Here is a 115,343-nt window from a genome sequence, read left to right on the forward strand (position 1 = left end):
TCGACGGGTACGCCCAAGGGCGTCGTCCTCTCCCACCGTGCAGCAGTGGCCAACGCCTTCAACGAGATGATCGACTGCCGGGTTGGCACACGACAGGATGAGCGCGGGCTGATCGTCACTCCCCTGTTCCACACCGCCGGTCTCCTGTGCTGGCTCGCCACTCATTTCATTGCGGGCGCGACCAGCGTTCTCGCGCCGAAATTCGACGTGGAGTCGTTCGTCGAGACCGTCGAGCGCGAACGCGTCACCAACACGTTCCTGATTCCCAACATGGTCCGCAAGATGCTCGACCTGAGGGCCTTCGACAGCCCGATTCTTCGCGAGAATCTCAAAGCCGTGCACACCGGCGCCGGTCTGCTGCGCATGCCGGACAAACAGCTCTTTGCCGAAATGCTGCCGGACGTCGACCTTTATTTCCGGTACGGACTCACCGAGGCGGGCCCGATGGTGACCCGCCTGCTGGCCGAAGACATGCTCGATCCAGAGGTCGACGGGTCCATCGGGCAGCCATATCTCATGGTCGACGTGGAGCTCCAGGACCTCGATGGCAACAAGGTCGCTGTCGGCGAACTGGGTGAGATCTGTGTCCGCAGTCCGTCCCTGATGCTCGAATACTACGGCCGCGCCGAACAGACTGCCGACGCCCTGCGAGACGGGTGGCTGCGCACCGGCGATCTTGCGGTCGTCGACGAACACGGATACTTCTTCTTCCGCGACCGTCTCAAAGAGATGATCAAGTCGGGCGGCGAGAACGTCTACGCCGCCGAGGTGGAGCAGGTTCTCTATCTCCATCCCTCAGTTCTCGAAGCCGCAGTCGTGGGAGTTCCCGATCCCGAATGGGACGAGGAGGTTCGAGCAGCAGTCGTCCTGCGATCGGACCTCGAAGCCACTGAGGCCGAACTCCGGACATTCATGCGCGAGCATCTCGCCGGTTACAAGGTGCCCAAGACCATGGTCTTCATCACCGCCGACGAACTCCCACGTTCACCGGCGGGCAAACTCGTGAAATCCCAACTCAAGGACCAGCTCGGGTGGGTCTGACCGACCTCGTTGGTCGCATCTCACCACACACGGTCGGCGACGGTCCGATCGACAACCACAACCGCAATTCGCTGAAGGGCAGATCACCCATGTTCTCAAAGATCCTCATCGCCAACCGGGGTGAGATCGCCGTACGTATCATCGACACGTGCGCCCGCCTCAACGTGTCCACTGTCGCAGTGCATTCGAGCGCAGATGCCGCCTCTCTCCACGTCCGGCGTGCCGACGAGGCAATCGACCTCGGGGATGGACCCGCCAGCGAGAACTACCTCAATCCGCAGGCCATCGTCGATGCCGCCCTGAATTCCGGCGCCGAGGCCATCCACCCCGGTTACGGCTTCCTGTCGGAGAATGCCGGGTTCGCACAGGCTGTCGCCGATGCAGGCTTGGTTTTCATCGGACCCTCGCCTGCTGCGATCTCCACGATGGGTGACAAGGTCGCCTCGCGTGAAGTGGCCATACGGGCGAAGGTTCCGATGGCTCCCGGTTCCGACGGGGCAGTCGATTCCGCGGAGGCGGTGCTCGAGTTCGGCGAAAAGCATGGCTACCCGATCCTCGTCAAAGCCTCTGCAGGCGGCGGTGGACGTGGAATGCGCCGCATCAACGGTCCCGAGGAGGCCGGCGAGTCCTTCGACGCTGCCGTCCGAGAGGCCACAGCAGCCTTCGGCAATGGAGAGGTCTTCGTTGAGCGCTACCTCGTCAGTGCGCGCCACGTCGAGGTCCAGGTGGTGGCCGATTCGCATGGACTCGTATCGGCACTCGGCGACCGCGACTGCTCTGTCCAGCGACGCCACCAAAAGCTCATCGAGGAATCTCCGGCTCCCGGGCTCTCCGAGAAGATGCGCGAAGACATGGGTGCCGCAGCGGCTCGGTTGGCCGGCGAAGTCGGCTACCAGGGCCTGGGAACCGTCGAGTTCCTCGTCGAGGGCGAGAACTTCTACTTCCTCGAGATGAACACACGCATCCAGGTCGAGCACCCGGTGACCGAACTCGTCAACAACGTCGACCTGGTCGCCGAACAGCTGCGCATCGCCTCCGGCGAGCACCTGGGCAGCAATATCACCGACCCGCAGCCGGTTGGCACTGCCATCGAGGCTCGCATCAACGCCGAAGACGTCGCGGGAGGACTGTTCGTCCCCTCTCCCGGGGTCATCACTGCCCTCAGTGCGCCTACCTCCGAGTCTGTGCGTTTCGACACGGGATATGACAGCGGCGACGAGGTACTGCCTTTCTACGACAGCCTCATCGGAAAACTCATCGTCTGGGGCGAAGACAGAAAGACCGCGATCAACGGACTCCTCGCCGCCCTCGACGAATTGCAGATCGAGGGTATCGCAACAACCGTTCCGGCAGCTCGCCAGATCATCGACACCGACGACTTCCGCAGCGTCGCCCACACAACGCTGTGGCTGGAGAACTCCTTCGAATTCTCCACCGACGAGGACGAGGGTCTCGCCCGCAATGAGGTCGAAGTCAATGGCCGCTTCTACGTCATCCCCCAGTTCTCAGACGACCCGGCGTTAAGTGTCGGACGCCCCGCCGCCGAAGCACCGGCCGAGGGCGAAAGCGCCGATCGTCGCCGGAAATCCAATGGTGCCCGCAAGCGTCGTTCGGGTCCGACTTTCGACGGCACCGTCAAGGCTCCCATGCAGGGCACCATCATCAAGGTCAATGTGGAACCCGGCGCTGCAGTCACGACCGGTGAACCGCTGTTCGTCCTCGAGGCGATGAAGATGGAGAATCCGGTCGCGTCACCCATCACCGGGACAGTCGACGATGTTCTCGTCACTCTCGGGCAGTCGCTGTCTGCCGGAACTCATTTGGCAACCATGTCGGAAGGTGGTGCCGCCTGATGAAGCCCGTGCGTTCCGTCCTCTTCGTACCCGGCCATCGCCGCTCGATGATCGACAAGGCATTGGCGTCGAAGGCCGATGCCCTCATCCTCGATCTCGAAGATGCGGTTCCCGAAACCGAGAAGCAGCTTGCACGGGACACCGTAGCCGATGTCCTCAGAACTGCCACGGACTCCGGTCCGCAGATCCTGGTGCGCCCGAATGCCCTCGACACCGATCATTTCGGTCGAGATGCGGAAGCAGCGACGAACTCAGCACTGACGGCTTTCCTCCTGCCCAAACTCTTCGGCCGGGATGATGTCGTGCGCTTCGATGCGGTCGTCACCGCTGCGGAGGTCAGTGCCGGCATCGACCGAGGCAGCATCGGCTTCGTCCCGTCACTCGAGACCGCGGCTTCGATCAATCGGGTCGACGAGATCCTGGCAGCACCACGCGTGGTCGGTGTCATGGCCGCGGCAGCGAAGAACGCCGACATCTCCCGCGAAATCGGATTCAACTGGTCCGCTGAGGGCACAGAGACTCTGTACCTGCGCAGCAAGGTCGTCGTCGCAGCCCGCACTGCCGGTCTGCGCGTCATCATGCTCGGTCTGTGGCAGGAGATCGACAACCTCGAGGGCTTGGCACGATTCGCCGACACCAACAACGATCTCGGATTCACCGGGCAAGTGCTCATCCACCCCAAGCACATCGACATCGTCAACGATGTCTATGGGCTCAGCGACGAGGAGGCCGAATACTATCGCGGACTCGTTGCCGCGTTTGAGTCCGGCACCGAACGAGGACTCGGAGCAGTGACCTATGCCGGCGAGCATATCGATCTGGCCCATGCCAACCACGCGCGCCAGCTGCTGACGCTGGCCGGAACCGACGACTGAGGAGCCATCACCATGTCAGGAATGTACTACGAAGACTTCGTCATCGGCGACGTCATCCGCCACGAGGTCACGCGCACAGTGACCGAGACGGACAATCTGCTCATCACCACACTGACGATGAACGTCCAGCCGCTGCACCTCGACGCCGAGTTCGCCGGCGACTCGATGTTCGGACGCCAGATCGTCAACTCGATCTTCACTCTCGGCTTGGTCACCGGCATCCCAGTTCAGGAGACCACGCTGGGCACCACTCTCGGCAACCTCGGCTTCCGCGAAGTGACGTTCCCCAAGCCCGTCTTCTTCGGTGACACGCTGCGGGTGGAGACTGAAGCCCTCGACATGCGGGAATCCAAATCTCGTCCCGGCACCGGCATCGTCGGCATCGAACATCGCGGATTCAACCAGAATGATGAGCTCGTCTGCACCGTTCGACGCACAGCGTTGATGAAGTGCCGTCCAACCGAATCCGATTGAGCCGCAAGCGGCGATTCCAACCGCAACCACCCCACACCATGCGCACCACCGAAAGTTCTGAAAAAACTGCACCACATCACCACGAACGTCTCAACACACAGGCAGGCCGGCGACACAGGTCCCGGCCCTGAGGAAAGCAGTCAATGATGACAAGCAACGACTCCTCCATGATCACACCGGCAGGACCGGCAGCTGAGGGAAATTCGCCCGCTGAGGAGGCTCCGACCTTCGACCCGAAGACGGCCCGCACTGCGGTCGTCAGCGGCACCTTCGGCACGGCGCTCGAATGGTTCGACTTCGCCGTCTACGGAACTCTGTCCGCGACCCTGTTCCCGGCGCTGTTCTTCGCCAATGTCGGAGCCGACACCGCCATTCTCGCCTCATTCGCGACTTTCGGCGCCGGCATGGCAGCCAGGCCGCTCGGCGGCGTGTTCTTCGGCGCACTCGGCGACAAGATCGGACGTCGCAACGTCCTCATGTTCACCCTCGTCATGATGGGTTCCGCCTCGGTGCTGATCGGACTCCTGCCCACCGCCGATCTCATCGGTATCTGGGCACCGACACTGCTCGTCATCCTGCGCTTCCTCCAGGGGTTCGCCCTCGGCGGTGAGGCCTCCGGAGTCCAGGTCCTCGTCACCGAGCATGCGCCGGCGGACAAACGCGGAATGTACGGCGGCATCCTCGCCGTCGGATCTCCCATCGCCCAGACCTGCGCCTCACTGACGCTGACCGGCCTTGCTCTGTTCCTCTCCGAAGAGGCATTCCAGAGCTGGGGTTGGCGCATCCCGTTCCTCATGGGCGTCCTCCTGCTGCTCGTCGGCGTCTGGATCCGCCGCAGCATCGAGGAGACACCGGCTTTCCGCGAGAGCCAGAAGCAGGCACAGGCGAAGGCGGCTCAGGAAGAGCCCCAGGAGAAAGCTCTCAAAGTCATCGTCAAGCGCCCCGGCACCGTCATCAAACTGATCTGCTCGTGGGCTGCTTCGGCGGGACTGTTCTGGATCTGCGTGACCTATGCCGTGAACTACCTGACCAGCGTGCTCGGCTATGACAATTCGATCACCTTCAGTCTGCTCGTCATCGCCAATGTCATCTCCATCCCGGCGGCAATCTTCGGCGGTCGCCTCAGCGATGTCCTCGGACGCAAGAAGGTCTTCTTCATCGGCCTGCTCATGCAGGGCATTGCCGCGGCATCGATGTTCCCGATCATGAACTCGATGAATTATCCGCTCTCCGTGGCTGTCATCGCCTTGGCTCTGTGCGGAATCCAGATGACTGCCGCCGTCCAGGCGCCGTTCTTCGCCGAGGCACTTCCGACCAGAATGCGCTACACGGGTTCCGCCCTGGGAATGACGTTCGCCGGTCTCATCTTCGGTGCACCCATCCCGTTCATCGCCGCTTGGATCTTCCAGCACTCGGAGAACGGCACCACGGCGCTGACCGCCATCGGCGTCGGTCTCGTCCTCATTTCGATGATCGCATCTGCTTTCCTGCCCGAACGCTCAAAGGAAGCGCTCCACGACAACTGAAGGAGTCAGCAATGACCCGATACGCCCATTTCCTCGACGCGAATCAGCACCCCAGAATCGCCGAGGTGCGGGGAGAGTCCCTCGTCCCGCTGGTAGGGATGGGGATGCTGGGGCCCGACACCCCCACCGAGGTTCTCACCGAAGCAGTCCGGGACGAGGACGCCGCAGTGCGATCAGCCGCAGTCACGCTTCTGCCCGCCTCACCACAGGCTCAGAAGGTAGTGTGCGTCGGCCTCAACTACGCCTCGCATGTGGCTGAGACGAAGCGTGAGATGCCGGACTATCCGGTGCTTTTCCCGAAATACGCGAGCAACCTCATCGGACCCGCCGATGACATCATCGTGCCCAAGATAGCCGAACTCCCCGACTACGAGGGTGAGATGGCCGTCATCATCGGTCGAGCTGGTCGGCACATCACCGAGGCCGAGGCCTTTGACCATGTGCTGGGCTTCAGCGTCGCCAACGACGTGAGCATGCGCGACTACCAGTACAAGTCGCACCAATGGCTGCAGGGCAAAGCCTGGGATGATTCAACTCCGTTGGGGCCTCACATCGTCACTCCCGATGAGGTCGATCTGAAGTCTGCGGGTATCAGAACCGTCGTCAACGGGGAGACCCTGCAGGAGGCGACCCTGTCAATGATGATGTTCTCCGTTCCCACTCTCATCGCCACAATCTCGGAATTCACAAGGCTCGAACCCGGCGACGTCATCCTCACCGGAACACCGGCCGGCATCGGCAGCAAGCGCGACCCCCAGGTCATCCTGCGCCACGGCGATACGGTGAGCGTCGAGGTCGATGGGATCGGTCGTATCGAGAACTCGGTCGTCGTCGAATAGTCGCTCGGCAGAAGGAGCAGGTATGAGCACAGCGAATCGACTCTTCGAACCGTTCACCTTGGGCGGCCAGAAGCTGGCGAACCGAATGGTGCTGCCGCCGCTGACCAGAAGCCGGGCCACCGATGAGGGCCTCGCCACCGATCTCATGGCCGACTACTACAGACAGCGCTCCGGTGCCGGGCTGATCATTGCAGAGGGCACTGTTGTGCTGCCCCAGGCCACGGCGTACCCACGAGTGCCAGGACTGTACAACGCAGCCCAGGTCGAGGCGTGGAAGCCCGTGGTCGCTGCGGCGAAGCACGACGGCAACGCAATGTACTGCCAGCTGTGGCACGTCGGACGCCAGTCGCATTCCACGGTTCAGCCCGATGGTCTGCCCCCGAAAGCGCCGTCGCCCGTCCCGATCACCGGGTTCAAGTACAGGAGTCCCGATGGCCCTGTCGCCTACGAAACTCCCCGCGAGATGAGCGAGGCCGACATCCAGGAGGCCGCGACCGCTTTCGGTGCCGCGGCCCGAAATGCGATGATCGCCGGTTTCGACGGGGTGGAGCTGCACGGTGCGAACGGCTACCTCATCGAGCAGTTCCTCGACGACGGCATCAATCGGCGCACCGATTCCTACGGCGGCAGCATCGAGAACCGGATGCGGTTCCTCCGCGAGGTCCTGTCGGCGGTCTTCGACCATGTGCCGCCGCACCGTGTGGGCGTGCGGCTCTCTCCATCGTCGACGTGGATGGATGCGATCGACTCGGACAAACGCAGACTTTTCGGCACTGTGATCAATCGTCTCAATGAGTTCGGCTTGGCGTATCTGCATCTGGTCGAACCCGGCATTGCCGGATCCTCATCCGCTGAGGTGAGCGCCGAGGCCATTCCGACCGCGGATCTCGCTGCGCTGTTCGACGGTCCGGTGATCGTCACGGGCGGGCACACTCCTGAGACCGCGGACGCAGTCATCGAAAACGGCACAGCCGATCTCGTCGGATTCGGTCGACTCTTCATCGCCAACCCCGACCTGCCTCGACGGTTCGCTCTCGGAGCGCCGTTTGGAGATGTGCGCAAGCGGGGACTGTACGGCGGGACAGCTGAAGGCTATACGGACTACCCGGAGCTGAGCGCCGCAGAACTCTGACCGCTCACAGAATCGGTCCGACTACTCACAGGATCGCAACTTCGGAAGCCAGGTAGACATGGATGTTCTCCACTGAGGCGTTCGACCTGCCGTCATACGTCGAGACCAGTGACTGTGCCGCGAACTCCGCCTCCTCCGCGGTGGCAAAGCCCAATGCCAGAGCCACATCGGGAATCCGAGGCTCATGCCGCAGGGAATCCCGGAGCAGCAGCTGAGGATTCTCCGCAAGTCGATTGCACTCACGGCCGATCTCGCCCGGCATGCCCTCGGCCGTCGAATCCAGCCACGCTGCTGCTTCGCTGAGATCCGACTGCAGGCTCCCCAGACCCAGAACCCACACCTTGAACGGCCGGTGCTCATGTGGCTCTCCGCCCTCCACCGGTCCGCCGGTGAGACCGGACAGAAACCTCAGCTCATCGTCGATGAGCCGCTCCGCGACAGCAGAGTCATGAGAAGCGCCGACTACCTCGGGGGAATCGAACCACAGCTCGACGATGCCGTCGATTCGGAACGACTCTCCCGCCTCGGCGGTCGGGCTATGACTGTGCACGTGGTTCTGCAGATAGCAGGTCACGCCCGGCAGTTCGCGGGCGATGTCTGCATGGGTCGTCGCCCAATGGGCGAAGAACTGGTCGAGACTGAGTTCGCTGTGCTTCTCGAGGTAGGTGATGCGTTTGAACATGCGTGTCCTTCCCGGGACTCGGTGTGCGACGAAAGCTCAGAGTGTGATTTCGTGCTCGTCGGCCAGGAACCACTCGACGGAGCCGAGGAATTCCTCCTCGTGGGCGAACAGCTCGGCTGCTGCAGCATCGTCGAAGGCAGTCTTGACGTCTGCCACCGACTCGAACCAGAGTTCGGCCATTCCGCTGTAGGGCCACTGCTTATGGTGGTCGAGGGCCGGGCTCTGCGTGTAGCGGCGGATGCCCGGGAGTCTGCGCACGTACGCAGGGTGCTCGTCGTGCCAAGCACTGAGGAATTCTTCGCGGGCCATGCCGTCCTTGGCCTTGACCACTGCTACCACTTTGATCATCGGGTTCGCTTTCTGCTGGCCGCGCCGACTTGGTCGGTGCGGGACGGGAATCGAGTGTCCATTTCCTCCGGTAACCACTTTTACAAACAAGCGTTCGCTCGTCAATCGAGAAACCCCCCGCACGTTCAGCGATCACAGCAGAATGGTAATGTACATTCTGTACATATAATAGTTTCGACGGCACCATGACTCGGAGGAGGGAGAGCAGCCAGTGAACGAGAACTCACCCGATTCTGCGCCTGCCACAGGGCACCGACCCGGCCGAGGCAGACGGTCCGCCTCAGTCGTCCGCTCCGAGGCATTGGCCGCCGCCGGCGACCTCCTCATCGCGGAGGGCCTGCCGGGATTCACGATGGAGAAGGTCGCCCGGGTGTCCGGGGTCAGTCGGGTCACCCTCAACAGATATTGGCCGTCCAAGGGCGCGTTAGCCCTGGACGCTTACCTCTACCGTTCTCAAGACCAGCTTGCCTTTCGCGACACCGGCAACATCACTGACGACCTCATTACTGTGCTGAGCGCATGGATCGGCTTCCTCGGTGACGAGAGTCACCGTCGCGCTTTCACCCAGCTCATCGGCAGCGCCCAGAGCGATGTCGAATTGGCCGCGGCATTCGACAGCCACTACTTCGGCCCTCGGCGCCAGGAAGCTCTGGGCATGCTCGCCGCAGCGGTCGACCGCGGACAGCTGCGATCCGACGTCGACCTCCCGACGGTCGTCGACATGATCTGGGGTGCCTGCTATCACCGCCTGCTCCTGCCGAATCTCACCGCCACGTTGACGGCAGCATCTGTCGCAACGCTGGTCGCGACCGCCCTGCGCGGAATCGCATCCGAAGACTACGGCCTGCCCCCGCCTACGGAAGCGGGTGCTGACCGCACATCAATACACAATCACGAGACAGTACACTCAGAGGAACATCATGAGGCTGGACAACAAGACAGCAATCATCACCGGAGGTGCCTCCGGAATGGGCCGCGCTGAGGCTGAAGCCTTTGCCAAGGAAGGCGCGAACGTCGTCATCGCCGACCTCAATCAGGAAGCGGCAGAAGAAGCGGCGGAAGCCATTCGCTCGGCTGGCGGGAAAGCGCTGGCAGTGAAGACCGATGTCACCAACGAACAGGACCTTCGAAACCTCGTCGAGACCACCATCGCCGAGCACGGACAGATCGATGTACTGGTCAACAACGCCGGAATCTTCGACAAGTACGCGACCAGTTTGGAGACCACGGAGAATCAGTGGGACTTCATCTTCAACATCAACGTCAAATCGGTGTTCAACCTGACCAACCTGGTGCTGCCAGGGATGATCGAACGCGGCAACGGTGCGATGGTCAACATCGCCTCGGTCGCCGGCCTCGTCGCCGGAAAGGGCGGAGCCGCCTACACTTCATCCAAGCACGCCATCATCGGCTACACAAAGCACCTGGCCGCCTCCTACGGCAAGGACGGAATCAAGATCAACGCGATCTGCCCAGGTACGATCTCCACCCCGCTCATTGCGGACTCGCTCAAGGACATTCCCGCCGATGCCATCCCGGTCAAGCGCTTCGGGGAGGCCGACGAAGTGGCCGAGCTGGCGACCTTCCTCGCCTCCGACGAAGCCAAGTTCATGCAGGGTGCCGCAGTGCCCATCGACGGCGGTTTCACGATCCAGTAATCAGTCCCGACTGAGCACGCCGCGCTATTCGGCGGCATTCCATAAAAGAACGGTGCACCCCGCATGTCGGGGTGCACCGTTCTTTCGCTCAGATGGTCAGGAGTCTCTCACTCCCCGCGGCCGATGGCCTCGACGGCGCTCGGGTCGGAGGAGTTGAGGAACTCTTCGATGCGGGCGGCTTCTTCGCCTTCGCCGATCGCTCCGGCGGCGCGGCCGAGCGCGTAGAGGGCGCGGAGGAATCCGCGGTTGACTTCGTGCGAGTACGGGATCGGTCCGGCGCCGCGCCAGCCGGCGGCGCGCAGGGCGTCGAGTCCGCGGTGGTAGCCGACGCGGGCGTAGGCATAGGCGTCGACGAGGCGGCCTTCCTTGTGCGCCTCATCGGCGAGCTCGGCCCACGCCAGGGACGAAGCCGGCAGTGCTGCGGCGACGTCGATGGGCTCTTCACCCGCGTCGATGCGCGTGCGGGCCTCGACGTCCGGGTGATCTTCGGGCAGGTAGGTCGGCTGCGGGCCGAGCTGGCTGGCATCCAGGTTGCCGATGTGCGATGGGTTGCCGATGGGCTGAGTCATTGCGTCTCCTTCTTAGTCGGTCTTCACTTCGGACGGCAGGATCTTGTACGGGTTCTCACTCAGTGCTCCGGTGACCCCGGCGTCGGAGAGCTTCTCGAGCTGCTTCTTGTCTTTGACATCGGTGGCCCAGACGGCCAGGTCGACTCCGGTCCACTTCTCGGCGACATCGGCCTCGACGGCCAGGGCCGTGTACCCGTCGCTGGACAGCGACTCGTTCCTTGTTGCCGTCAAATCCCCGGTGAACAAGGCGCCGACTCCGGCATCGGCGGCAGCACGGGCCACCTCGGCGTCGTCGGTGCGCACGATCGTCGAGTCCTCAAGCCCCGCCTCGGTGATGGTCTTCAGTGCCGGTTCGGCCACCTCAGGGGAATCGATGGCGGGCAGGAACACTGTGTCCCCGCCGAACTCGTCGACCAGATCGTCCCAGGTGATGGGATCGCCGGGACTCGTGTCCTTGCGGGCCGGTTTGATGGTCTGGTCGAGGAATTCCGCGGAGTCGAGCTCGTCGAGGGACTTCTTCAGGCCCATGTCCTCGGCCGCGGTCTCCGGGTTCGCGGCCACGATCGTGCCGTCGCCCAGCGCGGTGAGTGTGGGCGCGGGCAGGTAGCCGAACTTCACGTTCTCGGTGAAGGCGAGCTTCGAGTTCGCCGGGTACACCGCGGATCCTCCGTCGAGGGCGCCCACGGCCGGTGGGTTGAGCGAATCGACGGTCAGCTGGTCGTCGGAGCCGAAGATGTTCATCGCGAACACACCCGCGACGAGGAGGACGACGATGGTGCCGGCCCACAGGGGTGCATTGAATTTCTTCGGCTCGGGACGGTCGGGCACGGGAATCCGCTCGCGGGATTCGGGATCAACGCTCGGCAGCGGATCATTGGTGCCGCGGCCGTAGCGGTCCTTGTGGGCCTGGTTCGGCTTCTTCTTGCTCATCGGCTGCTGTCCTTCGTCGTTCCGGCCCCGGTGACCAGGCCTTTGAGGAAGCCTGCGCCCCAGCACAGATGCATGGTCGGCAGGATGAGGCCGAACCAGAATCGTTCACGTCGGCCGCAGTCCTTCGCCGCCGAGGCGGTCGCGAGGATTCCGGCGATGTAGCCGAAGCTGGGCACGTGGATCAGCGAGGTGAAGCGGCGGAGGAACTTCGGCCACGTCTTCGTCGCGCCCGTGAGCTGGAGCAGGGTCTCGATGACTGCCGCACCCATGCCGAGCACGAGCAGCGGCGGGGCGAAGTAGCGGATGGAGTTCTGCGCCCCGTAGCGGCGGATGAGTTCGGCCCGCCAGATTCCGGTGGCCCAGAACTGCTGGGCGATCTTCGACCAGGTGCCGCGCGGCCAGTAGGTGACTTCCATGTCCGGGTTGAACCAGATGCGGCCGCCGGCGGTGCGGATGCGCAGGTTGAGCTCCCAGTCCTGACCGCGTTTGATGCCTTCGTCGAAGCCGTCGAGGATGTCGAAGACCTCGCGGCGGTAGACGCCGAGGTAGGCCGATTCGGCTTCCTGTGCCGCGTCGCCGGAGTGGTAGGCGGGACCGCCGAGGCCGACCGGGGACATGTATGCCCGCGCCACGGCTTTCTGGAAGGAGGTCTTGCCGCGGGCGAGCATGAGTCCGCCGCAGTTCGCGGCCTTCGTCTCACGCAGAGTGTCGATGGCCTGTCTGGTGTAGTCGGCGCCGAGACCGGAGTGCGCGTCGACGCGGATGATCACCGGGTGCCGGGTCGCGGCGATCGCGAGGTTGAGCCCGATCGGAGTCGCGGCCTGCGGATTGTCGACCGTCTGGATCCGCGAATCGCGGGCTGCCATCGATTCGATGATGGCGTTCGTATCGTCGGTCGAGGGACCGAGAGCGAGGACGATTTCCTTGTCCCCGTCGTACTCCTGGGCGAGGATCGTGGTGATCGCCTGGCGGATGTGCTCGGCTTCGTTGAGCACCGGCATGACGTAGGAGACGCCGGGCTTCTCGGGCAGCGGCGGCAGCCCGTCCGGGGTCAGGATCTCAAGTACTTTCGACACGCCCTCAATCTTCCCACATCCGCGCGCACGCGGCCTTGAGGGGGCGTACAGGTGGAGCCCGGCACGCGCCGGACGCCCCGTCGGCACCAGACGCCTCGTCGGCGCCGGAGCCCGGCTTCACAGCCCGCGGGCGATGAGCTCCTTCATGATCTCGTTCGTTCCGCCGTAGATCTTCTGCACCCGCGCATCGGCGTACATCCGGGCGATCGGGTATTCGAGCATGTAGCCGTACCCGCCGAAGATCTGCAGACACCGGTCGATGACCGAGTTCTGAACGTCCGCGGCCCAGTACTTACCGGCCGAGGCCTGCTCGGTCGTCAGCGTGCCGGCGATGTGGGAGGCGATGAGATGGTCGACGAAGCTGCGTGCGGCGAAGGCTTCGGTCGCGCATTCGGCGAGCACGAACTTCGTGTTCTGGAAACCGAGGATCGGCTGACCGAACGCCTCACGTTCCTTCGCATAGGCGATGGCCTCGCGCACCGCTGCCTCGGTGGTGGCGGCGGCGCCGACGGCGATGGACAGGCGCTCCTGCGGCAGCTGCTGCATGAGTTGGACGAATCCGCGGCCCTCTTCGCCGCCGAGGAGGTTCTCGATAGGGACCCGCATGTCCTCGAAGAACAGTTCGCGGGTGTCCTGACCGTGCTGGCCGATCTTGTCGAGTACGCGACCGCGTGAGAATCCGGGCAGGTCGGCCACCTCGGCGACGATGAGCGAGAGCCCCTTCGCGCCCGGAGCGCCTCCGGTGCGGGCGACGATGACCACGAGATCGGCGTGGGTGCCGTTGGAGATGAAGGTCTTCGCTCCGTTGATGACGTACTCGTCACCGTCGCGGAGCGCCTTCGTCTGCACGTTCTGCAGGTCAGAGCCAGTGCCCGGTTCGGTCATCGCGATGGCGGCGACGAGCTCGCCGGAGGCCATGCCCGGCAGCCATCTGCGCTTCTGCTCCTCGGTGCCGAAGGCGTTGATGTAGTGGGAGATGATCGTCGAGTGCACGCTGTTGGCCCATGCGGCGTCGCCGATGAAGCCCTGCTCCTGGAGGATGACGGCTTCGTGGGCGAAGGTGCCGCCGCCTCCCCCGTATTCTTCCGGGATGGAGATGCAGAGCAGCCCGGCCTCGCCGGCGCGGTTCCACAGTTCGCGGTCGACCTGTTTCGCTTCAGCGAATCGGGCCTGGTTCGGCACGATCTCCATGGCGAAGAATCCGCGTGCCAGATCGCGCAGATCGTCCGTCTCCGAGGTTTCCCATCCGCCGCGGTATCCGTCAAGAATCATGCTCTCGTCTCCTGTCTGGTGGGGTCACTGGTGCCGGTGGGGTCGCTGCGCGGTGCGTGGTCGCTCGTCCGGTGGGGGTCATTGGTGCGCGATCGCTTCGATCGGCAGATCGTGTTCTGCGGCGAATTCGGTCCAATGCGCCGTCGGCTGCGCGGCGAAGGCCCGTTCGAGCTCCTCATGCTCGGACCCGAGCTGCGTGGCCAGGGCACGCGCGAAGTGCGGTTCGATGCACGCGACCGCAACGTGCCCGTCGGCGGTGGCATAGGTGCGATAGAACGGAGAACCCCCGCCGAGGCGGCTGCCCGGAGAGCTCAATCCGTGCCGTGCCGGCCCTGCCGCCCAGGCCGCCGCCTCGTCGAGGACGACGAGTCTGACGATTCCGCCGCCCGTTCCGCTTCCTGTTCCGCCAGTGCGTTGGTCTCTCTGGCGCAGACCGGCCAGGGCGGCCACGACTGCGTTCTCCGAACCGAGGACATCGGCGATCGGAACGGTGGGCATGGTTCCGGGGACGAGGGTGGAGTGGGCGGCCTGATAGGTGAGGTCGTGTCCGGGCACATCGGCGCGGTCACCGGCGAAGCCGACGATCTCGACGTGGACCAGGCCGTGGCGTTCGACGAGTTCGGGCAGGCCGAGCGCGGCTGCCGCGCGCGGCCGCATGGCGGTGAGGACGATATCGGCCTCGGCGGCGAGGCTCTCGAGGCGTTCGCGGCCGGCCGGATCCTTGAGGTCGATGGTCACGATCTCCTGCCCGGCGGACAGTTCCTCGTAGTACTCTCTGGCCGCTGCGTCCAATGGATCGCCCTGGGGCGGCTCGACCTTGATCACGCGGGCGCCCATCGACTTCAGCCGGGCGGCGGCCAACGGTCCCGGCAGGTTGACGGCCAGTGTGATGACGGTGACGCCGTCGAGCGGCTCCCGGTCGTGCATTCTGTCTCCTCATATGCCTGAGAACTGCGCTTTTGAATGAATGTACAATACATTGAAAAGGTGTTCAATAGTCATCGTGTAAGAATTGACTGCGCAACACCACAACGAAAGAGATGAGGACCGTGACGGAATCACGCGGCGCCGAGGCGGCCCGCACAGGTGCAACGGGAGATCACCTCGGATTCGGGGAACAGGACCTCACGAGTCGCGCCCGAATCCGCAATGCCGCACTCGAGCAGTTCGCCTCCCACGGCTTCGCCGGCACTCCCCTGCGCGCCATCGCCTCCGAAGCCGGAGTGGCCATCGGGCTGATCTCCCATTACTTCGGCTCGAAGGCCGGTCTGCGGGAGGCGATTGAGAGCTGGATCGTCGAGCTCTTCGAGGCAGCCATCGACTCCGCCGACGCACAGACGGCGGGATCGGTCGCCGGCGCCGCCGCACGTGATGCCGCGGTCGCGCAGATGCTGAACGATCACCCTGCGGTCCTCGCCTATCTGCGCCGCGAGATCCTCGAACCACCAGAGAACCGCACGCTGATCACACGCCTGAGCACGGCTTCGAAGAAGAGCGTCGACTCGATGCGCGCGACCGGGCTCGCTTCAACCGATCGAGATCGGGTCGAACAGGTCGTCACCGTCATGGTCCGCCAGCTCGGCAAACTGTTCATGCAGCCGCTCATCGATCAGATCGTCGACGCATTCCCCGAAAACGAGCGCCCGGCAGTCCGCCCGGAGCTGACCATCGAGGTCTCCACCGCCCAACGCTGACCATCGGGGCCCTCGCTCAGCCCGGGGCCGCCTCGGCGAGCATTCGCGCCCACGCCCCTCACCTGCGCGGACAGTGATCCGCCCCTGCATCGGGTTGTGCCCTGTCGCACGTTCCCGTACATTCACAACATAGGACATCATACGTCTTACGTGTCGGTCCTCTATGTCAGATGGGACTTCCGCTCGCAATCACGCCTGCGCCGGTCCCCTACGTTCATCCACGTGAGGAGGGAGCATGGACGCTCCGGGACTCGGCGGCCTCAACTGGGCCGTGATCATCATCTACCTCTTGGCCACCCTGGGCATCGGAGTCTGGTTCACCAGACGAGCCAGCGGAGGAACAGAGGAGTTCTTCAAGGCCAGCGGGCGGATTCCGGCTTGGGCGGCAGGCTTCTCCATCTACGCGACGACGCTGTCGGCGATCACCTATATGTCCACGCCCGAGCAGGCATTCCTCACCGACTGGTCCTATGCGGCCGGCAATATCGCGATCTTCGCGATCGTCCCGCTGCTCGTGATCTTCTACATCCCGTTCTTCCGCAAACTCGACGTCACCACGGCGTATGAGTACCTCGAAGAGCGCTTCGGCCCAAGCATCCGCGTGCTCGGCTCGGTGCTCTTCGTCCTCTTCCACATCGGCCGCGTCGCCATCGTCATCTATCTGCCGACCCTGGCCATCAGCTCGGTCACCGACATCAACCCCGCGCTCGTCGCCGGAGCCGTCGGCGTGCTCTCAGTCGTCTACACCTTCCTCGGCGGCATCGAGGGCGTCATCTGGTCCGATGTCGTCCAGGGCATCATCCTCCTCGTCGGTGCCGCGGTCATCCTCGTCTTCGGCATCATGGCCCTCGACGGCGGCCTGGCCACCGTGGTCTCCGACGCCGCGGCCGATGACAAGTTCATCTCCGCCGACAACTGGAAGTTCGGCGGAGCGGCAGCAGCCATTCCGATCGTCTTCCTCGGCTCGGTCTTCAACAACCTGCACCAGTACACCGCGAGCCAGGACGTCGTCCAGCGCTACCAGACGACGGATTCGCCGAAGTCGACGGCACGGTCGCTCATCGTCAACGGCTTCCTCGCTCTGCTGACGATCCCCCTGTTCTACGGAATCGGCACCGTCCTCTACAGCTTCTACCAGCACTCGGAGGCGCTGCCGGAAGGCTTCAACACCTCGGCGCTTGTGCCCTACTTCGCGGTCACCGCTCTGCCGGCAGGCGTCTCGGGTCTGCTCATCGCCGCGATCTTCGCCGCTGCGCAGTCGACGATCTCCTCGAGCCTCAACTCGATCTCGGCGTGCGTGACCGTCGACATCCGCGACCGGTTCTTCCCGCCCAAGGACGGTCAGCCCCGCACCGGGGTCGGCTTCTCCCGCGCCGTCATCGTCATCGTCGGCGCTCTGTCCGTGGGCGTCGCGCTCTACCTCTCGGCGGCCGATCAGGCCCAGACCTGGGACCTGTTCCTCGCAATCACCGGACTCTTCGGAGTCCCGCTGGCAGGCGTCTTCGCCCTCGGCATCTTCACCAAGCGGGCGAACACTTCGGGAGTGCTCGCAGGCCTCCTGCTCGGTGCCGCACTGGCCTGGGTCGTCCAGGAGAAGGCCGGCCTGACACCCTTCGCAGTCTCGACCGTCGCATTCATCGGCGCCATGGTTTTCGGCTACCTCATCTCTCTGATCACCGGAGCGATGCAGCGCGGCCGCAGCGACCACGATGTGCTGCCGCTGACGATCTACGGAAAGCGCTCGGCCTACACTCGCCGAGTCCCCACCGATCCTGCCCGGACGGTCGCCGCATCCGCGGCCGCTGCCCCCGCGGTCTCCGCCGACTCAGCCCCGACGGTCGGATCGGATCCGACCGAGACCGGGGCCGCCTCGGCGAGCAACAACAAGTACGACAAGTAAGGACACGACCATGACTGATTTCCACGGCATCATCCCCCCGCTGCTGACCCCGCGCACCGCGGACGGCGAGATCGACCGCGCCGGGTTGGCCGCCCTCGTCGACCACCTCGTGGCCGGCGGGGTGCACGGAATCTTCGTGCTCGGGTCCTCCGGCGAAGTCCCGTACCTGACGAACGCCGAACGTGACCTCGTCCTCGAGACCGCGATCGAGGCGGCAGCCGGTCGGGTCCCCGTGCTCGTGGGCATCAGTGAGCAGACGACGACCCGGGTTCTCGAAGAGGCCGACCGCCTGCTGACCATCGGCGGTGACGCCGCCGTCGTGACCACGCCGTTCTATGCCCTGTCCGATCCCGCCGAGGTGGAGCGCCACCTCCGTGCGATCGCCGCCCATATCAGCGTGCCCCTCTTCGCCTATGACGTGCCCGTACGCACGCATATGAAGATGCCGCTCGACGTCCTCGTCCGCCTCGCCGAGGAGGGTGTCATCGCCGGGGTCAAGGACTCCTCCGGTGACGACGTCGGCTTCCGCCGTCTGCTGCTCGCGACGAAGCACCTGCCGGGCTTCGCCGTGTTCACCGGCCACGAGGTGGTCACCGACGGTGCGATGCTCGGCGGAGCGGCGGGCATCGTCCCCGGACTCGGCAACGTCGACCCCGCCGGCTACGTGCGCATATATGATGCCGCGAAGGCCGGCGACTGGCAGGCCGCGGCCGCCGAGCAGGATCGGGTGGCGCGCCTGTTCGACATCACCGGAGCCGCCGCCCCGGGCCGCGTCTCCGCTGGAGCGGCGGGCCTCGGAGGGTTCAAGACCGCACTGCAGCTCATGGGTGTCATCGGCTCGAACCGGATGGCGGAGCCGATGGAGGCCCTCGACGCCGCCGAGACCGAGCGCGTCCGCGAGATCGTCGCCGCCGCAGGGCTGCTGTGACCCCGCCCGCCACTGTCGCCGTCGATGTCGGAGGCACGAAGATCCGTGCCGGTTCCGTCATCGACGGACGTCTTGCGCATGTGCGCAGCGTCCCGACGCCCGCGACCACAGGTGCTCGAGCGGTTCTCGACACCATCGCCGAGGTGGTCGCCGCCGTCATCGCGGAAACGTCGGGTTCGGGTGGCGACGAGTCCGGTTCAGGTGGCGCTGAGTCAGCTTCGCGTGGCATCGAATACGGTGGCGGGATCGCCGGTCCCGGCGGGGCCGGGTCGGGTTGCGACTTCGCGTGGCGGATCGGCGTCGGGTCCGCCGGGGTCATCGACCCGGCGACGGGCGTCGTCGTGTCCGCGACGGATTCGCTCGCCGGGTGGGCCGGCACCGAGCTGACCGCCGAGCTCACCGCTCGCACCGGCCTTCCCGTGCGCGCGGTCAATGACGTACATGCTCACGCCCTCGGCGAGGCGGTCGCCGGGGCGTCGCGCGACGCTCGGAGTTCGCTGCTCGTCGCGGCGGGCACGGGCATCGGCGGCGGATTCATCACCGATGGGCGCCTGCTGACCGGCAGAAATTCCGCGGCCGGTCATATCGGTCATGTGCCTTCGGCCGCCGCGGCCGGACTGGCCTGCCCGTGCGGCGGCACCGGCCATGTCGAGGCCATCGCCTCAGGCCCGGCGATCCTCGACACCTACCGGCGCTTGGCCTCTGAATTCGTCGAACCCGGCTCCCCCACATCGACCCCCGCTCATGCGACGCCACCGTCGTCGAACCCGGCGACAGCGCCCTGGAACACCCGAGAACTGGCGGCAGCCGCCTCGGCGGGGGATGCCTTGGCGCTCCGCGCCTTCGACGCGGGGGCACGTGCCCTCGGATCGGCACTCGGCGGGATCGTCAACGTCCTCTCCCCCGACCTCGTCGTCATCGGCGGCGGGCTCGCCGAGATGGACACGTCCTGGTGGAGCCCCCTCCGCGCGACCTTCGCCGCTGAACTCATCCCTGCCGCCTCCGGAACCCCTCTGGTGAAGGCAGAATTGGGGCAGGACGCCGCGCTCATCGGCGCCGCCGGCCTCTGGAATGACGAGCCTGGCGAAACGCACTGAGACGCTGCCCCTCCGCCCCCACCACCGCACCGACGAACGCACCGAACGGCCAGAAGAAGGAGACTCACTGATGCTGTCGAAGACCGAGATCCTCGAGGCGCTGCGGGGACGGCTCATCGTCTCCGCGCAGGCGTATCCGGGCGAGCCGATGCGCGATCCGAATACGATGGCGCAGGTGGCGGCCTCGGCGGTCATCGGAGGCGCGGCCGCCGTGCGGGTGCAGGGGCTCGGAGATATCCAGTCCACACGCTCGGCGGTCGACGTCCCCATCATCGGGCTGTGGAAGGACGGCAGGGACGGGGTCGTCATCACGCCGACCTTCCAGCATGCCTATGCCGTGGCGCTGGCCGGATCCCACATCGTCGCCCTCGACGGGACACGGCGGGAACGGCCCGACGCACTCAGCCTGGCCGAGACGGTCACTCGCCTCCACGAACAGACGAATGCCCTGGTCATGGCCGATTGCGGCAGCCTGGACGATGCTGAGGCCGCGGTCGAGGCCGGTGCCGATATCGTCGGCACGACCTTGGCCGGCTATTCGGGCGAACGGGAGAAGACCGACGGCCCCGACCTCGAACTCATCGGCGCGATCCGGGCCGCCGGCCTGCCCGCGATGCTCGTCGCCGAGGGCCGGATCCACACCCCCGCCCATGCCGCCGCGGCGCGCTCAGCCGGTGCGGACGCCGTGGTCGTGGGCACCGCGATCACCCATCCCGCGACGATCACCTCATGGTTCACCGAGGCGGTCGAAGGTTAGGAATCCGCATAGCCGAGGCTGTGCCCGCCCCAGCCGGCCGCCTGTGCCCGCCCGGGCCGGCTGCCCGAGCCGGGCCGAAGACGCTCAGAGAGTCTGCCATTCGGGCTTGTTGTCATACGCGTGACGGTAGTAGTCGCCGAGCTGCAGCCGGGAGGCCGACGCATCATCGAGCAGCACGGTGACGTGCGGATGCATCTGCAGCACGGTCGCCGGCCACATCGCCGAGATCGGCCCTTCGACCATCTGATGCACGGCCTCGGCCTTGTTGCCGCCGGTCGCGACGAGCACGAGATGTTTGGCTTCCATGATCGTGCCCATCCCCTGGGTGAGGCACAGCTTCGGCACCTGCTCGACGTCGCCGTCGAAGAACCGGGCGTTGTCCAGCCGCGTCTGGTGTGTCAGGGACTTCACCCGCGTCCGCGAGGCCAGGGATGATCCTGGTTCATTGAACGCGATATGGCCGTCGGTGCCGATCCCGAGGATCTGCAGGTCGATTCCGCCCGCCTCGGCGATCGTCCGCTCATAGTCCGCCGAGGCGGCCGCCAGGTCATCGGCCGATCCGTCGGGTCCGTGGACGGCTCCCTCGGCGAAGTCGACGCGGGTGGCGATCTCGGTGTCGATGACGTTGCGATAGCGCTGCGGATGGTCGGCGGCCATGCCGACGTATTCGTCGAGCATGAACGCCTGCGCGTGGGCGAACGAGAGCCCCTCGTTCTTGTGGCGAGTGGTCAGCTCATCGTAGATGCGCAGCGGGCTCGATCCGGTGGCCAGCCCGAGGACCGGCGCGGATTCGGTGCGCAGCAGGCGCTCGATCGCGTCGGCGGCGAGTTCCGCCAGCGTGTATTCGTCGGCGATGACGACTTCCATGTGGTCTCCTTCGGCATTCTGCGCTCTCTGGTCTGCGTTGTGCAGTCTGCGTTCGGCAGTCTGCACTCGGCGTTGCCCCTATCGGCGGCGTGGGCGTTGTCCTTCAGTCAATCATTTCTGCTCGAGGGCCCGCATGATCGGCTCGTAGTGGGCGGTGATCGCGGCGCGGAAGGCCTCGGCATCGCCGGATTCCGCCGCTTCGAGCATGAGCCCATGGGCCTGCGCGGTCTGCTCCAGGTCGGAGGCCACGGCCACATTGAGCTTGGGCAGCACGGCCGTGTGCACGTCCCAGAACGCGGCGACGAGTTGGCCGACGAGCGAGTTTCCGAGTTTCGCGAGCAGGCCGGTGTGGAAGGCGCGGTCCTGCTGCGGGAAGGTCCTGCCGGCGGCGGCGAGCGCGGTCATCTCCTCGACCAGGGCATAGAGTTCGGAATTCTCCGTGCCCTTGAGAGCGGCGACGATCTGCTCGGACATTCCGTGGTCGAGGGCCTTGCGCACTTCGACGACATCACGCAGCGCGTCGAGGTCGTCACCGGGGCTGAGCACACCGCGGAACACGAGGGCTTCAACGAGGGCGTCAAGCGTCATCTCGCCGACATAGGTGCCGTGACCGTGGCGGACGTCGACGATGTCGAGAGTCGAGAGCTTGCGGATGGCTTCCCGGACGTTCGAACGCGAGACGCCGAGGCGGCTGCACAGTTCACCTTCGGTCGGCAGCAGATCCCCCGGTCGCAGACCATCGGAGAGGATGAGATCCTTGATTCTGTCTGACGTCGTCATCTTCCGGCCGGTCGCTGTCGCCTCCGCCATGATCACCTTCCTCTGGTCGTTCCGCACTGAGTCTCCACGCTGAGCCTCCAGTATACGTCTGACATCAGATGTGTGGTGGGTCGTTGTTCGCTGTCGAGATGCATGAGCGGCCGCGGCAGCTCGAGCCACTCAGTACCGTCAATCGGCCTTGACGTGTGCGGAAGTCCCTCCGGCCACTAGGGTGGTAGTCACAGGCGGTCGCTCGGCGGCCGGAAACTACGACGCATTGGAGCACCCATGACTGGATTGGTGGCCACGTTCGCCATAATCATCGTCATCCTCGTCATCGCCGTTCTGCTGTTCGGCAAGCTGCGCACCAGCATGTTCTTCACGGTGAAGACGCAGGAGAACGTCATCGTCGAACGGTTCGGCAAGTTCAAGAAGGTGGCGAAGCCGGGCCTGAACACGAAGGTGCCGTTCATCGAGACGACGAGCCGGCCGATCTCGCTGCGCGTCCAGCAGCTCGAGGTCAACATCGAGTCGAAGACGAAGGACAATGTCTTCGTCACGGTTCCCGTCGCCGTCCAGTACGTCGTCGAAGAGGACAACGTCGCCGACGCATACTATCGCTTGGCGAATTCCGAGGAGCAGATCCGCTCCTATGTCTTCGACACCGTGCGCTCGGCACTGTCCGGTCTGACCCTGGACACGGCGTTCGAGTCGAAGGACGATATCGCAGAGAACGTCGAGCGCCGGCTGTCGGAGTCGATGAAGCGCTACGGCTTCAAGATCGTGAGCACCCTGGTCACGGACATCACCCCTGACCCGAAGGTGCGCGATTCGATGAACTCGATCAACGCCGCGCAGCGTGATCGCGTCGCCGCGCAGTCGCTGGCAGAGGCGGACAAGATCAAGCGCGTGACTCAGGCCCAGGCGGAATCCGAGGCGATGCGCCTCCATGGTGAGGGCGTCGCGGCTCAGCGCAAGGCGATCGCGACCGGCATCGCCGAGCAGTACGCGAAGCTGCAGGAGGTGGGCATCGACAAGACGGCCGAGCAGCTGCTGATGATGACCCAATACTTCGACACGATGCAGAACGTTGCTCAGGAGGGTCGGTCGAATGTGCTGTTCATGCCCTCGAACCCGGGCGGCCTGGGCGAGATGGGCCAGGAGATCCGCAACGCCCTGTTCGCCGCCAACGCCGTCGAGGACGGAGCGACCTTCACAGCACCCGAGAGCCGGTACACCTCGAGTCACCGCTCGGAGCAGGCCGGCGTTCCGCCGCAGCCGTCGAACCCGCCGAGCTCGGGCGACTCCGGGCGGTCGGGGAATGACGGCGGTTCAGGTCATGACGGCAGGTCGGGCGGCTCGGGTCAGACGCTCGGCCAGTCCGTCCGTTCCGCAGCCCAGTCCGCGCGGGAGGCTGCTCAGCAGTGGAAGAACGGCCAGCAGCCGCCGCAGTGATCGAGAGCGGAACCTGGCAGCCGAAGCGGCACCGCAGCTGACCGAACGCCGGCGGTGAACACCCGAAGTGCCGCAGAGCCGAGGGGCGGGCGAAGTGTGAACTACGTCCGCCCCTCGGCTCTGTTCACCTCGATCTCCATCCACCGTTCACCTCGATCTCCATCCACCCTCATCGCCATGATTGGTTGTGCACAATTGAATTGTGTGCAACCATTTCTTCTATGAACACGCTCGACCTCGACAGGCAGCTCTGCTTCGCCCTCTATTCGGCATCGCGTGCAATGACCGCGTCATACAAGGATCTGCTGGCCGAGCTAGGCATCACCTATCCGCAGTATCTGGTCATGCTCGTGCTGTGGGAAGAGGACTCCGAGGCCGGGGCTGTCACGGTCAAGCACCTCGGCGATCGCCTGCAGCTCGACTCGGGCACGCTCTCTCCTCTGCTCTCACGACTCGAATCGATCGGCTTCGTCTCTCGGCACCGTTCCGCCGAGGACTCCCGCAGCGTGTTCATCCGCCCGACGCCTGAGGGCGTGGCAGCCAAAGAGCGCGCCGAATGCGTACCGGCCCGCATCGGCGAGCGCACACATCTCGACCCCGGCGCAGTGCCGAAACTGGTGGAGACCCTGCGCACGCTGGCAAGCAATCTCCGCAGCGAGCCTGGAGCAGCCAGCAGCGCCGCCACGACTGCCGGGCCCACAGCCGGCCTCGGCTCGGTACCCGCACCCTGAATCCTCAACGCACCACCAACGGAAGGAAAGATCATGAAAGCTCTCTACACCGCAGAAGCACTGGCCACAGGCGAAGGCCGCGACGGCCACGGACGCACGAGCGACGGAAAGGTCGATGTCGATCTCGCGACTCCGACCGAGATGGGCGGCAGCGGCAACGGCACGAATCCCGAACAGCTCTTCGCCGTCGGCTACGCGGCCTGCTATCACTCAGCGCTGCGCCTCGTGGCCGGTCAAGCCAAGGCGAACGTCGACGATTCCACGGTCGGCTCACGCGTGAGCATCGGCAAGGACAATGAGGGCGGGTTCCAGCTCGCCGTCGAACTCGAGGTCACACTCCCGCACCTCGACAAGGCCGAGGCCCAGGCGCTGGCCGACAAGGCCCACAAGGTGTGCCCGTACTCCAACGCCACCCGCGGAAACATCGACGTCACCATCACCGTCACCGACGACTGAGCGGCAACGCGGCCGCCGGTGTCGGTCGGCAGCCCTCCGACGGCCGACCGACGCCGGCGCGCCGGCGCGGGCCACGACCTCCGGCCGCAACAACAACTGAGGGGCGGGTGAAGATCTCTCTTCACCCGCCCCTCAGTACCGTTCGGATTCAGCAGCCGGCCCGCAGGCCCTGCCCCACCCAAACCTCAGCTGACGTCAGCGGAGACCAGCGGACGCATGCGACTATCAGCTCGACGCTCTCAGCTCAGCGCTTGGCCATGGCTTCCAGCGCGGACTTCTCGACCGCCTCGGCGACGGCCGGAGCGACACGGGAATCGAGCGCACCGGGCACGATGTAGCCGGGCTCGAGGTCATCGCCGACGAGATCGGCGATCGCACGAGCGGCGACGAGCTTCATATCGTCGGTGATCTCATTGGCATCTGCGTCGAGCGCGCCGCGGAAGATTCCGGGGAACGCGAGGACGTTGTTGATCTGGTTCGGGAAGTCGCTGCGCCCAGTGGCCACAACGGTGGCGTACTTGGCAGCGACGTCGGGGGCCACCTCGGGGTTGGGGTTCGACAGGGCGAAGATGATCGCATCGTCGGCCATGTTCTCCAGATGCGCCTCGTCGATGGTGCCGCCGGAGACGCCGATGAAGGCATCGGCACCGTCGAGGGCTTCGCCGATCCCGCCGGAGATTCCGCGCGGATTCGTCGACTCGGCGAGGAACTGCTTGGTCTCGGACAGGTCGGAGCGGCCGGACTCGACGACTCCCTTGGAATCGAGGACGACGATGTCCTTCACACCCGCGTCGGCGAGGATCTTCACCACGGCCACACCGGCGGCACCGGCGCCGGAGACGACCACACGGACGGACTCGAAGGACTTCTTCACCACGCGCAGAGCGTTCGTCAGAGCAGCGAGGACGACGACGGCGGTGCCGTGCTGATCATCGTGCATGACGGGAATGTCGAGGGCTTCCTTCACCCGGTCCTCGATCTCGAAGCAGCGCGGAGCCGAGATGTCCTCGAGGTTGATCGCTCCGAAGGTCGGTGCCATGCGGATGATGGTCTCAACGATCTCGTCGGTGTCATTGGTGTCGAGCACGATCGGGATCGCGTTGAGTCCCGAGAACGACTTGAACAGGGCACACTTGCCCTCCATCACCGGCAACGAGGCGGCCGGGCCGATGTCACCGAGGCCGAGCACGGCCGATCCGTCGGAGATGACCGCGACGAGTCGACCGGTCCACGTGTGCGTGCGCGCCAGCTGCGGTTCGTCCTTGATCGCGGTGCACACCTTGGCCACGCCCGGCGTGTACGCGATCGAGAGGTCGCGTTGGGTCTGGAGCGGTGAGGTGAGCTCGGCGGAGAGCTTGCCGCCTTCGTGTGCCTCGAAGATCTCGGCGTCGGTGATCGGGCCCTTGGAGCCCTGGTCGGAAGCGGCGGAGTTGTGAGCGGTGGTCGTCATGGTTGATCCTCATGGTTGATGCGGCGGCGGTCCGTGAGCGTGAGGTGCTCGTGAGTTCTGGGACTCGAGAGGTCCGGGGACTCGTGAGTCTTCGGGGACTCGTAGGTCCTTGGGGCCTCTTGAGTTCCGTGAACTCAATGATCGGTGTTCACCGTGTTCGGTGAGCATTCTGTTCGGTTATCGGATCATCGGCGCAGCCGGCAGTGATCGTCTGGCCGTCGGCCGGCGCGGACACGGTCGACCGTGAGCGCAGGCGATGGTCTGGGCGAAGAACTGGTCACCAGTGAAGGATGGTGCGGTGACGTCGACGCGACCCGCGACGTGCCCTAGGTGAAGGGCGACGCGGTTTCGCGCAGTGCGAATACGGCTCGCATGTGGCGAGTACCGACCTCATGGGTCGCATCCGGCAACTCGAACATCATAACCGAAGCTGTGATCCGTTTCACCCGAAAATCCAACCCTCGCCGAGGTGGCCCCACCTTCAGGTGGCATGTTCTCCAGACCTTTGGACCACCGTAGGGTGCACCTTGAGGTGCACCGTAGGGTGGTGCTGTGGGGTGGTGCTGCTGGGCCGCTCTCGACAGGCCGGGATGGTCCAGGTCTCCGATCACGGCGATAGCGCTGCAGGCATCTTCTTCACAGCGGTGGCGCCTCCGCCTCCCGCTCCACCTGCTCTCGCCGCACCGCCTGCCCCGCCAACTGAGACAGACCTGCCTCGAGAAGGCTCATTCACACCGATACCGCGTCTGACCTGCTCAGACATTGCCTATCGCTCTTATGTCAGTGCCGAGTGCAATGATGATCAGATAACCGAAGAACCTAACATGAGAACTCGAAATATATTCGAATCTTCTATTGTGTTTCTATTGTATATGTCATTCTGATCATCTACTATAGAGTTAACAGCTTTTCAAATCAGCACCACTTCCCCGACAACGAAGTCCGAGGCAGGTGAAAGAGCAATGAAGGGCACCACCAACCGTTCGACCCCCGATCAGACCGAAGAACCGGGCGTGACACAGCCGTCGCCCCGATTCGCCATCCGCTTCGAATCGAGCATGTCTCGTTTCGCCGAGAACGCCGTCGCGTCCGACCGCGCCCATTTCTCGCTTCTCGAGTCAGTCTCTTCAGTCGTCCTCGAGCAGGTTTTCATCGGCTTCGATTTCCCCGTTCCCGAGGGCTCCGAACCCTTCCGCTGCGAAACGATCGCAGAATCCTTCGACCGTCGCGCCAGAGAGTCCGAACAGAGCGCCGGACGCGACAGCGAGGAGTCGGCTGAACCATCTGAGTCGGCGCCCGAGACCTGCGCCAATGACGCATCGTCGCCCACCTCCACATCAGTAGTGCCCTATGACGCCGACTTCGCCCGCCGGCAGTTGAAAAAGGCGGCCGAGTCCGATTCGAAGGAACTGCCCGAATTCCCCGAGCTCGATGACGGCGTCTGCTTTTCGAAGTGGGTCTATGACTATGTCGACGCTGAGGATCTCGTCGAGATCTCGACGATTTTGGGAACCAACACTGCTCGCACCTACCGTCAGCTGACCGGCGCAATGACGATCTTCTATGGTCTCCCCCGCTTTGCCGATCGAGTTCGCGCAGGCGAGTTCACCCAGGCTCATGTCGACGTGGTCTCCCGCCAATGTGCCGATGTCGCGTTTGACTACCTCCCGAAACTCGATATCTTCCTGGCTGCCAGACGCGCCGACATCACCTGCGAGACCTTGCGCCGGGACCTGGCGAAGATGATCGCCCTGCTCGTTCCACGGGTCGACAACACCGAGCTCGCCACCAAACGTCGTCGCGTCGGCGTCGAGGGTTTCAAGGACGGCTCGGCTTGCCTGACCGTCAGCGGCCCTTCGGCTGAGATCTTCGCCTGCTACAACCGCATTCAAGGCATCGCGCTTGCCGTGCACGGCAAGAACAAGTCGGCGTTCAATCTGCCCGTGGGGGTTGAGATCAGCGATGACCGGTCTATCTCGCAGCTCGAATACGACCTCTTCACCCGACCCGTGCCAGAACTCAAGGTCAAGGTCATCTCGGTCGACCCGATCACGGGAATCCAAACTGCCAAAGAAACGTCGCTGCTCGATGCCGACGGCGAACTCATTCCGGACATGGACTGCGATGACGCCGTCGCTGGTTTCGCCAAGGACGTCGCTTCGGGATCCGCTGACAGCACGGAGTCAACTGACAGCAATTCCTCGCAAGTCGGGTCGGCTGGACCTGCTGCTTCTGTCGGTTCCGATGAGTCCACCGGGTCCGCATTCCGCTGCGACGGCGAGGATGAGGATACTGCCGGACCCGTTGAGTATTTCGTCAAGCTGCGCATGCCCACCAGCAGCCAGTGGCTGTCGCATCAGGCCGCCACCGTGGTGACCGTTCCGTTTCTCACGCTCACCGGAGACTCGGATCTGCCCGGCACCTTTGCCGACGGTTCCCCGGTACCCGCCGAGGTGGCCCGCAACATCGCGGGCCGTTCGAAGAGCATCCAGCGGATCCTCACCGATCCCGCTACCGGCACTCCCCTCGACGCTAAGGCGACGACTTACCAGGTCCCCAGAGATCTTCGGAAGACCTTGATCGAGCAGTGGACGGTGTGCACCGTTCCCGGCTGCTCGCGTCGGGCTGAGAAGTCAGAGATCGACCATGTCGTTCCGTTCTTCCAACTGGATCCGCTCAAGGGCGGTCTCACTCGGTTCGGAAACCTGCATCCGCTGTGCAAGAAGCATCATTCGTTGAAGACCGCCGGCCGCCTTCGGGTCACTATGCCCAAATCCGGTGAGCTCGACTACGAGTTCAAACACGGGATCTCGACCACTGTGTCCGCGCCCGGGCAGCCGATCAACGTTGCGCAAGCGCTCGAATTCGATGCCCTGGGACGACTGGGTCTCAAGCGGTGGAAACTGCCCTGGTCTATGGTTCCCGCCGCACCGGCGGTGCTCGAGCTCATGCCCGGTGAGTCGACGATCCGCCAGCGCGACGAAGAGAAACGCTGCCGAGGGGAGCGCGAAGCTCGACAGCGGCGCCTGTCGGAGGCGTTCGAGAGGCAGCAGGCCGAGACCCGGAGGCTGCGGCTGGAACGCTGCCTCAATTGGGAGAAGTCTGCCCACCAACCTTGCCTTCCCGCAGGAAACAACCCCGCGGCCAGAAAACAGCTGACCGGAAACTGGTATGCGGGCTACCGCGCTCAGATGGCCAAGATCAATACGGAGCGCGCACGCCTTCGGAAAGAGAAACTGCGCGAGAAGAAGGCCGCCGCGGCCCGAGACGCCGACGTCGTCGCTCGGGAGCGGGCCGCCATCGCCGAGGCACTCGCCGATGTTGCACCGAGGTACTCCCAGGACAGCTCAGGAGCCACCGATCCCTGGGATTCCCGCTACGTACCCGACCGGATCAATTGGGACCACGACCTCGAGGTCGATCCCCCGCCGTTCTGACACCTTTGTACCGCTCAGCAGCACCAGAGTGTCCAGAAACCGCCTGACATCAGTGGGACACACCGAGTCAATCGCGGTTACCCCTCTTCTGCCACGGCTGCTCCCGAGGGCTGATTGCGATCCATTCGGATGGACGCCTTATTCAGTTCAATGGGGCGTAGACTCAGGCTATTGAACGATCACTCAGGAACGACCGAAGATCGGTCAAGTTTCCGACGATAGCTAGAAGAAGAGGAAAACATGAGTGTGCTCTATCTGGTCCGGCACGGACAGGCTTCGTTCGGCACCGATGACTATGATCGGCTGTCTGATCTCGGCAAGGAGCAGAGCCGCATCACCGGACGCTTCCTCGGCGCACAGGGCATCGAGCCGGACAGGATCGTCCATGGTGAGATGCTGCGGCAGCGCCAGACGGCCGAAGGCCTCCTCGAGGGCATGGGCCTGAGCATGGATGCCCATGTCGACTCCGGGTGGAACGAGTACGCCGCGTGGGAGCTCACCGGTGTGCTCGACGATGTCGATCCTCGTGCCAAGCACGATTCGAAGATCTTCCAGGGCGAACTCGAACGCGGTGCCGCCCGCTGGGCCTCGGGCGAACACGACGAGGACTATACGGAGACCTACAAGCAGTTCACTTCACGCGTCGAACGCGCCCTGGATGATGCCGTCGCCGCCATGGGGTCGGGGCAGTCGACAATCGTTGTCTCGAGCGCCGGCGCCATCGCGTGGACCGCCGCCCGCCTGATCGGCGGCGGTTTCGACCAGTGGATGGCATTCAACCGGGTGACCATCAACACCGGCATCACGAAGATCATCACCGGCCGAGGCGGCACCAGCCTCATCTCGTTCAACGACCACGGTCACCAGGATCCGAAGAACGCCACCTACCGCTGAGGCGATAGGGACCCGAACCGGCGATTCAGTCGGCCGCGGCCTCTTCTGAACGGCCGTGTTCGACCCCGGTGGGGATCCCGACCACAACCGGTTCCGCAGGTCCGCAGCATCCGCCTGCGTCCGGTGCGCCTGCCGTGGGCAAGTCGACAGAACCAGGCTTGCCGGTCGGCGCGTCACACGAAGATCCGGCGTCGGTCGAACACACGCCGGTCTCCGGCAGGACGAGCTCGACTCGGTCCGCTGCTTCGTGGTCCCCTGCAATTGCTGCGACGACGGAGCGGACCTGCTCGTAACCGGTGTACATGAGGAACGTCGGAGCTCGCCCGTAAGACTTCATGCCCACGATGTAAAAATTCGGCTCGGGATGCCCCAGCGCCCGGGCACCATGCGGCGGGACCGTTCCGCAGCTGTGATATTCGGGATCGATGAGCGGCCCCAACTGCTGCGGAGCCTCGACGATTGGGTCGAGGTCGAGTCGGATCTCACGTAGGAATCCGAGATCAGGGCGGAAGCCGGTGGCCGGCACGACCCGGTCGGCGTGGAGTGTCACCGGTTCGCCGTCGGTTTCGGCGGCGATTGCGTCATCACCGCCGGTGCTGAAACCTGTGATCGTCGTCGACGCATGTACATCAATGACACCCGTCTCGACGAGGTGGCGAAGCCGCGCCCCGAGCGCACCGCGTGCGGGCAGACCGTCCTTGTCCTCTCCGCCGTAGACGGATGCCGGGTCTGCGCGCCTGAGCACCCAGCCGATTCGCGTGTCCGGGGATTCCTCTCGCAGTTCGGCCAGAGCCAAGAGCGTGTTCGCCGCCGAATGCCCTCCTCCGACGACGAGCGTCTTCCGCCCGTCGAACTTCTCGCGATCACGACCGACGACGTCGGGCAGAGGCGAGGTGACGAACCCGCTGCGACGGGCCTCGACTTCGCCGGGCGCTGCGAGCCCGGACTGCCCGATCGGGTTCGGGCTCTCCCATGTCCCCGAAGCGTCGATGACCGCCCTGACCTGGAAGTCCGCCGTAGTTCCATCGGAGTTCTGAGTGCGGACGAGGAACGGGGTCGATCCACGCTGCGATGTTCCGGTGCGGTCCTTGCCGACACGGCTCACTGCCACAACCCGGGTGTTGGTGAGGATGGCGTCACGGAGCTCAGCAGTTTCCGCAAGGGGTTTGAGGTAGTCGCGAATGAGCTCGGCACCCGTGGGCAGGTGGTCTCCGACGGGCTCCTGCCAGCCGGTGGCCGCCAGTAGACCTCGCGCCGCCTCGTCGATGTTGTACTTCCACGGAGAGAACAGACCGATATGGCCCCATTCGGCGACTGCCGCGGCCGGGGTGGGTCCCGCCTCGAGAACGAGCGGGCGGATTCCGCGGGTGACCAGGTGAGCGGCGGCCGCGAGGCCGACCGGTCCTGATCCGATCACGACGACTGGCAGATCGGCGAGCGGTTTGTCAGTCATGGAGGGCATCCTCGGTGGGTTGAGGTGATTCCGTGGTCGATGTGCCGGGCTGCGCCTCGGTGTCGGGGACGAGGTCGGCGATCAGCGCCTCCACGCGAGACCGGATGTCATCACGAATCGCCCGCACCGACTCGAGGTTCTGCCCTGCGGGATCATCCAGATCCCAGTCTTCGTACCGTTTGCCGGGAAAGATCGGGCAGGTGTCGCCGCAGCCCATGGTGATCACGACGTCGGAGGTGCGCACTGTGTCGGCGTCGAGCAGCGTGGGACTGTTTCGGGTGATGTCGATGTCGAGCTCTCCCATCGCATCGACAGCAATCGGATTGAGCGTCTCGGCCGGTGCACTGCCCGCGGACCGGGCTTCGATCTGCTCCCCGCCCAGCTCGCGGAGGAACCCGGCGGCCATCTGGGACCTGCCTGCGTTGTGCACGCAGACGAAGAGGACGCTCGGCTTGTCGATCGGTGTCGGACTCATACTCGGTTCACTCCTTGGTCGGAGGCGGATGGGAAGAATCGTGGTCGTGCCCACAGCGCGACGTAAACGAGAGCGACGAGGATGGGCACTTCGATGAGCGGACCGACGACTCCGGCCAGTGCTTGTCCGGAGGCGACGCCGTACGTCCCGATCGCCACCGCGATGGCGAGTTCGAAGTTGTTGCCGGCCGCAGTGAATGCCAGGGTCGTCGTCTTCTCGTAGCCCAGCCTCAGCGCCTTGCCGATGATCATCCCGAACGCGAAGACGACGACGAAGTACACGAGCAGGGGCAGGGCGATGCGGGCGACATTGCCCGGATGAGAGGTGATCTCGTCGCCCTGGAAGGCGAAGAGCAGGACGATGGTGAAGAGCAGTCCGTACAGTGCCCACGGCCCGATCTTGGGGAGGAACCGGTCTTCGTACCACTCGCGTCCTTTCGTCTTCTCCCCCACAGTGCGGGTGAGGAAGCCGGCGAGCAGCGGGATACCGAGGAAGACGAGAACGCTGAGGGTGATCGCCCAGAAGGAGAATTCGCTGCTGGTCGTCGGCAGGCCCAGAAGATCCGGCAGCCACTGCAGGTAGAACCAGCCGAGGAGGCCGAAGGCGAGCACCTGGAACACCGAGTTGATCGCGACGAGCACGACAGCGGCTTCACGGTCCCCGCAGGCCAGGTCGTTCCAGATGAGGACCATGGCGATGCACCTGGCCAGGCCGACGATGATGAGTCCGGTGCGGTATTCGGGCAGGTCGGGAAGGAACAGCCACGCCAAGGCGAACATGAACGCGGGGGCTGCCAACCAGTTGATGACCAAGGAGGTGATCATGAGCTTCTTGTCGGCGAGCACGCGTCCGGTCTCGTTGTACCGGACCTTCGCGAGCACCGGGAACATCATCACCAGCAAGCCGATGGCGATCGGCAGGGATACGTCGGCGACCTTGACCGAGTCCAAGGCCTCTGCCAGGCCGGGCACGAGCCTGCCCAACAGCAGACCCAACGCCATGGCGCCGATGATCCACAGCGGCAGGAGTCGATCCAGCGTCGACATCTTCGCCGCCACCGGCGAATCGGTGTGGGCAGCAGCCGTGGAGTGCATGGTCTTCCTTGAGGTCCTGGTCGGTTCTGCGCCGCACTCTTGTGCCGACGCATTGAAGTTCTTCGATACGATAGGACCACAAGGCATCGACAAATGTCAATGTATGCGCATAATGGAAGAGTGACCACACAACCCGCACTCTCTCCGACCGAGGCGGACGTCTGCTGCCCGTCGCTGACCGTCTCGCCGTTGAGCCTCGATGACGCTCAGGACTTCGCGCGCATTCTCAAGTCAGTGGCCGACCCGACCCGGTTGCGTCTGGTCTCCCTCATCGCCGGGCACGAACAGCAGGAAGCGTGCGTCTGCGATCTCACCGAACCCGTCGGACTCGGACAGCCGACCGTCTCCCACCACTTGAAGATCCTCGTCGACGCCGGGGTCCTCCGTCGGGAGAAGCGCGGCGTCTGGTCGTACTACTCGCTCGAGGTGAACACATTGAACCGTCTCTCCGAATTCCTCTCCCCCGGCTGAGGCGGCGCACGGGTAGGACTCTTTCGCCGCGGCGACCTGGCCCTACCGTTGCCGCTGGACATGCGCCACGGCTTCGGCGCGACTGCGCACGCCGAGCTTGCGGTAGAGCGCGGACAACCGGTTCTTCAGCGTCCCGGACACCACTCCGTGTGCTCTCAGTCAGCAGCTTAGCCGCTACCGACGCACGCCCCTAGAAGACATAGTGCAGGCTGCGCACGACGTCGGGGCGCCACCTCAGCCCGACTGACACGGCCCCTCATACCCACCGATACTCGTACTCAGGCCTCCCCGGAGTCCCATGTCGAGGCTGCTTGATCGCCTGCTTCGTCGAGACGAGGTGCTCCAAGTACCGGCGGACGGTGACGCGGGACAGGTCGAGACTCTGTGCCACCTCGGTGGCGGAGACCGGGACTGCGGAATCGCGGACGAAAACGGTCACGGCGTCCAAGGTCTCGGCGATCAGCCCCTTCGGCAGGGTCGTCGACGATACCGACCGCAGGGCGGAGAGCGCGTTGTCCACCGAGGCCTGAGTCGCCAAGGACCCCGAGCCGGTGAGCCCGCGCCGGAACTCACGCTGGTTCTCCAACTTCTCCCGGAACGCCGCGAAGGTGAAGGGTTTGATGAGGTACTGGGTGATGCCCGACGAGATCGCCGACCGGATCACCTGCAGGTGCCGCACCGCGGTGATCGCGATGATGTCGACGTCCTGACCGCGCGAATTCAGGCGCCCGGCGACCTCGAGACCATGCGAATCCGTGAGGTTCATATCGAGCAGGACGATATCGACGGGGGCACCGACCGCAGCGAGTTCATCGAAGCGTTCGATCGCCTCATGCCCGCCCAGACAGGTCCCGACGACCTCGAACCCGGGCACTCTGGCCACGAAGTCCGCATGCGCCTGCGCCGTCATCGGATCGTCTTCGACGATCAGTACCCGCAGCGCGGCATCATCGCTCACGTGGGTCTCCTTCCGCCCGTTGCTGACTCAGGCCCTCGTGCTGACTCAGATCCGCCTCATCCGTGGTGGGGTCCTGCGCAGAATCGTAGTCGCCCACAGCAGCCGTGTCCCCCAGCGGGAGCGTGACCGTGAAGATCGCCCCACCATCGGAATCGACATCGATATGCCCGCCGAGGCGGCTCACAGCCTGCCGGACCAAGACAAGTCCGAATCCGTGTCGTCCCACTCCCCCGGCCTCGGGTTTCGCCGAGGTGCCGAGGTGGAAGAGCGCGTCGATGTCCTCGCCCGCGACCCCGGCGCCGGAGTCGGCGATGGTGATGATGAGCTCCCCGTCGGCGGCGACGAAGTCCGCCCATACGTGTTTCTCCTCCGCGTCCGCGACCGCGTCGAAGGCATTGTCGAGAAGGTTCCCTGCGACGGTGACGAGGTCGCGGGCGTCGAGTCGTTCGGGCGGGAGTTCGCCGATGGCGGTGACGGTGAGTTCGATGCCGCGCTCATTGGCCTGAGCGGCCTTGCCGATCATGAGCGCGGTGATAAATGGTTCGTCGAGGGAGGCGACGAAGGAATCCGTCAGCCGCTGCGACTCCTGCTCATCCTTGACCGCGAAGTCGAGTGCCTCCTGCACCCGTCCGAGTTCGATGAGCGTGGAGACCGTGTGCAAACGGTTGGCATGTTCATGAGTCTGGGCACGCAAGGCCTCGGACAGCGTCGTCATCGTCGCCAGCTCGCCGGTGAGCTCCTGGATGTCGGTGCGATCGCGCAGGGTTGCGACCGTTCCGCCTTCATCGCGCCCGCCGCGCGGCTGTCGAGCCTGTTTCTGACTGATGACGAGGACACGATCCGCGGTGAAGTGGATTTCGTCGACGGCGACCCGACCGGTCGAAAGAAGGTCACGGACGGACTCGGGCAGGGCCACCTCGGCGAGTGAGATCGGCGTCGATTCCTCCACCGTGGGCAGGCCGAGCAGGGACGCGGCCTCATCGTTGTAGAGCACGAGCCGTCCGGAATCGTCGGCGAGGATGAGGCCTTCGCGCAGGGAATGCAGGGCCGAATCGTAGAACGCGAACAGTCGGCGCAGCTCCTCGGGACCGTAGCCGAGGGTGACTCGGCGCAGGTAGCGGGCGAGCAGCCAGGAACCGAGTCCGCCGAGAGCGAGAGCGGCGAGGCCGACGAGGATGATCTGCGGCAGGGAAGCCGCCTGCGCCACGGACAGCGTTTCGAGGGTCACGCCCACGGCGACCATGGCGGTGACCTCGCCGTCGGCGTCCTTGATCGGCACGATCGCGCGCACCGACGGTCCGAGCGTGCCCACGTATTCCTCGGTCTCGGTCTGTCCGGCGCGGGCTTTCGCGGTGCTGCCGATGTACTTCTTGCCCAGCTGATCGGGGTCGGGGTGGGTGTAGCGCGTGCCGTCGCGGTCCATGATCGTCACGAAATCCACCTCGGCGAAATCGATGACGGTCAGCGCATAGGGCTGCAGCCGGGCGGAGGGATCGTCCCCGGTCACAGCCTCGGTGACATACGGATCGTGGGCGAGGGTCTCCGCGATGGAGAGGACCCGCTCACCGGTTGCGTCGCGGATGTTGTTCAGCGTCGTCACGTAGCTCGTCACCGACAGGGCGGTGCAGACGAGGACGATGAGGACGAGCTGGACGAGGAAGAGGCGCCTCGCCAGGGTGCCGCCTCGGCGAGCCCGGAAGCGTTCCCGGCCCCGCCGTGGTGGGGCCGGGACGGAGTTCACTTCTTCTTGTCGCGCTTCTTCTTCGCGCTGCCGCCGGAGATGAGGAGGGCCAGGCCGATGGCGGCCAGCCAGGTGTCCTTGGCGACGGCGGTGCCGTCCTCGGACGGACGGATGCCGTCGTCCTTGGTCATCGAATCGATGGAGAAGTAGTTCGCGACGAGGCCGGCGGCGAAGGTCGTCAGCGCGGCACCGGCGATGCGGGTAGGCACGAACGGCAGCAGCAGGGCGGAGCCGACGGCGATCTCGCCGTAGGACAGGAACTTCCCGAACTGGGCGGGGGTCATGTTCTCGACCATGGGCACACCGTTGGCGGCCATCTGCTGGAGGCCGGCGGCGGATTCCTCGTCGAGGCCGAGCTTATTGATACCGGAGTTGAGGATGAAAGCGCCGGGGACTGCGCGCAGAAGTGCGGTGCTGATCTTCACGAATGTGCTCCTTCTTCAGGTGTGTCCATTGGTGTGTCCTTACGCCTCCACATTAGCCGTCAACTGTGTCTGTGAACACTATGAACGCAACCGAGACACCCGTCACACCGACTGGCACAGTTGTCGGGTACATCACCACCGCGGCCAGTCGTCGCGTGCGATCCCCGCCCATCGACGGGTGAGGTCGCAGACATCATTTGGAGGAAATATGGCAATGTCGCCACAGCAGCAAGGCGGTTCCGCGAACGCGGGCAGCGCCACCGCAGCGGCCACCGCTCAGGGCGCCCCGCAGCGGAAGAAGGATCGCACTCACTGGCTCTACATCATGGTCATCGTGGCCGTGTTCGCCGGTGCCGCCATCGGGCTCGTCGCCCCGGAGGCGGGAATCGCACTCGAACCCCTGGGCAAGGCATTCGTCGCGCTCATCAAGATGATCATCGCCCCGGTCATCTTCTGCACCATCGTCCTCGGCGTCGGCTCCGTGGCGAAGGCGGCCACCGTCGGCAAGGTCGGCGGGCTCGCGCTCATCTACTTCCTGATCATGGCGACCTTCGCCCTGGTCATCGGCCTCGTCGTCGGCAACTTCATCCACCCCGGCGACGGACTCCACCTCCAGCCGTATGAAGAGGCCGCCGGTGGCGAAGAAGGCGGAATGGTCGCCTTCCTCATGAGCCTCATCCCCGGTGACATCCCGGTTCTGCCGACCCTCGTGCTCGCACTCCTCGTCGGATTCGCCCTGCAGTCGATGGGCAAGGCCGGCGAGCCGGTCCTCAACGGCATCAAGCACATCCAGGCCGTCGTCTTCAAACTCATGATGATGATCATGTGGGCCGCTCCCATCGGCGCCTTCGGTGCGATCGCTGCGGTCGTCGGCAAGACCGGCTGGGCCGCGATCGGAGCGATGGCGACCCTCATGGGCGCCTTCTACCTCACCTGCGCGCTGTTCATCGTCATCGTCCTCGGCGGTCTGCTCAAGATCGTCACCGGTCTGAACATCTTCCTGCTGCTGAAGTACCTGGCCCGTGAGTTCCTGCTCATCTTCTCCACCTCGTCGTCCGAGTCGGCCCTGCCGCGCCTCATCGCGAAGATGGAGCACGCCGGTGTGTCGAAGCCGGTCGTCGGCATCACCGTGCCCACCGGCTACTCGTTCAACCTCGACGGCACCGCCATCTACCTGACCATGGCGTCGCTGTTCGTGTCCTCGGCCATGGGCATGCCGATGTCGATCCCCGAGCAGATCTCGCTGCTCGTGTTCATGATCATCGCGTCCAAGGGCGCCGCTGGAGTCACCGGTGCGGGCCTGGCCACCCTAGCCGCCGGTCTGCAGTCGCACCGCCCCGAGCTGCTCGACGGCATGGGCGTCATCGTCGGCATCGACAAGTTCATGTCCGAGTGCCGTGCCCTGACGAACTTCACCGGCAACGCCGTGGCCACTCTGCTCATCGGCAAGTGGACCGGCGAGATCGACATGGACCAGGCCCGCGCCACCCTGTCCGGTCAGAACCCGTTCGACGAGCTCTCGCTCGAGCCCGACGTCCACGGTGCATCGACAAATGCCCCCGAGGCTGAGGCGGTCCTGCCCGAACCGCAGACCACCGTGGCCGCCGACAACCAGGCAAAGGCCGGCGTCGTGAGCTGACCTCCGGTTGCTCCCACGCCACAAACACCACGGGTGCCGTCGTCCTCATCGTGAGGATGCCGGCACCCGTGGTGTTTCGTCTCCCCTCGCCGAGGCGGCCGTGTACGGCAAACCGTGAACCAACTCGTCTGGATCCTGGACGTGCTGGCAGATCATCGTGCCCTCAGGTACGTGCTCGCTAACCACGGACTGACACCGGATGAGGCCGCCCACCTGGCTGTAGTGCCTGCCTAGCCTGCGTAGTCCAGACCATGCGTGTTTGGCAGCAATCGAACTCTGGAATTACACTTCGTTATGGCGTAACATTGTGTACATGAGCACTGCCGAGTTTGATCGTTTACCTCGTCTGCGGTCAGCCTTAGACCGCCAGGGCAATCCCATGAGCGTTGCCGCATTCCTGGACGTCTTGAAGCAAGTGGCAGCCCCCGGGTCAGAGGCCCTGACCGCCGGTGAGCGCGACTACCTGCTCGAGAACACAGACCTCACTGAGAAAGATCTGTCTTCGGAGGGACTTGCGGCGGCACGTCTGCGGATCGCGGAGGATCGAGCGCTTGCTGAGGAAGAGGCTGTGGAGTCTTCCCTCACGACGAAGCAAGTGGCTGAACTTCTTGGCAAGCACGCGCCTGCTATTCGTCGTTACAAGGGAAGTGGCGAGCTGTATGCCCTGCCGACCGCCGCGGGCCGCGACACGCTATACCCGGCGTGGCAGTTCGTGGATGGCAAGAAAACTCCGGGGCTGAGTGAGATCATCCCGCTGTTTCCGCAGTACACGCACCCGCTGGAAGTCCAGCAGTTCATGACTGAGCCGCACGAAGAGCTGGGTGAGCGATCGCCCGTGCAGTGGTTGAATGCCGGCGGCGATACCCAGGCAGTAGCTGATCTGGTTGAAGAACTGAGCTACGAGTGAGCTCGGTTCATCCGAAGAACCCGAAGGCACCGCGCGATCCACTTACATTGCCGCCAGACTCCATTTACGAGTGGGATAAGCCGCTATGGCGCATCCACACCCTAGACGGGCGGCACCCGTCGGCGTGGAATGAGCTGCGTTGGAATGGTCCGATCCGTTCAATGCGGTGGGACCCACAGCGGGGTCCGCTCAGTGCCCGTTCAGATGTTGGTGTGACGTACGTGTCGCCGGACTATGTCACCTGTTTTGCCGAGGTGTTTCAGGCCAAGAGGATGATCACTTTGACATCGGATCGGGCGTTGACCAGTTGGCGGCCGTCGCGTCCACTTCAGCTGTTGAATCTGCTGGGCGGGTCCGGCACTGGAGACTGGGCTGTGCAACAAGGTGCTTCGGCGTCTCTTCCGCAGGCCCCGAAAAGCACCTGCCGGTCGTGGGCTGCGTCAATCTTTGAGCAGCTGGGGGATAAGATCGACGGGCTGCTGGTCCCATCGACGGTTGTAGGGGATGAGTCCTTAGTTCTGTTCAATCGGGCTGAGACTGCCTTCCCGTCAGCGCCGTCGTTCTCCCGCACCCTTGAGCATGACTCCGTAGGAGCATTGGCAGTGCAAGTTCAGGCCCGGTTGCACTGGCCAATACGGTAAGCAGCCGAACCGCACGCTACTGATCCGCCGCATGCTCCCGTGCCTGGCTGACTACCGCGGAAGCGATGTCGTTCGGGTGTGATTCGGGGAGCCAGTGAGACGCACCTTCGAGAGAGACAAAGCGAAAGGGCCCTTCGACGTAGCGAGCGCTGAGCTCTGCGGTTGCGCGGGAAAAGGCAATATCCTCGCTGCCCCAGATGAAGCTCGTGGGCACCGTGATGGGAGTGCTCGGCGTCCGATCGCTGCCGTCCATCGCTTGGTAGTACTTGAGCACGGACAGAAAAGCCCCTGGCTCACTGAATCGAGCAACATAGGAGGCTGCGAGGTCGTCGGGGACGGCTCCGCCGTAGAGATCGACCAGTCTCTTCCCGTCATCGCGCAGCAACGTTCGGGCCACTCCTTCCGGGTGGTCTTGGATCGACCGCATATAGCCCATGCGTTCGTACTGGTCGTCGTCCGTCTTCAGCTGTTTGCCCAGTGCTCTGGGATGTGGAGTCGACACGACGGTACAGGTGTGCAGACGCTGCGGGTGGTTCGCGGCAAAAGGCCAAGCGACCAGTCCGCCCCAATCATGACCGACGAGGTGGAATCGTTCGAGCCCCGCCGCGCGGGAGACTTCGTCAAGGTCGGCGACCAGGTGCGCAATTGCGTACTCCCCCACCGATTCCGGGCGCACTCCCGGCGAATATCCTCGTTGGTCATAGGCGAACACCCTCATCCCCTGTGCGAGGAGCAGGCCAGCAGTCCTCTCCCAGCAGGAAGCGTATTCCGGCCACCCGTGCAGAAGGATCGCCTCGCCGAGGTCGGGATCCGGGTGCGTCGGCGTCGCCCGGAAAGCGGCGAACTCCCCTTGGTCGGTGGACACCGTCAGCGCCTCGGCGTCGGCGGTCTCCGTCAGCTCTGCCAAGCGCGCGGCCACCGAGGCGTTGTCGAACGGGGCACCACTGTGGGGCTGAGACGTCGCAGTTGTCATGGATCGGCCTCCTCGCTGATCAAGGTCCCTCGATTATCCGCCCTGTTCAGCGTTCATTGCTGAGCGCCGGGTGACTGGGGACTGCGACGAGAACCGTCGGTGGGAATGCCCAACGCGTTGACCCATAGTTTGGTCGCGGTCTCCACGAGCATTTCGTCGCTGCCCCAGTCCGGTTCCTCGACCGCATATTTGAAGTACGCCATCCGTCCGACCATCGCTGACAGCGCCCGGGCGGACATGAGAGGGTCGAGGCTCGGGTCGACGTACCCTTCGTCCTGGAGCTTTCGGATCCACCGGCAGTTGCGTCTGGAGAAGGCCCGCGCCCGGTCGAGGCGCAGGCGACGGAAGTTCGCGTCGATCGCGGCAACCTGTTCGAGCAGGAGCATCAGCTTCGCGTTGCGCTTATACGACTCGATGTAGGCACGGTGTCCGGCTCGCAGCTGCTCGATGACGGTACGCACTTCGTCGCTGCTGTGCGGCGGGCCCGGGTGGAGCATGTCCTCCTGAGCGTCATTGAGCACAGCAGCGAAAGCCTGCTCCTTGCTGTCGAAATAGGTGTAGAACGTGCCCGTGGAGCACTTGGCCTCTTTGGTGATGTCGGTCAGCCGAGAATCGATGAAGCCATCACGTTCGAACACGACTCGGGCGGCGGCGACCAGAGCCGCCCGAGTGCGGGTTCCCCTCGTGGTCGTCGGGGGATCGCGCAGGAGCGCGGTATCCACGAGCGTGGGGAGATCCTCAGCTGAGCCTTCGTTCGTCGACATGACAGCCAATCCTACAATCCATTTCTTCGGCGCGAACTCGGTGAGTGTGCCTCATGATGTCAGCCCGCTCTCCCGCGCAACAGCCCATCCCCGATCGATGATCGCCTGAACGTCGCCGGCCGCGGGTACGCCGTGGGCAGCGGCGTTCGCGGGGTTATCCGCGACGCGACGACGGACGCCTTCGGCGATGATCGCGATCTTCCACAGCCCCAGCGTGTGCCAGAAGCCGAGCGTTCGCCTGCTGCGACCCGAGACAGCCAGGTATTCGGCAGCGATCTCGGCGCGGGTCGGGTATCCGTCCACTGCGGTCGGGGCGCCAACAGGCACCTCGCCGGCCTGAGTCCAGTACGCCAAGGAGCTGCCCACATCGGCCAGCGGGTCACCCAGAGTCGCCAGTTCCCAATCGAGAACCGCTCGGATGTCACCGGTGGCACTGTCGATGATGACATTGCGGATGTGGAAGTCACCATGGACCAGGGTGATCTCATCGGGCTCGGGCAGGTGCTCGGTCAGCACCGAGGTGAGAGCGTCGAGATCGGGGCGGTCCTGGGTCCGGCTCTCCTCGAGTTGGCGGCTCCACCTCTTCAGCTGCCTCGGCGCGTAGGGTTTCCGAGACGCCAGGTCGCCCAAGCCGACAGCGTCGATGTCGACGGCGTGGATCTTCGCCAGGGTCCGAGCCAGTTCGAGACCGAGACGTCTGCGTACTTCGGGGGCGAGCTTGCGCGCGGCCTCCTCATCGTCGATGACGGCTCCCTCGACATGTTCCATGATGACGACGGGGACATCGGCGACCGCGGGATCCTCACAGACTCCGACGGTGGCAGGCACCGGCACTCCGGTCGACTGCAGTGCGGAGATGATCCGAAACTCGCGGGCCACGTCATGGGCCGAGGCGAGGAGATGTCCCAGCGGGGGCCGACGGGCGATCCAGGACCGGCCCGCCTCGTCGTCGATACGGTAGGTGAGATTCGACTGCCCCTGACCCACACGGGCACCGCGGAGCGAACCGGTCACCGGTTCGCCCGCGTCCCGCATCCAGCCGGCCAGGCTCGGCAGATCGAGTTCGACGCTCATCGAGACTCCCGTGCGTTCTTCCTGCGCCGCAGTTCACGCCGCGCGATCGAACGTTTGTGGACTTCGTCGGGGCCATCGGCCAAACGCAGGGTGCGCTGATGGGCGTAGAAGCTGGCCAACGGAAAATCGTCGGTGACTCCGCCGCCACCGTGGACCTGGATCGCCCGGTCGATGATCTTAAGCGCCATGTTCGGGGCCTTGACCTTGATGGCCGCGATCTCCGTGGCCGCTTCCTTGTTGCCCACTGTGTCCATCATCCACGCAGCCTTGAGCACGAGGAGACGGGTGGCTTCGATCTCGACGCGTGCCTCGGCGATCCAGTCCTGGATGTTCGCCCGCTCCGCCAGCGGCTGACCGAAGGTCACCCGCTCCTGAGCACGGTCGATGAGCAGGTCGAGGGCCCGTTCGGCCATCCCGATCGACCGCATGCAGTGGTGGATGCGGCCCGGTCCCAGCCGTGCCTGGCTGATGGCGAAGCCATCGCCCTCACCGGACAGCAGCGCGGTCTTCGGCACTCGCACATCCTCGAACACCACCTCGGCGTGACCTTCCCGGTCGAGGTAGCCGAACACCGGAAGTCCCCGGACCACGGTGATGCCGGGAGTGTCCTTGGGCACGACGAGCATCGACTGCTGCCGGTGGGTCTCCGCGTTCGGGTCGGTCTTGCCCATGACGATGAAGACCCGACAGTTGGCGTGCAGAGCGTTCGAGGCGAACCATTTCCGCCCGTTGAGCACGTAGTCGTCCCCGTCGGAAACGATGCTCATCTCGATGTTCGTCGCATCGGAGCTCGCCACCGCCGGTTCCGTCATGCAGAACGCCGAGGCGATCTCACCGTCCAGCAGCGGCTTGAGCCACTTCTCCTTGTGTTCGTCGGTTCCGAAGAGCGCAAGCACTTCCATGTTCCCGGTATCGGGGGCGTTGCAGTTGATGGCCTCGGGGGCGATCTCTGCGCTGCGTCCCGTGATCTCGGCGAGGTGGGCGTACTGGAGGTTCGTCAGTCCTGCACCCCATTCGTCGTACGGCAGGAACAGGTTCCACAGTCCCTGGGACCGGGCCTCACGTTTGAGGTCTTCGAGGACGGGCGGGTGGAAGTTCGGGTCCCCGGCCTCGGCCCGCTGCCGGTGGTAGACCGGCTCAGCCGGGTAGACGAAGTCGTCCATGAAGGCGTTGAGTCTGGCCTGATAGTCACGAGTCTTCTCATCTGGTGCGAAGTCCATTGTTCCTGCTTTCTCGGATGATTCCTGGCGTATGTGTGGTTTCAGCCCTGGTGGTCGTTCGTATCGGCTCTGCCGGCCTCTCCCCTGACTTCGAGGACGACCTTGCCGCGCACAGATCGGGAGTCGATGAGTTCGAGAGCCTCCGGTGCCCTCTCCAGTGGGAGCACGGTGTGGATGGCCGGATCGAGTGCTCCTGAACTCAGATGTGGCCACAGCGTCTCCCACTGGGTGACGACCATATCGGGGCGTCCGGCCAGGGCCGCGCCCCAGCCCACTCCGGCCACGGAGATGTTGCCCAGCAGCAGACGATTGACCTTGACCTCGGGAATGGATCCTGCGGTGAATCCGAGGACCAGGAGTGTGCCGAAGGTCTTCAATGTGCGCAGCGAATCCGTGAACCGCTCACCGCCGACCGGGTCGGCGACGAGGTCGACTCCGTCGGGGAACAGGTCCTTGACCGCGTCCTTGAACCCGTCGGCGAAGACCACATGCGAAGCGCCGAGGCTGCGGACTGTCTCAGCCTTCTCCTCGGTCGAGACCACGGCCACGACCTCTGCCCCAAAGGCGCCGGCGACCTGGACGAGAGCGCTGCCGAGTCCGCCTGCAGCACCGTGGATGAGGACCGTCTGGCCCGGTTCGAGTCTGCCGCGCACGCGCAGAGCGAAGTCCGCGGTCAACAGGTTCATCGGCATTCCTGCTCCGGCGCTCAGCGAGACAGCGTCCGGAAGCGGGAGGACGCTGGCGGCCGGGACGAGGATGGACTCCGCGTAGGCACCTATGTTCGCCACCCCGACGACACGGTCGCCGACGCTGAGCCCGGTGACGCCTTCGCCCAGCTCACGCACGAAGCCGGAGACTTCCGAGCCCACGGTGTAGGGCAGCTCCGGTCGCATCTGGTATTGACCGCGGGATTGCAGAAGCTCGGGGAAGGTCACGCCGGCATAGGCGACGTCGATGAGGACCTCGCCGGGTCCCGGCGAGGGGGTCTCGATGTCGCGCAGTTCGAGGGAGCCGGGGCCGTTGGTGGCGCTCAGCTGCATTGCTCTCATGATGGTCGGGTGTCCTTTCGTCGGGGTTCGCGAACGTTTGTGACGAGTTCGCGCACGTATGGAATGTGCTCGCCCATCAACGTGATGGGCTCCGTGCGGATGAGCGGGAGCGTGTCTGAGCGGCGGGGCGCTCAGAGACGAGACGAGGCGACGACACCGCCGTCGACGGCGATCGTCTCTCCCACGACGTAGTCGCCGGCGCGGGAGGCGAGGTAGGCCGCGACTCCGGCCATGTCCTCACTGGTGCCGATTCGTCCTGCCGGGATCTTCGTCTTCACCTCGTCGCCGTGGTCGCGAGCGTTCTTGTTCATCTTCGTGCCGAAGGCCCCGGGAGCGATGCCGCTGACGATCACTCCGTCCGGGGCCAGCCGGGAGGCCAAGCGTTTGGTCAGGTGGATCACCCCGGCCTTGGACGCGTGGTAGCTGTAGGTCTCAAGCGGATTGGGTCGGATGCCGTCGATGGAGGCGACGTTGATGACCTTGGCGAGGTGGCTCCCCGAGGCCGCGGCGGCCCGCAGGTCGGGCGCGAGTGCCTGTGTGAGGAAGAACATCGCCTTGAGGTTGAGGTCCATGACCTTGTCCCACCCGTCCTCCGGGAACTCGTCGAACGGCGCACCCCAGGCGGCACCGGCGTTGTTGACGAGGATGTCCAGACTCGTCTCGTGCTCACGGAGCCGGGCCACCACCGAGGCGAGTCCCTCTTTCGTCGAAATGTCTCCGGGCAGGGACACGCAGGTCCCCTGTTCGGACAGTTCGGCGGCGGTCGCGTCACAGGCCTCGGCCTTGCGGGCGGTGATGTAGACGCGCACGCCCGACTGCACGAATCCCTCGGCGATCATCCGGCCGATTCCGCGCGAGCCGCCGGTGATCAGCGCACTGCGCCCTTTCAGCGAAAACAGTGTCGACATGTCCATGGAAACTCCCTTATTCGGTATGACTGTACGGTCTGTCCGGCATAGAAGAGCCGGATGTCAGTGGCTCAGATGTCTGCGTCGTGTTCGGTGAAGTAGCCGATCGATTCGGCGACGCAGATCGGCTTCTCGATCCCCTCGGCTTCGAAGATCTGAGTGGTGGTCACCTGTGCGGACCCGGTGCCGCGCGCATCGACGGCTGAGACCGTCGCCCGCATGCGCACCTTTGAACCCACTGGTCGAGGCTGCGGGAATCGCACCTTGCCGTAGCCGTAGTTGAGACTGTGCGCGAATCCGTCGAACGCCATGAGCTCCTCCATGAACCCCGGCCCCAGCGACAGGGTGAACAGTCCATGACCGATCGTGCCGCCGAAGGGACCAGCGGCAGCACGTTCCTCATCGACGTGGATCCACTGGTGGTCGTTCGTCAGGTCGGCGAATGAGTTGATGTCGTCCTGGATCAGCGTGTGCCAGCTGGTCGGACCGAGTTCCTCACCGACGAGCGATTCAAGGTCGGCGATGGTCGTGGGCCTGATGGGAGTCGTCATTGTCTGCCTTTCGGTGGGTGCGACGGTTCACGCGCGGTCCGTGAAACCCGAATCATCATCGTATTTGAAATTGAGTTCAGATTCATTAGTCTGAGACTAGCAGTGTGTGCTGGGTCACTTCAAGGCGGAACAGAAACAAGCCTCACGGCAGGGACGTCTACGCAAAGGAGCGGCACCCATGGCAGAAGTCCAGACCGTCACCGGCACCATCGACAGCAGCGAACTCGGCCGAACCCTCGTCCACGAGCACATCTTCGTCCTCAGCGAGGAGATGCGGCAGAACTATGACACGGCCTGGGACGACGAGGAGAAGATCGCCGATGCCGTCGCCAAGCTCAATGACCTCAAAGCCGCGGGGATCGATACGATCTTCGACCCGACGGTCGTGGGTCTCGGTCGCTACATCCCCCGGGTCCAGAGGGTGGCCGAGCAGACCGAGCTCAACATCGTCGCAGCCACCGGCCTCTACACATTCACCGACCTCCCCCACCAGTTCGAGGGGCGGGCTGGCGCTGCTGCTCAGCGAGTCCGCCGGGCCCAAGCACCGAGCATTCTCGGGCTCGTTCATGCAGGTCGGCGTTCCCACTGGAGCCCTGCTCGGCAATCTGGCCTTCGTCATCGTCTCGTCCGCGGTCGATGAGGCGGCCTTCGTATCGTGGGGCTGGCGGATCCCGTTCTGGGCCACGGCGCTGCTGGTGCCGATCGTCATGTACATCCAGCTCAGAGTCGAGGACTCCCCCGAGTTCAGACAGCTCGAGAACGAGGTGTCTGCAGCCAAGCCGAAGGTCGTGCAGGCACCGCTGTGGCAGGCCATCAGATCGCACTGGAAGACGATACTGCTGGCCGCGGGCACACTGTCGGGAACGAACTGCGTCTTCTACATCACGATCGCCGGAGCCCTGTCCTACGGCACAAGCTACCTGGGTATGGACTACGGGCAGATGCTCATCGCCGCCATGCTCTCCTGCGTGTTCGGCATCGCCACCATCCTCATCGGCGGCAGGCTCGCCGACCTGATCGGTCGCCGTCCGGTCATCATCATCGGTGGCGTCGGCCTGCTGGCGTGGGCGTTCCCCTATTTCGCCCTGATCAATACGACGGACATCGTCCTCTTCGCGGTCTCGATCAGCGTGGCCAGCGTGTTCCAGTCACTCATCTACGCCCCGATCGCCGCGTACTTCGGCGAATTGTTCGCCCCGCAGATCCGCTTCTCCGCGGTCTCTCTGGCCTATCAGCTCAGCGCGATCGTCGTGTCGGGCTCGACGCCCATCGTCATGACGTGGCTGATCGCGAAGATGGACGGATCAACGCTGGGGATCACGCTGTTCGTGTGTGCGATGGCCCTGATCACCGTCGTGTCAACGCTGGCACTGAAGGAGACGAGCCCGAAGTCCGTCAGGCAGTCTCCGACGGCCGTACCAGGTGAGCATCTTCGCGCGGAGGCCGTCGAGGTCCAGCCGGCATAGTCGGCCCAGTCCGCGTAGTCGGCTCAGCTCGCAGCGCCGCTGCCACGCAGCTTTGCCTGGTAGCGGCGCATCCCGCGGATCCACCGGTCGTAGTCGGAGCCTTTCATCCGGTACATGTCGAGGACTTCGGGGTGGGGCAGGATGAGGAAGGTCTCGGCTTCGACGGCGGCCATGACGGCCTTGGCGACGTCCGCCGGCTCGAGAACGGTGCCGGCCTCGGATACGGCACGTTGGGCGGCGAGTTCCTCTGCGGTCAAGGAACTGGGGTCTTCTCCCCATAGGATCTTGGTGTTCACCCCCATCGGGGCGAGCACGGATACGCCCACTCCCTCGTCGCCGTAGGTCACCGACAGCCATTCGGCGAAGGCGAGCGCGGCGTGCTTGGTCACCGAGTACCCGGCCTGGCCGATCTGCGTGAGCAGTCCCGCCGCCGAGGCGGTGGCCACGAAATATCCTTCCCCGCGGGTCTGCCACCGGGGTACGAGCCGTTCGGCGGCGCGGATGTGAGCCCGCAGGTTGACGTCGAGGATGCGGTCCCAGTCGTGTTCGCCGCCGATTCCGGGGGCTCCGGCAATCCCGGCATTGGCGAAGTAGAGATCGATGTCGCCGAGTTCGCGGCCCGCAGCGGCCAGCAGATCGTCCACCCCGGCCGCCGTGGAGACGTCCCCGGTCCAGTGCGGCTGGCCCAGTTGTGCCGCGGTGTCCGTGACCGCCTCGGCGAGGTCGGCAAGCAGCACCCGGGCCCCACGCTCATGCAGGGCCCTGGCCAGTGCCGCCCCGATTCCTGATGCGGCCCCGGTGACGACGGCAGTGCGTCCCTCGATCTCCATAGTCCTCTTCCTCTCCGGCGCACCCCGTTGTGTCCGAAACGCGGCCGACCTATAGTTGAACCTGTACTCAGTTTCAAGTATTTCAGCATCCGCGTGGTGCTGTCGAGCCCCACGCGGGCCCGTCCTCGTCGTGATCCGAAGGAGTTTCATGGCCGCGAAGTCGCGCACATCGATCATCGATCTGCTCACCCCTTGGGCGGAGAAGGACCCGGAGTCTGTCGCAGCGGCCACGCCGCCGGGACCAGATCGGGTGACGCTGTCGAAGGTGCGCCTCCTCGGCGAAATCGGTGCCGCCCGTGACCGCTACCTCACTGCGGATGTCCGCCCCGGCGATCGGATCGTGCTCATTGCGCCCAGCTGTCCGGAGTTCCTCATCGAGTTCTTCGGTGCGCACGCTGCCGGGCTGGTGGTCGTCGCCGTCAATCCGCTCTCGACGGTCAGGGAGCTCGACTACATCCTCACCGATTCCGAAGCCCGCGTACTCGTGGCTCATCCAGCCTCGGCCGAGGCGGGGAAGGCTGCGGCCGCACAGCATGACGTCGAGTTCCGCACCCTGCCCGTCGTCGGCGATGAGGGCCCCCGCGCCGAGGTGGGTGCTGAGTCCGATGTCACCGTCGATCGTGCCGATTTCGCGTGGGACGACGTCGCCGCACTCCTCTACACGTCGGGCACGACGGGCAAGCCGAAGGGGACGATGCTGACCTTGGGAAATTTCATCTCGGCGACCGATATCGTCCGGGAGATGATCGAAGCCACGCCCGCCGACCGGTCCGCGACCGGCCTGCCGCTCTTCCACGTGTTCGGTCTGGCGGCCGTCACCCTGCCGGCGATGAGTGCCGGTGCGCCGGTGACCCTTTTCCCCCGCTGGGATCCGCAGATCTTCATCGATTCGCTCGCCGAGGATGAGACGACCATCGTCTCCGGCGTACCGACGATGTGGATGTCGGTGCTGGCGAAGGCGCCCGAGGGCGAAGCACCGGACCTGCGCATCATCAGCTCGGGTGGCGCCTCGATCGCCGCCGAGGTGGTCCGTCGGGTCGAAGATCGCTTCACGGCGCCGCTGGCGGAGGGCTACGGGCTCACGGAGACGTCCGGACTGGGCACATTCAATCCGCTGCACGGGACGCGGAAGCCCACGAGCGTCGGCCCGGCGGTGCCCGGATTCGAGGTCAAGACCGTCGACCCCGCCAGCGGCGAAGAGCTGCCTGCCGGCGAGGTGGGTGAGGTGCTGCTGCGTGGGCCCGCAGTCATGGCCGGCTACTGGAAGAAACCCGAAGCCACCGCCGAGGTCCTCGATGCCGAGGGCTGGTTCCGCACGGGCGACCTCGGCCGGGTGGATGAGGACGGGTATCTCTTCATCGTCGACCGCATCAAGGACCTCATCATCCATGGCGGATACAACGTCTACCCGCGCGAGGTCGAGGAGGTCATCTATGAGATCCCAGAGGTCGATCAGGTCAGCGTCGTGGGCACTCCGGATGAGAAGTATGGTCAGCAGGTGACCGCTGTCATCGCCCGCACTCCAGGTTCCGACCTCGGCGCAGATGAGGTCGAGCGGTTCTGTCGGGAGAATCTCGCCGCCTATAAGATCCCGCGGATCATCGAGTTCCTCGACGAACTTCCCAAAGGACCCAGCGGCAAGATCCTCAAACGCGAGATCGCGCGCATGTTCACCCCGAGCACCGAGGCACGCTGAGACAGGCGGGCATCATCGTCGGCAGGCGGTTGCGGGCGGAACGGTTCGCATTCGAACGCCGGCAAGGCCGATGGAAGAATCACAGCAACTTCCCCCTATAGCCCGAAATGCCGCCATCAGATCAGCGCGGCTTCTCACCCGTCTTCATCATCAACCTCTACAACGATGGATTGATCGGCAACATCGCCCACATCCGCCTCGCGGATTGCTCCCCAGCGAGGCTCAGCCCCTTCGTAACCGTCGTCGATATGCGTTGCGGCGTCGACGAGCTGTTCGTTCCAATCCGGCCCGGGCACTTCAACGCCGGGGCGGACACTGTCTGCCATCATTGCATCCTCCTCAATTCGTACCGAAGCGAGGTGTTCTCATCCTGGAGATCGAGAATGATTCCGATGCTAGCGAGATTCGCGCCAACGTCAACCAGTTCGCGCACACGCCGCAGACGAGCAATATCCGCGCGACTGAACCGTCGCGTCCCACCTTCACTCCGAGCAGGAGTCACCAGCCCACGAGCCTCGTATTGCCGCAACGACCGCACACCAACACCGGTCAACTCCGCAACATGCGAAATCGAGAACAAGCGCCCACCAGACGCCGCACTCGTCATCTCCTCATCTCCCAAAATTCTTCCTAACTGAGTATTGACATTCGCATTCGGATCGACTACATAATATGTCCATCAGATGATGTAGATCATATCATCTGCACGAATCCGCCATCTAGCAAAGGAGGTTTCACCAATGATCATGATGCGCACTGACCCATTCCGAGAAGTCGAACGCCTGAGCAGAGAAATCTTCGGAGCCACCGGCACAACGGCCCGACCGGTGATGATGCCCATGGACGCCTGGCGCGACGGCGATACTTTCCGCGTCGAACTCGACCTGCCAGGAATTGATCCTGACAACATCGACCTCGACGTGGAGAACAACGTCGTCACCGTCAAAGCTGAACGGCCCGCCCCCGACCACGGGGAGTCTTCGGTCGCGGCAGAGCGGCCCCGCGGGACCTTCAGCCGTCAGCTCGTCCTCGGCGACAACCTCGACACCAGCAACATCACGGCGAACTACGACGCCGGTGTGCTCACACTCAGCATCCCGGTCGCGGAATCAGCGAAACCCCGCAAGATCGCTATCAACTCAGGCTCTGCTGAACCGGCAGCCATCAGCGCCTGACCACAACTGGTGGTGTGTTGCCATGCAGACGTGTGCACCAGACGTCCAGCTGGGTATCGATGCTGCGTTCTGGGCGATCGTTTTCAGCGACCGCGAACTGCGGGACCTCGACACAAGTCACCACACAGGTGATGGACCGCAGGCCGTGAGTCACTGCAGGTGCCGGGTCGTCAGGCACTCCGAATCGTGGCAGCTGTTCCGGTCGCCCGGCCTCTCAGCAGCCCAGGTTATCGCCCACCGAATCCTCGCTTGTCAGCGTTCTCCTCCCCGGCTCAAAGGCGCTGACTTCATCGTTGAAAGGAGGTGAGACGTTTCCGCACCCAGGTTGAGCTATGCAGCCGTGTGGTCGCGTCCGCAAGTCTTTCTACCAGTGTGCTCGACGCAAGATGCGCGGCAGTGACGTCACAATGACGATGAAATGATGCGGGCCCGTCCACGGCTTCCCCTTCTGGCCCCGGGGCATCCCCGGGGCCAGACCATGTTCGGTTGAGATGAGAGATGAGGAGACCGTGTTGGTTAGCTTCTTGGAGAAACTGTTGATTGTCTGGCCCAGGCATGCTCGAGCACTGATTGGCAAAGCGATATCATCCCGCTATCGATCCTCGGCCGGCCAGCGGCCTGTGTCGCTTGACCGCCTCAGGACTCCTTAAGCAACGCCTTGACCAGTTCGCGGGGAGTATTTTCGTCGACGTCTATGCCGACAGTGTCGCGGAGGTACGCCCGGACGCGTTCGACGCTCTCATCGCTTCCGAGTCTGCTTCGTTGCCATCGTGCACCATCGACGAATGCTTCCCGTTTGTGCTCGCGCAACGCCGAAAGCGAATAGGAGTGTCCCAGGACATCAAACTCGGGATCGGGATGAACCTGTTTCGCGGTCTCTATCGCTGTCTGTTCCCAACGCAACTTCTCATCACCTAGCTTCGGTCCAACGGTGTCGTGATTGATGTCAGTGTTATATACCGAAAAGGCTCTCGGCTCCAATGCCTGTGCGTCGGCAATGCCAGTTGATGAGCATCCCGTCGCAGAGCCGTCAGCCTGGTGAGCGTCTGTGATCGAAGTCCGTCCGCCCCGAGCCGGGCGGACGAGACGGCCGGTCGGGTCGCTGGAGGTGATCATGGCGCCCTCCATCCTTGGAAGTAGCTGGAGGTTGGGCTGGATCAGAGCGGGCTGCCTGCCTGACGTGGTCACGACTGCGCTAGCCTGTGAACAGGCCGACGGCTGAAGCCGATGCCCAAGCAACACCACCCGCAGCATCGTCTAAGAGAGGTCCCGAAATGAATGCCAATCATGTCGGCATTGTGTGGAATCCGTCCAAGACCGAGAAGGCAGACCTTGAGGCCGCGCTCCCGACACAAACTGGCGTCGATATCACGTGGCACGAAACTGAGGAAGACGATCCCGGCAAATCAGCGACGCAGGCCGCGCTCGATGCCGGTGCTGAAGTGATCATCGCGGCAGGAGGGGACGGGACAGTCCGTGCGATCGCTGGTCACCTCGCGGAGATCGGCTCCTCTGCCGAGCTCGGCATCGTTCCGCTGGGGACCGGGAACCTCCTAGCCCGCAATCTCGACGTTCCGCTCAACAGCTTGGGCGAGGCAATGGATCGCGCCTTCAACGGCACAGCACGCGAAATCGACATGGGCTGGGTGGAGGTCACCCTTCCCCAGGGCATGAATCGTGAGCCTTTCGTCGTCATGGCCGGGTTCGGAATAGATGCCCACATGATCACAGAGACCAACGATGACCTTAAGGACAAGGCAGGATGGCTGGCCTATGTTGAGTCGCTTGGGCGTGCCGTCTCTGCCAGCGATGTCATGGAGATCAACCTGTCACGCGGAGGTGAACCGATCGGGCACGAGTCGGCGCATACGCTCATCGTCGGCAATTGCGGCACGTTGCAGGGTGGTATCACTCTCCTTCCCGATGCCGATCCCACCGATGGTGAACTGGATGTCCTTATCCTCAAGGCAGAGGGTGTCGCCGGTTGGCTCGACACGATGAAGAACATGGTGTGGGATAACGGTCTGCGGAAGATGATGGCGAAGGACGAGTCTGCGCAGAGCAGTGAGAGCGCGATACATCAGCGGATTTCTTCATTGACGATTGAGCTTGAGCAGCCGCGCATCGTCGAAGTTGACGGTGACGAAGTCGGTGAAACTAACCGGATCGATGTGACGATCAAGCCCGCGGCGCTGCGAGTGCGCTAGTCCGGCAGAGACTACAGGGCACCGCGTTGGACCTCGTCCGGGCGAGTTTGAGCAAGGAGGGCTTCGAACTCACCCACTCGATGATGCTCATCAACGGATTCCTCGGCGAGGTCGTGGGTCTGGAGAACGTCCTCGGGGAGTTCTCATACAACTTCGCCGTCTACGGCACTCCCGATGTCAGGGCCCCCTGGGGATGGCAGCTCTATGGACATCATTGCGCCGTCAACTGCCTCGTCGTCGAGGGACGGATGACGATAGCCCCGGTGTTTCACGGCGCTGAGCCAAACGAAATCGACGCGGGGCCGCACGCGGGCCTGCGATCCTTCGACGATCGCGTCGACGCCGGCACCGACCTCATCGCGTGCATGAGCGAGAATCAGCGCGCCGAGGCGGTCATCTACGACGAGATCGTCGATCCTGCGATGCCCGAAGGGCGAATCCATCCCGGCGATGAGCGCCATCTGGCCGGGGCGTTCCAAGACAACCGGGTCATCCCCTACGAGGGGGTACAGGTGGCCACGCTGGATGCTCGGGCACAGGAAGCGGTCGTCGACCTCGTCGCGACCTTCCTCAACATCCTGCCCGAGGGGCCGCGTCGCGCGAAGGTGCGCGAAGTCAGGGAACATCTGAACGAGTCGTATTTCAGTTGGATCGGTGGGACCGAGCCGGGAGATGTGTTCTACTACCGGTTCCAGTCGCCGGTGATCCTTATCGAACTCGACCACCACTGCGGAGTGTTTCTCGACTACGACGTCCCCCAGCGTTTCCATGTGCATACGCTCATGCGCGTGCCCAACGGCAATGACTACGGCCGTGCCTGGGTCCGCCAGTGGCAGCGTCGAACTGACGGTCGAGTCGAAAGCGACACCCGATGAGCACAATCTGAGGGTGTAGTCGGGATCGTAAGCTGGCTCCAGGGCCCGGACCGAAAGGAGTATCGCCAACAATGAATACGATGAAGATCGCCGTCGTCGGGGCAGGAATCGCTGGTGTCACCACCGCTTACGGTCTGGCGCGCCGGGGCGCGACGGTCACCCTGATCGACGATGCCGCATCAGGTCAGGCGACAGCTGCCAGCGCCGGGATCATCGCTCCCTGGGTATCTTCGTCGAGCGGTGCCTTCTATGAAGCGTACTCAGCTGGAGGCAACTACTACCCGGAGTTCCTCGCAAGGCTCCATGACCTAGGGATTCCCGAACTGGGATACAGGCGCTCCGGCGCCCTGATGGTCTCGCGAGACGATACAGAACTCGACGCCGTCGAAGACCGGGTAGCCCAGCGCATTGCTGAGTCCGGTTCCGTCGCAGGAACGCTGGAGCGCGTAGACAGCACACAGGTCAACGAACTGTTTCCCGCCCTGTCCACCGAACTGACGGGTTTGTACGTCTCCGGCGGCGGACGGGTCGACGGCCGCGTTCTCCGGAATGCGACGTTGAGTGCCGCAGTCCTTCTAGGGGCCGAGCACTGCGAGGACGCAGTGATCGCGATCAATCCCCTCGGCGACACCGGATGGCGAGTGCAGACGATGCGCGGTCCGATCGACGTTGACTCTGTCGTCGTGGCAGCAGGGGCGAGAACTCCAGAACTGCTGCTTCCCCTCGGTGTGAGCTGCGCAGTGAGCCCGCAGCGTGGACAGATCACCCATCTCAACCTTCGTGGAGTGAACACCTCACAATGGCCAACGGTCCACCCCTTCACACCCAACTACATGACCCCGTTCGATGGAGGCAGGATCGCGGTCGGCGCAACCCGCGAGACCGGGAGCGGCTACGATCCCCGCGTCACCGCAGCGGGACAGATGCAGGTCCTCCGGGACGCGCTGGATTTGGCGCCCGGACTGGCCGATGCCACAGTCATCGAGACCCGAGTGGGCATTCGCCCTATGGGTGACGACAACCTGCCGATCGCCGGAGAAGTGCCGGACAGATCAGGCTTATGGACGATGACGGGCTACGGCGCGGGCGGGCTGACGCTCGGGCCGCTGCTGGGCGATGCCGTCGCCCGCAGCATCCTCGGAAACCCCGCACCGGAGCTGACGGCGTTTCCCTCAGCCACGCCCATGTGAAGGAGTCTTCAGCACGGCCGACTATGGGGCGTGCGCGGAGAAAAGCGGTCCGATCGGCCCACCTCACCCCTTGCGCATCACAAAGACCGTCACCGAGCTCCCAGCCAGGTCCATACGCAGTTTTCCATCGTCTCCCACACCGCCCGTGGCCTGCGGCGAGCTGGAACCAGCCGACGGGCTGAAATCTCCTGACGGCCCCGGCGCCCCAACCCCAGTGAACTGCACATCAGCCGGCAGCGGATTCGCAGGCACCACCTGAGTCGCGTTCTTCACGTCGTTCGACTCTCCGTACACCTGCGACGCCGACGCCACAGTGAATCCTGAAGGCATCGACACCGTCACGGGGTTTCCGCCGACCGATGCCGCATCGTTCGCGTTGATCACCGTGGTTACCAAGGTGCGACCGTCGTTCTTGACCACGGTGTAGGCGCTCATGTTCCCGCCGCCAGACACCGAAGTCTTCGTAAATTCCCCGCCGAGGCTCGGCACCAGCAACCGCAGCCCCAACATATTCGGCCTCACCTGAAACGCGTTCGACCGGTCCCCGTGATCGGCCGGATCGCAGATGAGCGACATCGGCGCTCCCCCATTGCACGCCCCGAGCATCGAGTGCATGGCCATCCGCTCGACCCCGAGCGTCGCCGCATACATCGTGTAATCGGCGGCCCACAATGCCGAGGCGTTCGTCAGCGACGTGTCATTCGTCCCCGGGCAGCTCGTCGGCCCGGTCTCTTCGAGCCACAGCGGCAGACCCGCCGCATCAGCCTTCGATTTCCCGATGCCGAGATTCTTCTTCGCCGCCTTCTTCGCCAAGGGATCGATGAGGTTCGCCGCCTGCGGCCCCCGCCCCGGAACCTGAGCCGAATCGCATTCGTAGAGCTGGTACCAATGCTGCGAGATCGCGGTCTTGTGCTTGACGCCCGATCCGGCGAAGGCATCCATCCACGCCCCGTCGTAGACGTCGGGACCGATGATCGGCGCCTCCTGCCGCTTCGCATGGATGGCTTTCGCATACGCCTCAAGCTGCTTGACGTACTTGTCCTTGTTCCAGCCCTTGCCGCGCACGGCCCCGCTGGGCACATCCTCGACGGTGTACCCGTTCGGTTCGTTGCCGATCGCAAGCCCCACAAGAGAATCGCCGAGGATGTCGACCGCATGCGCTGCCATGTCCGCTCCGCGTTTCGGATCATAGGTCCCCAGAGGAATGCCGATGGTGACCGACGAACCGGTGACGTCGACGAGCTTCTTCAGTCGCTTGAGGTCATCAGGAGTGACGGTCACCTTCTCACCGTGCTTCGGCTTCTCGCCCTTGGACGTCCAGAACGTCCTCCGGTCGAGAGCATTGCCGCCGAACCGCAGCGCCGGCGATCCGAGGGACTTCAACTGCTCGTCGAGGTTGGACTGCGCCGGATCGAGCCGAGGATCGGCAAGGTCGGTGGCTTCGAACGAGATTCCGACATTGTCTGCTGTGATTCCGGCGCCGGTCCGCTCAGCAGTCGCAGTGACAACCGCATCGTCTCCGGAGACCGCGCCCGCAAACGACTGCTCGAATTCAGTCGGGGTCGGACTCGGCTCCGGGGGCTGGCTCGAGGACGACGAATCGTCCGAATCAAACCACGAACACCCCGACAGAACGAGGGCGAGCGCCACCACGCCACCCTGGATACTCCTTCTGAGGTTCACTCCAATAACTCTGCCCTGTCCCCGCGGAATCAACAACTTCCACAGTCCCTTTCGAGACGCCTCCCGTCCAAAACACCCGCCCCACCACGACAGCCATCCCGTCCGAATCCCCACCCGCCGAGGCACCCTCCCGACCGCCATGACATCGTAGTGCTGGAGATCACGCCACCTGAGCCCACCCGAGAAGAGGACCCGCCATGCCCGACAGCATTGCCAGACCCTCCCTCACCCCCATTCGCGGGGCGCTCGGCCTCTCGGTGGCGATGGGCATGGGCCGGTTCTTCTACACCCCGGCACTGCCGCTCATGGTCGCAGCCCTCCACTGGAGCTCGGCGCCCGGCGCGTGGATCGCGACGCTGAACTACGTCGGCTACTTCATCGGCACCCTCGTCATCGCCCAGGGCTGGGTCGAACCCAACCGCTTCGTCTACCGCCTCAGCCTCATCGTCTCCACCGTGGGCCTCGCCGCGGTCGCGCTGACCCCGAACCTCATCTGGCAGGGCGGCATCCGCACCATCGCCGGAATCGCCTCGGGACTCATCTTCGTGTGCGTGACCCAGCGCATTCCCGCGAACTCCCGCAAACCGCGCGACGGCGGCATCTCCTACGGCGGAGTCGGCTTCGGCATCCTCGTCTCCGGAGCCATCGTGTTGGTCGCCGGCAGCTTCGCCGATTGGCGCCAGCTGTGGCTCATCTGCGCGGCCGTGTCCGCGCTCTTCTCCATCATCGCCTGGAAATGGCCGATCCCGGCCCGAATCCCACCGCACACCACCCCCGCCGAGGCGGCCGAACCGACCGAGACCACCACCGACCACTCCCCCGCCGACGCTTCGACCCCGTTCGAGGCCAATCGCCGCCGAGCCATGGCCATCCTCTCCACCGGCTACTTCTTCCAAGGGGGCGGTTACATCATCATCGGCACCTACCTCGTCGTGCTCGCCGGTCCCGTCTTCGGAGCGACCGCAGCCGCCTCGACGTGGCTCATCGCCGGGATCGCGACAGCGGTGTCTCCCCTGACGTGGTCAGCGGTCGCCGCGCGCATCGGCACAGTCAAGGCTCTGACTCTCTGCTACTGCCTGCAGGTCTTCGGCGGGCTGCTCGCGGTTTTCGGCTCCACGCCGATCGTCCTCATCATCGCCGCCGCCCTCTTCGGCTTCACCTTCATCGGAGTGGTCATGATGACGATCGGCGTCGGCACGCAGATGGGCGTCGCGAACGCCTCGGCGAAGCTGACGTCCTGGTACAGCATCGGGCAGATCGTCGGCCCTGCCATCGTCGCAGCGGCTCTGAGCGAGCACATCGCCGCCGCCTTCATCGCCTCGGCGATCGCGTTGGCCATCGCCATGGCGCTGACCTTGGTCGGGGTCCTCGCCGGCAACGTCGACCGGTGATGCGACCCACCGCAGGACGCCGCCACCACCGCAACAACGCGAGCCGAGGTGGCACATACCCAACTGCCCGTGTAAGACTACGTAGGCGATTGTTGATTTAACGATCACCCGATCTGCGAACAAGCACACCGACTACGACAGCCTCCCCTACAGGAGCGCGGAGGAACCGAAGGAGCTATCCCCCATGACAGAAACTCCTGGGATCACAGGTCATTGGGACATCGATCCCTCACATTCTCGACTGGGATTCTCCACACGCCACGCCATGGTGTCGCGTGTGCGCGGAGCGTTCAATGATGCGTCCGGTTCCGCCGACATCGCCGACGACCTCGCCGATTCAAAGGCCGAAGTCATCATCCAGACCGCCAGCGTCGACACCCGCACCGAGAGTCGCGACGAGCACCTGCGTTCGGCGGACTTCTTCGACGTGGAGACTTATCCGGAGATCCGTTTCGTCTCCTCGGCCATCGATGAGGTCGACGAAGGCTCGTACATCGTCACCGGTGAGCTGACGATCCGTGACATGACGAAGACCGTGTCCATCCCGCTCGAGCTCATCGGCGTCGAGACCGATCCCTTCGGCAACCTGCGCGCCGGCCTCGAGGGCTCGCGCCGCATCGACCGTAAGGACTGGGGCGTGACCTGGAATACGAAGCTCGATTCCGGTGGCGTACTCGTCAGCGACAAGATCACGCTCGAGTTCGAGCTCTCCCTGATCAAGAACGTCGCCGAGGCGGCCCCCGCCGATTCGTCCGAAACCGCCGATGAGGACGAGGACGACGAGACTGCCTCTCCCGCGCCGAAGACCCCGGAGGCAGCCCCGACCGCAGAGCCCGCCGACACCGAGTTCCCTCCCCCGCCGCCGGTCAAGCCCGCTGACAAGCCGGCAGAGAAGGCCCCGGAGGCCAAGCAGCCGGATGCTCAGCCGTCCGGAAGCGGCATAGGAAAGCTCTTCGGCCTCCGCTGAGTCCAAAAGAACTCGACCGAGCTGCTCATAGCTGCTCGGTCGAGTCTTTTTATGTGCTGAATGAGCGCACAACCGGCAACGGAGTCACTCGCATTCCAACGACTTGATAACCGTTGCTCTTCGCCCTCTGCTACAGGCATTCACACTCACGAGCAACCGGTTACGATAAGTCGTCTGCTTCGGTCAGAGTCGAATCGGGGTCCCGTGAATCATCGCTCATCTCTGTTGAAGTCTTGGCTGTGGCAAGTGAGTACGAGACGTGCCTTTGCGGCCATTGTCGTGTTCTTTGTCTTCGCAGCTCTTTCGGGTTGCGCGGGTGTCGAGGATCAGCAGCAGTCCGTTGACTCGACCGGGTCTTCCTCAGAACCCATTGAAGAGGTCAACCCCGCAGCTGTCGACGAACCAGCACCCGAAGTAGTGTCTGAAGATCTGACCCCCTACTCGGCGGAGGACGAGCAGCTCATCTACTACGGTGAAGTGCTCGCCTATCGCTACGGAATCGACGTCGAGCCTGATGATTGGCTGTCACTCGCAAAGAAGGAATGCGACTCTTATTCCGAAGCTGGCAGTACTCGCGTCTATGGTCCGGCCTCGGCCGAAAACCTCGCCGACGATCCGCGATCCGGCCTTCTGCTCGAGTCATTCGTCTTTATGGTGGTCGGTTCATACTGGTGCGGCGTCGATGATCTCGGCGAAAGCTTCGAACGGTACGGTTCAGAAGCTCAGCTGATCTCATTGACCTTCTTGGAAACAGTGAATGCCATCGGCCCCAATAACCTGTCAGCTGCGGATTTCTCGGACTACTACGACAACCAGTTGTTCATAACTCGATTTGAGTTTGATACACCGCCGGAGCCTGACACTTCAGACCCGTTCGAGAACGAAGCACCGGCGTACGGCAGTTCTGACCCCGACTATCCATACTCAGGTCCGTATAACGAGCTTGAAGGGAACTCGGGCGGATCGACTCTGTGCAACGATGGCACCGTTTCCAATTCGTCCGGCCAAGGAACCTGCAGTTGGCACGGTGGAGAGCGCTGAAAGCTCCTCCCGCTCTGCGTATCCCGCGGGTGGGATCGGTACGCGTACCGATCCCACCCGCGGCTATTATTGGGACCATTACCGTGTGACCGGACAGAGAAAGTGGGACTGCCATGGCCAAGCTGACGAAGATGGTCTCTGCCATCGGTTCTCTCAAGGACCTCAACGCCGCCCGTGCCGAGTTCGATGACGCATCGAAGACCATTCCCGACGAGGCGGCTTTCCCGCCCGCCGAAATCCGCCCGGTAGCGGACGATTCCCGCACCTTGATGCTTCGGATCACGAATCCCGGAAACCTCGCCGAGGCGGCCCCGCAGTCATCGAGCCAAGGTGACACTTTCGCTGTCATCCACATTCCTGCCGCTGGCGACTTCGCAGCCGTGCTCGTGTTCAACCCATCGACGCAGATCGAGGCGGGCCAGGCGTTCGGCACCATCGCCGACGAGGGCGGATGGCCGGTCGTTGTCGCCATGGCCGAGGAGTTCCTCGGCGTCCGCATCGATCACATCGCACAGTTGGAGTCAGACGCGCTTGGTCAAGTCATTGACGAACTCGGCGGTCTGCAAGTCTACAGCCGCACTGCGTTCAGTGCCGGCGGAACCGACTTCGCCGAGGGGACGAACAACCTCGATGGAGCAACATCGGCGATTTTCACCGCGGCGGATCCGGTCGACGATGCCGGCCAGACGCGAACCCGCAATCAGCGTGCGGTCGTGCGCGCGCTCGTTCAGGGGCTCAAGTCAGGCGGGTTGGTCAAGGAACCGAACAAGGGCGCGGCCGTGCTCGGTCATTTCGCTTCAGGGATTCAGCACAATGCAGAGCTGACCACGAGTGAGCTCGTCAAGATCGCCAACCGCCTCCGCACACTGCAGACGGACGACATCGCAGTGGTCACCGTTCCCACGAACTCACGTCGAGAGGATGACGGCACAGTCATCATCGATTTCGACCCCGAGGCGGTGCCGGCGGTCAAAAACGCATTGACTAGCAACGACATCGCTGACTTCTTCCGCTACCTCGTCTCGTTGGGATATTAAGAGAGTACTTCGATCTATCCGCGCAGAGACTCCCCTGGCAGCGCCGCCGCACTGGTCGTCGCATAACCAAGGTCCAGGGATCCTCGTCGCTCCCAATATTCAGTTGCAGAATCCAATACAGTGATGAAGCAGCGAGAGGCTCTGGACCATGACTCGGTAGTCACCGTGCGCAGTGAACGGACTCCCAGACTGACTCGGTCGCCTGGCCGAAGCCCGTACACGGCCCAGTAGCTGGTGTCAGAGTCGAATCCGATCTTGTGGGCGACAAGAGTGTCCCCATTCACCTCGACCTCAAAGCGCATATAGTCAGTGCCTCTTGAATTGACGTAGTTGCTGCGCAGGCTGAAGGTGAGAACGCTCGAGCTCTCGTCCGACCATGTCATTTCTCGTCTGGCGAATGCTCCGACTCCGAGCTCTTCGGCTGGAATCTTGATTTCGCCCCGCGGGCAGTCGACTGACTGGTTGTTGGATTCCATCGACAGCGGCCCGGTCGACAACGGATGCTCATGCTTGTCGCCGGCTCGTCCAATCCAGGGTGGAGCCGCGGCTGCTTGTGACTTTGCATCGGTGAGCGACTCTCGGAGAGCAATGCTTTGCTTGTAGAGATTGTTCCTATTGTTGATTCCTGGAAAATTGAGTTCGGGCCAGTTGCGGTCAATGAGCTCGGTGAACATGATCCCGGACCGTCGCTCGTCCTCAGGTCCGGCGAGCCCGAGTTCGACGATGGCTCGCATGTTCATTGGCGAGATCGAGTCGAAAGCCGGGTCGGTTTCGTTGTAGATCTCGGCCAGCCATCGCCCCATCCGGATCTCCCAATAGAACATGTCCGAGGCCACAAAGTCGTGCAGCGCATCCGGGTAGCCGAACTGCGACAGTGTCGCATCGAGCTTCGCCTGATAGTCCTTGATCTCTTCTTCACCGAGGTTGACGCTCTTCAGGCGTGAGGACATGAGACCTTTGACCAGGTCGATCGGATCCCTCTGCTTGGTTGATCCGTAGTAAGAACGGATCGTCTCTTGAGTGTTGCCCCTGAAGTGCAGCCCCGTGCTGCTGCCGAAACTCTCGACATAGCGGGCAACGAGCCATCGACCGTGTTCGACAAGAGAGTTCTTGTCAGCAATGGCCTTGTCTTCTTCGGTGAACCTTGCGCCTTCTCCATGCACGATCGGCACGTGGTGGACGTCGGCAAGCGCCAGTACTTGCCGGGAGAGGTCTCGATCCATCTGCATGGCCTGCGCCCAGTTGCCGGTTCCGTTGTTCGTGAAGTAGGTGAATGCGTCGACTCTGTCTTTATGCTCACGCAGCGCGGCGAGAACCACTCTGGAGTCGAGTCCTCCGGACAATGAGACGAAGAACCGGTCCGTGTTCTGGGCGAAGGCGCCCATCTGTCCCAGCCACAGCCGGTTGATCTCCGACGCGCGCTCGTCAAAACTCAAACCGGTGAAACGATTGCGCTCGCGAGGAAAGTAGCGATAGGTGCGTCTCGACTCGAGCTCGAGCACATGGTTCGGAAGCAGGGCACGAATCGTCGGATACGGTGTTTCATCCCAAGCAAACGACAGAGGCAAAGCCGCCCATGATCGTGCTGCATTCAGTGCTTCAGAACCGCGAGACTCCCCACCGATAAGCGAAGCGAGCAGATGCGCATGGGAAGAGAACGCCGGACGATCCACGTCGTAGTAGATCGTGCGCGTGCCGTGCGCATCATGGAAGACACGGTATACACCGTCGACTTCAACGATGATTGCGAACCGTCCGCCCATGTAGTCCAGGGCGTCGAGGAAATGCGCCTGACTCTTAGCCAGTGCCGCGTGGAGCGCTCCGGCGACTACCTGAAGATCAGCAGTTGACTCAGCATCCCGAGCGGCAGGAGGGACGAATGCCGCTGTACCGAGAACCAGCACCGCAGCCGATTCCGACCTTGTGACTGCCGGCGTACGCTCACTGTCGAACCATATGGAAACTTCACCAAAGTTCAGGTGCTGAAACCGTTCCGGGGGGCCTTCCCACCCAGAAGTCTCCAGCGACCGGTGGTAAGCAACGAACCCTCGCGGGTACAAATCGGATACTGATGGCATAGTGAGATTCTAATTTTGTTGAAAGATAGTCGCTTTTAAAATTTCAGGATTCCGAGGGCAAATCTTTAATGTTTACCCAGAATTCCTCTCTGGTTGGCTCTTCAACCGCGACTTGAGCCTTCACAACGTGCTTGCCCAAATTGGCTACGTAGCCAAGAATTCCGCCGTCACCCTGCCACAAGCGGCCAAACAAGCATTCACCGCCCCATCAACTCGATGACTCTGCCATGCGCAGCCAATGAACCAACGGTAGAGAACGCATTGAAATTGCCATCGGTCAGGAGGATCCGGGAAACGGACTTCCCCTGAACTCAAAAGTTAGAGCAAAGGCAGCGCATAAGGAGAGGCACAAGCCCCTTTCGCCTCAGGTTCAACACTTAATATTTTGACTCTGAGGAAATGCCGTGGACTCGTCGGTTGCCCGAGCTTACCGCAATCGAGCTCGGCAAGAACGCCCATCGGCTCCAGGGGCCAGAGACGGACGACATCACAATGACTACCGTAGAGGCGAGCTAGTCTGACGGATTGACAACAAGCCCATCATCGAGTTGCCGACCTTCTTCCAACACATTGTGTCCCATAGCCACCAATTCCCGTTGACCCACAGCAGGAATCCGAGCGCTTGGAACAGCGCCGGATTCGGTGAGCGTGACAGATGCGAAGAAGCGGGCAACGGACCCGAGTCGGGTCAACTAACTATAGATTCGACTTCGTGATCGCGATGTGTCGGGACCACAAGTTCGGTCCACTACGACGAAATACCATGCACAGAGCCACAACGACGGCGAAAACTCCAATAGACACTAGGAAATTCACAGAACCAAATGTTCAACATATGATGGTGCTATCGACGAAAGGAATTGCTACAGCGCAGTGGTGTCTAGCGGCAGTTTGCCGACGACCAGGCCGTGAGTCATGGGTAAGCACGCTTGAATCCGGACCCCGGCACTAACCGGCTCAACGTTCAACAACGGCCTCGGGAGGATTCTAAAAATGACGAGCGAACTTGCTGTTTGGTCTTGGCGCTCCACCAAATCTGAACAATTGAACTTTGGGGACGAAATGGGGCCCGAGATCCTCCTGCGCCTTGGCTATCACGTCAAACGTGCGAGGCTCCAAGATGCGGACATCATCACAGCTGGTTCGGTTTTACAGTCTGCTCTCAAGTATGGCAGAGATGGGCTGGTCGTGTGGGGATCCGGGATGATCAGCGAGAACGAGACAGTTCGAACTCGTGATTTCAACTATGCTGCGGTGCGAGGACGACTAACCGCCGAACAAATAGGACTAGATCCTAGATGCACAATAATGGGCGACCCGGGCATACTCGCTTCCTAACTTTGGCCCAAGCCTCGAACCCGGTATCAGGTCGGCGTCGTCCCGCACTATGTAGATAAACGCCCGTTCAACTGGGCCGACAAAGTAATCGACGTAACCAGACCAGTAGCCGAAGTAATTCACGACATAGCCTCCTGCGCCACGGTCGCTAGTTCATCTTTACATGGCATTATTGTGGCCCAGTCATACGGAATCCCAACGATGCGGCTTAGCCACCCGCGGATCGCAGGCGGAGACCACAAGTTCGCCGACTATCAGAGCGCAATGGGTATGGGAGTTGAGAAGACTCAAGAGGCTTTGATTCAAAGCCTTCCAGCAGCACTTGAAGGATGAAGGTTTACTAAATGGACTTCATTACAGGGCATTGCAGTACAGCGGCATCTAATCTTCTTAAGACCATTAGAGCATAAGAACGCAATTTAGTATGCAAAAGAAATTTAAGCCACCTCCGATGCTTCTTCTCCACATCGCATGGTAAGCGCTTTTTGTATTGCAATAATGTCACTAGTTAATAAACGAATTGCTCTTTTGCACTCTAGATCCTAACCAGCTGGCGGCAACAAGCATGAGCTCTCCCGCTGACACCGAAGCCAACGGCGCTCCTTGCCCCACCCACGCTAGAATTCGGCCAGGACTGCCAAACTCTGGTGACCATCGCGGACAAGACAGTCATGGAAGATTGCGGCGTTAATTTCAGCGTTAACGTATCCCTCGCCCCTTAGCGCACCCGATCACTACACGGATGCCTGATGAGGACGACGCTCTTACACGCAACATCCAAGCTGCGCGGATATGCCAGAGCCTTGTGTTTGTTGCCCACGAGGACGACCTCAGGCAGACGGTTGGTCCCCAAAACGAACACCGCAGTGAGAGCCAACTGGCGGTTTCCGGATAGGGGGAAGACTGAACGCCTCCGCAAACAACGCAACGGGTCGCTAAGCCAAAGAACCAGGTGCCGCGGGATTGGTAGTATTGTCGAATGTCTCCGAAAAGTCTTTACCCTGAAAGAGTAGTTACAACGCGTATCGCGATGATTGCAAGAAGCTACACCCTCAGCTCTACGCCTACATGTACAGCAGAGCCGATGCGATAGCACCGACCAAAGTTTGAACATGCCTTCGGACAGATTCTAGATTGCGAATAATAACGCCTGACCTTCTAAAGCGAACCGGAGTGACGGCCCTCAACTTGCCGGCTCGAAAAGTCAGCGACAAGATGCCATCGCGACGGCAACGACCTCAATTGTCAACTACATACCTCCATTTCACCGCAACACCCACGCCGGCCGAACGACGCGTTCGCACCGCTAAACCAACTTCAAATGGCACCACATAAAGGACTATTGAATTGAACATGGATCAGGATCAAGTCATTAACAGCTTAAACACAACCAATACGCTGCTACAAACTCTTATCGAACAGCTCACCCGGCTTGAGCGCAAACACGATGAGACCAATAAAGAACTTGTCCGACTTGCCGAGCATATCGGAGGAATGCGCACTCGAGTCTCGATGATTTCTCAGATGTCGCTGGTCAATTTGAGAAAGGAGCTACAAGAGTTAATATTCTCGAAACAGTTAAGTTATTTGGATACACTCGATACAATACGAAGAGATCGAATGAGCTTCGCAAGATTCGGCGACGGAGAGTTTCTACTGATCTCAGATTACGAGCGGCACCTGCGATTTCAAAGAAATTCTCCATCGCTACAAGACGACCTGGCCGAGGTCCTGTCCGTCCCCTCATCGAACCTCCTGGTCGGCCTACCCGACCGATCGCAATCGCTTCACTGGGAACGGGTATGGCCGAGGGTTTGGCCGAGAATTGAGCCGCTAATACCGAGAGGCACGACTTTTGGGAATGCCGACGTATCTAGACGATTCTGTTTTGAACTTCACGGTCAAGACGGGGTACAAGCGTGGCGAAGAATTTGGAACGATAGAGATGTAACGTTGGTATACGGGGCTGGCTCCAGGTTTTCAGCGATATCTGAGCTGTTCGACGGAGTCAAGAGCATTCAGAGAATAGAGTCTAAACCAACGAATGCTTACTCCGATCTCGATCGGCTCGAAACCGAAATTAGAAAATCTGATCCTGACATCGTTCTTATTGCTCTGGGACCCGCTGCTACTGTGCTTTCAAAGCGCCTATCTGAATCTGGTATTCAAGCCCTAGACATCGGGCACCTATCGTCTAGCTATGCGGAGCACTTCTCTGGCGGTCCTGTCCCCGAGGATTCGCCTTTAGCACGTCAATAGCTAGAGCTGTCAGAACGGGCGGATAGCAAGCATCATCGTATGCAAGTTAGTTCCTACAGAATACACATTGGATATTGGCCCCTATTGACCGATGGACTTCGAGTCTTCTCGGCGAGGCGCTCGCGCGTGGTTCGCCCGGAACGCATTTGTGCCAAGCGTTGTCCTCGGGTGTGGCGCGACAGCGTGATGCTTCGTCATACTTCGGCGGGGAGCTTCGGACCTCGGGTGCATCTCGCCACAACTCAGGACCTGCGTCTTGGGGCCCGAGCTCTAGCAAGAGTTCGTCGGTCCAAAGCCATGATCAAGATGAATCGAGCTGGCGGCTGCGCAGTCAAGAAGGAGTCTTAGGTCCAACTCGGAGGGTTGCATTCAACGGGCGGAATACTGTCCTAACCCCTTCCTTTTCGGCCTGATGGCTAATCTTTATACGTCGCACAGCAGGTCCACCAAAGGAATGTTCTTCGATGCAACTTCCGATGGGTCTTTCGCCGCCATGAGTCGCGATGGAGTTGACTGATCAAATCGCTCTGCTACATCGTCCCCCAAAGAGACCGGCTCGAACTTTGAGCCCAATTCAATAACCGAACCGTGCTTAGCGTCGTAATATCCGCTACGACTAACATATGCGCCGCCGAAACCCAGGCGCGCACCAATCAAGTGTGGATGGAAACGTTCAGTCAACATATAGTTAGACACACCAACCGGGATTTTACCCAAAAGATCAACCATTGTCAGTGGAATGATCTCGCGGTACCTGCTTCCGAGTGCAGCATAGTTCTCCGCATCTTGAGGGCTGCATACCCAAAAGTAGACTTTGTCAAAACTGTCAATCAATTCTTTTGATACGGACGCCTTCAGAAGATCATCATCGGACTTGCCGATCAACGACAAATGCAAAGCCCGTCCTGAAACAGTTTTATGTTGCACCGAGCTCAGAAACACATCATCAAGCCCAAGAACCGCACGTTCCCCCGCTAGGTGCTTCGAGACCTGGTCTCGAACCTCAAAGTAGTCAAATATTTCAGTGGCAGTACGAATCCGCGATCTACTCTCACCGGAGGAGAACGGACCGAGACCAAGACCCGTTGCAATAGCTTTGCACCCGAACTTATTCTTTGCTGCACAGGCTAGCCCCAGAGAGAAGGCATGGAACGGCCAGTAGTCATTTAAATAGCCACCACCGTGAAGATGGAAGACCGAGGCACGAGACAAACGATCAGTTAGCCGGCGGGCGCCAGAATAGCCCCCGTGCGAGGAGAAGAAGTCGTAGCCCCGATCAAACATCTGCGAAAAGTTTTGTGATCTATTACCCGCCCTCGCAGAGGCTACATCCCCGCTCACAAAGGTGTTATAAAAGTCTCCGTATCCGAGGCTTTTGCCGACTTTACGATGATTTATCTCAAGCACGATCTTGTGATCCGGAATATGGCTGTTAGAACGTAGCCAATCTAACCACTTCCACATAATTAGTTCGTCGCCAAAGTTGGGGACGCCCGCGCCACCCACCAACATATAGATTGGAGAATCTGACCCTGCCATATTTCCTACTTTCCGAAACAGTCTCGAATTTTCCCTAGCAAGGGACAACAATCATGCAACGAACGAACAGAATCGATGCGAATGTGGCCGCCAGATCGCCAATTTTCTCACAAAACTTCCTGCGACTGCTCAGGCGGTCAATTGCCCTTGACAACATCGTAGTATGAACAAAGCGCTATTTCTTAATTGTTTTTCAGCGCAGGAATGCGCCGGTCCAGATACTATCTTTTCCTTATTCTAGAAACCATGGCAATTTACATATGCCGACTTTCAACGAGATCAGCACGATCTCATGGCGCCGCCCACCACACTATGAATCACTTAAGACACTGATACCGAATCAGGCTGCACCAGCCTGAGCGACCAGTGCACCGATGGCCGAAGGTGCTGAGGTTGCACAATACACCATGACACACGTCGCGCCGAGGAGCGTTGCCACACGCCAACTCAGTTTGAGAGACGCGTGTTTGATTCACACAGACAACCAGGCCAGAGGAACACGAACGCGGAGGATACCCTGTCTAGCTTCTCGAACTAGATTTTCGGGGCGGTGGAGATTGCATGAGTGGCATTTCTCTGAGCACCGCATCTACCACGCGCGACGCTGCACCGCCGTCGTCGTGCGGAACAAAGCGGGCCTTCTGCTGCATGTACGCAGCTGAGGGCTGAACATTGCTGATGTTCGCTAAAGAGGTGATATGCCTTAGCAACTCGTCCTGAGACGTCGCCACCTCACCAGCAAGAACTTCACGATATTCAAAGTACATTCCTCGATTCGCCACGTACTCCTCGATATCTGGCGCAAAATAGACTATAGGTTTTTCAGTAACCAAGTAATCGAACATGATCGAGGAGTAATCGGTGACCATTACGTCGCAAGCGATCATCAAATCATTGACGTCGGGGTATTTGGTTACATCAATCACCCGAGAACTGGACCTGTTCTTGTCAGAGGATCGAGCATTGAACGAATGTCCACGGAGTAGAATCGTCCAATCATCACCCAGTTCATTGGCTAAACGCTCCAGCTCTAGATATTCAACCAATGGGCTCGAGAATCCCTGGGCTGATACATCTCGAAATGTTGGGGCGTACAATAGAACTTTGGCTTCATCCTCGATGCCGATTCGCACTTTACAATCGTATTGCGTAATATTTGTTGCTTTCGCCAACGAATCATTCCGAGGATATCCCTTCTCCAGAATTGGGCCGTCAAAGTACAGATCCCTCCGGATGATCTCAGTCACCACACGGCTGGGGGATACGACCCAATCCCACTCCATGGCTTCTTTCTTAGCAATCATCCTTTTACGCGCATATGCTCTCGCGTCCCCGCGAAATTCTGAGTCTCCAATATGCTTCAAGGGAGTACCGTGCCAGGTTTGCAGATATCGCTGATACTCACGGTCTCCGTAGCCTGCAATACCACCGTAATTGTTGACTACCAGGCGAGCTCTTGAAAGTACCTCGAACCACTGCTCGGTCTGCCGCACTAGGGCTCGTGCACCATTAGGAACGGGTACTGAATAGTCCGTGACCGCCCAGTAGAACTCCCATTCAGGTAACCGCTCTCGCAGTTCCTTTAGAATTTCCAACTGGGAGTCGGCTGAACCTGCACCCATGTTTACAGAGAACACAGCAGCGTTGATCGGCGGAGCTTCTAGGTCTTCCTTGCCTGCCCAGTAATTGTTCATACGTGAGACGTTGTATCTGCCTCGTTCTGTATCCAGTTGGGGCGCATCGATTCCAAGAGCAAGTTCCCAAGTATCTGAGATTAAATGCCATCTCGATCTAAAACGATCATGAAGAGTAGTAAGCGGAAAGTTATACACAACGTCTCGCCCGGACCTGATCTTGTATTGACTACCGCGGCGACCGCGATCAAACAGTCTAAATCGGTACTCTCCAGGCTCCCAAGTCAGAGGCTGGGAGCGCTCACCCATATTCAGGCACTTAATTTCAATCTCGAAACGGGTCGCGTCAATAACCCGTACGCTTGTCACCGGTTGCAAAGCACCGCGGTCACTCCACATTTCTGCGGTGAACCCAGGATGGTCTTCGAACCAACCGGTGCCGTGGAGGAGGAATCCATCGTCCAAAGGCGTGATTTCATCAACCGATAGCGTCGTGTACCCGTCGTGGAGCAGAGCCACTGATTCACTCGAACAGCGCGTACTCCAAGTTCTAGTCCGCTGCGTGCCCGTGCTCCAAGCGGTCGAACCAACGGCTTCGACGGTATCTGAAAGTCCGTCAGCCCGCACTTCGAACTTCCAAGCGTTCAGATTGCCGCCCGAGTCACTTCGGCGTTCCACGCCTTCCAAGTCCCCAGCGAACCATGCCCCCATGGGCGATACTTCGTCAGATTTGCTTAGCGACACTCGCAAGCCGTCCCACACTCGGACAGCATCGACTTGGACCCCCGTGTACGTTCGGTCAAACTCCAACTTGACACGGACCACCGATTCGGAGCGATCAAAGGAGGTCGCACGTACAGCCGGCACTTCCGACTCCAGTTTGAGAGGTGAACCCCAGGGCTGCCAGGGCATCCAAAAGCGCCGTCCTCCTTCTGCCTCAGCGATTTCCCCAAGGCGGATACTTCCCCCACGCCAGTACCCAGTCGCGTACTCGGACCGGGTGTATGACCCAGCTTCGACCGCAATTAAAACTGCCATTTGACCGTTAAGATCAATAGATGAACTTTGCAGATCAGAGATGGCTATTTTCGCAATGAATGCGGAACCGGATCGATCAGCGTTGCCCGAGCGCCAATAGCCATTCGCTCTCTCGTCCTTGCAACGTTGAGTGCTCAGCGCATGCATGGCTCCGCTACTATCAACCAAGGAAACTGTCACCCCGTGATCTAGTTCACCAGGAAGGTGATCAAGAAACGCAAATCCTTCAACAACTGCTTCACCATCGCGTACGTATGCATCTGTAACTACTTGTTTCAGCTCAACGTATCGGCTCATATCAAGCAGATTATGTTCTCCCAGGATCGCCATATGTTCTGGAGCAAAGTCAGCATCTGCCTGTACACGGCCGGCCCTGTAAACAAGTGGAAGATCATGAAAATGAGTAGAGAACCAGGCAGATTCATTTTCTGCGTTACGATAGTCCTTAGAAAACAGCTGGTTGATATACAGCGCTCGCCGGTCGAGAGCCAACGCCAACTTTATCTTCGCGGAGCTCTTTTCCCAACACTTTGCCAGTTCGCTCAAATAGATCTGATCGAATTCTTCGTCCTCGCCCACATGCGGCGAATAGACGGCAAGATCGCCTTCCAGAGCTTTGAAATATAGAGTGTCGAATAGCGCCCTTGGTGAGTTATTCGACACCAATCGATCCTCAATGTGCCATACCATTTCCATCTTGTCGGCCAAGTTCTTTACTTGTCCACGCTTTTGCGTAATAGAAGTATTGTCTTCACGCTCGCGATATAGATATACAGTGCTGGCTACTTTAACAATCCGGTTTGCAGCGAGGAACGCTTCCGCCATTGGAAGCATGTCCTCGTAGAATTTCCCTTCAGGAAACTGCAATTGAATTCTACGAAGAAATTCCGTCCGGAAAAGCTTGTTCCACGCAGTAGCGTCGAATATGAGCTCCGGGGCATCTTTCAAAGTTACTGTGGTAGCAACTGGAGCAGCAGTGTTCCCATCCCACGTTTCAATCTTCGCGTGCGAATAGGTCTGGTTCCAAGACTGCCAGCGCCTTGACCCCTTCATTCTCTCCACGTTACCGGTCGCTATATCAGCATTCATTTCAACTAATGGCGACAATAGTTCATTGACCGCATTTGGGGTTATGATGTCATCCGAATCCATGAACATCACATATTCCCCGGTTGCGGCTTTCAGACCATTATTTCTTGCATTCGACAAGCCACCATTAGGTTGATGCAACACGACTACATTGTCATGGTGTTTCGCAAACTGGTCACACATTTCCCCACATCGGTCCGGGGATCCGTCGTCCACGAGGATCACTTCAACGTTCTTGTAGCTTTGTGAGAGAACCGAGTTAACACATTCGTCCAAGTACTCCTCAACCTTGTATACAGGAATGACGATGGACACAAGTCCTCTATTTATCAAGGTAGGCTCGGAGAAGTCCCGTCGGGTAACTGAGCCTGTTTCCTCCGCCTTGGAATCGGCGAGTCTATTATGCCTCCAGTGATAGAATTTCCTCCGAGTTTCTTCAGGCACGACCGACTGCCAAGTCTTTGAGATCAGATCTCTGTACTTCATTAGCGACCTCGATTTTCTGTTTTCGTGTTAATTATCCGGAATACTTCGTTCATATCTTGAATTAACTCTGCATAGATGGCAGCGCAATCATTAGCTGGCTGGGTTTTGTTAGTCGACAGTAGTCCTAGCACCGTTTTCAGGTCTTCAAAGTCGTCTACTACTATTTCTTCAGACTCACTTGTTCTTGGGTAGGTACCACGTTCCAACTGGTATTGAGCCCCATCGGGTACGTATCTAATAATTGGCCGCCCCGTCAACTTGTAATCATATACAATCGAGGAGTAGTCAGTGATAAGGAAATCGGATATTGCCATCAATTCTTCAACGTGTTGCGCATCAGTCACATTCACCGCTCCCATTGTGCGGCCGCGGTTCCCGGAAACCATGTGATGCGATTTGAATAGAACGTTACCGTCAAAGATTTCCTTTATAACATCAGGGCTTAATCGACAACCAAGAGGCGCGGTTCCAGTTCTGTCGTCGTTTCGCCAAGTGGGTGCGAACAATACGGTTGACTTTTCGTTATCAATCCCGTGGATCACTGTGAGTTTGCTTTTATTCAGGAGCGGCTTCAAAAGCCTTACATTCCTTGGGTACTCCATTATCTTGATGGGCCCTTTGTACCCTAAGCCAGTTCTAAGGTGCTGAGCGGCTGCTTCTGACTGAGCGATCAGAAGGTCCCACTGGGGTACTTCAGTTCTCATCAGTCTCCGATAAGTCAGGTTCGTTTTTCGACGCTGAACGTCCCACAGGAGCCGCTTGATCGGTGTGCCATGCCACGTCTGTAGGTAGAACTGATCAGGCGATTTTCTTACATAGTAAGGGAAGTTGTTGTTATTGATCCACACTCTGCTGGTCGCTAGCGCCCGGTGCCATCGAGCAGTACCGACCACGAGCGGAATTCCGCCTTCTGGAACGTCGACTCCGCGATCGCGTACTGACCAGTAGAGCGGAACGTCGTTTCGCTTCTGCCGGATCATTTCAAACAAGGCCCTTGGATTATCGTTTGCGGATTTGCCGTTGTAAGACTCGAATACGATGCCGTCTTTTAAAGGGCCCCATTTTGTTTCGTGGAGTCTGAAGCGCCCGTACTTGGTCCGCTCCTGAGCAGACCAAGGAGGTGAAGCCGTAACAGAGACGGCGCCCGAGTCGCGTCCTTCGATCCGGAGCGTGTTCCACTCGGTGAAGCAGTCCACAGGTCGGATCGCCAGTTTGCCGGCTGCCCTAGCCCAACTGTCGGTTCGGTTCGGTGTTTCGCCATACTTCAGGTGATAGCCGCCTGCAAGCGCTGCGACTTTGCCTCCTTCGGCACCGGTAGTCGTCAGGTCATACACCGCGGTAAAGCTGCCATCAGCATGCAGCGCAGACTCATTAGGCTCAATCGTCTGCTCCGATGATTTGAGTACGACTTTGAGCCTCTCTGGCGGATCAATCCGACCAATGATCAGTAGTCGATCCCGGTCGTTTGTCGCACCCGTTACAGTCACTCGCCGGAACCGCTGCGCCAGTCTCACCTTTCCGGCAGAATTCGCCGCGAGACGCACACACGAAGTGCCGGGCAGAAGATAGTCGACGAATGCGTGGTACACATCGACGTCATTTCCTTCGGTGGTCTTAGCTAAGAGCTTCCACTGCCGTTCGCCATGGGTTCGGAACCGCTCGGGAAGTTCAGGCAGTGTGGTCGAAAAGATGGAAGGGCCGTTTGCTTCCAGCTCAACCTTGATTCCGGCGGTGTGCAGCGACAGACCACGTACATTCGCAGAACGGTCGAGAGTCACCGTCACATCCCGCCCGCGGAAGTCGAGGTTCTTCACTACGACTGGATCAGTCGGCATGGCGACTGGACGAATCGACAGCTCGCTTCTGTCATCAGCGACAACTGTCAGGCGTCCCGAATCGCGAATCGGGCTAGGGGCAATCATTCCTACTACCGCTGTCGACTCAGCGGGCGTGCGTAGATGCATCTCGCCCAATTCGAAGGAGCCGACCAGGTCGATACCTCTGGGCGATATGTCTCCCATACCAGAAACATCAACGCCGACCGTGAATCCCCCGGCTTCGTACGTCCGCCAAGGATCACCGACGTCCAAGTCCACTCGATTGTCGTTACGAGTCTCTACAGCACAGTCCAGAACAGTCGCCCCATCCATGATTCCCTGCATACGGAATGTGGCCCGTCCCGGATCGACCCCGGGAATGTAGGCGCACCCCTGGAGCTCGATCTGCTGTTCACCGATCCAACGCGCATTTCGCACGATGACGACGGGTTTGAAGTCGACAGGCTGCGCTTTAAGCAACCGCTGCGGAACATCGGTCTTCAGCCGAGACAGATACGTCGGCGCGACCACCCACGTACCGTCGACCAGTTCGAGCGGCACGGCTCGAGTCTCTTCCATCCTGGTTCCGAGGACTTCTTCGATATCGTCCAAGTCTCCGGACGCCACTACCCACATGTAGAGACGTTCCTGCGCCGGCATGAGCTTCCAAGCGCCTTTCGGCATCGTCTTTCGAAGAGTCTTGGCCGCTTCACAGAGGGTCTTGCGGAACCGTTTGTTTGCCGTGTCGAGGTACTCGGCGTGCATAGCAAGGTCTGTGCCCATCCAGACCGCATATGCTTGCTCGATAACGTGACCGGATGAATGGTGAAGGGTCGCTCTGAGCGCCTCAATGACTTCGAGCTTCGACTGCAGGTCACTCAGCTCGGCCTTGCGTTTGGAACGAGTGTCTCGACCATCGGCCAATCTCCACGCATACACGTCGTTCGTGAGCACGTCGATCGCCGCAGCACCGACCAGTGCTCTATAGACGGGTTCTTGGTCTTCGTAGTTGGAGAACCCCCACATCTCGCCTACATGACGGTTCCAGAAATCGTGCCGATACACCTTGTTCCACAGGACAGGTTCCTCCAGCAGCTCCGGCATATCGTCCAACCGCACTGCCAACCGCTGGCGAGCATGTACTCGCGCGGTCAGCTTCGGCCTGGACCGGCCGGCTGAGCCTATACGAACATACGCCCCAGTGGCAATGTCAGAACCGGTCCGTTCAAGCGAGTCAACGAGCGTCGCATACGCGCCCGGCAGCACCTCGTCGTCTGCGTCGGCAAAGGTGATGTACTTCCCACGAGCAGCGTCGATTCCGCGATTGCGTGCACGTGCTGGGCCTTCGTTAGGTCCAGTTAGGACCGTTACCGGCTGAGCACCGTGAGAATGCTTTTCTGCCTTTGCAACGGTGTCATCGGTCGAACCGTCGTCGACGACGATGACTTCCAAAGACACACCGCTCTGGCTGAGGATGCTCTTCAAGCATCGGTCGATGAAGTCACTCGCATTGAATGCGGGAACGATCACGGTCAGCGTCGGAGTGTCCGTGCCATCTTCAATGGGTGGCCCAACGGTCGATGGTCTGGTCGAATTGTGTTCCGATTCGCGCTTACGCCGGAACTCTTTGAATCCTTCGACCCCGCCATGCCGCAGATGCCACAGTGCTTTACGCCACTGCTGTCCGCTCACATGGCCTCACCACCGTTCTTCTTCACCTGCTGCCGGATGCTTTCGACGATCGACTCATAGTCAGCATGTCGGAAGTGGAACGGTTGAGGTCCCCACTTATGGTCTCGATCGATTCGGACCTCGCGGCTTTCTCTCACCACTGACGACGCTGCCAGCGATCGTGCCTCTTTACGATACCGGATGTAGTCGCTATTGGCTGAAAGAGCTCGGTCAGCATACTCCTCTGCCTCGGTCGGTTTGATGTTGCGCAGGCTCTGCCACGCTTCACCCAATCCACGACCTCGTGACAGTTCCCTGCCCAACTCGCGGGTTCCTCGCTGAAGCCGCCGCCATTGCCGCCCTGCTTTTGCGAAACCGTCGTTCTGTGGATGCTGTGCGCCGTCGAGAGCCCCCGCCCATTCGATGTCGAGGAGGACAGTTTTTTCCCAGAGCTCGGCATCCTTGAGACCCTCGATGAGGGTGATGAAGCCTGACTTCCACTGGTCGAAGTGCTCGTCAGTGCCGAACTCAACGAGCCGTGCACCGCTGCGGCGCGCTGCGCGAGCAGCACCGCAGGATTCCACCTCGATCGAGTTTGTCATGGTCGTGCCGTCGGGGAACTTCCAGAATCCCCGTCGTTCATCGACCAAGTCGAGAAGAACGACGTCGAGGTCCTCAGCGTTCTTGGCAATTCGTTCGAGGCCACTCCCCTTGAGGTCGCTGGAGACCATGCGCTTTTGGAACGCCGAGTTCAGATCGCTGAGATCGATTCCAGCAGTCCCATGCGGAGATTTCAGGCTCGTCACCGAATGTCTGGCCACGTAGGCGACGACCTCGGCTTCGGGCATGAATTCTGCTGTATCACGGCTCACGCAGGAGCCGAATATTGCGATCTTCATCGGTTCGAATCCTGGTGGACGACATGAGAATCATCTTCCTGCCGCAAGCGCTGCCGCTCCTCATAGCGTTCATCCGCGATCTGGCGTGCTCGAGAGGCAAGCCTGCGGCCGGTGAAGTCGTCCGCGGCGGCAACCGACGACGCACGGTCGCTCGGGTTAGCTGCTCGCAGAACGACCCGTTTCTTACTGGGATTCAGGCGCAGCGGAGGCGCATCGGTAATCCGAGGGGCGCTCACTGCCTGAGAGGCAGGTTTCGGCAACGCTGGGAACTTGGCCTTCGGCATCTCAGCGTCGAAGGATTTCGGCCAGATTTGCTCTTCGGCAGCAGCCAGCATCGGAGTCGGAGTCTCTTCGACTTCTTCGAGCGTGTCCTGTCGCTTCACATGACGTGCAGGAGCGGCCTTCTTCTTGGACGGGCGCGCTGCGTGCCGCGGGATGGGATTCTTGATGAGTTCGGGCTCGAGGATGTTGATCTCCTCTTTGACCGCGTTGCTCACAACATCGGCCAGGAGCTTGTCCGCGATGTCTTCCTTGCCCTTAGCCACATTCCATGCCCACCAGCGGTATTTCTCTGCAACAGCCTCGGCGGGACCGTTCATGAGGATCTCGCCTCGGTGCATCCAGACTGCGCGGGTACACAGCTCCTGAATCACTTTTGCGGCATGGTTGACGAGCAGAACCGTTCCTGCTTCGGCAAGAAGTTCGTCCATCGCACGTTCGCTGCGCTCTGCGAAGGTCGCGTCACCTGTCGACAGGGCTTCGTCGATGAGCAGAATCTTCGGGCGTGCAGCCAATGCGATGGCAAATCTCAGCCTGGCGCCCATGCCCGACGAATAGGTTCCCATCGGCCGGTGGATCGCCGCACCCAAGGCCGAAAGCTCAACGACATAGTCGAAGGCTTCGGCCGCCTCTTCGGGAGACAGTCCCATTGCCAAACATCCGAGGCGCACGTTCTCGCTGCCGGACAGCGCTGGTTGCAGCGCAGCGCTGACACCGAGCAGAAGCGGCTGATAACGGACGAGGATTCGGCCGCGGTCCGGCTGCTCGACGCCGGCGACATTGCGCAGGAATGTGGATTTTCCGGAGCCGTTGGCTCCGACGATTCCCACCATCTCTCCTTCGCGGGCGACGAAGTTGACCCCACGCAGCGCTCGCACAGTGGTCTGACCTTGCCGTCCGACGATCTTGTTCGTCAGGTGTCGGACACCAGTTGCCCTACTGCCCGGATCGTTAGTGTTGACGGTGTACCGGACTTGGACGTTCTCCGCGATGATATTGGGTTCCTGGACCTCAGAGTCGGCCATAGTTCTCCTCCCCTCTCCAGAAGAACAGGAATCCGACGATGAGAAGGCCGAACGCCCAGACTGTGCCGACGATCCACATCTTCGGATCCGTATCCACTCCGTAGAGCAGCGAGTTGCGCACCAGCGTCAGGTAGGCATGCATCGGGTTGTACTGCATAGCTGCCAAGAGGGCCGGGTGATTGTCCAGTCGGTCTTCGATGGAGAAGAACACTCCCGATCCGTAGAGCCAGAATCGGCTGACAATCGACATGAAGTTTGTGAGGTCTGGGATCTTGTGACCGAGACGCGCAAGGAAGCAGGCGAGACCGACATTGAAGATCGTCTGCAGGATCACAACAGGGATCACCAGAACGATTCTCCACGTGATCTCTTCCAGCGGCGGGGCGATAGCGAGAACGATCACCATGACCAGCAGGGTCGGCATGAAGTCAAGGAAATTGCGGACCACGGTGGAGATCGGTAGCGCTGCACGTGGGAATTGGAAGCCCTTGATCATGGACGCACCGGAACGGATCGCTCCAGTTCCGCCGGTCATGCACTTACCTGTGTAACCGAAGAAGAAGACGCCGACGACAAGGAACCCGAGGAAGTTGTGAATACCTCGCGAGGTCCCCAGGATGTAACCGAAGATGAACCAGAATGCGAGCACCGAAAGCAGTGGATTGAGGAACAGCCACCCGTAGCCGAGTATGTTCTTCCTCGTCGAGCTCGACATCTTGGCTCGGGACTCGGCGATGATGAAGTGGCGGCGGTTCCACAGCGCGGCGAGGTAGCTGCTCAGGCTCGTCCGTCGTCCGACTGGCACGAGGCCTTCGCTCGACACGGACGGGATCGAGCTCAGCCCGAGGGGGTTCTTCGTCTCACTCATCGCACATCACTCCCCACGAGTTGAGAATAGACCTGCCCATATCGTCGTCCGATTTCCTTCCACCTGCGAGTTGCAAGAACGTGTGCTCGTCCATTGTCTCCGAATCTTGCCCGCGCAGTGTCATCGGCGGCGAGTTCGGACAGCAGTTCCGCGAGCTTCTGCGGGTTCTCCGGCGGTGTCGCCAAGCCTGCGCTGTCTGGAACCAATTCACGCAGTGCCGGCAGATCGGAGATGACGACGGGCCTTGCAAGACCCATCGCTTCGATCGGTTTGATCGGAGTGACCAGACGACAGACTGGTTCATCTTTACGCGGCACGACGATCACATCGAGCGCGAGTTGGTATTCAATTGCCTGGGCTTGGGAGACTCGGCCGGTGAAGACTGCGTTCTCCCCCAGAACCGCGGCGCGTTCCCGCAGTACCGGCAGGGCGACACCATCGCCGGCGATGAGGAGACGCAGGTCCGTGCCCTGGCTCCGGGCGAGGATGACGGCATCGACGAGGTCGTCGAGTCCTTCGTATCCGACGATCGACGCTGCCGCGCCGACCCAGACCCCGTCTTCGGGCAGGCCGAGGCTCCTTCTCACCGCGGCCGGAGTGCGGGTGACATCGGTGTCGACAACTGCTTCGGAGACCGAATTCGGAATGAGAGTGATGGTTTCTGCCGGCACTCCCCCGGCGATCAGGTGCTCACGCATCGTCTCGCCCAGAGTGATGACTGCGTCGGCTGCCGACGCCACTTCAATTTCCTTGGCCCGCATGAGTGCGAAGCGTTGACTGTCCCGTCGCGCAGAACGCTCTTCCGGACTGCTTCCTGCCGCTGCCCATGTCTCTTCCAAGACTCCGCGGACTTCGTAGACCCATGGCAGGCCCACTGCTTTCGCGGCTGCCCCGACAGCCAAGCCGTTGACGTAGTGCGTTGTCGTGTGAAGGATCTGTGCTCCACGTCGATGTGCTTCAGCGGCGATATGATTCGCCTGCTCGCTCAGCCGCTCGGATGGTGTGGGACGCGGTCTCAGCGGCACGTCACGGATGTACTCGACACCGTCGACAACCTCGACCGGTCCCCGACTCAGCCGTCCGATGGTCACGGGATACGACGGACGCGTGATCGCAGCCGCCCCATGGCCTGCTTCCCGCAGAGTAGTGAGGATGGCATGTGACCGGTACGCATAACCGGAGCGAGTATGCGGCAAGGAGTTCGTCAGCACATGCAGAGCCGTCGAATGCTGACCTCGATCACGTTCCGCATTGCCGCGAGCCCGACGAGCTGTGATGTGACTCGAAACCTCCGGCCACCGTTGAGGCTGCAGACACTGTCGCTCATCGAGCAGTCGTGTCCGACGTGCGCCGTCAGGCAGAACTGCGATGGCTTCGTCGATGTGCCCCTTGGTCCACTCGATACGCGAGCTCAGTGCACGGGCACCGGGAACAGCAGCCGCGATCGACTCGGCTTCGTCGAGGAGTCCCAGATTGAGTGCGATCTCGCCGAGTAGGCGTGACGGCGCAGGAGAGCCCGCGACCAATGACTTCGCCGCCGTCTCTTCTCCGAGCAGCCACGCAGAAGCCGCCCTGCTGGCGTCACCCGGCAGACGTCCGAGTGCATGTCCAACGAAACGCGAGGCGGGTCCCGGCAGGCGACGCGCCAGCTGCATACCGAAGAACACGCGGTCATCGTTGATGTGCCCGGCCGTAGTCAGGGCAACGTTCGTCAGCTGTCGGGCGAGGAAGCGCAGGTTCACGACACCACCTGCTCGAGGACGCGTTCGTAAGTGCGCCCCATAGCGACTGCCGAAGCATGTCGAATCACCCAATCGCGCGGATTCAGGCCCGCGGGCGGATTCATTCCGAATTCCTCACCGGCTTCTATTCGCGATCGCATCCGCGTCATTGCCGCTGCCACTGACTCGGTGTCTCCGGGGACCGCAACTTCTCCTGCCGCGGTGACCGTGATGATGTCGGCGGCCTCACCGGCGACGACACCGACGACTGGAATTCGACGGGCCATCAGGGAGTAGAGCTTCGACGGCACTGTGCATTCGTAGGAGTCGAGGGAGCTGAGGCTGACCAGCCCGGCGTCTGCCCACTCCCAATGGGCCGCGAGTTCGGCACCTGCGATCTGGGGATGGAACTCCACCGGCACCCCATTTGCGGCAGCGACGGCCTTGAGTTCGACAGTGTCGACGCCGCCGCCGACGATGCGCAGTCGCACACCCTCGGTGCGGGCCAGTGCACGAATCGAAGTGCTGAGGTCCTGGGAACGTCCGACAGTGCCCACATACAGCAGGTTGAGTCCATTGCGGTCGGCAGCAGTTCTGCCGAGGACTTCGTCGCCAGCGGCACCCGTCTCCTCTGCGGGACGGATGAGGGGGATCGCTCCTGTCGCAGTCAGCCCGGATGCGCCTTCCAACTCCGCCGGTGAGACTCCGCTGCGGACGACCTCTGCGGTCACCCCACGCTGCTCCAAGCGACGTTTGAAACCCTCCGTGGTGACGACGACGACCGCCGCACGCCGTTGAGCACGAGTGAGCAGGTCCGGCAGAAGCCGATGTTCGAGGCGATGCGTCAGCATCCCGGGCAGGTGCTTCCCCAGGGCCCCCGTCACCAGGTTCATCTCCGAAATGAGGTCCGGCCACGCATCGCGCACTTCAGCGACATGCGGCACTCGCAGCAGACGCGACAGAGTATCGCCCGCCAGCAGAAACGGCAGTGCCGGGGTAGTGGAGACGATGACGTCGGGACGCATTCTGCCCCGCAGCCGGTCAATGACCGCCGACATCGCACCCGTCGCCGATACCGTCTGATCGAGCAGCTGACGAGCCATCGACGATCCGCTGTGCAGATAGGGCACGCGAAGGATCCGCTCACCGTCGACGCCGGTGTCCCAGGTGCCGCCGAGGCGCACGTCGACTCGACGACGGCCCCGCCCGACCTTCGATCCGAAGAACCCGTTGCGGTCGGAATACGGGTAATGGGGATGCGGTGCCACCGTGATGACATCGTGTCCGGCAGCGCGCAGGTGGTCGACGAGGATCCGCCACCGCCGCTGCGGTGCACCGACCTCGGGATAGTAATAGTGGCTGAGCAGAACGATTCTCATGCGGTCGTCGCCTCCTTCAGCGCCCGTCGCCGCAGCCACAGCGGCAGCAGCGCATAAAGGGCGAGCAATCCGACCCAGAACACATGGGCCGGGTACGTCGTCGCCGTATTTCCGCTGATGAGGGTCGGCACGGCCATAATGCAGGCGAGGACACACAATGCGGCGTGGAAGAGCGAAACGGAGCTGTGCGGCCAGCCCGCCTGTTGGATCCGCTGGTAGATGTGTTCACGATGAGGCAAGAGGATATTCTCTCCCCGAAACAGGCGCAGGACCAAAGTGAGACCGACGTCGAAGAAGACGAAGATCATCGGCGCGATGATGACGACGATCGGGACGCCTTGAACGAACAGCCATACCGCAAGAGCGAAGACGGCCGCTCCGATTCCGTAGCTGCCCGTGTCACCGAGGAACGCCTTGGCCCGACCGAGGTTGAACGGGAGAAAACCGACAGCAGCACCGGCCAGCGCCAGAGCGAGCAGAGCGATATCGTTCTCACCCACCCAGGAGCCGACGAAGGCGAACCATCCGGCGGTGACGATGGTCCACTCGGTGACATACCCGTTGAGTCCGTCGACGAAGTTCACGGCGTTGACCGTGGTCACGCCGATGACAGCGAAGGCGATGACGTGGGCGATTCCCTGAGTGGAGAACATCGCGATGATCGCGCTGAACAGCAGAGCCAGGATGACCTGTCCGATCAGTCGCCCGGCAGGACGCAGGGAGTCGAGGTCGTCGCTCATCCCGATGGCCGAATAGCACCAGGTCAGCACCAGGAAGCCGATCGGCAGGAGGACGCCGCCGAGGCCGAAGACCCCGTCTTCGCTGACGCTCCAGACCATGGCGAGAATCGTTGCCACGGTGATGCCGCAGCCGATGGCGATTCCCCCGCCGCGGACAGTCGACAGTGTATGCGACGAGCGATGAGAGGGGACATCGACGACGCCGGCTCGCCGCAGCAAGGGGAAGGCGATGAGGGCGCTGAGAGCCGTGACCACCGCGGCCACAACCAGGATCACCAGCGACTGCAGAGCCATCAGAGGCCGACTCCGGTGTCATGAGGATCTGCTCCCGGCTCGGAGGCTTTTGATGACGTCGATGCCGGTTCGATGGCCGCCGTCGCGTCATCGGTGACCGGGACTGACTCGGAGTCGAGGAGGCTCGTCAAGCGTTCCTCGAGGACCGATCGGTGAGTGAATACCTGCGGGTCACGCGATTCGGCCACCAGGGAACCGAGCTTCTCCAGATCGATCGGAGCGATCGGCACCTGAGTGATCAGCGGATGATTGGGCCGACTGTCGACCTCCCCCGGCGACAGAAGCGCTTCAGTGAGCTTCTCCCCCGGGCGCAAACCGGTGTACACGATCTGCGCATCGCTGCGGCCCGACAGTGCGATCACGCGCTTGGCGAGGTCAGCGATGCGGATCGGTTCGCCCATGTCGAGGACCAAGGTCTCTCCGGGGCCGCCGATCGCCGCTGCCTGCAGAACGAGCTCACAGGCCTCATCGGCAGTCATGAAGTACCGAGTGACCTCGGGATCGGTGACCGTGACGGGGTCGCCGGCCGCCACCTGAGTGACAAAGGTCTCGAGAACGGAGCCCCGGGAACCGAGCACATTGCCGAAGCGCACCGACATATAACGCCGTCCGGTTGCCGCGGCCACGGAGGCGATCGCCCGCTCGATGGAGAACTTCGTCCGCCCCAGCACCGAGGTTGCGCCGGCGGCTTTGTCAGTGGAGATGTGGACGAATGAATCGACGTCGTGAGCCACTGCAGCGTTGAGCAGGTCGAGGCTGGCTCCGACGTTCGTGCGCACCGCCTGTTCCGGGAAGCGCTCAAGGAAAGTCAGGTGTTTGAGAGCCGCAGCGTGGAAGATGATGTCCGGCTTCGCCTCGGCGACGAGGGCATCGATGAATGCCGGATCTCGCAGGTCTCCGAGGACGAGGTCATCACTGGTCAGAAGGGCCGATCCCTCAAGACCGAGCTCAGTGGCGTGCAGGCCGGATTCGTCGCGGTCGGTCATGATGAGTCGGGCCGGGTCGAACCGGGCGACCTGACGGCACAGCTGTGAGCCGATGGAACCGCCCGCCCCGGTGACGAGGACAACCTTACCGGTGATCGCCGAGGCGATGTCGTCGATATTCGTCGAGATCGGTTTGCGTCCGATGAGGTCTTCGAGGCTGACATCGCGGAAGCTTCGGTGACGCAGGTCGGCGACGTCATGGGCGTCCGGCTCAGGACGTGCCAAAGCGGAGTCCGAGAGCTTCGGCATGATCTTGATCTCGACCGGTCGGGATTCAAGATTCGAAGCGATGCGGGAGAGCTCTTCTGGAGGCAGGTCGGAGATCGCAATGATCACAGCCCCGGCACCGGTGCGATCGACATGATCGGCGATGTCGGCGATCGGTCCGAGCACCCGGATTCCGTTGTAGCGCAGATGCCGCTTGGCAGGGTCATCATCGAGGATGCCGACAGCGACGAATTCGTTGTGCGTGTCCTGAGCGATCATGTCGAGGGCGAGCATGCCCTGGTTCCCTGCGCCGACTACGATTGTGGGCCGGGACGCACCGGACGTGGTGAGACTGCGCTGCCTCAAGTTGCGGCGAATCCAGTTCTCGAGGCTCTTGATCACGACCATGAGCGCTCCCGCTGTGATCGGGACGCTGGTCGGGATGAGCAGTTGACTGGCGAAGGCGAATTCGACCACCCACATGACGCCGACACCCACGGCAACCGTTCCCACGATTGCCGCGAACTGGTCGGTCGAGCCGCGTCGATAGCGACCGCGGTAGATCGCCAGTGGCCCGCCGATGAGGAAGACGATCAGACCGATCGCCGAACAGACGAGCATTCCCGGAACGTTGACGAGTGACGTCTGGAAGTCGTATCTCACAAGTGTCATCGCTACGACGAGGAACGCGAAGACGAGACCATCGATGAGTGACAGCGCCATGGCTCTGCCGTGCCGCCTCATTGGGGTCCGTGAGGGAATGGGTCCTGAGCTGCTTCCCACTGTCCTCATTTCTCCCGATGTGCACTGGCCAGGCTCGGGAAATCACACTTCCGTGACCTCCGTCTCGTTGAGACGAACCGAGCCTCTTTCGACTTCCCGATTGTACTATTGGACCTAACAGGTTCCGGTCGGAACGAACACCGCGCGCATTAAGAATTGGTTGCAATATACAGGTGAAGTAGCCCGAGATATTCATCTCCAAACCAGTTCTGCCACAAGGATGATTGCAATTGAGCTGCCGCGCTTCGCTGCCCGATACCTGCCCACTTCTGAGAGGATCCGATTCGTGCCCCGAACACCGCTTCGCACACTGAGGACCGCCCTATGGCATCTGCGCAACGGCGGGATCAGCCAAGTCGCGAAGTGGCGTCGCCGTCGCTCGCTGGTCCAAGGAACTGCAGAAGCCTCCGCCGAGGTCGCAACGGGAAGCCTGTCGGCGGAGGTCCTCGGGGACCTGTTCCCTCCCCTGCCGATGGTTCATCGCACTCCGGTCTTCGATCAGCTGTCGGTCGGAGTGATCCTCGACGAGTTCTCGACCGAGAGCTTCGGCTATGAGTGGTCGATCCGACCGCTGTACCCGACACAGTGGTCGACCGAGCTCGACGGACTCGACTTCGTCTTCGTCGAGTCTGCCTGGAGCGGCAACGACGGTCAATGGAAGTTCAAGCTGACAAGTCCGTCGGGTCCGAGTACAGAGATCACCGAACTGCTCGGCGAGTGCCGTCGTCGAGGCATTCCGACGGTATTCTGGAACAAAGAAGATCCTCCGCACTTCGAGGATTTCCTGCCGTTGGCGCGGATGTGTGACGTCGTCTTCACCAGTGATGTCAGGCTGATCCCCGAATATCGCTCCCGACTGGGCCATGACAGAGTCGCCCCCCTGCCCTTCGCCGCACAGCCGGCGATCCACAATCCCTCTCGACCTGCACGGAACGCCGCAGCCAGAGACATCGCCTTTGCGGGCATGTACTTCGCCCACAAATACCCCGAGCGCAGAGAGCAGATGGACCTGCTGCTCGGAGCCGCTGACTCCGTATCGCCGAGGATGCAGTACGGACTCGAGATCTTCTCCCGTTTCCTCGGCAACGATGAGCGCTATCAGTTCCCGGGCACCTTGGCCGGGCGCGTAGTCGGGTCACTCCCGTACCGCAATCTGCTCACCGCCTACAAACATTTCAAGGTCTTCCTCAACGTCAACTCCGTCACCGATTCCCCGAGCATGTGCGCACGCAGGATCTTCGAGATCAGTGCCGCCGGCACCCCCGTCGTCACCACCCCCAGTGCGGCGACTCGTGAGTTCTTCCCCACCACCGAGGTCCCTCAGCCCGAAACTCAGGAGGAAGCGGAATGGACTCTGCGTGCCTATGTGCGCAGTCCTGAGCTGAGAGACCGCACCGTCCATCTTGCCCAACGACGCATCTGGGCCGAGCACACCTACACGCACCGAGCGATGACGGTGATGGATTCGCTCGGACTCGACTATGCGCAGCCATTCCCCACGTCCGTCTCAGCGGTGGTATCGACGAATCGGCCGGACCACCTCGGCGAGGTTCTGCGGACCCATGCCGAACAGCTGCACACGGATAGGGAACTCGTGTTGGTGACCCACGGGTTCGCGGCACCTGCCGATCTGCGAGCACGCGCCGCAGAAGCAGGGATCGACCATCTGCAGATCGTCGAGGTCGACGCTGCGCAGCCGTTAGGAGTCTGCCTCAATCGCGGAGTTCAGGCGGCTTCCGGCGAAGTCATCGCGAAGATGGACGACGATGATGTGTACGGAGCGCACTATCTGGGCGACCAACTTGCAGCCCTGCGCTATTCGAATGCCGATCTCGTCGGCAAGCAGGCACACTACCTGCACATTCGGGGCCGCGACATCGTCATCTGCCGCTTCCCCGAACGCGAGCATCGGTTCACCGATCTCGTCATGGGACCGACTCTGATGACCCATCGGTCAACACTTCTGGACAACCCGTTTGCGGAGCGCACCCTCGGCGAAGACACGGAGCTCCAGCAGAGACTCGTCGGCTCCGGAGCCCGGATCTACTCGGCAGACAGGTTCAACTTCGTCCAGGTCCGCGGCGACCATGCCCACACGTGGAGCGTCGACGACAGTCACCTGCTGGCCAACGGAGACGTCCACGCATTCGGATACGCTCCGGACCACTACTGCTTCTGAGGATCCACTCTTCAACGCTCGCTCGAAAGCCCCCATGACCCGCACCAACCGGCCCGCGGAATTCTTCGTATGCCCCAGGTGAACTGTTGGTGAAATGGGCGGTTTCGGTCTGCTCCGGTCAGTAGCGTGGCGGTCATGCTGTGAAGATTTCGCAGTGGAACGCCATGCCTTCCGGTGGCCAGAAGTTCCATTGCGGACGTTGGACAACTGGAGCCCATTTGAAGACCACCACGACTGGAGCCGAGGACATCGCCTCCGTCCGCGAGAACGTCTCTCGTGTCATTGATGAGACTTCGTCCCTCAATGCCGAACTCGCCAAGGAACTCATCAGCGCCTACGACCGCGAGTCGAAGCTGCTCGGCGGAATCAACAAGCGCGAGAACGAAATTGCGCGGCTGAAGAACGAAGTCGCGAAGCGGGATGCGAAACTCGCCTCGGTCAACGAACGCCTCGAACGGCTGCTGGGCTCCAAGGCCATGCAGGTCCAGCGCGCGTACTGGCGCCTGCGCCGTCCTCAGGGCGGGACCTCCCGGCAGACGAAGGGCGGTCAGCGATGAAGGAAGCCGATATCAAGAAGCGGCAGGCCTCTCTTGACGCCCGCATCAAAGAACTGAAAGCAACCCGCACTCGCCAGAAGTCGCTCGGTGTGCACACGCAGTCGGACTACTTCATCGACGGTCTGCTCGGACGGCACCCCTACATCGATCTGGCCGAGTCGCGTGAGGAATACCTCGATCGCCACCGTTCCTTCGCAGCCCCGGTCGAAAGCAAGATCTCAGCCCTCATCGACAAGGCTCAGCAGCTGCCGAGGACTTCAGGCCAGCATTGGGATCCTCGACGGAAGCTGCGCATCGGAATAATCGCCGACCGGTTCCTCTTCGACTCGCTCAAGGATGCGGCTCATGTGGTGCCGATCAGTCCCGTAACCTATGAGCAGGACATGGCGGACATCGACCTGCTGCTCATCACCTCAGCCTGGCGCGGCCTCGACGACGAATGGTTCAACGTCGCCCTGTCCGGCTCGCCGGCACGCCAGGTCCTCGAGTCGCAGGTCGTGCCCTTCGCACGTGAGAAAGAGATTCCGATCGCCTTCTACTCGAAGGAGGATCCGCCGAACTACGAACAGTTCGCACCCCTGGCGAAGTTCGCCGACCACGTGTTCACCAGCGCCGTCGAATGCGTTCCCCGATACCGCGAGTACCTCCACAATCGAGTGCCGGTGACTGTGCTGCCCTTCGCAGTGAACTTCGTCCACCACCATCCGCTCGGAAGCATGCGCCACTCCGGCCGCGAGTTCGTCTTCGCCGGATCCTGGTTCGAGCACAAGTACCCGGAGAGGAAGTCATCCGCTCCGCGGATCTTCGACGGACTGCTGTCCGCCGGAGCCGATCTCACGATCGTTGACCGCAACCTCGAGCTCGACACGGAGAAGTTCGCGAAGGCCGACCGCTATCTCTTTCCTGAACGGTATCTGCCGCATCTGCACCGGCCGATCGATCACGAGACACTGCTCGATCTGCAGCGCCTCCTGCCCGTGGGCATCAATCTCAACTCCGTTGTGAACTCCCAGTCGATGTATGCCAACCGGATCATCGAGCTGCAGGCGATGGGAACGTTCATCGTCTCGAACTACAACGCGGGCGTGAACTCCCTCTATCCGCAGGTGTGCATGCCTGACTCCGCTCTCGACATGGAGCAGACGTACCGGGCGCTGACACAGCACAGCATCCGAGAAGCTCAAGTGGCGGGAATCCGCGCCGCTTTCACTGCCAACACCGCGTTCGACCGTATCGACACGATCGCCGAGGAGATGGGTCTGGACTCCGGTTCTCCCGATCACACGGTCTACGTCACCGGACTGACGGAATCGGATTTCGACACCTTCCGCCTGGCCCAGTCGTATGCGGGTCCGGTGGAGGTTCTTCCACACGACTCCGACCGGGTCGCCGGCGCTGACGGCGACGTCATCATCGACCTGACCGGGCATTCCGATTTCGGTCCTCACCTCGTGCAGGACGCGGTGAATGCATTCCGCTTCACCGACGTCGACGAGGTCCGGATTCTGCCGATCGATACGACCGAGTCTCTCTACGAATTCGTCGATCCGGTCGACTCCGACCAGCACATCACCGCCACGTGGCGCCCGGCCGGAAGCCGCCTCAGTGACGGTGTCGGGCCTGAGCGAACAACGCTGACGATCGCCTCGGACCTCGTCCTCGAGCGGGTCGAGACGATCGACTTCGCGGCCGAGCCCGAGATCAGTGTGGTCGTTCCCGTGTACAACAACGGTCCGCACCTGAAGTTCAAGTGCTTCGAATCCCTCCGCCGGTCGTCGATCTTCGATCGCTGCGAAATCCTCCTCGTCGACGATGGGTCCACCGACATCGAAACGCCTGCGATCCTCGACGAACTTGACCGTGCCTACCCGAACGTTCGAGTCCACCGGTTCCCGGCCGGTGGTTCGGGCAGCGCCTCACGTCCACGCAACAAGGGGCTCGAACTCACCCGCACCCCGTACGTGACCTACCTTGATCCGGACAACGAGCAGACGAACGACGGTTATGCGCTGCTGCTCGAGATGGTCGAAGAGCACGGATACGACTTCGCCATCGGCAATATGATGCGGTTCAAGCACAACCGGATCATGATCAAGAACGCGGGCATCCTGCGACCGGTCGTCGGCGACGACGGCGTGCTCGAAGACAATGCGCTCTCTCGAGTGAAGTTCCAGCCGATGAGCATCCAGGCGCTCGTGGCAGACACGCAGTGGCTGAAGAGCCTCGGCATCTATCAGCCGATCGGCGCCGTGGGACAGGATTCCTACTTCTTCCAGCAGATGCTCTTCCACGCCCGCCGGATCGGGCTGACGTCGACACCGATCCACACCTACTATGCGGCGGTGACGAACTCGACGGTCAATGCCATCGGCCCGCGCTTCTACGAGAAGTACCTGCCCCTGGAAGAGGACAGGTCTGCGTGGCTGCGCGAGGTCGGTCTGCTCGAGGACTACAACGCCAAACGGCTCGAACCCTTCGTCAAAGGATGGTTCGTCCAGAAGCTCGCGTTCGCCGCCGAAGAGGATATCGATGAGTGCAAGAGCCTCATCCGTCGACTCACGCGGTTCTACGGCAAGACGTCGTGGAAGGACGCCGAGCTCGCCGAACTCCATGCCGTCACACATGTCTGATGCCGCACTCAGCGAAGAGCCCCCATTCGAGCGACTGGGCACATTGCTGCCCGGAGACCGCATCGAACGACGCCCCGGTCTCTTCCAACGCTTCGATTTCCACGCCGGAACGGTGACGGTTCCCGCGCTCCTGTGGTCAAGGGTCGAGCCGACCGGCCGTCTCGTCATCGCCTTCAACGGAGCAGTCCGGAGGACACCGGGGAAGGATCCGCAGGAGATCTTCCAACGGCGGACCTGGGTCGACGACTTCGACGCCGATGTCCTCTTCATCTCCGATCCGACGCTGCGCACGGACAATCAGATCAGCATCGGGTGGGGGCAAGGTGCTCCCGGCCGCTTTGCGCTGCCCGCGATGGCCCAGACGGCGCGATTCGTCGCGGAGTGTCTCGAGGTTCCGTCGGCTGCTCGCCTGTATTTCGGGACCAGCGCGGGAGGCTTCCAGGCTCTCCAAACAGCCGCCCGCGACGAGGGCAGCCGTGCCTTGGTGAACAACCCGCAGATCGACTGGACGAAGTACATCCCGGTGTACGTCACAACGATCGCCCGCCAGATCTATGAGGGTGCGACTCCAGAAGAGACGGCGGAGAACTTCCCGGACAGGACGTCGACCGCTCACGCCTTCGCCGAGTTCGGGCATATCCCCCGAACTCGCTGCCTGCTCAATGCCGCCAGCGAGAACGATGCCCTCGCGCAGCTGCCCGCGCTTGTCGACGCTCTGCCCGCTCAGTCCGGTGAACGATCCTGTTTTGATGTATCGCTGTATTCCGACGTCCGCGGCGGTCACAATCCACTGTCCAAAGCCGCCACCGCCGCGGCCGTCAACGCTATCGTCAGCGAGGCCGCGGATGAGTGAACGGATCGAAGTCGACACCCGTGAACCAGCACCTGAACCTGTGTTGGAGTCCGTTCCTGCCGTCGAATCCTTGAGTGAGAGCAGCCGAACCGACCGCGTCCCCGCTGAGAATCCGATTGTCGACGGCATCGCAGCTGCCGCTCGACTGCTGTCCGAGCATTCCGATGACCTGGAGACGGCCGCGCGGAAGATCAGCTCAGTACTCAACGGTCTGACGTCTTCGGCAACGGTCTGCCGGATTCTCTTCCACACTGCGGTGGCCGAAGGTTCATCGCTGCGATCGCGGTTCGTCGCTGACCTGTTGGCCAGCAACGGCCGTGCCCAGCTGGCACGTCTGCTGGCTGATCAGGCGATCGCAACTGGGGCGAAGCCATGGCAGAGGAGACGGCTGGGGTCCCTCATGCAGGATGCTCCGAACAGCGACTTCGGTGAGGGCGCCCGCCGATCCTTCGACCTGACCATCTCAGCTGACGGAACGACCACGCTCGAGTCAACAGGGTCGGATGCGGAGCCGGCGGCTGAGCACGAGCTGCGTTCCGTCACCCGCTCTCTCGGTGCGGATACAGACTGGCTCGCCGAACTTGTCTGCGCCCTCGATGACACCCCCGTCGGCATTCAGCACGATGTCGTCTGCATCCGCATTGCCTCGACTGAGTTCGCACGCCAAGCGCTGACACCGGTGCTGGAGACCCTCGCGATCCTGCCCGTCGTACCGATCCTCGTCGCCGAGTCTGTCGCGGCAGCACTGTCGACCTCTGACTCGGTGGGTCGGCCCCTCCTCGACCGAGCTCGAGCCGTTCTGCTCACACCGAACCGATCAGGACAGCAGACGATCATCTCGATCCGCGGCTCCGAACTGCTCGACGCCGGACCGAGCTCGGACCTCGTCCTACCGACGGATGTCGATATCCAAGCGCTGGGAGCCGCCCTCGGGCTGACGACCATCGTCGAGTCACCTGTGCTGGCCAAACACGTACGCACGGTCGTCGACTCTCTTCGGATCGAATCATCCCGACTGCTGCCCCTGTCCTCTGCGACCAGAGCGTTCGCCCGGCTGCTGCGGTTCCGGGGAACGCGACGGCAGAACGCTCCGGTTCGCAATATTCTGACCGGACACCTTCTGGCCGCCGGCTTCTTTGCTGAGGCCATGGCTCTCGTCGATACCGTGCCGCCCTCCGACCGCGGGAAGGTCTACCGCGCGCGACGCATCCGTGCTCTCTTCGGAACGGGACGCTTCGACGAGGTCGCCGACACTGCCGAGTCCGCGACCGCATCCGCCGCGGACCGGCCTCTCATCAGCGAGTCCGCAGCCGCCTCGGCGATGCTGCGCGAGCTTGAATCCGTGTCCGAGAACACCTCGGTGCCGTTCGAGCCCGTGCCCGGCAGGGTCCTCACCATCCTTCACGCGAGCGCACCGGACCAGAGCGGCGGCTACGCGGTTCGCGCACACAGCGTCCTCAAGACCATCGCCGCAGGCGGCTTCGAGGTCATCGCTCTCACCCGCCCGGGCTTTCCCGAGGCAGCGAACTCGTTGGAACCGGGGGCCACCGCCGAGGTGGTTCACGACGGGATCCGCTACCTGCGCCTGGGCAGCGATTCCGCCCGCGCCGACGGCGAGTTCGCGTACATGCGCGAGGCCATCGACCATTTCGCCGAGGTGATCCGCAGGGAACGACCGTCGGCCGTCCATCTGCGTTCGACCTACGTCTCGGCCCTGCCTGGCCTCATCGCGGCTAAGCGCTTCGGTCTTCCCGTCGTCTACGAGGTCTCGGGCATGTGGGAACTCGTCTACGAGGCCGCGAACACCGCCCGGATGGAGGGCCGTCGTGCACGCACCGTGGTGCTGGAGAACGCAGTGTTGGAGCATTGCGACGAAGTCCTCACCATCACCGAGGCGATGCGCGACATCATCAGCGACAGAGTGCACACTCGACGCCCGATCGGCATCATGCCCAATGCCGTCGATACGGCTGAGTTCGCGTCTGCAGAGAAGAACCCGCAGGTGCTCTCGCGATTCGGTTGGAGCGCCCACGACCCGGTCATCGGATACATCGGCACGTTCGTCGGCTACGAGGGTCTCGACATCCTCGTTCGAGCCATCGCTCTGGTCCGCAGCCGCGGAGTCCCGGTGCGCGCGCTGCTCGTCGGAGACGGCGCAGAGTCGTCCCGGATCCGGTCGCTGGCAGCCGATCTCGGCCTCGACGAATCGACTATCGCCTTCACCGGGCGCGTCCCTCATGACGAGGTCGCCGAGCTCTATTCGGTCATCGATGTCTGCGCCTATCCGCGCCTGCTCACCCCGGCGACCCGCGCGGTCTCTCCGCTCAAACCTTTCGAGGCGATGGCGGCGAAGAAGTCCGTCATCGTCTCCGATGTCCCGGCTCTCGCGGAGATCGCCGGATACGGCGAGCGCGGTCTCGTTGTGCCCAGCGGTGACGTCGAGACTCTCGCCGAGGCGATCAGCGCAGTCATCGAGGATCCTTCCGCGACGCTGTCACGGGTGGAGGCCGCGGCCGCATGGACGGAATCGGAGCGCAGCTGGTCGGCGGTCGGTGCGGTCATGGGATCGGCGCTCGCTAGGCTGACGTCATGACACGGACGATGCTGTTCTACGGGCATGTCGCCTCGAACTGGGGTGATCTGGCCATCAATGCCGGTGCCCTCGAACTGATGCGCCGGGCCGAGGTCGACATCGAAGGCTCGATGGCCGTTCTCCTCGCTCCTTCGGACCAGTTCCGCAGGCAGGCGGGCTTCACCCTCAAGGGCATGAAGCAGCTGATCGTTCCCTCTGACGGCCGTGCACGCGGTGGCCGTGACGAGGTCGAACTGCTCATCGACTATGTCGCTCATCCGCACCGGTTCGCCGAAGATGTCGGTATGGCCGATGTCGACCTCGTCGTCCTCAACGCCGGCGAGCATCTCTTCGAGTCGGCGACCGGAGAGAACCTCATCGACCTCGTGTGGAGGATCCTCCCCGCACTGGCCGCGCAGTCGCTGAAGAAACCAGTCCTCCTGCTGCCGTCGACCGTCGGCCCGTTCCGCACATCGTTCGGGACCGCGCTCGAGGAGTTCCTCCACCAGGGCGTCGACGCAGCAGCTTACCGTGATCTCGAGTCCCGGAGACTCGAGTCGCCCGACCTCGGTCAGGAGCTTCCGGTTCTCCTGGATCCCGGCTTCTTCGTGCCGGGACTTCGGGCTCAAGAGGAAGAGAACCGCGACGAGGATGCCCTCGGCATCGTCTTGCGGCCCGAGGACATGGGAATCCGGCCGGGGTCACGCCGTTCGGCATTCGTGCAGAACAAACTCCGAGACTCGCAGTTCCGCAGCTCTCAGGCGTTCCAACTCTTCTCCTCGGTGGCCGAAGCCCATCTGGCCGATGGAGGAAAGGTGAAGGTCATCGTCCAGACCCGAGCCGACCGGGAGATCTCCACGGCGGTCGCCGATCATCTCACCGAGGTCGCCGGTTCGGACAGGGTCGAACTCATCGATCCGACTGGGTTCCGGTCGTTCGTCGACGAGCTCGGCCGCCTTGGTGCTTTGGTGACGTCACGCTTCCATTCGGTCATCCTCGCCTCGTCTCAGGCGGTGCCGACCGTGGGCGTGTTTTCGGAGACGCACGGACACAAGATGCCCGGGCTGTTCGAGCTGCTCAAATTTCCCGACTGCGCCGTGCGTCTGGATGACCGCAGCATTTCGGCAGTGCGCGACGAAGTCGACGCGGCGCTGTCCACGGTCCGCGGCTCCATCGACGAGATCCACAACCGGATCCGGGCGAACAGAACCCTGGTCCGTCGCTGGTTCGCCGAGGCGATCGCCTCGCAGGAGACGACGACGTTCGATACGTCTGCACTGAGGATCGAGGCGTTGGCGCTGCTCTATCGGGCAGGGCTCGAACGCGCGCAGAACGAATCACTGTCCCAAGTGCTGCAGGCAGTGCACGATCTGCGTGACGCCGACAGCCGCTTAGATGACAATGCACCCGGCGCAGAGTCGCGCTGAGAACGACCCGAGGAGCTGAAGAGATGATCGAGCGCACCATCCCCGAGGAGGGGCATCACCACGTCGAATCGGTGGCGGCGTTCACTGGGCCCCAGCCGGGCGCCTCGACGACGTACACGATCATGCTCGATGACGTCCCCATCGATCTGCGTTATGACGATCGCGGGTTCGACACCACCGTCGTCTTCTTCCATGCCGCGATCACGAAGGCGGTGCGTCGGTACCCGGTGTTCTCCGGGGCCACGTTCTCCGAAGATGTCGCAGCGAATCGCCTGTTCATCAGCGACCCGTCGCTCTACGTCGATTCCCGAATCAAGCTCGGCTGGTACGCCGGCAGCAGTCGGCAGCCGAAGCTGCAGGACGCATTGACTGAGATCATCTCCAGATTCGACGGTCCGGAGCGTCGGCTCGTCTTCTTCGGCGCATCCGGAGGCGGCTTCGCCTCCCTCTACTACTCCACGCACTTTCCCGGGTCGATCGCTGTTCCGGTCAACCCGCAGACGACGATCCGCAACTATGTGCCGGTCATCGTCAACCGGTACCTCAACTATGCGTGGGGCGGGCTGTCTGTCGACGAGCTCCCTGTGTGCACCGATGTCATCGACCTCTACCGTCGTCCCGTGAGCAATTTGGTGCTCTATGTGCAGAACTCCGGCGACAGTGATCATATGGAACACCACTATGCGCCGTTCTTCGATGCGCTGCCGGACGGTCACCAGGTGGAGTCCCACCTCGTCGATGCCGGTGAAGGTCATGTTCCGCCGAAGCGTGCCCTGTTGGGCAAGATCCTCAAGGATGTCGTCGGCAGCTGAGAACCCTCAGGTGATGGTGAGACGGAACGGGAGCGTATTGGCTGCGGTGTCTCCGGAGAACTGACGCAGTTCGACCGACCATTTCGACGCTCGGAAGTTCTGGCGGATAGACCAGCTGCCGTCGTCGGCGCATTCTGCCGATCCCATGTGTTTGAAGTCGTTTTTGCCCTTCAACCAGAGTTCGATGCGGCTTCCGGGTGTGCCGACTCCGATGAATTCGGTGGCGCCGGCTTTCCGGGCTTTGCCGGGCAGGGGCGAACGCAGGTAGAAGAATGGTTCGCTCTGTCCGAAGATGTCGGAGTTGATGCGGATGCACTTCTGCTTGAGCTTGCGCGTCCGACGGTGCAGATCGAGCAGAGCGTACTGCTGCGGCTGGGTGCGACGCCACGTCAGCCCCATCGTCTCCGGGATTGCTTCGTGTTCGACGACGCTGGCTCGGAACGCTTCGAGGTCGATGCCGAACGGGTCGAGATCCGCTTGGGCGAGCGGGCACATGGAGTCGCCGAATTGGGCGATCCGCGAGTCGTAGTCCCCGTCGCCCTGCCGATGGTAGAGGTAGAGCCAGTCATCGGTGTCGGTCTCAACTCGGTGGGCCAGTCCCCCGCGCTGAACCGCGGTGGTCAGCCATTTCCGGTGGGAGGAGAGCATGAGGTCGCCGACGTCGGCCGCTGAGCCGAAGAAGGTCGAGTTCGGGACGTGACTGGGGTAGATCAGCTCGCCTCGGTTGCCGCGCGGTGCGTCGATGCCGACGCCTTTCGCGGTCGTGGCTACCTGCGCCCCGGCAACATCCGGTTCGAAGGCCTCGAGGTGGGCATCGTGCAATCGGGCCGATATCGCATCGTCGTCATCGAGCAGCTGGGCATGGAGGGGACACTTCGGGTGCGTCTCCGCCTTGAGCGCCGCGCGCACAGTGTCCCCGAGGCGGGAGTGGTCCGGGACGAAGTGGAAGCGAACCGTATCGGTGAGTCCGTGGGCGTCGATGACGTCGTGGACATCGCCGAGGATGTCCGGCGGCAGGTCCGAGTCGAGCAGGATGGCCCACACCAGATCTCGGTCGCCCATCGCGGCCACGCTGGCGGCGGTGATGCTGCTGAAAAGTCCGAGGCGGGTTCGCCACCAGACGGGGTCGAAGATGCCCACTCCCATGCGGGTCACCAGCACGGTGCGCGTTTGAACTGCCACGATCGTCGCCGTCAATCGGCGAAGGCGACGCCTGGTGCGAATTCCGCGATGCGGTCGCCGACGCCGAGCAACGATTCGATGGCTGCAACCGAGCGGGCGGCGGCTCGTCCATCACCGTAGGGGTTGACGGCCTTGGCCATGGCTTCGTAGGCGACCGCGTCATCGAAGAGTCGGGAGACTTCGGTGACGATCACAGTGGTGTCGGTGCCGACGAGTTTGACCGAACCGGCGGTGACCGCCTCGGGGCGTTCGGTGTTCTCACGCATGACGAGGACGGGCTTGCCGAGGCTGGGGGCTTCTTCCTGGATTCCGCCGGAGTCGGTGAGGACGACGTCTGAGGCGGCCATGACCGTGGTGAACTCGCCGTAGGACAGCGGTTCGGTGACGAGCACGTTGTCGAACTTCTCGACTCGAGGAAGAACGGCCTCGCGTACGAGCGGGTTGCGGTGGGCCGGGAGCAGGATGAGCAGTTCGGGTCGGGCAGCGGCCAACTCGGCCAGCGCGTCGCCGATGTTCTCCATGGACGAGCCGAGGTTCTCCCGACGGTGGGTCGTCACGAGAAGTTTCGGGCGTTCGGAGGCGACATAGTCGGCGACGACCGGGTCAGCGGGGGCCACGTTCATGTCGACGGCGATGTGGAGGGCGTCGATGACGGTGTTTCCCGTGACGACGACGTCGGCCGGATTGACGCTCTCGGCCAGCAGGTTGTCGCGGGACCTTGCGGTCGGGGCCAGGTGAAGTGCGGAGATCTGACTGGTCAGCTTCCGGTTGGCTTCCTCGGGGAAGGGGCTGAGCAGATTGCCGGAGCGCAGGCCGGCTTCAAGGTGGATGACCGGGATGCCGCGGTTGAAGGCAGCGATGGAGGCGCCCATGACGGTGGTCGTATCGCCTTGGACGAGCACGGCGTCGGGAGCCTCATTTTCCAGCACGGAGTCGAGTTCGCCGATGACACGGGAGGCGATCCCGTTGAGTGTCTGCCCCTGCGACATGATATTCAGGTCCACGTCCGGGACGATTCCGAACAGATCGTTGACCTGGTCGAGCATCTCACGATGCTGGGCGGTGACGACGGTGCGGGAGTGCAGGGTCGCGCTCGATTCGATCGCCCGGATGAGAGGGGCCACCTTGATGGCTTCCGGCCTGGTGCCGAAAACGGTGAGGACAGTGGGGGTCACGCACGAACTCCTGGTCGGGAGAACCACGGGGGCCGCCTCGGCGAGGCAGGGTTCTCGCTTCAATGCCGATGTGGGTAATGGTATGCAGTTCTGCAGAACTTGGACATACCGACTCCATTCATCTCATCATGACGAACCCACCTTCGCTGACCGAATCAGAAGACCTTCACAGCGCATTCACTCAAAGTTGATGATGAAGTCACGTCAGCGGTCATTTCATGAGTCATTGTGGTCAGGTTGTCTCGAGAAGCTCTCGGGTAACATCAGTAGTCGTTCATCTCGAGTTTGGAGCATCGCACACATGCCGCCCACCGCCACCTCTCAACGCCCTTCCGTCGCTGTCGTCGGCCTCGGTTATATCGGTCTTCCGACCGCAGCTGTTCTGGCCAGTTCGGGCGCAGAGGTCGTCGGCGTCGACATCAACGCCGATGCCGTGGCCACGATCAACGCCGGCAAAGTCCCCTTCGTCGAGCCGGATATGGCGACAACGGTGGCCGGTGTCGTCTCTCAGGGTTACCTGCGAGCCACGACCGAGACTCCGCACGCGGACAATTACATCGTCGCGGTACCGACTCCTTTCAAGGACGGGCACGAACCGGACCTGTCCTACATCGAGACTGCGGGTAAGCAGATTGCACCCCTGCTAGAGGGCAATGAGCTCATCATCCTCGAATCGACCTCGCCTCCCGGAGCAACGGAGTTCCTGGCCGAGACGATCATCAAGGAACGCCCGGATCTCACGCTCAAACCCGGCAGCGCACAGACCGTCTACTTCGCGCACTGCCCTGAGCGCGTGCTGCCCGGCCGGATCATGATCGAGCTGCGGACCAACGATCGCATCGTCGGCACCCTCAACGGCAATGCCGGCGAACGTGCCCGCGATCTCTATGAGCTGTTCTGCGAGGGCGAGTTCCTCATGACCGATGCTCGTACCGCGGAGATGGCGAAGCTGACCGAGAACGCCTACCGCGACGTGAATATCGCCTTCGCGAACGAACTGTCGGTGATCTCTGACGGGCTCGACATCAACGTGTGGGAGCTCATCAAGCTCGCCAACCACCACCCTCGCGTCAACATCCTGCAGCCTGGCCCCGGAGTGGGCGGCCACTGCATCGCCGTCGACCCGTGGTTCATCGTCTCCACCGCGCCCGAGCAGTCTTCACTGATCCGCACAGCGCGTGAGGTCAACGATTCGAAGCCAGGCTACGTGCTCGACAAGCTCCTCCCTCAGGCACGTCGGATCCAGGATGTGCAGATCGCGGCACTTGGTCTGGCGTTCAAGCCGAACATCGACGACCTGCGCGAGAGCCCGGCCCGGCAGATCGTTGGACAGCTCGCCGATGCGCTCCCCAACGCGAACATCATGGCGGTCGAGCCGAACATCGACAACCTGCCTTCGGAACTCGAAGAGTGCGAGAACGTCACGCTCACTGAGGTGAACGAAGCCATTCGCGCTGCCGATATCGTGCTGCTGCTCGTTGACCACAACGAATTCACCCGCATCGACCGGACCCTGCTCACGCAGAAGATCGTCCACGATACGCGGGGCGTCTGGGGCTGAGACCTGAGACCGAACCCACTTACCTATCGACTGCGCCGCTGAGAATACTCAGCGACGCAGTTGTATTCTGCGGCACGGTTCCAAAACGAGTCCTGCGGCTACTCGGTCAGATCGTCAATCAGAAGGTCATACAGCTCTGCCAATTCCGCAGAACGGCAGAGATGAGCGAGGAACGCGGCAGGACTCTCCACAGGAGGGTTTCGTCTCCGGCGGAACAGAGTGAGTACTGCCATCAACGCTTGGTCACGATGTGCATAGGCCGTGTTTGTCATGAACTCGTCTCCGGTGAGAATCTCAATTGAAGCCTCACGAACGATGTCCGAGTCGAGCAAACCAGCTCGCTGGTCGTCGGTGACTATCGCATCCGCTCCGCTCATCAGTGCTGCGTGTAAGACATGTTCGTCATCAGGGTCCCGCAGCCCGTATCCGTATTCCCGATCACGCGGTGCTAGGATCTCAGCTCCAGGGAACGCCACACTCATCCGGTGCAAGAGGGCCGCATGCCTTTCGCCACTCATAGAACGATTCTTCTTCTCGTCGATTCGGTTGAGCACATCGATCAGCTCGTTGAGGACACCGGAGCTCCAATGGGGCGTATAAGCATTTTCTGCCGCAAGTTGCAGGAGGAAGTCCCTCTGCATACCGGGGACGAGTACGCAGGTGTCCAAGACGGCTTTGTACACGCGGGCGGCCTCTCAGCTCAGATGATTCCTGCGTTCCTGTCGAATCTCGGACAGGGCTTCCGCGCTCTCTCCTTCGTCGACGTTTTGGTATTCATAGGAGCTCTCAGCGATGAAATCCGATCGCTCGATATGAAGCTGGTCCCGGTATGCCACAACATCAGCCAACCGCAGTTTCCGTCGAACCGAACCAGGAACATTGGCTTCGAGCTCGCCTGCATCGATGAGTTTGACGATAGTAGGACGACTGAGCCCAAGCAGATCAGCCGCCTGCTGGGTAGTGATCTCCTTATCGCGGCGGAGAAGGCTGACTGATTGCCCTTTGCGAAGCCCTTCTGCAGCACGCTTCAGCACGTCGAACAGCTCCTCTGTCAGCTCCACCCGGTCAGTCCCATCAGCTCCGGACAAGTAGTAGCGGCCCGAAGACCCGTCCTCACGTCGTTGCTTGTGTGCAATGAAATCAAGGACAGCCGCCAGCTTGCCGTCATCGGCACTGTCGCCTGTTGGCACCGTGACAGCATCCGATTCGACCATGATCACTCCTAACCCCCAATTCCTTACCACCAGCTTAGTTACGAAAGTTACGAAAAACAATGGCTCGGGCCGGATGCCGTTGCGCACGGCAGGAACTCCGGGAGAAAGCCGATTGCGTCCATCCAGCTGGGCGCTCGAGCGTAAGGTGGACTCAACGTCTCCACTGCAGAACGAGTGTGTCTCGTTTCGGCTGGTGGAGACCGCTATAGCTACCGCCCACCGAAGTGCTGAGGAGAAGAATTGACCGCTGAACCGATCTGGCTTCCCGACCCGAACCAGACCCCGCGACCGCAGATCGCTGACTTCATCGACTTCGCGAATCAGCGCACCGGCCAAAGCCTGGCCTCGTATGACGATCTGTGGAAGTGGTCGGTGACCGATCTCGACGGGTTCTGGGGCGCGGTCTGGGACTTCTTCGACGTCATTGCCGACGAGCCCTTTACCGAAGTTCTCACCGATCGGTCCATGCCCGGGGCCACCTGGTTCCCCGGGACCCGGCTCAACTACGCCGAACACGCACTGCGGGCCGGCCTTGATGACACCCTCGCTGACGAACCGGCCATCATCACCATCAAAGAATCCGGCGAACGCACCGAAACCACCTGGCGCGAGCTGCGTCGCCAAGTTGGATCCGTCGCCGCCTGGCTGTGTGAGCAAGGAGTCGAACAAGGCGACCGTGTCGTCGGATACCTGCCGAATACCCATCACACTCTCATCGCCTTCCTCGCCTCCGCCTCGATTGGCGCCATCTGGTCCGCCTGCGCCCAGGACTACGCGGCCGAAGGTGCCGGGACGAAACTCGGCCAGCTCGAACCGAAGGTGCTCTTCGCCGCCGACGGATACCTGTGGAACGGGCAGGCTTTCGACCGCCGCGACCAGGTCGCGGATCTGGCCAACCGGATGCCGAGCCTGCGGGCCGTGGTCGGGGTGGGCAACCTCGGCGAGGAATTCATCGATGAACACGGGCAGATCACGAACCTCACCGCCTGGGACGATGTCGCTTCCGGGGATGTCGAACCCGAGTTCGCGCGCGTCGATTTCGATACCCCGCTGTGGGTGCTGTATTCCTCGGGCACGACGGGGATTCCCAAGGGGATCGTGCACAGCCACGGCGGGGTCGTCATCGATCATCTGCGTCTGCTGGGTCTCCACCTCGACATTCGCCCCGGTGACCGGTTCTTCTGGTACACGAATACGAACTGGATGATGTGGAACCTCGTCGCCTCGGCGCTGGTGGGCGGTGCGACCACGGTGTGCTTCGACGGCAGCCCCCTCTATCCGGGGCCGGGCCGGCTGTGGGAGATCGCCGCGGAGACGAAGGCCAATGTGCTCGGGGTCAGTCCCGGGATCTTCCTGGCCGGGATGAAGGCCGGGATCGAACCCGGTAAGGAGTTCGACCTGACCGCGCTGCGGACGATCGGTGCCACCGGAGCCCCGGTGCCCGCCCACTGCTTCCCATGGGTGCGCGATGCCGTCGGCGAGCGCGTGCAGCTGGCCTCGACGAGCGGCGGCACGGACGTCGTCAGCGGCTTCGCCGGATCCGCGCCGAACTGTCCGATCTGGGCCGGGGAACTCTCGCGGCCGGTGCTCGGTGTGGCGTTGGAGTCCTGGGACGACTCCGGCCAGCCTTTGGTTGGCGAGGTCGGGGAAATGGTCATCACCGCCCCGATGCCGTCGATGCCGGTGAAGTTCTGGAACGATCCCGACGGTGAGCGCTACCGCGACACGTACTTCTCGATGTTCCCCGGAGTCTGGCGCCACGGCGACTGGATCACCATCACCGACCACGGCAGCGTCATCATCTCCGGCCGCTCGGACGCCACCCTCAATCGGCAGGGCGTGCGCCTGGGCAGCGCCGACATCTACGACGTCGTCGACGGCATCCCCGAGGTGGCCGAATCCCTGGTCATCGGTGCCGAGCAGCCCGACGGCGGGTACTGGATGCCGCTGTTCGTGGTGTTGGCAGAGGGGGTTTCGCTTGATTCTGCTTTGCGGGACCGGATCGCTGGGGAGCTGCGTTCCAAGGCGTCGCCGCGGCATGTGCCCGATGACATCATCGCCGTCCCGGCCATTCCGCACACTAAGACAGGTAAGAAGCTCGAGGTCCCGGTGAAGCGGCTCATTCAGGGGCATGCGTTGGAGAAGGTGGCGAATCCCGATGCTGTGGATTCGTTTGAGGCGCTGACGTACTTTGCGCGGTTCGCGAATGGTGGGGGCACCGGCGACTGAGTCCTGGCGCAACCGAGTCGAGGGCAGACCTGGGCTGAGTGCCGGGCTGGCCGGGGAGCTGCCTCGGCGAGGCGGCTCTCTCCGGAACCGGGCATTTCGCGTACGGTGAGGCTATGACTGCTCTCTTCACCCTCCCACCGGCGGATATTTTGATCGGAGTGGACGGATCGGACAACAGCCGCCAAGCGTTCACGGCTGCCGTCACTGTCGCACAGGAGCACAACTGTTCGATCCGGGCCGTCGGTGCCTACAGTGTCCCGGTGATCCCACGCCGGCACGCCCCGACGATCTCCGACGATCACCACCGCAGCATCGGGAATTCGACGCAGGAACTGCTCGAAGAATTTGCCGCGCAGGCACGGAGCGCAGGCGTCGAGGCATCTGTCCAAGCCATCGAGGGGGACGCGGGAGAAGTCCTCGCCGAAGCCAGCCGCTACTCGCGTTTGGCAGTCGTCGGCAAACGCGGCCGCAACCGGCTGGCGAGCCGACTGCTGGGCACAGTGTCGGGTGCATTCGTTGCGCGTTCGCATTGCCCCGTACTGGTGGTGCCATTCCAGGACTCAGACCTCGGCGACGATGTGCCAGCACGGGAGAACCTTGGTGGATCCGCCTCGGAGGGCCAGCACAATTGGTTGAGTTTCGAAGACGAAGTCGTCGCTGGAGTCGACATGGGTTCGTCTGCTCTTCCGGTCGCAGAGGTTGCGGCACGTGCTGCAGAATTGAGCGGCCGTCGGCTCGCTTTCGTATCAGCCGTCCCCGCTGATGCGGGAGCCTCGCGTGGGGCTGGTGCCGAGGACTCTGCTCCGACTGATCGTGCATACGCACACCATCTCGAAGAGTTGGTGAGCGCCGTCAAGGAGCATCACGAAGGACTGGCAGTACGCCTCGAGCTGGCAGAGGGCTCGGCAGCGGCCACACTGATTGAAGCAACACGCACAGCAGCACTCGTCGTACTGGGCACCCGCGGTCGAGGAGGGGTTGCCAGCCTGCTTCTGGGGTCGGTCAGCCGGAGTGTGCTCAACCAGGCGAAGTCGCCCGTGCTGATCGTCCCGAACGCGACCGCGCAATAAGGCGGTCGATGCCGTCTTTTCTACATAATGTAGAAATACTTGGTATGCTGGAGCCGGACGACGGTGCTTTCGCTCCGGGGTTATCGCCGTCGCTCGGGATCTGAGCAACCCCGGCAGGAGGTTCATGATGTACGAGGACGTAACAGCCGCCGATATGCGCACCCGCGATCTTGGAGTTCTGGTCGGATTCGACGGCTCTGACCACGCCAGATCGGCTCTGCAGTTCGGCGCGAGCGAAGCACTTCGCCGGAAAACGACTCTGACCGTCGTCACCGCCTATGCGGTCCCGGTCCCGATCTACCCCAATATGGCCTCTCTGCCCTCAGAGCCGGAGGATCGCGCACGACGCAAGAACGCTGAAGCCACCCTCGATGTGGCCGAGAAGTATCTTGACGACTACACAGGCGACCTCATCCTCGCCGTTGCCGAGGGCAACCCCACCGGCACCCTCGCCGACCTCTCCAAGCAAGCCCAACTGGTCGTTGTCGGGGCTCGCGGACGTGGTGGCTTCATCGGGCAGCTTCTCGGTTCAGTCGCCGCCGCGCTTCCTGCTCACGCCCACTGCCCCACGATCGTGTTCCCCGGAACCGCCTCCACGGAAGCAGACGCGAAGAACGAGAAATTCGCCGAGCAGAAGCCGGGCGGTCCGATCGTCGCCGCGATTGATGGTTCGGCGCAGAGCGCCGAGGTCCTCACGCAGGCGGCGCAGGTGGCAGAGAAGACGTCCGCCCCTCTCAGCATCCTCATGATCATGCCGCTGGCGGAGGAATGGCTGTACTGGTATCCCGACGTTCAGCTCCAGAACGAATCGAGCCTGAGGCGCAGGAGCGATCTCGAGAAGACGATCAGAGCCGACCACTCGTGGCTTTTCGAAGATCACCCGAATCTGGAGATCTCCATCGATGTCAAAAGCGGCCAGGCGATCGACGCCATCACTGACCGGACCACGACAGCGCAGCTGACCGTGGTCGGCAGCAGAGGTCGCGGTGCGGTGCGAAGCGCGCTGCTCGGTTCCGTCTCTCGCGGTGTGCTCAACAGGGCTCAGGGCCCGGTGATGATCGTTCCTCCCCGATCACAGCCTTAAGTTCTGGTCATGAACGATCGAGTTCCTTTCGCTTCCTCCGGCCGCGACCTCGGTGTCCTGGTCGGCGTCGACGGCTCGGCTCATGCCAGGCTCGCGTTGCATTTCGCCGCAGTCAATGCGCTGAGCAGCAACACGGCTCTCACGGTCGTGGCCGTCTATCGGCTTCCTCCGATGATGTACACCGGTGAGCCGGCAATTCTGGTCACGCCTGAACCCCGCGCCGAACGGGATCGTGCCGAACGGGATCGTGCCGAAACGGTCCTCGATGATGCCCGAAAGTATCTGCGCGACTACCCGGGAAAGGTCACGTTCTCGTCGGCAGAAGGCAGCCCGACCGGAGTTCTCACCGAACTCAGTGGGCGTGCGCAGACGGTCGTAGTCGGCTCCCACGGTCGCGGCGGCTTCATCGGCCAGCTCCTCGGTTCGGTCGCCGCGGCGCTTCCTGCCCGGTCGCAGTGCCCCACTGTGGTCGTCCCGAAGGACTATCAGCCGGAAGCCGGGCAGGGCCCGGAACTCTTCGCCAACGCTCGAGACACCGGACCGGTGGTCGCTGGAATCGACCTGTCCGAACGCAGTCGCATTGTGCTGCTCCTCGCAGCACGGCAGGCGGAGCTCTTCGCGGCTCCACTGCAGGTCCTGACAGCGATGCCGCTGCTGAGGGAGTGGAAATATTGGTACCCGGAACTCGAGGAGTTCGAGACCATCACTGAGCGCCGTCAGAGCAATCTGCGGGCATCGGCGGAGAAGGAGATCGCCTGGCTGCGTCAACGTCATTCGTGCCTCGAGATCACTGCCGACGTCGAACTCGGCGCCCCGGGCGATCTTCTCGAAGCGAAGACCCGTGCTGCACAGCTGACGGTGGTCGGTACTCGCGGTCGTGGCACGATGAAAAGCACACTGCTCGGCTCGGTCAGCCGCGAGCTGCTCAATCGCGCGCAGGGACCGGTCATGGTCGTGCCGACCGAGACGGCGGCACAGTAGTCCCACCGTTATTCCCGGTCAGGCGAGGATGAGGATCCGGCCCCATTTGGCTTCGAGAATGGTGCTGGGGACTGCTGAAGATCTGCTCCGCTCGCTCTTTCTGCAAAGCAGCGGGCGGGCTGTAGAACTCGTTCAACGACGAATCAGGTTTTCGATACTGCCTCGCATCGATAACCTGACTCGTCGTTGAACGACGCGGCCGCCGAACCAGAACGGACGCCCCTCCCAGTCCTCGGCGCTGGCCTCGTCTGAACCAGCCGGGGCCTCAGCTCCCGGCGTTCGCGTCCGCGGTCAGGTGGGCGCGCGCCTCGGCGAGCATGGCTTCACGGGTCGCGATCTTCACGCGCTCACGTCCCTCGGCCTCACCGAGGGCCTTCTCCGCGGCCTCGAGCCGGTGATAGCCCTCCCAATCGGTGAAGTCGACGCCCTTCGACTCGAGCAGCTCGACGATCGAAGACTCCTCCGGGTAGAGGGGTTCGGTGAGCGCACCGGCGGCCTGGTCGTCGAGAATATGCCCGATCGTCTCGAGCGCATCACCCTTCGTGTGACCGATGAGCCCGACGGGGCCGCGCTTGATCCATCCGGTCGTGTATACGCCGGGGATGACGTCCGCCTCGGCGGCCTGGCCCTGATCATCGGCGTCGACGACGCGACCTTCGTGATTCGTGATGACCTTCTTGACCTCGTCGAACGGCAGCTGCGGCAGCTGCGTTCCCGCATAGCCGACGGCACGGTACACAGCATCGATGTCCCAGTCGTGGAACTGCCCCGTGCCAACGACGCCGGCCGAACCGTCGAGTTCCTGACGTTCCGTGCGCAGCCCGGTTACCCGATCCTCGCCGAGGATGGCCACCGGCGCGTGGAGGAAGTGCAGGTGCAGACGCCGCTTCGCTCCCGTCGGCTCCCGCAGGGTGAAGTCGGTGAGCGTCTTCGTCACCTGCTTGGTCTGGTTGTTCGACCGGATCGCCTCCTCCGAGGCCTCGTCGAACTCGAAGTCCTCGGGGTAGACGATGACGTCGACGTCTTTGACCTGTCCGAGCTCACGCAGCTCCAGCGGAGTGAACTTTGCCTGCGCGGGACCACGCCGGCCGAACACGTGGACGTCGGTGACCTTCGAGGACTTCAGGCCCTCGTACACGTGGTCCGGGATCTCCGTGGTGTGCAGGTCATCGGCCTGCTTCGCGAGCACCCGAGCCACGTCGAGGGCGACATTGCCGTTGCCGAGCACGGCGACCTTCTCCGCATCGAGCGGCCAGGTCTGGGCGACATCGGGATGAGCGTCGTACCAGTTGACGAAGTCGGCGGCACCGTAGGAACCAGGCAGGTCGATCCCGGGCAGCGACAGCGGTGCGTCGACGAAGCAGCCGGTGGAGAAGATCACCGCATCGTAGCGGTCGGTGAGCTCGCCGAGGTTGATGTCGGCTCCGTATTCGACGTTGCCGAACAGGCGGATGTCACCACGGTCGAGGACCTTGATGAGCGCATTGATGATGCCCTTGATCCGCGGATGATCGGGGGCGACTCCGTAGCGGACGAGCCCGAAGGGAGAGGGCAGGCGTTCGAACAGGTCGATGCTCAGTTCCAGGTCATGTTCGGCCTTGGTCAGCAGGTCGGCGGCGTAGATGCCGGCGGGGCCGGCACCGATGATGGCCACTCTGAATGGGATGGTGGGCATGAGTTTCCTTGATCAGTCGTCGTGGAGCGTGAAGTCGCTCGGTGTGGTGGGGCGAGGACTCGCTACTGGTCAGTCGTCGGTGTTCTGCGGCGGCAGTGCAGCGATGAAAGGATGGTCCTTCTTGACGACCCCGTGGGCGGCTGCTCCGCCCGGGGATCCGATGTCGTCGAAGAATTCGACGTTCGCCGCGTAGTAGGCCTCCCACTCATCGGGCACATCGTCTTCGTAGAAGATCGCCTCGACGGGGCACACGGGTTCGCACGCCCCGCAGTCGACGCATTCGTCGGGGTGGATGTAAAGGGAGCGGGTGCCTTCGTAGATGCAGTCGACCGGACATTCCTCGATGCAGGCTCGGTCCTTCAGGTCCACGCACGGTTGGGCGATGATGTAGGTCATGGGTTCCTCACGAGTTCGGATGCGTGCGCTGCGGCAGGCTCGGTCGCCTGGGTGAACGCACCATCGGCGTAGGGGCTCAGGGTCACGACATCACCGGCGACGATCACGGCCGGTGACCGGACGCCTCGGCGAGCCGCGCGGAAGGCGATGTCGCCCAGGGTTCCGATGGTCACCCGCTGGTTCTCACCGAATCCGTCTTCGACGATCGCGACCGGGCAGTCGTCACCGCGCCCGGAGCGGGCGAGCACCATCGCCGAGTTGATGAGCGTGCCCACTCCCATGAGCACGACGACGGTGTGATCGCGTCCCCCGCCGATCTCGGACAGCTGGTCGTGACCGGTCACGACCGTGTACGAAGTGGCGACGCCTCGGTGGGTGAGCGGGATTCCGGCGACCGCGGGAACGGAGTTCGCGCTGGTCACCCCGGGAACGACGCGGACATCGACTCCGGCGGCCCGGCAGGCGATGACTTCCTCTCCCCCACGTCCGAGGACGAACGGGTCCCCGCCCTTGAGACGGACCACTCGGTGACCGAGCTTCGCCTGCGTGATGAGGATGTCGTTGATCCCGCTCTGCGGCACCGGATGGTGCCCCGGCTGCTTCCCGACGTCGATGATCTGCGCATCCAGAGGTGCACCACGTTCGGTCTCGAGCTGATCGATGACGGACCTGGCGCCGAGGCGGTCGGCCACGATGACATCGGCCCGCTCCAATGCGCGCAGACCGGTGACGGTGAGCAGTCCCAGGTCACCTGGGCCGGCACCGACGAGCAGCACCGTGCCCGGCTGCTGTGGGAGGAAGAGTGTCATGGCTGGTCCTCGGTGGATTCGGGGCTGGGGGCCGCCTCGGGGGTGTGGATTCCCGCGGCGAGGGTGTTCCCTGTCTGCGGGTCGATGACGACGAAGGCTCCGGCCGTGCCGTGGTCGCGGAAGTCCGGGACCGGCAGCTCGGCGGACAGCTTCACCCGGGCCAGGCCGATGTCGTTGCCGGCGAGCACCTCGGCGGCCTCCAGCCCGGAGGTCTCGAGGTTGCGTTTGGCCTCGATGGTGACGATGCCTTTCACGGTCGTCGTCCCCGTCTTGATGAGCACCCGATCCCCCGTGCGCAGGCCCTCGGCCGTGAACGGGAAGACCTCGGCGCGCAGTTCGCGGCGCGGGGTGGGCAGGGTGCCGGCCGCGGCGATGACGCTGCCGCGAGCGGTATCGACATCATCGGCCAGCCTCAGCGCCACCGACAACGGCGCACTCGCGGCCTCGAGGGGACCGGTGGCGGTATCGATGCCGGTCACGGTCGTGCGGAGCCCGGCGGGGTGGATCTCGATTTCATCGCCGAGGCTGACCCGCCCGGCCGTGATCTGTCCGGCCACGGCCCGGTAGTCCCGGAATTCCTCGGGGTCGAGACCCGGTGCCAGGCCGCCTTGCGGACGGAGCACGGTCTGCACGTCGAGGCGGAAGGCCTCGAGGTCGGCGGTGTCTTCGTCCGCACTCGGCAGAGTCTCGAGCAGCTCGAGCAGCGCCGGGCCGGAATACCAGGGGGTGTTGTCCGAGGCGGCGGCGATATTGTCCCCGGCCAGTGCAGAGATCGGGATGAGGTGCGGGGTCTCGAGTCCGATCTCGGCGGCGAGGGTCTTGATGTCGTTCTCGACCGTCTCGATCCTCGCCTGGTCGAAGTCGACGAGGTCGATCTTGTTGACGGCGATGATGACGTGGCGGATGCCCAGTCGGGAGACGACGGTGAGGTGCCGGCGGGTCTGTTCGGTGGCACCGGTGCGGGCGTCGATGAGAACGACGACGGCATCGGCGGTCGAGGCGCCTGTGACCATGTTGCGCGTGTACTGCACGTGTCCGGGGCAGTCGGCGAGGATGAACGAGCGACGGTCGGTGGCGAAGTACCGGTAGGCGACGTCGATGGTGATGCCCTGTTCGCGTTCGGCCCGCAGACCGTCGGTGAGCAGAGCGAAGTCGAACTCTCCGCCAAGGAATCCGCGCTCCCGACTCGTCGCGGTCACGGCGGCGAGCTGGTCGGCGAGGATCGCCTTCGCATCGTGGAGGAGTCGGCCGACGAGTGTCGATTTGCCGTCGTCGACGGATCCGGCGGTGGCGAAGCGCAGCAGCGTCTTCGTCGTCGTGTCCAACGAGGTGGTCGCCTCGGTGGTGGTTGTTTCGGTGGTGGTTGTCGTCGTCATCAGAAGTACCCGTCCTTCTTGCGGTCTTCCATCGCCGCGGCCGAGATCCGGTCGTCGGCGCGAGTGGCTCCGCGCTCGGTCACGGTGGTGGCGGCCACCTCGGCGAGGATGGACTCGAGGTCATCGGCGCTCGATTCGACGGCCCCGGTGCAGCTCATATCTCCGACGGTGCGGTAGCGGACCTTCTTTGTCGTGACGGTCTCGCCGTCGCGTGGGGTGGAGAATTCGCCCGTGGCCCACCACATGCCGTCGCGCTGGAAGACTTCGCGATCGTGGGCGAAGTAGAGCTCGGGCAGTTCGATGCCTTCGCGGGCGATGTAGCTCCACACGTCGAGTTCGGTGAAGTTCGAGATCGGGAACACGCGGACGTGTTCGCCGGGCAGGTGGCGGCCATTGAAGAGGTTCCACAGTTCAGGCCGCTGGCTGCTGGGGTTCCAACCGACGAATTCGTCGCGCAGGGACAGAATCCGCTCCTTCGCGCGGGCCTTGTCCTCGTCGCGGCGGGCGCCGCCGAAGACGGCGTCGAACTTCCCGCCGGTGATGGCATCGAGCAGCGGCTGGGTCTGCAGGGTGTTCCGGGTGCCGTCTGGGCGTTCGCGCAGGCGACCGTCGTCGATGTAGTCCTGGACCTTCGCCACCGTGAGGTCGAGGCCGTACTTCTCTGCGGTCTCGTCGCGGAAGCGGATGATCTCGTCGAAGTTGTGTCCGGTGTCGACGTGGAGGAGTCCGAACGGGATCTTCGCCGGCCAGAACGCCTTCGCGGCGAGGTGGAGGACGGTCACGGAGTCCTTGCCGCCGGAGAAGAGCAGCACGGGGCGTTCGAATTCGGCGGCGACCTCACGGATGATGTGGATCGCTTCGGATTCGAGGACGTCGAGGGTGGACAGGCTTGCGCCCGGGTTGTGGGTGTGTGCCGTCTCGGTGGTGGTGTGGGTGTCGTGGTTGTACTGGGTGTCGATGCTCATGTGTGGAGTCCGCATTCTGTTTTGGTCGATCCGGCCCAACGGCCGGCGCGGGGGTCTTCCCCTTCGGCGACGGGGCGAGTGCAGGGCTGGCAGCCGATCGACGGGTACCCCTGCGACAGCAGCGGGTTGACCGGGACGTCGAAGGCGCGCGAGTAGTCGAGGAGGTCATCGAACGACCACGCGGCCAGGGGGTTGACCTTGACCAGGCCGTTCTTCTCATCGAAGGTGATCAGCGGCGTGTTCGTCCGGGTCGGAGCCTCGTCACGGCGAACTCCGGTGAACCAGAGCTCGTAGCCGTTCAGCGACTTCTTCAACGGTGCGACCTTGCGGCGGGCGCAGCACAGGCCAGGGTCGCGGGCGAAGAGGTCCTTGCCGAATTCGGCGTCCTGCTCTTCCACGGTCTGCTCCGGGAGGACGTCGACGATGTGGACGTCGACACGGCGGGCCACCTCGTTGCGGGTGTCGTAGGTCTCGCGGAAGTGGTAGCCGGTGTCGAGGAAGAGGACGTCGACGCCGGGCTGGTACTGGGCGACGTAGTGCGGCAGGGCGGCGTCGGCCATCGAGCAGGCCACGGCGCAGGCCGCAGTGTCGAAGTGCCGGGACACCCAGCGGATGACGTCGGCGGGGTTGGCCTCGGGAACACCGTTCTCCGGGTCACCGGCGAGTTCCCGGGCACCCGCCTCGGCGAGGGCCTTGAGCTCTTCGACGGGACGCGGTTCGGGGCGGGGCCGCGTCGGTGTCTGAGTTGTTGCTGCCGGGTTGGGGGATGCGGTCGGGGTCGGGTTCGTGGTGCTCATTTCAGCTCCTCTTCGTCGACGCGGTTGGCCCATTCGGAGAATGTTTCGGTCTCCCCGCGTCCGGCGAGGAAGCGGCGGACGAGGGTTTCGACGTATTCGGTGAGGTTCTCGGCGGTGACCTTGAGTCCGCGGACGGTACGGCCGAGGCCGGCTTCGTCGCGGTCTTTCGAGGCCAGGCCTCCGCCGACGTGGACCTGGAATCCGGGGACCTGTTCGCCTTCGTCGGTGGTGACGATCTGGCCTTTGAGTCCGATGTCGGCGGTCTGAATGCGGGCGCAGGAGTTCGGGCAGCCGTTGAGGTGGAAGCTGATCGGGTGCGGCAGCTCCTCGATGTCGGCCAGCCGTGCTTCCAGTTTCTCGACGGCGTCGGCGGCGGTCTGCTTGGTCTCGACGATGGCGAGTTTGCAGAATTCGATGCCGGTGCAGGCGATGGTCGAGCGGCGGAAGAGGTCCTTGCGGCTGGACAGGCCGAGGGCATCGAGGCCGGCGACGACGTCATCGACATCGGCTTCGTCGATGTCGAGCAGCAGGACCTTCTGGTGCGGGGTGGTGCGCAGGCGGGTGGATCCGTACTTCTCGGCGAGGTCGACGAGCTGGCCGAGCAGGGTGCCCGAGGCGCGGCCGGCGATGAGGGTGACGCCGATGTAGTAGCGGCCGTCGGCCTGTTTGTGCACGCCGACGTGGTCGCCTGCGGTGATCGGTTTGGCCGGTGCCGGGCCGTCGGCGAGCTTGTAGCCGAGGTATTCGGTTTCGAGGACCTCGCGGAACTTCTCCGGGCCCCAGTCGGCGAGCAGGAACTTCAGTCGGGCTTTGTTGCGCAGGCGGCGGTAGCCGTAGTCGCGGAAGATCTGGGTGACGCCGAGCCAGGTGTCGACGACCTGGTCGGGGGCGACCCAGGTGCCGAGGCGTTCGGCGAAGCGGGGGACGACGGACAGGGCGCCGCCGACCCACAGGTCGTAGCCGACGCCGTGTTCGGGGTGTTCGACGGCGACGAAGGAGCAGTCGTTGATCTCGTGGACGACGTCCTGGCTGGGGTGGCCGGTGATCGCGGTCTTGTATTTTCGCGGC

Annotated in this window: 97 protein-coding genes (2 of these 97 only partly in view); 47 read left to right on the forward strand and 50 right to left on the reverse strand. The window is 62.6% G+C overall.

Annotation, left to right across the window (positions count from 1 at the left end; all coding sequences use genetic code 11):
- The 7 genes from BEP01S_RS00255 to BEP01S_RS00285 form a co-directional block, all read left to right on the forward strand.
- Positions 1-1,041 carry the 3' portion of a class I adenylate-forming enzyme family protein gene (locus BEP01S_RS00255; RefSeq protein WP_062239132.1) on the forward strand. The gene continues 489 nt to the left of window position 1, outside the view, so the window shows 1,041 of its 1,530 coding nt (coding positions 490-1,530); the start codon falls outside the window, past its left edge; its stop codon occupies positions 1,039-1,041.
- On the forward strand, positions 1,032-2,894 hold the full coding sequence (locus BEP01S_RS00260) for an acetyl/propionyl/methylcrotonyl-CoA carboxylase subunit alpha (RefSeq protein ID WP_244881998.1): 1,863 nt from the start codon (positions 1,032-1,034) through the stop codon (positions 2,892-2,894). Before BEP01S_RS00255 ends, BEP01S_RS00260 begins: the two co-directional genes overlap by 10 nt.
- Positions 2,894-3,769, forward strand: coding sequence for an HpcH/HpaI aldolase/citrate lyase family protein (locus BEP01S_RS00265; protein WP_062239135.1), 876 nt, complete (start codon positions 2,894-2,896; stop codon positions 3,767-3,769). Before BEP01S_RS00260 ends, BEP01S_RS00265 begins: the two co-directional genes overlap by 1 nt.
- A 12-nt stretch (positions 3,770-3,781) precedes the next feature.
- Positions 3,782-4,243 carry a MaoC family dehydratase gene (locus tag BEP01S_RS00270; protein WP_062239138.1) on the forward strand — a complete coding sequence of 154 codons (462 nt, stop codon included), beginning with the start codon at positions 3,782-3,784 and terminating at the stop codon, positions 4,241-4,243.
- A gap of 143 nt (positions 4,244-4,386) precedes the next feature.
- On the forward strand, positions 4,387-5,769 hold the full coding sequence (locus tag BEP01S_RS00275; RefSeq protein ID WP_062239142.1) for an MFS transporter: 1,383 nt from the start codon (positions 4,387-4,389) through the stop codon (positions 5,767-5,769).
- Between the two features lie 11 nt (positions 5,770-5,780).
- The gene (locus tag BEP01S_RS00280; RefSeq protein WP_062239145.1) at positions 5,781-6,608 is read left to right on the forward strand and encodes a fumarylacetoacetate hydrolase family protein; all 828 of its coding nucleotides are present in this window, start codon (positions 5,781-5,783) and stop codon (positions 6,606-6,608) included.
- A 22-nt stretch (positions 6,609-6,630) separates the two neighbouring features.
- Positions 6,631-7,740: an alkene reductase gene (locus BEP01S_RS00285; protein WP_062239147.1), complete on the forward strand. Its 1,110-nt coding sequence runs from the start codon at positions 6,631-6,633 to the stop codon at positions 7,738-7,740.
- Positions 7,741-7,765: 25 nt separating this feature from the next.
- On the opposite strand, the gene BEP01S_RS00290 is transcribed toward BEP01S_RS00285, so the two are convergent.
- Both BEP01S_RS00290 and BEP01S_RS00295 read right to left on the reverse strand, forming a co-directional pair.
- The gene (locus BEP01S_RS00290) at positions 7,766-8,422 is read right to left on the reverse strand and encodes an EthD domain-containing protein (protein WP_062239150.1); all 657 of its coding nucleotides are present in this window, start codon (positions 8,420-8,422) and stop codon (positions 7,766-7,768) included.
- A gap of 36 nt (positions 8,423-8,458) precedes the next feature.
- Positions 8,459-8,770 (reverse strand): EthD family reductase, encoded by a 312-nt coding sequence (locus BEP01S_RS00295; RefSeq protein WP_062239154.1) that lies wholly within the window; start codon positions 8,768-8,770, stop codon positions 8,459-8,461.
- Between the two features lie 211 nt (positions 8,771-8,981).
- On the opposite strand from BEP01S_RS00295, the gene BEP01S_RS00300 reads away from it, so the two are divergent.
- Together BEP01S_RS00300 and BEP01S_RS00305 are read left to right on the forward strand one after the other, a co-directional pair.
- Positions 8,982-9,752: a TetR/AcrR family transcriptional regulator gene (locus tag BEP01S_RS00300; RefSeq protein ID WP_062239157.1), complete on the forward strand. Its 771-nt coding sequence runs from the start codon at positions 8,982-8,984 to the stop codon at positions 9,750-9,752.
- Positions 9,691-10,428 (forward strand): SDR family NAD(P)-dependent oxidoreductase, encoded by a 738-nt coding sequence (locus BEP01S_RS00305; protein ID WP_062239160.1) that lies wholly within the window; start codon positions 9,691-9,693, stop codon positions 10,426-10,428. Before BEP01S_RS00300 ends, BEP01S_RS00305 begins: the two co-directional genes overlap by 62 nt.
- Positions 10,429-10,535: 107 nt before the next feature.
- Here the strand turns inward: BEP01S_RS00305 and BEP01S_RS00310 are convergent, their stop codons facing one another.
- The 5 genes from BEP01S_RS00310 to BEP01S_RS00330 form a co-directional block, all read right to left on the reverse strand.
- Entirely contained in the window at positions 10,536-10,997 is a 462-nt protein-coding gene (locus BEP01S_RS00310; protein ID WP_062239163.1) for a DUF3151 domain-containing protein, read from the reverse strand.
- A 12-nt stretch (positions 10,998-11,009) separates the two neighbouring features.
- Positions 11,010-11,927, reverse strand: coding sequence for a hypothetical protein (locus BEP01S_RS00315; protein ID WP_062239166.1), 918 nt, complete (start codon positions 11,925-11,927; stop codon positions 11,010-11,012).
- On the reverse strand, positions 11,924-13,003 hold the full coding sequence (locus tag BEP01S_RS00320) for a glycosyltransferase family 2 protein (RefSeq protein WP_083532394.1): 1,080 nt from the start codon (positions 13,001-13,003) through the stop codon (positions 11,924-11,926). Before BEP01S_RS00320 ends, BEP01S_RS00315 begins: the two co-directional genes overlap by 4 nt.
- A 117-nt stretch (positions 13,004-13,120) precedes the next feature.
- Entirely contained in the window at positions 13,121-14,275 is a 1,155-nt protein-coding gene (locus BEP01S_RS00325) for an acyl-CoA dehydrogenase family protein (RefSeq protein ID WP_062239169.1), read from the reverse strand.
- A gap of 78 nt (positions 14,276-14,353) precedes the next feature.
- A complete protein-coding gene (locus BEP01S_RS00330) occupies positions 14,354-15,202 on the reverse strand; it encodes a CoA transferase (RefSeq protein WP_062239172.1) in 849 nt (282 codons plus the stop codon).
- Positions 15,203-15,324: 122 nt separating this feature from the next.
- Here BEP01S_RS00330 and BEP01S_RS00335 point away from each other — a divergent pair, with 122 nt between their 5' ends.
- The 5 genes from BEP01S_RS00335 to BEP01S_RS00355 all read left to right on the forward strand — a co-directional run bounded on the left by BEP01S_RS00335 (position 15,325) and on the right by BEP01S_RS00355 (position 20,651).
- Positions 15,325-15,969, forward strand: a complete 645-nt coding sequence (locus tag BEP01S_RS00335) for a TetR/AcrR family transcriptional regulator (protein ID WP_244881999.1) — start codon at positions 15,325-15,327, stop codon at positions 15,967-15,969.
- Positions 15,970-16,204: 235 nt separating this feature from the next.
- Complete coding sequence (locus BEP01S_RS00340) at positions 16,205-17,869, forward strand: sodium:solute symporter family protein (RefSeq protein ID WP_083532396.1); 1,665 nt, start codon at positions 16,205-16,207, stop codon at positions 17,867-17,869.
- 10 nt (positions 17,870-17,879) lie between these two features.
- Positions 17,880-18,797 carry a dihydrodipicolinate synthase family protein gene (locus tag BEP01S_RS00345; RefSeq protein ID WP_062239176.1) on the forward strand — a complete coding sequence of 306 codons (918 nt, stop codon included), beginning with the start codon at positions 17,880-17,882 and terminating at the stop codon, positions 18,795-18,797.
- Entirely contained in the window at positions 18,794-19,894 is a 1,101-nt protein-coding gene (locus BEP01S_RS00350) for an ROK family protein (protein WP_062239179.1), read from the forward strand. The genes BEP01S_RS00345 and BEP01S_RS00350 overlap by 4 nt, the downstream gene beginning before the upstream one ends.
- A 70-nt stretch (positions 19,895-19,964) precedes the next feature.
- On the forward strand, positions 19,965-20,651 hold the full coding sequence (locus tag BEP01S_RS00355; protein WP_062239432.1) for an N-acetylmannosamine-6-phosphate 2-epimerase: 687 nt from the start codon (positions 19,965-19,967) through the stop codon (positions 20,649-20,651).
- Positions 20,652-20,735: 84 nt separating this feature from the next.
- Here the strand turns inward: BEP01S_RS00355 and nagB are convergent, their stop codons facing one another.
- Together nagB and BEP01S_RS00365 are read right to left on the reverse strand one after the other, a co-directional pair.
- Complete coding sequence (nagB, locus tag BEP01S_RS00360; protein WP_062239435.1) at positions 20,736-21,518, reverse strand: glucosamine-6-phosphate deaminase; 783 nt, start codon at positions 21,516-21,518, stop codon at positions 20,736-20,738.
- 111 nt (positions 21,519-21,629) lie between these two features.
- A complete protein-coding gene (locus BEP01S_RS00365) occupies positions 21,630-22,328 on the reverse strand; it encodes a FadR/GntR family transcriptional regulator (RefSeq protein WP_062239438.1) in 699 nt (232 codons plus the stop codon).
- 237 nt (positions 22,329-22,565) lie between these two features.
- Here BEP01S_RS00365 and BEP01S_RS00370 point away from each other — a divergent pair, with 237 nt between their 5' ends.
- From BEP01S_RS00370 to BEP01S_RS00380, 3 genes are all read left to right on the forward strand, one after another.
- Positions 22,566-23,732: an SPFH domain-containing protein gene (locus BEP01S_RS00370; RefSeq protein WP_062239182.1), complete on the forward strand. Its 1,167-nt coding sequence runs from the start codon at positions 22,566-22,568 to the stop codon at positions 23,730-23,732.
- A gap of 221 nt (positions 23,733-23,953) precedes the next feature.
- Entirely contained in the window at positions 23,954-24,463 is a 510-nt protein-coding gene (locus BEP01S_RS00375) for a MarR family winged helix-turn-helix transcriptional regulator (protein WP_062239187.1), read from the forward strand.
- Positions 24,464-24,496: 33 nt separating this feature from the next.
- Positions 24,497-24,919 (forward strand): organic hydroperoxide resistance protein, encoded by a 423-nt coding sequence (locus tag BEP01S_RS00380; protein ID WP_039209212.1) that lies wholly within the window; start codon positions 24,497-24,499, stop codon positions 24,917-24,919.
- 244 nt (positions 24,920-25,163) lie between these two features.
- On the opposite strand, the gene BEP01S_RS00385 is transcribed toward BEP01S_RS00380, so the two are convergent.
- Positions 25,164-26,369, reverse strand: a complete 1,206-nt coding sequence (locus tag BEP01S_RS00385; RefSeq protein WP_062239190.1) for an NAD(P)-dependent malic enzyme — start codon at positions 26,367-26,369, stop codon at positions 25,164-25,166.
- 962 nt (positions 26,370-27,331) lie between these two features.
- On the opposite strand from BEP01S_RS00385, the gene BEP01S_RS00390 reads away from it, so the two are divergent.
- Positions 27,332-29,806 carry an HNH endonuclease signature motif containing protein gene (locus BEP01S_RS00390; protein WP_062239193.1) on the forward strand — a complete coding sequence of 825 codons (2,475 nt, stop codon included), beginning with the start codon at positions 27,332-27,334 and terminating at the stop codon, positions 29,804-29,806.
- Between the two features lie 240 nt (positions 29,807-30,046).
- Positions 30,047-30,700: a histidine phosphatase family protein gene (locus BEP01S_RS00395; RefSeq protein WP_062239196.1), complete on the forward strand. Its 654-nt coding sequence runs from the start codon at positions 30,047-30,049 to the stop codon at positions 30,698-30,700.
- A gap of 25 nt (positions 30,701-30,725) precedes the next feature.
- Here the strand turns inward: BEP01S_RS00395 and BEP01S_RS00400 are convergent, their stop codons facing one another.
- From BEP01S_RS00400 to arsB, 3 genes are read right to left on the reverse strand one after another with little or no spacing between them, the layout of a single operon-like run.
- Positions 30,726-32,153, reverse strand: a complete 1,428-nt coding sequence (locus tag BEP01S_RS00400) for an FAD-dependent oxidoreductase (protein ID WP_062239199.1) — start codon at positions 32,151-32,153, stop codon at positions 30,726-30,728.
- Positions 32,146-32,628 carry an arsenate reductase ArsC gene (locus tag BEP01S_RS00405; protein ID WP_083532397.1) on the reverse strand — a complete coding sequence of 161 codons (483 nt, stop codon included), beginning with the start codon at positions 32,626-32,628 and terminating at the stop codon, positions 32,146-32,148. Before BEP01S_RS00405 ends, BEP01S_RS00400 begins: the two co-directional genes overlap by 8 nt.
- The gene (gene arsB / locus BEP01S_RS00410) at positions 32,625-33,722 is read right to left on the reverse strand and encodes an ACR3 family arsenite efflux transporter (protein ID WP_062239202.1); all 1,098 of its coding nucleotides are present in this window, start codon (positions 33,720-33,722) and stop codon (positions 32,625-32,627) included. Before arsB ends, BEP01S_RS00405 begins: the two co-directional genes overlap by 4 nt.
- A gap of 120 nt (positions 33,723-33,842) precedes the next feature.
- Here arsB and BEP01S_RS00415 point away from each other — a divergent pair, with 120 nt between their 5' ends.
- Entirely contained in the window at positions 33,843-34,193 is a 351-nt protein-coding gene (locus tag BEP01S_RS00415) for an ArsR/SmtB family transcription factor (RefSeq protein ID WP_062239204.1), read from the forward strand.
- A gap of 256 nt (positions 34,194-34,449) precedes the next feature.
- Here BEP01S_RS00415 and BEP01S_RS00420 read toward each other — a convergent pair whose 3' ends face one another.
- The 3 genes from BEP01S_RS00420 to BEP01S_RS00430 are packed head-to-tail and all read right to left on the reverse strand — an operon-like array spanning position 34,450 to position 37,317.
- Positions 34,450-35,151: a response regulator gene (locus BEP01S_RS00420; RefSeq protein WP_083532399.1), complete on the reverse strand. Its 702-nt coding sequence runs from the start codon at positions 35,149-35,151 to the stop codon at positions 34,450-34,452.
- The gene (locus BEP01S_RS00425; RefSeq protein ID WP_083532400.1) at positions 35,141-36,892 is read right to left on the reverse strand and encodes a sensor histidine kinase; all 1,752 of its coding nucleotides are present in this window, start codon (positions 36,890-36,892) and stop codon (positions 35,141-35,143) included. The genes BEP01S_RS00420 and BEP01S_RS00425 overlap by 11 nt, the downstream gene beginning before the upstream one ends.
- A complete protein-coding gene (locus tag BEP01S_RS00430; RefSeq protein WP_062239207.1) occupies positions 36,889-37,317 on the reverse strand; it encodes a hypothetical protein in 429 nt (142 codons plus the stop codon). The genes BEP01S_RS00425 and BEP01S_RS00430 overlap by 4 nt, the downstream gene beginning before the upstream one ends.
- Before the next feature lie 214 nt (positions 37,318-37,531).
- On the opposite strand from BEP01S_RS00430, the gene BEP01S_RS00435 reads away from it, so the two are divergent.
- From BEP01S_RS00435 to BEP01S_RS17285, 3 genes are all read left to right on the forward strand, one after another.
- On the forward strand, positions 37,532-38,956 hold the full coding sequence (locus BEP01S_RS00435) for a cation:dicarboxylate symporter family transporter (protein WP_062239210.1): 1,425 nt from the start codon (positions 37,532-37,534) through the stop codon (positions 38,954-38,956).
- A 313-nt stretch (positions 38,957-39,269) separates the two neighbouring features.
- Entirely contained in the window at positions 39,270-39,863 is a 594-nt protein-coding gene (locus tag BEP01S_RS00440; RefSeq protein WP_156483811.1) for a MerR family transcriptional regulator, read from the forward strand.
- Entirely contained in the window at positions 39,860-40,504 is a 645-nt protein-coding gene (locus BEP01S_RS17285; RefSeq protein ID WP_083532401.1) for an RES family NAD+ phosphorylase, read from the forward strand. The genes BEP01S_RS00440 and BEP01S_RS17285 overlap by 4 nt, the downstream gene beginning before the upstream one ends.
- 16 nt (positions 40,505-40,520) lie before the next feature.
- On the opposite strand, the gene BEP01S_RS00450 is transcribed toward BEP01S_RS17285, so the two are convergent.
- From BEP01S_RS00450 to BEP01S_RS00480, 7 genes are all read right to left on the reverse strand, one after another.
- Positions 40,521-41,477, reverse strand: a complete 957-nt coding sequence (locus BEP01S_RS00450) for an alpha/beta fold hydrolase (RefSeq protein WP_062239219.1) — start codon at positions 41,475-41,477, stop codon at positions 40,521-40,523.
- A gap of 53 nt (positions 41,478-41,530) precedes the next feature.
- Complete coding sequence (locus BEP01S_RS00455) at positions 41,531-42,241, reverse strand: TetR/AcrR family transcriptional regulator (RefSeq protein WP_062239222.1); 711 nt, start codon at positions 42,239-42,241, stop codon at positions 41,531-41,533.
- Between the two features lie 51 nt (positions 42,242-42,292).
- Positions 42,293-43,315 (reverse strand): phosphotransferase family protein, encoded by a 1,023-nt coding sequence (locus BEP01S_RS00460; protein ID WP_062239225.1) that lies wholly within the window; start codon positions 43,313-43,315, stop codon positions 42,293-42,295.
- Positions 43,312-44,535 carry an acyl-CoA dehydrogenase family protein gene (locus BEP01S_RS00465; RefSeq protein WP_062239228.1) on the reverse strand — a complete coding sequence of 408 codons (1,224 nt, stop codon included), beginning with the start codon at positions 44,533-44,535 and terminating at the stop codon, positions 43,312-43,314. Before BEP01S_RS00465 ends, BEP01S_RS00460 begins: the two co-directional genes overlap by 4 nt.
- A gap of 41 nt (positions 44,536-44,576) precedes the next feature.
- Entirely contained in the window at positions 44,577-45,584 is a 1,008-nt protein-coding gene (locus BEP01S_RS00470) for an NADPH:quinone oxidoreductase family protein (RefSeq protein ID WP_062239231.1), read from the reverse strand.
- 131 nt (positions 45,585-45,715) lie between these two features.
- Positions 45,716-46,498, reverse strand: a complete 783-nt coding sequence (locus tag BEP01S_RS00475; RefSeq protein ID WP_062239234.1) for an SDR family oxidoreductase — start codon at positions 46,496-46,498, stop codon at positions 45,716-45,718.
- Positions 46,499-46,563: 65 nt separating this feature from the next.
- A complete protein-coding gene (locus BEP01S_RS00480) occupies positions 46,564-47,043 on the reverse strand; it encodes a MaoC family dehydratase (RefSeq protein WP_062239237.1) in 480 nt (159 codons plus the stop codon).
- Between the two features lie 178 nt (positions 47,044-47,221).
- Between BEP01S_RS00480 and BEP01S_RS17035 the strand changes: the two genes are divergently transcribed.
- Together BEP01S_RS17035 and BEP01S_RS00485 are read left to right on the forward strand one after the other, a co-directional pair.
- A complete protein-coding gene (locus tag BEP01S_RS17035; protein ID WP_244882000.1) occupies positions 47,222-47,683 on the forward strand; it encodes a phosphotriesterase family protein in 462 nt (153 codons plus the stop codon).
- The gene (locus tag BEP01S_RS00485; protein WP_244882001.1) at positions 47,610-48,509 is read left to right on the forward strand and encodes an MFS transporter; all 900 of its coding nucleotides are present in this window, start codon (positions 47,610-47,612) and stop codon (positions 48,507-48,509) included. Before BEP01S_RS17035 ends, BEP01S_RS00485 begins: the two co-directional genes overlap by 74 nt.
- A gap of 23 nt (positions 48,510-48,532) precedes the next feature.
- On the opposite strand, the gene BEP01S_RS00490 is transcribed toward BEP01S_RS00485, so the two are convergent.
- A complete protein-coding gene (locus BEP01S_RS00490; RefSeq protein ID WP_062239241.1) occupies positions 48,533-49,339 on the reverse strand; it encodes an SDR family oxidoreductase in 807 nt (268 codons plus the stop codon).
- A gap of 148 nt (positions 49,340-49,487) precedes the next feature.
- Here BEP01S_RS00490 and BEP01S_RS00495 point away from each other — a divergent pair, with 148 nt between their 5' ends.
- A complete protein-coding gene (locus tag BEP01S_RS00495; protein ID WP_062239243.1) occupies positions 49,488-51,035 on the forward strand; it encodes an AMP-binding protein in 1,548 nt (515 codons plus the stop codon).
- Positions 51,036-51,169: 134 nt separating this feature from the next.
- On the opposite strand, the gene BEP01S_RS00500 is transcribed toward BEP01S_RS00495, so the two are convergent.
- Positions 51,170-51,364 (reverse strand): hypothetical protein, encoded by a 195-nt coding sequence (locus tag BEP01S_RS00500; protein ID WP_062239245.1) that lies wholly within the window; start codon positions 51,362-51,364, stop codon positions 51,170-51,172.
- Positions 51,361-51,642 carry a MerR family transcriptional regulator gene (locus BEP01S_RS00505; RefSeq protein ID WP_062239248.1) on the reverse strand — a complete coding sequence of 94 codons (282 nt, stop codon included), beginning with the start codon at positions 51,640-51,642 and terminating at the stop codon, positions 51,361-51,363. The genes BEP01S_RS00500 and BEP01S_RS00505 overlap by 4 nt, the downstream gene beginning before the upstream one ends.
- A gap of 136 nt (positions 51,643-51,778) precedes the next feature.
- Here BEP01S_RS00505 and BEP01S_RS00510 point away from each other — a divergent pair, with 136 nt between their 5' ends.
- Positions 51,779-52,210, forward strand: a complete 432-nt coding sequence (locus BEP01S_RS00510; protein WP_062239447.1) for an Hsp20/alpha crystallin family protein — start codon at positions 51,779-51,781, stop codon at positions 52,208-52,210.
- 636 nt (positions 52,211-52,846) lie between these two features.
- On the opposite strand, the gene BEP01S_RS00515 is transcribed toward BEP01S_RS00510, so the two are convergent.
- Entirely contained in the window at positions 52,847-53,326 is a 480-nt protein-coding gene (locus BEP01S_RS00515; RefSeq protein WP_157070469.1) for a hypothetical protein, read from the reverse strand.
- A 158-nt stretch (positions 53,327-53,484) separates the two neighbouring features.
- On the opposite strand from BEP01S_RS00515, the gene BEP01S_RS00520 reads away from it, so the two are divergent.
- The 3 genes from BEP01S_RS00520 to BEP01S_RS00530 all read left to right on the forward strand — a co-directional run bounded on the left by BEP01S_RS00520 (position 53,485) and on the right by BEP01S_RS00530 (position 56,482).
- Positions 53,485-54,417, forward strand: a complete 933-nt coding sequence (locus BEP01S_RS00520) for a diacylglycerol/lipid kinase family protein (RefSeq protein ID WP_062239254.1) — start codon at positions 53,485-53,487, stop codon at positions 54,415-54,417.
- 47 nt (positions 54,418-54,464) lie between these two features.
- Positions 54,465-55,292 carry a DUF3500 domain-containing protein gene (locus tag BEP01S_RS00525; RefSeq protein ID WP_062239257.1) on the forward strand — a complete coding sequence of 276 codons (828 nt, stop codon included), beginning with the start codon at positions 54,465-54,467 and terminating at the stop codon, positions 55,290-55,292.
- Positions 55,293-55,363: 71 nt separating this feature from the next.
- On the forward strand, positions 55,364-56,482 hold the full coding sequence (locus BEP01S_RS00530) for an NAD(P)/FAD-dependent oxidoreductase (RefSeq protein ID WP_062239260.1): 1,119 nt from the start codon (positions 55,364-55,366) through the stop codon (positions 56,480-56,482).
- A 63-nt stretch (positions 56,483-56,545) separates the two neighbouring features.
- On the opposite strand, the gene BEP01S_RS00535 is transcribed toward BEP01S_RS00530, so the two are convergent.
- Positions 56,546-58,135, reverse strand: coding sequence for a hypothetical protein (locus BEP01S_RS00535; RefSeq protein ID WP_244882002.1), 1,590 nt, complete (start codon positions 58,133-58,135; stop codon positions 56,546-56,548).
- 227 nt (positions 58,136-58,362) lie between these two features.
- Here BEP01S_RS00535 and BEP01S_RS00540 point away from each other — a divergent pair, with 227 nt between their 5' ends.
- The 4 genes from BEP01S_RS00540 to BEP01S_RS00555 all read left to right on the forward strand — a co-directional run bounded on the left by BEP01S_RS00540 (position 58,363) and on the right by BEP01S_RS00555 (position 62,601).
- Positions 58,363-59,556, forward strand: coding sequence for a YbfB/YjiJ family MFS transporter (locus tag BEP01S_RS00540; protein WP_062239263.1), 1,194 nt, complete (start codon positions 58,363-58,365; stop codon positions 59,554-59,556).
- 184 nt (positions 59,557-59,740) lie between these two features.
- Positions 59,741-60,523 carry a YceI family protein gene (locus tag BEP01S_RS00545; protein ID WP_083532403.1) on the forward strand — a complete coding sequence of 261 codons (783 nt, stop codon included), beginning with the start codon at positions 59,741-59,743 and terminating at the stop codon, positions 60,521-60,523.
- Between the two features lie 246 nt (positions 60,524-60,769).
- Positions 60,770-61,564 (forward strand): hypothetical protein, encoded by a 795-nt coding sequence (locus tag BEP01S_RS00550; protein ID WP_157070470.1) that lies wholly within the window; start codon positions 60,770-60,772, stop codon positions 61,562-61,564.
- 113 nt (positions 61,565-61,677) lie between these two features.
- Entirely contained in the window at positions 61,678-62,601 is a 924-nt protein-coding gene (locus BEP01S_RS00555; RefSeq protein ID WP_062239269.1) for an LCP family protein, read from the forward strand.
- Between the two features lie 14 nt (positions 62,602-62,615).
- Here the strand turns inward: BEP01S_RS00555 and BEP01S_RS00560 are convergent, their stop codons facing one another.
- The gene (locus BEP01S_RS00560) at positions 62,616-64,679 is read right to left on the reverse strand and encodes a hypothetical protein (RefSeq protein ID WP_157070471.1); all 2,064 of its coding nucleotides are present in this window, start codon (positions 64,677-64,679) and stop codon (positions 62,616-62,618) included.
- A 2,958-nt stretch (positions 64,680-67,637) separates the two neighbouring features.
- On the opposite strand from BEP01S_RS00560, the gene BEP01S_RS17290 reads away from it, so the two are divergent.
- Entirely contained in the window at positions 67,638-68,276 is a 639-nt protein-coding gene (locus BEP01S_RS17290; protein ID WP_373277887.1) for a GT-D fold domain-containing glycosyltransferase, read from the forward strand.
- Positions 68,277-68,699: 423 nt separating this feature from the next.
- Here the strand turns inward: BEP01S_RS17290 and BEP01S_RS00570 are convergent, their stop codons facing one another.
- The 10 genes from BEP01S_RS00570 to BEP01S_RS00620 all read right to left on the reverse strand — a co-directional run bounded on the left by BEP01S_RS00570 (position 68,700) and on the right by BEP01S_RS00620 (position 86,671).
- Positions 68,700-69,815, reverse strand: a complete 1,116-nt coding sequence (locus tag BEP01S_RS00570) for a polysaccharide pyruvyl transferase family protein (protein WP_083532405.1) — start codon at positions 69,813-69,815, stop codon at positions 68,700-68,702.
- A 521-nt stretch (positions 69,816-70,336) separates the two neighbouring features.
- Positions 70,337-74,062 carry a bifunctional glycosyltransferase family 2 protein/CDP-glycerol:glycerophosphate glycerophosphotransferase gene (locus tag BEP01S_RS16455; protein ID WP_083532406.1) on the reverse strand — a complete coding sequence of 1,242 codons (3,726 nt, stop codon included), beginning with the start codon at positions 74,060-74,062 and terminating at the stop codon, positions 70,337-70,339.
- Positions 74,062-77,571, reverse strand: a complete 3,510-nt coding sequence (locus BEP01S_RS00585) for a bifunctional glycosyltransferase/CDP-glycerol:glycerophosphate glycerophosphotransferase (RefSeq protein ID WP_083532407.1) — start codon at positions 77,569-77,571, stop codon at positions 74,062-74,064. The genes BEP01S_RS16455 and BEP01S_RS00585 overlap by 1 nt, the downstream gene beginning before the upstream one ends.
- Positions 77,568-78,449 carry a DUF6270 domain-containing protein gene (locus BEP01S_RS00590; RefSeq protein WP_062239290.1) on the reverse strand — a complete coding sequence of 294 codons (882 nt, stop codon included), beginning with the start codon at positions 78,447-78,449 and terminating at the stop codon, positions 77,568-77,570. The genes BEP01S_RS00585 and BEP01S_RS00590 overlap by 4 nt, the downstream gene beginning before the upstream one ends.
- Entirely contained in the window at positions 78,446-79,753 is a 1,308-nt protein-coding gene (locus tag BEP01S_RS00595; protein WP_062239293.1) for an ABC transporter ATP-binding protein, read from the reverse strand. The genes BEP01S_RS00590 and BEP01S_RS00595 overlap by 4 nt, the downstream gene beginning before the upstream one ends.
- Positions 79,740-80,621 carry an ABC transporter permease gene (locus BEP01S_RS00600; protein ID WP_062239295.1) on the reverse strand — a complete coding sequence of 294 codons (882 nt, stop codon included), beginning with the start codon at positions 80,619-80,621 and terminating at the stop codon, positions 79,740-79,742. Before BEP01S_RS00600 ends, BEP01S_RS00595 begins: the two co-directional genes overlap by 14 nt.
- Positions 80,618-82,363, reverse strand: a complete 1,746-nt coding sequence (locus BEP01S_RS00605) for a glycosyltransferase family 4 protein (protein ID WP_062239298.1) — start codon at positions 82,361-82,363, stop codon at positions 80,618-80,620. The genes BEP01S_RS00600 and BEP01S_RS00605 overlap by 4 nt, the downstream gene beginning before the upstream one ends.
- Positions 82,360-83,721, reverse strand: coding sequence for a glycosyltransferase family 4 protein (locus tag BEP01S_RS00610; protein ID WP_062239301.1), 1,362 nt, complete (start codon positions 83,719-83,721; stop codon positions 82,360-82,362). The genes BEP01S_RS00605 and BEP01S_RS00610 overlap by 4 nt, the downstream gene beginning before the upstream one ends.
- On the reverse strand, positions 83,718-84,755 hold the full coding sequence (locus BEP01S_RS00615; RefSeq protein ID WP_062239304.1) for an MraY family glycosyltransferase: 1,038 nt from the start codon (positions 84,753-84,755) through the stop codon (positions 83,718-83,720). The genes BEP01S_RS00610 and BEP01S_RS00615 overlap by 4 nt, the downstream gene beginning before the upstream one ends.
- A complete protein-coding gene (locus BEP01S_RS00620) occupies positions 84,755-86,671 on the reverse strand; it encodes a nucleoside-diphosphate sugar epimerase/dehydratase (protein ID WP_062239306.1) in 1,917 nt (638 codons plus the stop codon). Before BEP01S_RS00620 ends, BEP01S_RS00615 begins: the two co-directional genes overlap by 1 nt.
- A 346-nt stretch (positions 86,672-87,017) precedes the next feature.
- Between BEP01S_RS00620 and BEP01S_RS00625 the strand changes: the two genes are divergently transcribed.
- The 7 genes from BEP01S_RS00625 (at position 87,018) to BEP01S_RS00655 (ending at position 97,761) form a co-directional block, all read left to right on the forward strand.
- Positions 87,018-88,910, forward strand: a complete 1,893-nt coding sequence (locus tag BEP01S_RS00625) for a glycosyltransferase family protein (RefSeq protein WP_062239309.1) — start codon at positions 87,018-87,020, stop codon at positions 88,908-88,910.
- Positions 88,911-89,128: 218 nt separating this feature from the next.
- Positions 89,129-89,467: a hypothetical protein gene (locus BEP01S_RS00630; RefSeq protein WP_062239312.1), complete on the forward strand. Its 339-nt coding sequence runs from the start codon at positions 89,129-89,131 to the stop codon at positions 89,465-89,467.
- Positions 89,464-92,097, forward strand: coding sequence for a glycosyltransferase (locus tag BEP01S_RS00635; protein WP_062239315.1), 2,634 nt, complete (start codon positions 89,464-89,466; stop codon positions 92,095-92,097). Before BEP01S_RS00630 ends, BEP01S_RS00635 begins: the two co-directional genes overlap by 4 nt.
- A complete protein-coding gene (locus BEP01S_RS16895) occupies positions 92,090-92,950 on the forward strand; it encodes a hypothetical protein (RefSeq protein ID WP_062239318.1) in 861 nt (286 codons plus the stop codon). The genes BEP01S_RS00635 and BEP01S_RS16895 overlap by 8 nt, the downstream gene beginning before the upstream one ends.
- Entirely contained in the window at positions 92,943-95,543 is a 2,601-nt protein-coding gene (locus BEP01S_RS00645; RefSeq protein WP_062239321.1) for a glycosyltransferase, read from the forward strand. The genes BEP01S_RS16895 and BEP01S_RS00645 overlap by 8 nt, the downstream gene beginning before the upstream one ends.
- Entirely contained in the window at positions 95,540-96,949 is a 1,410-nt protein-coding gene (locus BEP01S_RS00650; RefSeq protein WP_083532410.1) for a polysaccharide pyruvyl transferase family protein, read from the forward strand. Before BEP01S_RS00645 ends, BEP01S_RS00650 begins: the two co-directional genes overlap by 4 nt.
- A 23-nt stretch (positions 96,950-96,972) precedes the next feature.
- Entirely contained in the window at positions 96,973-97,761 is a 789-nt protein-coding gene (locus BEP01S_RS00655; RefSeq protein ID WP_062239327.1) for a hypothetical protein, read from the forward strand.
- Between the two features lie 6 nt (positions 97,762-97,767).
- Here BEP01S_RS00655 and BEP01S_RS00660 read toward each other — a convergent pair whose 3' ends face one another.
- A complete protein-coding gene (locus BEP01S_RS00660) occupies positions 97,768-98,943 on the reverse strand; it encodes a glycosyltransferase (protein ID WP_157070474.1) in 1,176 nt (391 codons plus the stop codon).
- 11 nt (positions 98,944-98,954) lie between these two features.
- Positions 98,955-100,118, reverse strand: a complete 1,164-nt coding sequence (gene wecB, locus BEP01S_RS00665) for a non-hydrolyzing UDP-N-acetylglucosamine 2-epimerase (protein ID WP_062239332.1) — start codon at positions 100,116-100,118, stop codon at positions 98,955-98,957.
- A gap of 301 nt (positions 100,119-100,419) precedes the next feature.
- Here wecB and wecC point away from each other — a divergent pair, with 301 nt between their 5' ends.
- Positions 100,420-101,679: a UDP-N-acetyl-D-mannosamine dehydrogenase gene (gene wecC, locus BEP01S_RS00670; RefSeq protein WP_062239335.1), complete on the forward strand. Its 1,260-nt coding sequence runs from the start codon at positions 100,420-100,422 to the stop codon at positions 101,677-101,679.
- Positions 101,680-101,777: 98 nt separating this feature from the next.
- Here wecC and BEP01S_RS00675 read toward each other — a convergent pair whose 3' ends face one another.
- A complete protein-coding gene (locus tag BEP01S_RS00675; protein ID WP_062239338.1) occupies positions 101,778-102,362 on the reverse strand; it encodes a PIN domain-containing protein in 585 nt (194 codons plus the stop codon).
- Between the two features lie 12 nt (positions 102,363-102,374).
- Positions 102,375-102,893 carry an excisionase family DNA-binding protein gene (locus tag BEP01S_RS00680; RefSeq protein WP_062239454.1) on the reverse strand — a complete coding sequence of 173 codons (519 nt, stop codon included), beginning with the start codon at positions 102,891-102,893 and terminating at the stop codon, positions 102,375-102,377.
- Positions 102,894-103,133: 240 nt separating this feature from the next.
- On the opposite strand from BEP01S_RS00680, the gene BEP01S_RS00685 reads away from it, so the two are divergent.
- The 4 genes from BEP01S_RS00685 to BEP01S_RS00700 all read left to right on the forward strand — a co-directional run bounded on the left by BEP01S_RS00685 (position 103,134) and on the right by BEP01S_RS00700 (position 108,257).
- Positions 103,134-105,122, forward strand: coding sequence for an acetoacetate--CoA ligase (locus tag BEP01S_RS00685; RefSeq protein WP_062239341.1), 1,989 nt, complete (start codon positions 103,134-103,136; stop codon positions 105,120-105,122).
- A 113-nt stretch (positions 105,123-105,235) separates the two neighbouring features.
- Positions 105,236-106,192 carry a universal stress protein gene (locus tag BEP01S_RS00690; protein WP_062239344.1) on the forward strand — a complete coding sequence of 319 codons (957 nt, stop codon included), beginning with the start codon at positions 105,236-105,238 and terminating at the stop codon, positions 106,190-106,192.
- 124 nt (positions 106,193-106,316) lie between these two features.
- Positions 106,317-107,276, forward strand: a complete 960-nt coding sequence (locus BEP01S_RS00695) for a universal stress protein (RefSeq protein ID WP_062239347.1) — start codon at positions 106,317-106,319, stop codon at positions 107,274-107,276.
- A 9-nt stretch (positions 107,277-107,285) separates the two neighbouring features.
- Positions 107,286-108,257 (forward strand): universal stress protein, encoded by a 972-nt coding sequence (locus BEP01S_RS00700; RefSeq protein ID WP_062239350.1) that lies wholly within the window; start codon positions 107,286-107,288, stop codon positions 108,255-108,257.
- Between the two features lie 265 nt (positions 108,258-108,522).
- On the opposite strand, the gene BEP01S_RS00705 is transcribed toward BEP01S_RS00700, so the two are convergent.
- From BEP01S_RS00705 to BEP01S_RS00735, 7 genes are all read right to left on the reverse strand, one after another.
- The gene (locus BEP01S_RS00705) at positions 108,523-109,932 is read right to left on the reverse strand and encodes an FAD-dependent oxidoreductase (protein WP_062239353.1); all 1,410 of its coding nucleotides are present in this window, start codon (positions 109,930-109,932) and stop codon (positions 108,523-108,525) included.
- A 69-nt stretch (positions 109,933-110,001) separates the two neighbouring features.
- The gene (gene fdxA, locus BEP01S_RS00710; protein WP_062239356.1) at positions 110,002-110,328 is read right to left on the reverse strand and encodes a ferredoxin; all 327 of its coding nucleotides are present in this window, start codon (positions 110,326-110,328) and stop codon (positions 110,002-110,004) included.
- Entirely contained in the window at positions 110,325-111,137 is an 813-nt protein-coding gene (gene cobA / locus BEP01S_RS00715) for a uroporphyrinogen-III C-methyltransferase (RefSeq protein WP_062239359.1), read from the reverse strand. The genes fdxA and cobA overlap by 4 nt, the downstream gene beginning before the upstream one ends.
- Entirely contained in the window at positions 111,134-112,513 is a 1,380-nt protein-coding gene (locus tag BEP01S_RS00720; protein ID WP_083532411.1) for a sulfate adenylyltransferase subunit 1, read from the reverse strand. Before BEP01S_RS00720 ends, cobA begins: the two co-directional genes overlap by 4 nt.
- Positions 112,513-113,478 carry a sulfate adenylyltransferase subunit CysD gene (gene cysD / locus BEP01S_RS00725; RefSeq protein WP_083532412.1) on the reverse strand — a complete coding sequence of 322 codons (966 nt, stop codon included), beginning with the start codon at positions 113,476-113,478 and terminating at the stop codon, positions 112,513-112,515. The genes BEP01S_RS00720 and cysD overlap by 1 nt, the downstream gene beginning before the upstream one ends.
- Positions 113,475-114,275, reverse strand: coding sequence for a phosphoadenylyl-sulfate reductase (locus tag BEP01S_RS00730; RefSeq protein WP_062239362.1), 801 nt, complete (start codon positions 114,273-114,275; stop codon positions 113,475-113,477). The genes cysD and BEP01S_RS00730 overlap by 4 nt, the downstream gene beginning before the upstream one ends.
- Positions 114,272-115,343: the 3' portion of a nitrite/sulfite reductase gene (locus tag BEP01S_RS00735; RefSeq protein ID WP_062239364.1), read on the reverse strand. It continues 656 nt past the right edge of the window; only the last 1,072 of its 1,728 coding nucleotides appear in the window; its start codon lies off the right edge, out of view; its stop codon occupies positions 114,272-114,274. The genes BEP01S_RS00730 and BEP01S_RS00735 overlap by 4 nt, the downstream gene beginning before the upstream one ends.

The organism is Brevibacterium epidermidis NBRC 14811 (assembly GCF_001570805.1).
GTDB lineage: Bacteria > Actinomycetota > Actinomycetes > Actinomycetales > Brevibacteriaceae > Brevibacterium > Brevibacterium epidermidis.

Coding starts and splice junctions, on each gene's coding strand:
- BEP01S_RS00705 (WP_062239353.1), bottom strand. CDS start 109,932: ATGCCCACCATCCCATTCAGAGTGGCCATCATCGGTGCCGGCCCCGCC.
- BEP01S_RS00655 (WP_062239327.1), top strand. CDS start 96,973: ATGATCGAGCGCACCATCCCCGAGGAGGGGCATCACCACGTCGAATCG.
- BEP01S_RS00695 (WP_062239347.1), top strand. CDS start 106,317: ATGATGTACGAGGACGTAACAGCCGCCGATATGCGCACCCGCGATCTT.
- BEP01S_RS00530 (WP_062239260.1), top strand. CDS start 55,364: ATGAATACGATGAAGATCGCCGTCGTCGGGGCAGGAATCGCTGGTGTC.
- BEP01S_RS00370 (WP_062239182.1), top strand. CDS start 22,566: ATGACTGGATTGGTGGCCACGTTCGCCATAATCATCGTCATCCTCGTC.
- BEP01S_RS00345 (WP_062239176.1), top strand. CDS start 17,880: ATGACTGATTTCCACGGCATCATCCCCCCGCTGCTGACCCCGCGCACC.
- BEP01S_RS00380 (WP_039209212.1), top strand. CDS start 24,497: ATGAAAGCTCTCTACACCGCAGAAGCACTGGCCACAGGCGAAGGCCGC.
- BEP01S_RS17290 (WP_373277887.1), top strand. CDS start 67,638: ATGAGCTTCGCAAGATTCGGCGACGGAGAGTTTCTACTGATCTCAGAT.
- BEP01S_RS00310 (WP_062239163.1), bottom strand. CDS start 10,997: ATGACTCAGCCCATCGGCAACCCATCGCACATCGGCAACCTGGATGCC.
- BEP01S_RS00270 (WP_062239138.1), top strand. CDS start 3,782: ATGTCAGGAATGTACTACGAAGACTTCGTCATCGGCGACGTCATCCGC.
- BEP01S_RS00600 (WP_062239295.1), bottom strand. CDS start 80,621: ATGAGTGAGACGAAGAACCCCCTCGGGCTGAGCTCGATCCCGTCCGTG.
- BEP01S_RS00385 (WP_062239190.1), bottom strand. CDS start 26,369: ATGACGACCACCGCTCACAACTCCGCCGCTTCCGACCAGGGCTCCAAG.
- BEP01S_RS00620 (WP_062239306.1), bottom strand. CDS start 86,671: ATGGCGCTGTCACTCATCGATGGTCTCGTCTTCGCGTTCCTCGTCGTA.
- BEP01S_RS00635 (WP_062239315.1), top strand. CDS start 89,464: ATGAAGGAAGCCGATATCAAGAAGCGGCAGGCCTCTCTTGACGCCCGC.
- BEP01S_RS00460 (WP_062239225.1), bottom strand. CDS start 43,315: ATGAGCGTCGAACTCGATCTGCCGAGCCTGGCCGGCTGGATGCGGGAC.
- BEP01S_RS00435 (WP_062239210.1), top strand. CDS start 37,532: ATGTCGCCACAGCAGCAAGGCGGTTCCGCGAACGCGGGCAGCGCCACC.
- arsB (WP_062239202.1), bottom strand. CDS start 33,722: ATGCACTCCACGGCTGCTGCCCACACCGATTCGCCGGTGGCGGCGAAG.
- BEP01S_RS00570 (WP_083532405.1), bottom strand. CDS start 69,815: ATGGCAGGGTCAGATTCTCCAATCTATATGTTGGTGGGTGGCGCGGGC.
- BEP01S_RS00305 (WP_062239160.1), top strand. CDS start 9,691: ATGAGGCTGGACAACAAGACAGCAATCATCACCGGAGGTGCCTCCGGA.
- BEP01S_RS17035 (WP_244882000.1), top strand. CDS start 47,222: ATGGCAGAAGTCCAGACCGTCACCGGCACCATCGACAGCAGCGAACTC.
- BEP01S_RS16455 (WP_083532406.1), bottom strand. CDS start 74,062: ATGAAGTACAGAGATCTGATCTCAAAGACTTGGCAGTCGGTCGTGCCT.
- BEP01S_RS00520 (WP_062239254.1), top strand. CDS start 53,485: ATGAATGCCAATCATGTCGGCATTGTGTGGAATCCGTCCAAGACCGAG.
- cobA (WP_062239359.1), bottom strand. CDS start 111,137: ATGACACTCTTCCTCCCACAGCAGCCGGGCACGGTGCTGCTCGTCGGT.
- BEP01S_RS00315 (WP_062239166.1), bottom strand. CDS start 11,927: ATGAGCAAGAAGAAGCCGAACCAGGCCCACAAGGACCGCTACGGCCGC.
- wecC (WP_062239335.1), top strand. CDS start 100,420: ATGCCGCCCACCGCCACCTCTCAACGCCCTTCCGTCGCTGTCGTCGGC.
- BEP01S_RS00450 (WP_062239219.1), bottom strand. CDS start 41,477: ATGACAACTGCGACGTCTCAGCCCCACAGTGGTGCCCCGTTCGACAAC.
- BEP01S_RS00275 (WP_062239142.1), top strand. CDS start 4,387: ATGATGACAAGCAACGACTCCTCCATGATCACACCGGCAGGACCGGCA.
- BEP01S_RS00480 (WP_062239237.1), bottom strand. CDS start 47,043: ATGACGACTCCCATCAGGCCCACGACCATCGCCGACCTTGAATCGCTC.
- BEP01S_RS00515 (WP_157070469.1), bottom strand. CDS start 53,326: ATGATCACCTCCAGCGACCCGACCGGCCGTCTCGTCCGCCCGGCTCGG.
- BEP01S_RS00590 (WP_062239290.1), bottom strand. CDS start 78,449: ATGAAGATCGCAATATTCGGCTCCTGCGTGAGCCGTGATACAGCAGAA.
- BEP01S_RS00290 (WP_062239150.1), bottom strand. CDS start 8,422: ATGTTCAAACGCATCACCTACCTCGAGAAGCACAGCGAACTCAGTCTC.
- BEP01S_RS00700 (WP_062239350.1), top strand. CDS start 107,286: ATGAACGATCGAGTTCCTTTCGCTTCCTCCGGCCGCGACCTCGGTGTC.
- BEP01S_RS00545 (WP_083532403.1), top strand. CDS start 59,741: ATGACAGAAACTCCTGGGATCACAGGTCATTGGGACATCGATCCCTCA.
- BEP01S_RS00560 (WP_157070471.1), bottom strand. CDS start 64,679: ATGCCATCAGTATCCGATTTGTACCCGCGAGGGTTCGTTGCTTACCAC.
- BEP01S_RS00295 (WP_062239154.1), bottom strand. CDS start 8,770: ATGATCAAAGTGGTAGCAGTGGTCAAGGCCAAGGACGGCATGGCCCGC.
- BEP01S_RS16895 (WP_062239318.1), top strand. CDS start 92,090: ATGTCTGATGCCGCACTCAGCGAAGAGCCCCCATTCGAGCGACTGGGC.
- BEP01S_RS00650 (WP_083532410.1), top strand. CDS start 95,540: ATGACACGGACGATGCTGTTCTACGGGCATGTCGCCTCGAACTGGGGT.
- BEP01S_RS00470 (WP_062239231.1), bottom strand. CDS start 45,584: ATGAGAGCAATGCAGCTGAGCGCCACCAACGGCCCCGGCTCCCTCGAA.
- BEP01S_RS00375 (WP_062239187.1), top strand. CDS start 23,954: ATGAACACGCTCGACCTCGACAGGCAGCTCTGCTTCGCCCTCTATTCG.
- BEP01S_RS00690 (WP_062239344.1), top strand. CDS start 105,236: ATGACTGCTCTCTTCACCCTCCCACCGGCGGATATTTTGATCGGAGTG.
- BEP01S_RS00400 (WP_062239199.1), bottom strand. CDS start 32,153: ATGACTGACAAACCGCTCGCCGATCTGCCAGTCGTCGTGATCGGATCA.
- BEP01S_RS00555 (WP_062239269.1), top strand. CDS start 61,678: ATGGCCAAGCTGACGAAGATGGTCTCTGCCATCGGTTCTCTCAAGGAC.
- BEP01S_RS00645 (WP_062239321.1), top strand. CDS start 92,943: ATGAGTGAACGGATCGAAGTCGACACCCGTGAACCAGCACCTGAACCT.
- BEP01S_RS00615 (WP_062239304.1), bottom strand. CDS start 84,755: ATGGCTCTGCAGTCGCTGGTGATCCTGGTTGTGGCCGCGGTGGTCACG.
- BEP01S_RS00330 (WP_062239172.1), bottom strand. CDS start 15,202: ATGCACGACCGGGAGCCGCTCGACGGCGTCACCGTCATCACACTGGCC.
- BEP01S_RS00440 (WP_156483811.1), top strand. CDS start 39,270: ATGAGCACTGCCGAGTTTGATCGTTTACCTCGTCTGCGGTCAGCCTTA.
- BEP01S_RS00500 (WP_062239245.1), bottom strand. CDS start 51,364: ATGATGGCAGACAGTGTCCGCCCCGGCGTTGAAGTGCCCGGGCCGGAT.
- BEP01S_RS00720 (WP_083532411.1), bottom strand. CDS start 112,513: ATGACGACGACAACCACCACCGAAACAACCACCACCGAGGCGACCACC.
- BEP01S_RS00280 (WP_062239145.1), top strand. CDS start 5,781: ATGACCCGATACGCCCATTTCCTCGACGCGAATCAGCACCCCAGAATC.
- BEP01S_RS00340 (WP_083532396.1), top strand. CDS start 16,205: ATGGACGCTCCGGGACTCGGCGGCCTCAACTGGGCCGTGATCATCATC.
- BEP01S_RS00265 (WP_062239135.1), top strand. CDS start 2,894: ATGAAGCCCGTGCGTTCCGTCCTCTTCGTACCCGGCCATCGCCGCTCG.
- cysD (WP_083532412.1), bottom strand. CDS start 113,478: ATGAGCATCGACACCCAGTACAACCACGACACCCACACCACCACCGAG.
- BEP01S_RS00325 (WP_062239169.1), bottom strand. CDS start 14,275: ATGATTCTTGACGGATACCGCGGCGGATGGGAAACCTCGGAGACGGAC.
- BEP01S_RS00485 (WP_244882001.1), top strand. CDS start 47,610: ATGCAGGTCGGCGTTCCCACTGGAGCCCTGCTCGGCAATCTGGCCTTC.
- BEP01S_RS00595 (WP_062239293.1), bottom strand. CDS start 79,753: ATGGCCGACTCTGAGGTCCAGGAACCCAATATCATCGCGGAGAACGTC.
- BEP01S_RS00390 (WP_062239193.1), top strand. CDS start 27,332: ATGAAGGGCACCACCAACCGTTCGACCCCCGATCAGACCGAAGAACCG.
- BEP01S_RS00365 (WP_062239438.1), bottom strand. CDS start 22,328: ATGGCGGAGGCGACAGCGACCGGCCGGAAGATGACGACGTCAGACAGA.
- BEP01S_RS00455 (WP_062239222.1), bottom strand. CDS start 42,241: ATGTCGACGAACGAAGGCTCAGCTGAGGATCTCCCCACGCTCGTGGAT.
- nagB (WP_062239435.1), bottom strand. CDS start 21,518: ATGGAAGTCGTCATCGCCGACGAATACACGCTGGCGGAACTCGCCGCC.
- BEP01S_RS00285 (WP_062239147.1), top strand. CDS start 6,631: ATGAGCACAGCGAATCGACTCTTCGAACCGTTCACCTTGGGCGGCCAG.
- BEP01S_RS00475 (WP_062239234.1), bottom strand. CDS start 46,498: ATGGACATGTCGACACTGTTTTCGCTGAAAGGGCGCAGTGCGCTGATC.
- BEP01S_RS00540 (WP_062239263.1), top strand. CDS start 58,363: ATGCCCGACAGCATTGCCAGACCCTCCCTCACCCCCATTCGCGGGGCG.
- BEP01S_RS00495 (WP_062239243.1), top strand. CDS start 49,488: ATGGCCGCGAAGTCGCGCACATCGATCATCGATCTGCTCACCCCTTGG.
- BEP01S_RS00355 (WP_062239432.1), top strand. CDS start 19,965: ATGCTGTCGAAGACCGAGATCCTCGAGGCGCTGCGGGGACGGCTCATC.
- BEP01S_RS00490 (WP_062239241.1), bottom strand. CDS start 49,339: ATGGAGATCGAGGGACGCACTGCCGTCGTCACCGGGGCCGCATCAGGA.
- BEP01S_RS00730 (WP_062239362.1), bottom strand. CDS start 114,275: ATGAGCACCACGAACCCGACCCCGACCGCATCCCCCAACCCGGCAGCA.
- fdxA (WP_062239356.1), bottom strand. CDS start 110,328: ATGACCTACATCATCGCCCAACCGTGCGTGGACCTGAAGGACCGAGCC.
- BEP01S_RS00395 (WP_062239196.1), top strand. CDS start 30,047: ATGAGTGTGCTCTATCTGGTCCGGCACGGACAGGCTTCGTTCGGCACC.
- BEP01S_RS00680 (WP_062239454.1), bottom strand. CDS start 102,893: ATGGTCGAATCGGATGCTGTCACGGTGCCAACAGGCGACAGTGCCGAT.
- BEP01S_RS00405 (WP_083532397.1), bottom strand. CDS start 32,628: ATGAGTCCGACACCGATCGACAAGCCGAGCGTCCTCTTCGTCTGCGTG.
- BEP01S_RS00505 (WP_062239248.1), bottom strand. CDS start 51,642: ATGACGAGTGCGGCGTCTGGTGGGCGCTTGTTCTCGATTTCGCATGTT.
- BEP01S_RS00465 (WP_062239228.1), bottom strand. CDS start 44,535: ATGGACTTCGCACCAGATGAGAAGACTCGTGACTATCAGGCCAGACTC.
- BEP01S_RS00610 (WP_062239301.1), bottom strand. CDS start 83,721: ATGAGAATCGTTCTGCTCAGCCACTATTACTATCCCGAGGTCGGTGCA.